The following is a 115,343-nucleotide window of genomic DNA, read 5'->3' as shown; positions in this document are numbered from 1 at the left end:
AAATCATCACCTCCCGTCGTACGAGTCGATCGTTTACAGAAATAAATTCAGCGAAGCGTTAACGCTGCCACTATCCATCAAATCTCACCCCTTGGCCTAAGGAGTCAGCTATGAGTGATACTCAACAACGTACCGACGCTTACCCGCAACCTCCCTTCCCGGAGCAGCCCCAAACGCCGCCGGGTCTGGCCTCTGACATGCAGCCTGCCCCCGACCACGGGGAAACGAGCTATAAAGGCCACGGTCGCCTGGCCGGGAAAAAGGCGCTGATCACCGGCGGCGACTCCGGTATTGGTCGGGCCGTCGCGATTGCCTATGCCCGTGAAGGCGCAGATGTCGCTATTAACTATCTCCCCGAAGAAGAAAAAGATGCCGCTGAGGTGATTGACCTGATCAAGGCGGAAGGACGCAGGGCCGTTGCGCTGCCCGGCGATATACGGGACGAGAATTTTTGCCAGAATCTGGTGGAGGAAGCCGTCACGCAGCTGGGCGGGCTGGATATCCTGGTGAATAACGCGGGCCGCCAGCAGTATCGGGAATCGCTGGAAGACCTCACGACCGAGGATTTCGACGCGACGTTCAAAACGAACGTCTACGCCCCTTTCTGGATCACGAAGGCCGCGCTGCGACACCTGAAAGCGCCAGCCTCTATTATCAATACCTCCTCCGTGCAGGCAGTGAAACCCAGCGCCGTGCTGCTGGACTATGCCCAAACCAAAGCGTGCCTTGCCGTGTTTACCAAAGCCTTGGCCAAGCAGCTTGGGCCAAAAGGGATACGCGTCAACGCCGTCGCGCCCGGCCCTTACTGGACGGTGCTGCAGCCAAGCGGCGGACAGCCGCAGGAAAAAGTGAAGCAGTTCGGGGGAGATACGCCGCTGGGCCGCCCCGGTCAGCCCGTTGAGATCGCCCCGCTGTACGTCACTCTGGCCTCGGATGAATGTTCGTATACGTCGGGCCAGGTATGGTGTTCTGACGGCGGTGACGGGGTAATTTAAGCCCCCAGGCGAAGCAAGAGAGGACAAGGACGTCTTCCGACCCACCCGCTGCGAAAAATGCGTTGTAACTCAAACAGATTAAATGTTAAAAATATTTTGCTATCAAGTTATCAAAATTAAACAACTTAGCTTGTCACCCGCATCGCTCTGTTTTTAACATCGCCTATGGAAAAAAATGGTCTGTTCAGTCAGCGCATACGCTTGCGCCATTTGCATACATTTGTGGCCGTCGCTCAACAGGGAACGCTGGGGCGAGCGGCTGAAACCCTTAACCTAAGCCAGCCAGCGCTGTCAAAAACGCTGAACGAACTGGAACAACTTACCGGAACACGGCTGTTCGATCGTGGCCGTCTTGGCGCGCAGCTCACGCTCGTGGGCGAACAGTTTCTGACGCACGCCGTTAAGGTCCTGGATGCGTTGAACACCGCGGGCCAGGCGCTAAACCGCAAAGACGAGCAAACCACCGAGATTGTGCGCGTGGGCGCGCTTCCTACGGCCGCGCTCGGCATATTGCCCCCCGTCATTGGCCAGTTTCACAAGCACCAGCGGCATACCACTATCCAGGTCGCCACCATGAATAACACCATGCTGCTCGCGGGGCTGAAATCTGGCGAGCTGGATCTGGGGATTGGCAGAATGTCGGACCCTGAGCTGATGGGCGGCCTCAACTACGAACTGCTTTTCCTGGAATCGCTGAAGCTGGTCGTTCGTCCTAAGCACCCCCTGCTGCAGGATACCGTGACCCTGAGCCGCGTCATGGAATGGCCTGTCGTGGTATCCCCCAAAGGCACCGTCCCACGGCAAAATGCCGAAACGTTACTGCAGATGCAGGGCTGCACGATGCCATCCGGCTGTATTGAAACCCTCTCGGCGTCACTTTCTCGTCAGCTGACGGTGGATTTCGACTACGTTTGGTTCGTGCCGTCGGGCGCGGTCAAAGACGATCTGCGCCAGGGCACGCTCACCTCACTACCGATCGTCTCGCCGGGCGCGGGGGAACCCATCGGCATATTAACCCGCGTTGACGCCCCGCTTTCTGCAGGGGCGCAGACCCTGCTGAGCGCCATCCGCAAATCGATGCCCGCCTGATACCCCCTTATTGCCTGAATTTCTAACCCGTCGTGGTGACGGGTTTCTTCTGCTCTCTAATCAAATAATGCGAAATCATTCATTAACAATTGCGTAAAACAATTTAACAGTTTTATCATAGCCACGAATTCACCAAATGGTTCGCACTACGTTTGTTAACCGTGAATTTATGCGCTAGCGAACCTCTCCCTAGCGTTATAACCAGCATAACCCCGTCTTTTGTTATCCATTTGGTACAGATGCCACACAGCACGGACCCTAACAAGACGGGCGTATTTAAGGAGACAGAAATGGCATTTGGCAGCGCGCCGCGCGGGATCCCTCGTATCCTGCAGTGGCTCCTTGCCGGACTGATGGCGCTCATCGGTCTGGCGGTCGGCGGCTTGGGCTTCAAGCTCGCGACGGTGGGAGGAAGTTGGTACTTCCTGATTATGGGCGTGGTGATGGTGATTGCCGCCATCCTGATTTTCACCGGCCGCACCAGCGGCATTGTGCTCTACGCAATCGCGTTTATTGCTTCACTCTTCTGGGCGGTGAGCGACGCAGGCTGGGATTTCTGGCCGCTCTTCTCACGCCTGTTCACGTTCACCGTGCTGGCGTTCCTGAGCGCCATCGTCTGGCCTTATCTGCGTGCTGCCAACGCCAGCGCGCCGGTGAACAAGACTCCGGCCTTTGGCGTCGCGGCAGTGTTGGCCGTGGCCATGCTGGTCAGCTTCGGCTGGATGTTCAAACCGCAAACGCTGGTATCGGCCAACGAACCGGTGCCGGTGAAACCCGTCGCGCCGGGCGAACAGCAAAAAAACTGGGAGCACTGGGGTAACACTACCCACGGCGACCGCTTCGCCGCGCTGGATCAAATCAACAAGCAAAACGTTGGCGACCTGAAGGTGGCCTGGGTGGCGCACACCGGCGATATCCCTCAGAGCAACGGGTCCGGTGCCGAAGATCAAAACACCCCGCTGCAGGTTGGCGACACGCTGTACGTCTGTACGCCATACAGCAAGGTGCTGGCGCTGGACGTCGACTCCGGCAAGGAGAAATGGCGTTACGATTCGAAAGCCACTGCGCCAAACTGGCAGCGCTGCCGTGGTCTGGGCTACTTTGAAGATCATCAAAATGTGACAACGTCACAGGCCGATGCGCAGCCTGCCGCCTGCTCTCGTCGTCTGTTCCTGCCTACCACCGACGCCCGCCTGATTGCCATTAACGCCGACAGCGGCAAGGTCTGTGAAGACTTTGGCGATCGCGGTACCGTTGACCTGAGCGTCGGCATGGGCGAGATCAAGCCGGGCTACTACCAGCAAACGTCAACGCCGCTGGTGGCGGGTAACGTTGTGGTCGTCGGCGGACGCGTGGCGGATAACTTCTCCACCGGCGAACCGCCGGGCGTGGTGCGAGCCTATGACGTTCATACCGGTAAACTGGCATGGGCATGGGACCCGGGTAATCCGAACCTGACCGGCCTGCCGCCTGAAGGCCAGACCTACACGCGCGGCACCCCAAACGTCTGGTCTGCGATGTCTTACGACGCCAAACTCAACCTGATCTATCTGCCGACCGGCAACGCCACCCCGGACTTCTGGGCGGGTGAACGTACCGCGCTGGACGATAAATACAGCTCATCCATCGTGGCCGTGGATGCTACCACCGGCCAGGTGCGCTGGCATTTCCAGACCACCCACCACGACCTGTGGGACTTCGACCTGCCTTCCCAGCCGCTGCTGTACGACCTGCCGGACGGTAAAGGCGGTACGACGCCCGTGCTGGTGCAGACCAGCAAGCAGGGCATGATCTTCATGATCAACCGCGAAACCGGTAAGCCGGTTGCGAAGGTGGAAGAGCGTCCTGTTCCGGCGGGTAACGTCGAGGGCGAGCGCTACTCTCCAACCCAGCCGTATTCCGTCGGCATGCCGATGATTGGCAACCAGACGCTGACTGAATCCGACATGTGGGGCGCCACGCCTGTCGACCTGCTGCTGTGCCGCATTCAGTTCAAAGAGATGCGTCACCAGGGCGTGTTTACCCCTCCGGGTCTGGATCGCTCCCTGCAGTTCCCCGGCTCGCTCGGCGGGATGAACTGGGGCAGCGTATCGGTCGACCCGAACAACGGCCTGATGTTCGTTAACGACATGCGTCTTGGCCTGGCGAACTACATGGTCCCGCGCGCGAATGTTGCCAAAAATGCGAGCGGCATCGAGATGGGCATTGTGCCAATGGACGGAACGCCGTTCGGCGCCATGCGCGAACGCTTCCTGTCGCCGCTGGGCATTCCGTGCCAGAAACCACCGTTTGGAACCATGTCCGCAGTTGACCTGAAATCCGGCAAGCTGGTGTGGCAGGTTCCGGTTGGTACCGTTGAAGACACCGGACCGCTGGGCATTCGTATGCACATGCCAATCCCAATCGGCATGCCGACGCTCGGCGCATCGCTGTCTACACAGTCTGGCCTGCTGTTCTTTGCCGGCACCCAGGACTTCTACCTGCGCGCGTTTGACACCGCCACCGGGAAAGAGATCTGGAAAGACCGTCTGCCGGTGGGCAGCCAGTCCGGGCCGATGACCTACGTTTCGCCGAAGACCGGTAAACAGTACATCATTATTAACGCGGGCGGTGCGCGTCAGTCGCCGGATCGCGGTGATTACGTTATCGCGTATGCGTTACCCGATAAGAAATAAGATGTGAAAAAGGGACCGAAAGGTCCCTTTTTTGTAGGTCGGGTAAGCGAAGCGCCACCCGACACTGCTGACAACTCAGAACGTCTCCCAGTTATCCCCGGAAACCGCCGCCGCTGGCCGTAACGGCGCGCTCGTTGCTATAGGTGCAGACGGCACCGCGCGGCCCGACTTTGCACCGCTCAGCCGAAACGCCCCTACCGCTTCGGTCAGACGCGCGCCCTGTTCTTCCAGGGATGCCGCCGCCGCTGAGGCCTCTTCCACCAGCGAGGCGTTCTGCTGCGTCACTTTGTCCATCTCAGAAATCGCCTGGCTCACCTGCACGATGCCGCGGCTCTGCTCGTCGGACGCTGCGGCAATTTCCAGCATGATGTCGGTAACGCGCTTCACCGCCTCAACGATTTCATTCATGGTATTCCCTGCGGCAACCACTTCACCCGACCCCTGGTCGATCAAATTCACCGATTCGTTGATCAGGCTTTCAATCTCCTTCGCGGCGTTGGCGCTGCGGCTTGCCAGCGTACGCACCTCGCTCGCCACCACCGCAAAACCGCGCCCCTGTTCGCCCGCGCGCGCCGCTTCTACCGCAGCGTTGAGCGCCAGGATGTTGGTCTGGAAGGCGATGCTGTTAATCACCGCGGTGATTTCAGAAATTTTCTTCGAGCTGGTGGAGATGTTGCCCATGGTTTTCACCACGCCGGAGACCATCTGGCCGCCCCGGCTGGCTTTGCCGGAAGCGTCCTCCGCCAGCTTGCTCGCGTGGTGCGCGTTGTCGGCGTTTTGCTTCACGGTTGCGGTCAGCTGCTCCATGCTCGCGGCGGTCTGCTCAATGGCCGCGGCCTGCTGTTCGGTGCGTGAAGAGAGATCGGTATTACCCGCAGAAATTTCGCTGGTGCCGCGGTAAATCTCCTCGGCCCCCTGACGCACGGTGCCCACCGTGGTGACCAGCGAGTGCTGCATGGTCTGGAGGTCGCGCGAGAGTCGGCCAATTTCACTGCGTCCCGTGGCGTCGTCCGGCATCGTTAAATCGCCCCTGGCGATATTCTCAATGCGGGTGGCGGCACGCTGCAGCGGGTTAATGACCGTGCGGCGCAGCACGATAAAGGTGATTGCCGTCAGCACCAGCGCCAGCGCGAAGGCACCTACCATAAACATCAGGCCGAGCTGCGTACGCTTGTGCGCCTGAGAGGTGAGCGCGTTGGCACGATCGGTACGGATCTTAATCGCCTTCAGCAGAACATCGTTATAGGCATCGTCCAGCGGGCGCGCGGATTCGTTTTCATGATTGATGATGGCCTCAAACATGCCGTTTTTCGCGTATTTGAGCATCGGCTGAAGGCCGGCAACGTAGGCCTCGTAGCGTGTTTTGAGATCGCCATCCAGCGCCTCGTCTGCCGGAGTACGCACGCTGCGGTGCATGTAGGCGTTGAACCCTTCCTGCGACTGCTTAATCCGCTTTTCTGCCTCGCTGATGTTTTGCTTCATCGCATCCATTTCAGCGATACGGCTTGCGGCACCCGCATGGATCATATTGATGCGCGCGGTACGTAAATGGTTGGAGCTGTTCGATAACCCCGTGCGCACCTGGATTTCAGCCGTGACATCCTGCTGGTCGTTATCTGCCTGCAGCAGGAAATAGCCCGCCAGCGCTGAGCTCAAGGCAAACAGAAGAATGATGCCACCGAGAATGGAGGAAAACAGCGGAACCAGCCTGATGTGATGCAAGAAGCTCAGCCTGTGCTGCGCCTGCATCGAAGTTGTGTTGTCCATGACCGTCGACTCTCTTATAGGTAAGATGCGTAAAAACACGCCTGTAAAATAGTCATCGGCACGGCGGGAAATTTGATTACGGCTAAAAGCGCCGGACAGGTCACACTTTAGAGAAGATTATTAAAGAAATGCCAGCGGCAAAAACCGCTGGCAGAATAATCAGTTGTCGCCGAAATGTATGACGGTACGGATGGATTTACCTTCATGCATCAGATCGAAGGCGTCGTTGATCTGCTCCAGCGGCAGGCGGTGGGTAATAAACGGGTCGAGCTGGATTTTCCCGGCCATGGCATCTTCAACCATGCCCGGCAGCTGGGTACGGCCCTTCACGCCGCCGAACGCTGACCCGCGCCACACGCGCCCGGTCACCAGCTGGAACGGACGGGTTTTGATCTCCTGACCTGCGCCCGCCACGCCGATGATGATGCTCTCACCCCAGCCTTTGTGACAGCACTCAAGGGCGGAACGCATCACGTTCACGTTGCCGATACATTCAAAGCTAAAGTCCACGCCGCCGTCGGTCAGCTCAACAATTACGTCCTGAACCGGCTTATCATAATCCTTAGGGTTAACGAAATCGGTCGCGCCCATTTCGCCCGCCAGCTTGAATTTCTCCGGGTTGGTATCCACGGCGATAATACGTCCGGCTTTCGCCTGTACCGCGCCCTGGATGACGGCCAGACCGATCCCGCCCAGGCCAAACACCGCGACGGTATCGCCCTCTTTCACTTTCGCCGTATTGTGCACCGCACCGATACCGGTGGTCACGCCGCAGCCCAGCAGGCAGACTTTGTCCAGCGGCGCCTGCGGGTTCACTTTTGCCAGAGAGATTTCTGCGCAAACGGTGTACTCGCTGAAGGTGCTGGTGCCCATGTAGTGGTAGATTGGCTCACCGTTGTAGGAGAAGCGCGTGGTGCCGTCGGGCATCAGGCCTTTACCCTGCGTGGCGCGAACGGCCTGACAGAGGTTCGTTTTGCCGGATTTACAGAACTTACACTCGCCGCATTCGGCGGTATAGAGCGGAATAACGTGGTCGCCAGGCTTGAGGCTGGTCACGCCCTCGCCCACTTCTACCACCACGCCGCCGCCTTCATGGCCGAGTACCGCCGGGAAGACGCCTTCCGGATCGTCGCCGGACAGGGTAAACGCATCGGTATGACACACGCCGGTATGGGTAATTTTGATCAGCACTTCGCCCTTCTTCGGCGGCGCCACGTCGATTTCAACGATTTTCAGCGGCTGGCCGGGGCCAAATGCGACAGCTGCGCGAGATTTCATATTGTCTTCCCTTATGTGAGGTCTACGGGTTTATTTTAGATAAGAGCGTAGCAAATGGCCGACTTCTGCCATTCGCACCGCTCGCTGATCCGGAGTTGTCTCCCCCGTGACCAGCTCGTCTTTAAGGTGAATTTCAACCATTTCGCCCATCAGGCCATTTGCTGCGCCGCGTACGGCGGCAATTTGCTGCAGGATGGCCAGGCACGGTTCGCCTGATTCCAGCGCGCGTTCCAGGGCATCAACCTGCCCGCGGATGCGGCGTACGCGGGTGAGAACGCGCTTTTTATCTTCGGGTGAATGCGGCATATGCGCTCCTGAACATACTGTAGGGGGGTATGGTATTTTATCCTGATGCATCCTGTAAAGCAGCGATCGACGCCGTTCATTTATAAGAGTCACGTATTGATGCTACAATTCTATAAATTTCATAAATATACGTGGATACAATGAGTACAACTAACTTTATCCGGCCTCAGCTTCACCTGCCCAATGGTGCCGATAAGCTGCTCCTGCACTCGTGCTGCGCGCCCTGCTCTGGCGAAGTGATGGAGGCCATCCAGGCCTCGGGAATTGAATACACCATTTTTTTCTACAACCCGAATATCCACCCTCAGAAGGAATATCTCATTCGCAAGGAAGAGAATATTCGCTTTGCCGAGAAACACGGCGTGCCGTTTGTTGATGCCGATTACGATACGGATAACTGGTTTGAACGGGCCAAAGGCATGGAATGGGAGCCTGAGCGCGGGATCCGCTGCACGATGTGCTTCGATATGCGTTTCGAACGGACGGCGCTGTATGCGGCGGAAAATGGCTTTAGCGTCATCAGCAGTTCGCTGGGCATCTCCCGCTGGAAAAACATGCAGCAGATAAATGATTGCGGTCAACGCGCGGCGGCACATTATCCGGGAATGACGTACTGGGACTACAACTGGCGTAAACAGGGCGGTTCTTCCCGCATGATCGAGATCAGCAAGCGAGAGCAGTTCTATCAGCAGGAGTATTGCGGATGCGTGTACTCGCTGCGCGACAGCAACCTGCACCGTAAGACGCAAGGCCGACCGCTAATCAAGATTGGGAAACTCTTTTACGGCAAGGATGAGGGTGACGAGTAAGATCTCACTGCGGTAAAGATATATCCGAAAATCGACACCTTTCGTGCTTTTTTGCTGTTTCTTTCTGTCAGATCGCTCAGTTAACGCTAACCTTTAAGTATCTACAAAAGGAGGTAATGATGTCTGATTTCGACGCTGATAAACACGCAGATTACGCTGGAGATAAAGCGAAAAACAAACTCGACGAGCTGGCTGGATCAGCCCAACAGCAGTTTGGCGATTTCGTCGACTCACCAAAGCATCAGGTGAAGGGCGCGGCCAGAAAATATGCCGCTCAGGCCAGTGACGCGGTTTCCGATGTCACTGAAGCCGTGCGTAACAACCCGCTGTCGGGCTTGATTGCTGCCGGTGCGGTAGGTGTTGTTCTCGGCCTTCTTCTGGGCCGCAAATGATTGCAGGCCCTCCGGGGCCTGATTCTTCATCTCCTCGCCATTTCCCCTCTGCCACACCGTTTACATCCTGCAGCGTTGCTTCACTTTTTTCCGCCTCAGCGTAAAACCCCAGTGAATACAGGTATTTTAAAAAGCAAAAACTTGTACATTTTTCCTGTACAGTTATCGCCTCATGGTATAGATTCAATCACATCGATGTTACTAAAATGTTCTACAACGGTGGAAAACCATGAGAAGCAACCGCGAAGCATCTTCAGCAGAACACGCTATCACGTTGTATTTTAACAAAAACAACGTACCTACCCAGCAGGAGACGCTTGGGTTGATCGTGGGTGAAATCATTAAAGAAAATGTACAACTGAGCAGAATGACAATTTGTACAAAACTTTTGCGGCGTATTGAAGAATCCTCATGCGAGGAGGAAAAGGCCCACTACAACGGCCTTATTGCCCTCTTCTTTGAGCGATAATGCGAAAAAGATTTTTAACTTACTAAGTTGGTTTCGCTGGGATAAAGAATATATTTATCGATACGCGATAACTAACCCAGTGCTGCAGCCTGAAGTGTGCAGCAGAGTGAGATTGAAGCTATGCATAGAACCAGGTTTGAACGACTAAAAGATGACTTAATGGGTGAAGCCGTCTTATCAATTTTGAAAGAAAACGGGCCAATCACCTTTGCATCTCTGGCTAATCGGCTAAAAACGATGGCTAACGTTGAATCAAATGATGAACGCAAAAATGCATTGATCGCAGCTGAGGACGAGGTACGTCAAAGGATAACGGGCGTTTCACGCGAGCGAGGGAGCGTGATGGGCGATTACGACGTTGGCAGAATTCGTTCTCTCTTTAAAAAAGACACTCTTCTTCCCCCGGATAAGAAACACTAATTTGCAACGGACACGGTGACCACCATGAGCAAGGCGATGAGACAGCAGACGTATAATTTTGAAGCATTGCACGATAAAGGACTGGCCGATCATTTTCTGAATGCGGGTAATCACCTCACTGATGAGGCTGAAGTGTTAGGCTCTGCCATCCGCTGTATTATGCTTTGTGGTGATAACCTCTCTAATAAAGAGGTGATATTGCAGCTGATACACGCGCTTGAAATTACGCACGAGCCTGAAGCCTGCGATGTGATTCGTAATACGCTTGAAATTGTTGTCGGGTTTACGCGTGACGATATCTGAGATCGATACAGAACATTTATAAATTAAAAACTAACGCGCTGGTGGGCGAACTTCGCCGTCCACCAGCGCTATTATTATTTTAGCTAAACAACCTCACCATGCGATCCAATTCCTCCTCCTTAACCGCCTTTGAAAGATAATATCCCTGAAAGCTTTTCACGCCTAAGGCAACAAGCTTATCGAATTTCTCTTCGCTATCGACACCTTCCGCAATGCAGTCACTTCCGGTCATATCGCTATAAAACTGGATCGCTTTAATAAGATTATAATCATTGTCATTGGCGACAAAATTGTCGACGATATCACGATCCAGCTTAAGCCCATCAAAATGAACGTGGCGGACGGGAAACAAGGTATGGTGGCTTGAGAAACAATCATCAAGGAACAATCGACAGCCGGTATTACGCAAACGCTGCATTGTTTCGGGGATCGTATGATCCTTTGTGACGTCAATGGTTTCAGCAAATTCAAACACCAGCTTCTCTGACCACTGCGGGTTAAGCAGCATCTCCGTCGCCTTTTTTGCCATTCCCGGGAGCGCATTTCCCGTTGCTAACGGCGGCGGAATATTCACTGAAAAATAATATTTTCCGTTGTATTTGTTAATCCCGGAAACGGCCGCATGGATAACGAGCGCCGTTATTTTCAACCAAATTTCGACGTTGGAAATATCACATAAAAAGGCTGTTGGCTTCAGGATCTTACCGTTTTGATTCCAGCGCAAGAGGATCTCAAAGCCGACTCCCTTTTTATAGCGATCGGTAATAATCTGATACGCAGGGAATATTTCTCTTTTAAGCAACGCGTTAAATACCTCAGCTTCCCGGCTGGTTAGCGCCTCTTTTTCAATTTTTCGACCGCCAGCGCACTCCATTTTAAACGCATTCGGATCGTTCAACCACAGACGGATATGATGAAGTTTTCGTATTCCTTCCTTTCGATGCGTATAGATTGTCTTATCTGACAAGCCCATTATTTTGCATTGTTCTTTCACAGACATTCCGCGGTAGAAATTCAATAATACATCTACTTCGCGTTTCGTCAGGCCTTTCAAACTATCCTTATAAGAATAAGCCAGGTTTCCCTCGCGCAATAAGCGCGCGCAATTCTTTACTGCCTTTGGGTTGTTTTTCACACATTCTATAATATCCGAAAGAGAGGCGATTCGAATCCGGGACAATTTGCTTTTGCTATTCAAAAGGCTGCCAAGCGTTTGTTGTAACCAGCTGTCCGGTATTGTTCCATAGAGCGTAACCCGCTTTATAACGGGCAGCGCATTCAGAACCGAAGCAAGCTTCTTTAAGCTTTCAAGCAGGTTGACAATATCTCTGCCAAGAAAAACTGAAATGATAGCATCATGATTTAACAGCATATTTTTTACATCCTGCTGCCTTACGTCGTCCGCATCAAACTGGATGCGCGAAGCGCCTATTCCCTGCTCCTTAAGAAACAGGCTATATCCTTGAAACGTAAAGCCACAGGTTGAGATAACAAACTCTTGCTCATGACAAGCAGTATTTTCGTGATACATATTTTGGGCCATAAGCTGCTCCTGGGTAAAAGGCACGATTCCGCTGGCAGAAAATAATCACTGCTAAAACGAAAGCGTCTATTTACGAATGTGCGAATGTTAACGTTAACCTTTTGTAAAAATAATCTTACAGTACACCCGCATCTTTATACACATTAATTAACGCTAAGAGGCAGAACATCTTTGCGTTAATCAACCCTCGAATTCATACGCAGCATAAATATAACAATCTTTTCAAATAACGACGGTAAATATCTCATTTGCAGGGTATAATGACGTTGCCGAACAGAAGACTGGATACTTCATTTCATCAGTTCGTTAAAACAAGAGAGAAATGCCATGGATAATCATATCTCATCCAGGGCTTTGCTACATCGAAGAGATGTCATCAAGAATAACCCTCGATTTAGCGAAGCAATATTAGAGCACTACAAAATAAATGACACCATCTACAAAAAACAACCCTTGTTCTACAAGACAATGCTTCAGGAATCCCGATTCAACATTATCCTTTCAATGTGTTGCTTTATATTTGGTAATCAGGCCGAGTCAGTTTCCGAGATAAAGGAGTTATGCTCTCGATATCAGATAGCCAGCCCGAACAGCGTCATTGCAATCATCACGTTACTTCGCACGACCGGACGCATTAAGACCTGGCGATGCACGGAAGACCGGCGCAAAACTATAATTGCACCAACGCAAAAAGGGCTGGATGAACTTAAACGCTATATGTCTGGCGCTTTTATACCTGTCAGTATTTTGTATCCAGCCTTCAACATTAACGTCAACCTTTTAGATAACGATGCTTTAAGAAATAATTTTTTCCGCCGCGCAGCAGAATACCTGTTTCGGGGATTAACATTCAGAAAGGTTTTACCCGAAGTAGGGTTATTTATCGATAAAGACGGAGGGCGTATGATTATGCTGTATATCTATCTGCAGGCCGTTAAAAATAAAACCGCACACGGCGCCATAATTGATTATTCAGCCAGCACGCTTGCAAAGGAATTTTTTGTTTCGCGGATCCACGTAAACCGAATAATGAAATCGGCTCAGGAGTCAGGCTACCTTAAAGATCGGGGCGACGGTCGCATGTCGGTCTATCCCTCATTTATTGAGCTTGTCGAAAATTATGCCGGGCTCTACTTTGCCTACGTGACGCATTACATTAACGTTGTTCCCAAAGAGAGACGCACCACGCTTAGCATGACCTCCACGGTATAACAGCACCGGCGTTCGGATAACCGAACGCCGGTTTTTTTATCTTTCCCGCATTGCCTCTTTTGCTTTGTTCAGCGGCTTCAGCAGATAATCGATAATGGTTTTGCTCCCCGTTTTGATATCTACGGTGGCGATCATGCCCGGAAATACCGGAAAGGTTTTACCCTGCTTATTCGTCAGATGGTTGCTGTCGGTACGGATGTAAACGCGGTAGTAATAAACATCCCTTTTCACCTCATCCTGAAGCGTATCCGGTGAAATCATCGTGACCTCACCTTCAAGACCGCCGTAGATGGAGTAGTCATAGGCGGTGATTTTCACCAGCGCTTTCTGGCCAGGATGAATAAAGGCGACATCGCGCGGCGAAATTTTCGCTTCGATGAGCATCTGATCGTCAAGCGGCACCAGGCTCATCAGTTTTCCATTCGGCGGAATGACGCCGCCGACGGTCGTTACGTCGATATCCTTTACGATCCCGCGCACGGGCGCATTAAACGTCAGGCGCGTCAGCGAGTCTTCCCGCCCTTTCATGACCGACCGCTGCGCTTCCATTTCGGCATTCGCTTTCGCCAGCTCTTCCCGGGCGCGAACGTAGTACTGGTTTTTCATCTCGGTGATTTTGCTCTCAAGCTCATTTTTTTGACGCTCAAGACGCAGGACCTCAACCTTGCTGGCCGCGCCCTGGGTGACCAGGGGACGCGTCAGGGACAGTTCGCGCTGCACAAGCTCTGCGCCCTGGCGTAGCCCCGCCAGCCCTTTTTCGAGACTTTCACGGCGCGACTGATAAAGCGCGGTTTCCTGTTTAACCAGCTCAACGTCATCATCCAGTTCCGTCGGGAATACCAGCGCGGTGTCGTTCACCTCGGCATTCAGGCGCGCGGCCGTTGCCATCGCGGCGTTTAGCCGGGATTCACTCTCCAGCACGCTGGACTCGGTTTTTGTCCGATCGAGCTGGGCAAGCTGCTGACCACGCTCGACGATATCGCCCTCGCGCACCAGCAGACTGTGAATAATCCCCCCTTCCAGGGACTGGATCACCTGCTCATGAGAGGACGGGATCACCTTGCCGCTGCCGGTGGTAACTTCATCCAGATGGAACAGGCTCGCCCAGGTGATAAACACGACCAGCAGGGCAAACAGCGACCAGGCGACAAGCGTAGATCGCGGCAGACGCGGCTCCTTCAGCCGGCTGTTAAAGCGGGAGAAATCATTCATGCCACGCCCTCCGTTTTCAGGGTGACGGTACGCTGCGGTGCTTTCTGCGCCGCCATGCCGTGCTGGCTCAGGATGGCGTCGCGCGGGCCATCCATGACGACCTTGCCGCTTTCCAGCACAATGATGCGGTCGACCAGATCCAGAATCGGCAGACGATGGGTCGCCACCACCAGCGTCCGGCGCTTGCCCAGCCACTGGTGAAGATGCTGGATAAACTGCTTCTCGCTAACCTCGTCCAGCCAGGCGGTAGGTTCATCCAGCAGCAGAATGTTCGGCGACGTAATCAGCGCGCGCGCCAGCAATAGTGCCTGACGCTGCCCGCCGGACAGGCCCGCGCCGCCTTCGTTGATGATGTAGTTCAGCCCCATCTTCTGCTTGCGCACAAACTCCAGCGCGCCACTGTTCACCAGCGCCTGGTGGATCTCATCGTCGGTCGCCAGCGGGTTGCCCATCAGGATGTTGTCGCGCACGGAGCCAAAGAACAGCCGCGCCTGCTGGCTGAGCAGCTGCATATCGCGGCGCACGTCAGCCGGGTCCAGATGATTCAGCGCAATATCGTCCAGCAGGATGCTGCCCTGCTGCGGCTCCTGCATCCCCGCCAGCAGGTGCAACAGCGTGCTTTTACCCGAACCATTCCGCCCGAGCACCGCGACGCGCTCCCCGGCGCGGATCTTCAGCCTGCTGATGTTGAGCACGGTGAGCTTCTCCTCCTCGTCGTACCAGAACCCTACGTCCTCGAGGGCGTAATCGCCGCGCAGGTGGGCCTTGTGCACCTTCTTGCCGTACTGCGGATCGTCAATCGGGCGCTGCATCAGGTCATCAAGCCCCTTGCGCGCGACTTTTGCCGACTGCCAGCGTGAAAGCACGCCGGAAATCTGCGACAGCGGCGCAATGGTTCGCGACGCCAGAATCGAGGTGCCCACCAGCGCACCGGTGGTCATGTCGCCGCTGATGACCAGGTAACAGCCCACCAGCAGCACCACCGCGTAGACGATGGACTGCACTTCCTGCGTCCACGTAAGCAGCAGCCCCGTCAGCCAGCGCTGCTTCATGCCGACGCTGGCGGCCACGTCATTGGTGTTATTCCACTGATTCTGGAAGCGCTGCTCGGCGCGCATCAGCTTGATGTCCTCAAGCCCCTGCACCGCTTCAACCAGCGTAGCGTTGCGAATGGCGGATTCACGCATCCCTTCGCTGGAGAGTTTCCCCAGCGGGCGCTGCACCAGCAGGCCGGGGATCAGCAGCAGCGGCACGGCGAGTAACACCACCAGCACCAGCGGGCCGCCAATCATCCACAGAATGAAGACGAACAGCAGGAAGAACGGCAGATCGGAGATAGCCGCAATGGTCGTAGAGGTGATCAGCTCGCGCACCGACTCCAGCTCGCGGATCTGGGCGATGAATGACCCGGTCGACTTAGAGCGCGCGCCGTTTTTGATCCGCAGCGCGTGGGCAAAAACGCGCTCGGAAATACGCAGGTCGGCGCGTTTCCCCACCACGTCCGAAATATGCACGCGCAGCATGCGCATGATGAACTCAAACACGATGGCAATCATCACGCCGCCAAACAGCACCCACAGCGTGGCCTCCGACTGCGACGGCACCACCCTGTCGTATACCTGCATGGAAAAGACCATGCCGGAGAGCGCCAGCACGTTGGCGACCAGCGCCACCAGCATAATGTCGCTGTAGCGACGCCAGTCCTTCAGGGCGAGCTGCCAGAACCAGTTTTTCTCGTACGGCTTGATGTAGTCATCCACGCGCGCGTCCGGCGTGGACTCCAGCGGACGCAACACCATCAGCCCTTTCAGGCGTGGCCCAAGCTCCTCACGCGTGAGCGTCGTCTCAAGGCCGCCGTCGCCACTAAACTGCAGGCTGACGTTGCCTTCGCTATCCATACGATTGATAACGGCAATCTGGCCCTCGGTGAATTCTGCCAGCAGCGGTAAACGCCACGGGTCAAGGGATACCGCCTCCGCCGCCACCCAACGCATCCCCAGCCCAAGCTGGCGCGCCATCTCCTCCAGCACCAGCTGGCGCGGAGACTGACTTTCATGGTTAATCGTGACCCGAACATGCTCTGCCGAAAAATCCAGCCGATAATGCTTCGCGATAATGAGCATGCCCTGCAGCCAGGGTTCGTACTGTGGGTGTGTCTTCATAATGCTACGTCCTGTTCAGGGCGATTATTCCGCACTGAAATGATACCCTTCCGGGATGATTAGAAATCGAACAACTTCTAAACGAACCGGCAAAATAATCTTATGAAAAATAGGGTTATGACTATTCATGTAAAGAAACGCAAAAAGCCGCGAGGATCGCTCCCCGCGGCGGTGTTTTACGCAATTAACAGCTGATGGTTCGCCAGCAGCGTCGCCAGATCCGTCTGCACGCCGTTCAGCGTGACCAGGGTGGTCGGTGAGAACTGGCCGCCCGTCCCGTCCAGATCCACCTGGATCTCGGTGTTGCTGCCGTTCTGCACCACGCGGATGTAGTCGGCGATGTTGCCCGCGCTGCTGTCCAGCGTGGCCACGCCGTTGACATAGCTCGCCGAGCCGGTGCCGGTATAGCCGCTGTCGGAGAGCAGGTCGCGCAGGTCGATACGGTCCGTGTCCGCGGTGCCTTCCCAGGTGCCAACGGTGAAGCCGTTCACCACGTCGTGACCGTTACCGCCCGTCGCATCCGTGGCGTTGATCAGCTTGTAGAGCAAGGTATCGTGACCGCCGCTGCCGATATTGAAGGTGTCGTTCCCGCCGCGGCCTTCGAACTGGTTATCACCGCTGTTGCCGGTAATGACGTCGTCGAAGTCCGAGCCGTTGATCCCTTCAATGTTCAGCAGTCGTGACGTACCAAACCCGGTGTCCTGCGCGGTAGAAAGGCGCAGGTCAACGGTAACGCCGGAGGTCGCGTTGCGGTAATCCACCACGTCCATGCCGCCGGTATTGCTCCAGGTGTCGTAGTCGGAGTGGGTATTCCAGCCGCCGGAGCCGTTATAGGTATAGGTGCCATCCTCTGCGATAAAGGTGTCGTTATACCCGGTCCCGGTGATAGTTCCGCTGTGTCCACCGGTGGCGGCTTCGGCAGTGAGGACATAGCCCTCTTTACCGTTGCCCGCGTCCAGACCTGTCCAGGTGACGTTATCCGATACCCCGTTAGTAATCTTCACGATCTCCGCCGAGTAGGTCTCGTTCGGATCCAGCCCGTAGAAGCTCACCAGCGCAGAGGTATCGTTCGAGCCGATACCGGACTGGGCGTTGACGATCTGCGACGCCACCAGCACGCCCGCGGCGTTGTACAGATTGATCGTATTACCGTAGTAGGCGTTGATGCCTTCGCTGTCCACGATATGCAGATGCATCGCGGTACCGTCAGCAATCTTCGCGTTGTTTTGCACCAGCACCACCTTGCCGTTCTGCTGGGACACCAGCAGATCCTTCGAACCGTCCCAGTTGTAGTCGACGGCGGCCACGCCGGTGACGTTCGCCAGGCCGGAAGCCAGCTGGCTTGAGGTCCAGGTTGAGCCATAGCCGTTGTTGGTAAACAGCGTTGCGGTTTGCGAGCCCCCGTAGGTGCTGAGCTTGACGATGTCCATCTGCCCGTCGCCGTTCCAGTCTACCGCTACGGACAGATAGCCCGCCGTGGCGTTAGAGGCTTCCACCGCGCTCTTGGTCGTGGAAAGTTTCCCGGTACCGTCGTTGTAGTAGATCACGCCGCCGTTGTTGTTGTAGCTGCTGCCCAGATACAGGTCCATATAGCCATCGCCGTTGAAGTCCGCCCACGTCATGGATGCCGCCGTGGTGGAGTTCGAGGTGTTCGCCACAAACACGTTGGTCAGGTTCTGGCCGATGGAGAGCGTGCCGTTGCCGTTGTTGTTGATCACGGTTAACGAGTACGCGCCGCTGCGGTTGGTGTGCTGCACAATATCCACCGTACCGTCGTTGTTCAGGTCGACGCCGGAGATCTCACGCCCGGAGTCGAACTGGCCGTAGAAACCGCCTTCCCCGCCGGTGCCGTCCGGCGTCAGCACGCCGTTGTTATTCACCAGGTAGGTCAGGGAGTCCATACCGGCATCGCCGTAGGCCAAGTCCAGATAGCCATCGCCGGTTTTGTCGTAGGCAATCACGCCGCCGAACCAGATGGTGGTCCCCATCGCCAGCTGGCTGGCGTTGTAGGTGCTGCCATCGTAGGTCCACATAACCTGCGTAGAGCCTGCGTAGGTGTTTTCGGTCGCGAAGATGTCCTGCGTGCCGTTACGGTCAAAGTCGGCCGCCGTCTGGCTTACCACGTAATAACCACGGGTGTTGGTCAGCGTATTGCCGGCGTAGGTTGAATTATCGCTGCTGGAATAAGACTGTCCGTTAGCAATGATATTCCACAGCCCGCTGCTGTTCGTGCCGAGGGTCATGGTGGCGTTGTTGCCGTTCCCCGCCGTGGTTGCCCAGTCGGTATTCACCGAGGTGGTATCAATGACCAGGCTGCCGCTCGCCGTACCGGTGGTGTTGCCGTTACCCGCGCTGCTCTTCACCTGCGCCGTCACGCTGTAACTCGCCACGCCCAGGGCATCGCCGTCCGGGATCTGCAGATACCAGGTATTGTGATCCGGGTCGACCACTACCGCGCCGCCGGTCTGCGAGGTGTAGGTTTTGCCGTTCACAATCACCACCAGGTATTCCCCGTTCACCAGGTCCGCGGACACCGTGCCGTTGATAATTGGCGTGGTATCCGACGTGGTCTGGGCGGTAATCGCCGCCGTGGTGGTCGGGATGCTGGTATCGACGTTCAGCACAAAGCCGTCTGATTCCGTGTAGTTACCGGCTTTGTCGGTCACGCGCAGAATGTAGGTGTGATTCCCGTCCAGCAGGCCGTTGTCCTGATAGGACCAGCTTGCGCTGCCGTTCATCGTCACCTGACCCAGCAGGACGCCGTCGCGATAGAGCTGCACAATCTCGCCGTCGTCCGGGGCGCGGTTAAGCGTGCCGTTGATCAGCGGAGAGTCGTCATCGGTGGCGACGGCGCTGCCGAAGGTGCCCGTACGCTCGCCTTCCCCGTCGGTGTAGCTCACCACCGTGCCGACCGTGGCTGGCGGCGTGGTATCGACCGTCACCACCTGCGACGAGGTCGAACCGACGTTGCCCGCCTGGTCGATTATCCGCACCTGATAGGTGTAATCCCCGTCCGCCAGATCGCGGGTATCGGTGTAGCTCCAGCGCTGGTTAGTGACGGTAGCGTCAGTCCAGGTATTGCCGCCGTCGAGGCTGATCTGCACGCGCTCGTCGCTTGCCAGCGCGCTGCCCAGCGAGCCGTTAACGGTGAGCGTGGTGTCCATGGTGATGAAATCACTGCTGGACTGCCCGGTGTCCTCGCTGATGCTGTCGATGGTGATGCCGTACTGCGGCGCCTGGGTATCCACCGTCACGTCCTGCGCGGTGGTAGCCCCGACGTTCCCCGCCTGGTCAACGACCCGCACCTGATAGTTATGGCTGCCGTCGCTCAGGGTACGGGTGTCGCTGTAGCGCCACTGCGTACCGCTTACGGTGGCGTACACCCAGGTCGTGCCGCCGTCCATGCTGACCTGCACGTACTCACCTGCACCCAGCTCCGCCCCGAGCGTCCCGTTCAGGGTGTACGAGGTCGAACTGGTCAGGAAGTCGTTATTGTCGAAGCCGGTATCGACGGTGATGTTATCCACGGTCACCGTAATCGCCGCATCCGGGGCGACCGTATCGACGGTCACCTGCTGATGGGCGCTTGAACCCACGTTGCCCGCCGCGTCCACCACGCGAACGTAGTAGTCATAGGTCTGGTTACCCAGCGTGCGGCCGTCCACGTAGTACCAGCTGTTGCCGGTCACGATCACGTTCTGCCAGGTCACCCCGCCGTCGATGCTGATCTGGGCATATTCGCCGTCGGCCAGCGTCGCGCCGAGTGAGCCGTGCAGCGTCAGGGACGTATCGTTGGTGATAAAGTCGCTGCCGCTCAGCCCGGTATCGTCGCTGATGCTGTCGATAGCGATCGTTTTGCTGGCGTCCGGCGCCACGGTATCAATGGTCACCACCTGGCTTGTGGTGGCGCTGATATTCCCCGCGTCGTCAATCACGCGCAGCTGGTAGTTGTAGTCCCCGTCGGCCAGCGTGCGGCCATCCACATACGTCCAGGTCAGGCCGCTGACGCTCACGTCGGTCCAGGTGACGCCGCCGTCGAGGCTGATCTGGGCGTTGTCGCCGCTGCCCAGCGCCGCGCCGAGCGTGCCCTTGAGGCTGATCTGGTTGTCGCTGGTGATGAAATCGCTGCCGGAAAGACCGGTATCCTGGGTTACGGAATCCACGGTAATGGTCGTCGCCGCAGGCTTCGTCAGATCAATCACCACGTCCTGGCTGTCCGTTGCCCCTACGTTCCCGGCGTTATCGATCACGCGCACCTGGTACTGGTACGTGCCGTCGGTCAGGGTACGACCATCGGCGTAGCGCCAGGCGGTGCCGGTCACGGTCAGGTCAATCCAGGTGGCCCCGCCGTCGAGGCTGATCTGCGCCTTCTCGTTATTACCGAGCTGCGCGGTCAGCGATCCGTTCACCACCACCTTACTGTCGTTGGTGATGAAATCACTGGCGCTCAGGCCAGTGTCGTTCTGCAGGGAATCAATCGTAATTCCCATCGACGGCGCGGTCAGATCGACGGTGACGGTGTGATTGTCGCTGGCGCTGTTGCCGATGGTGTTACTCACCTGCGCGTTAATCACGTACGAGCCGCCGTCCGCGAGCGCGGTGACGTCCGCGCTGCCCAGGGTGTAGCTCCAGGTGCCGCCACTCTGCACGGTAGCCGCATAGGTTTTGCCGTTCAGCGTAATGGTCACCGTCTGGCCCGCAGGGGCGTCGGTGGTGCCGCTAATTACCAGCGCCGTACCGTGCTCGGCGGCGTTGACGATATCGTCCTGCGCAAAGGTGTTAATGGTGATGGTTGGGACATCGCCGTTCAGCGTCACGTCGTGCGTTGCGCTGCCCGGGTTGCCCGCCTTATCGTTTACCGAAGCGGTGATGGTGTAATCCCCGTCGCTCAGGCCGAGGAAATCCCGACCCGGCACGAAGACTGACCATGTGCCGTTCGCCGCCACGGTCGCCTGATAGCTGTGGCCGTTGAAGGAGACGGTGACCGTCTGCCCCTGTTCCGCCGTGGTGGTGCCGCTGATGGTCTGCCCCGCCAGCTGCTCGGCGTTGTTAACGATATTGTCATCGGCTACGGTGCCGATGGTGACGGTTGGCGCAACGGTGTCTACCGTCAAGGTGTGCGTCGTCTGGCCGCCGTTACCGGCCCTGTCGTTGACCGAGGCGGTAACCGTCAGCGCGCCCTGGCTCAGGGCGGCCAGATCGGCTGCCGGAACATCCAGCGTCCACGTCCCGTCGTTCGCGACGGTGGCGGTGTAGGTTTTGCCGCCCAGCGTCACGGTCACGGTCTGGCCCGCCTCCGCGCTGGAAGAGCCGTGAACGGTCAGCGGCAGCCGTGCTTCCGCCGCGTTCAGCATATCGTCACCCGACAGCGCCGCAATGCTCACGACCGGCGCGGTGGTATCCACGCTGATGCCGTGCGTCGCCGAGGCGCTGTTGCCCACGCTGTCCTGGGCAGAAACAGTAACCTGATAGCTCGCGCCGTCGGCCAGCGCGCCCACGTCGGCGACCGGCACGGTGGTGGTCCAGGTACCGTCGTTCTGAATGGTGGCCGTATAGGTTTTGCCGTTCAGGGTTACCGTCACCTGCGTGCCGCTGGCAAACTGCGCGCTTGAGCCGCTAATCACCAGCGAGCTGCCCGCCTCCGCCGCGTTGATCACGTCATCGCCGCTGACGGTGTTGACGGTCAGCGCAACCGATGCGGTGTTAACCACGACGTCGTGCGTTTGGGTGCTGCTGTTGCCCGCGCCGTCGGTAATGGTCGCGCTGATGGTCACGGTGCCGTCGTTCAGGGCCGAAATCACGCTGGCCGGAACGCCCACGCTCCATTTGCCGCTGGCGTCGACGGTGGTGGTGTACTGATTCGAACCGATGGTGATGACCAGCTTATCCCCGACGCTCGCGCCGGTTGCCGTACCGCTGACGATCTGCGCCTGCCCGTGCTCGACGCTGTTAATGACGTTATCGCCCGCTACGACGTTAAAGCTGACGGTCGGCGGCGTGGTATCGAGCGTAATTGCTTTGCCCGCGCTGCCCGGGTTACCGGCATCATCGCTCACGCTGACCTGCACGGTGTAGCCGTTATCCGCCAGCGCGGACAGGTCGGTGCCCGGCACGTTCACGCTCCAGACGCCGCCCTGCTGCACCTGCGCGGTATAGCTCTTACCGCCCAGCGTCACGGTCACCGTCTGGCCGACTTCCGCCGTGGTGGCGCCGGAAATGTCCACGCCCGCAGCCGCTTCGCTGCCGTTAATCACGTTGTCGCCCGCAACCGTATCAATGCTCACGGCTGGCGCGGTGGCGTCCACGCTGTACTCGCGGCCCGCCGAGGCGCTGTTGCCGTTCACGTTGGTGACGCTCACCTGCACGCTGGCGTCGCCGTCTTTAAGACCGTTGAGATCGGCAGACGGCACGGTGGCCGTCCAGTTACCGTCGGCGTCCACTTTCGCGGTGTAGGACTTGCCGCCGAAGGTGATGGTGACGGTCTGGTTCTCCTCCACGTTGGACGTGCTGCCGGACAGCACCAGATCCGCGCCTTTTTCCGCCGCGTTAATCACGTCGTCGGTGGCGATGGCATTGATGCTGACGGCCACCGCCGCCAGATCGACGGTGACATCGTGGCTAATGGTGACCGGATTGCCCGCGGTGCTCTGGCCTGCCACGGTGACGGTCACCGTGCCTGCTGCCAGGGCCCCGACGTCTGCCGCCGGGATCGCCGCGCTCCAGGTGCCGTTAGCCAGCACGGAAGCGGCATAGGTTTTACCATTGACGGTGACCGTCAGCGTCGTGCCGGTCGCCAGCCCGTCGCTGGAGCCGGTGATAATCAGGTTTTGAGTATGTTCGATGCTGTTGATCACGTCGTCGCCCGCCACGGTATCCACGCGCAGGCCCGGCAGGCTGGCGTCAATACTGATTTCGCGCTCGCCCGCTCCCGTGTTGCCGTGGCCGTTGGTGACGGTCGCCGACACGGTCAAATCGCCATTGCCCAGCGCCGTAAGGACGGACTCCGGCACGTTGACGGACCAGGTGAGATCGTTCTGCACCGTTGCGGTGTAGCTGTTGCCGCCAAGGGTGACGGTAACGGTATTGCCCGCTTCCGCGTTCGCTACTTTGCCGCTGAGGGTCTGGCCTGCGGCCACTTCCGCCGCGTTGATGACGTTATCACCCGCCACGGTGTTGATGGTCACGGTTGGCAGCGCGGTGTCCACCTGCAGGTTCGCGGTGTTGCTGATGCTGTTGCCTACGCCGTTTGTGGCGGCGGCGCTCAGGGTGTAGTTGGCTTCGCCGAGGCCTGCCAGATCCGCCGCCGGAACGGTGAGGCTCCAGCTTCCGTCTGCCGCGGTTGTCCCCGTGTACTGTTTACCGTTCAGCGTCACGGTCACCACGGTGCCTTCCGCCAGGTTGGCGCTGGTGCCGGTAACGCTCAGATCCTGACCTTTCTCCACCGCGTTCAGGACGTTATCGCCGCTGATGGCGTTGAAGGCCACGGACGGCAGGCCGGTATCGACGGTCACGTTATGGCTGCCGGAACCGGTATTGCCCGCCGCGTCGGTGACCGACGCCGTAACCGTCGCGGTGCCGTCCTGCAGCGCGGAAATCACGCTTGCCGGGACGCCCACGCTCCAGTTACCCGCCGCGTCCAGCACGGTGGTGTAGGTCTGACCGCCGATGGTGACGGTGACCTTATCGCCCGCAGCCGCGCCGGTGGCGGTGCCGCTGACGATCTGCGCCTGAGCGTGCTCGGTGATGTTAATCACGTCATCGCCCGCCACGGTGTTGATGGTGACCGCAGGCACGGTCACGTCCACCGTCAGAGTGCGATCGACCGACGCCGGGTTGCCCGCCTTGTCGCTGACGCTCGCGGTCACGGTGACGCTTCCGTCGGTTAATCCTGCCAGGTCAGCCGCCGGTACGTTCAGCGTCCAGCTGCCGTTCGCGCCTGCGGTTGTGGTGTAGTCTTTGCCGTTCAGCGTCACGGTCACGGTCTGGCCCGCTTCGGCGGTGGTGGTACCGGACACGGTCAGATCGATCTTCGCTTCTGCGGCGTTCAGAATGTCGTCGGCCGCCAGCGTGTTAACGGTCACGGACGGCGCGGTGGTATCCACGCTGTACTCGCGGCCCGCCGAGGCGCTGTTGCCGTTCACGTTGCTGACGCTCACCTGCACGCTGGCGTCGCCGTCCTTGAGGCCCGCCAGATCCGCAGACGGTACGGTGTAGGTCCAGCGACCGTCGTCACCCACGGTGGTGGTGTAGATTTTGCCGTTCAGGCTCAGCGTTACGGTCTGTCCGGCCTCCACGTTGGTGGTCGCACCGGACAGCACCAGATCCGCGCCCTTCTCCGCCGCGTTAATCACGTCGTCGGTGGCGATGGCGTTGATGCTGATGGCAACGGTCGCCAGATCCACCGTCACATCGTGGCTGATGGTAATCGGGTTACCCGCTGTACTGTCGCCGGTAACGCTGATTTTCACGGTGCCTTCCGGCCACGCGCTGACGTCGGTGGACGGGATCGCCGCGCTCCAGGTGCCGTCCGCCAGCACCGTGGCCGCGTAATCTTTACCGTTGACGGTGACGGTCAGCGCCGTGCCCGGCGCCAGCCCGTCGCTGGAGCCGTTAACGATCAGGTTCTGATTGTGCTCGATGCTGTTCACCACGTCGTCGCCCGCCACGGTATCCACGCGCAGGCCCGGCAGGTTGGCATCGATAGCGATCTCGCGCTCGCCGCTGCCGGTATTGCCGTGGCCGTTGGTGACGGTCGCCGTCACGCTCAGGCTGCCGTTGCCCAGCGCGGTCAGCACGTCAGACGGCACGTTCACGGACCAGGTGAGATCGTTCTGCACCGTCGCGGTGTAGGTGTTGCCGCCGATGGTGACGGTAACGGTATTGCCCGCTTCCGCGTTCGCCACGGTACCGCTCAGGGTCTGGCCTGCCGCCACTTCTGCCGCGTTGATGACGTTGTCGCCCGCCACGGTGTTGATGGTGACGGTCGGCAGCGCGGTGTCCACCAGCAGGTTCGCGGAATTGCTTACGCTGTTGCCCACGCCGTTGGTGGCGGTAGCGTTCAGGGTGTAATTGGCCTGACCGAGACCGGCCAGATCCGCCGCCGGAACCGTCAGGCTCCAGGTACCGTCCGCCGCGGTCGTGGCCGTGTAGTTTTTACCGTTCAGGGTCACGGTCACCAGGGTGCCTTCCGCCAGGTTGGCGCTGGTGCCGTTGACGTTCAGGTCCTGTCCTTTCTCCACCGCGTTCAGGACGTTGTCATCGCTGATGGCGTTAAAGTTGACCGACGGCAGGCCGGTATCGACGGTCACGCTGTGGGTGCCGCTGCCGGTGTTGCCCGCCGCGTCGGTGACGGACGCCGTAACGGTCACGGTGCCGTCGCTGAGGCCGGAAATCACGTTCGCCGGTACGCCCACGCTCCAGTTGCCCGCCGCGTCCAGCACGGTGGTGTAAGTCTGGCCGCCAATCGTGACGGTGACCTTGTCGCCCGCCGCCGCGCCGGTGGCGGAGCCGCTGACGATCTGCGCCTGACTGTGTTCAGCCACGTTAATCACGTCATCGCCCGCCACGGTGTTGATGGTCACCGCAGGAACGGTCACATCCACCGCCAGATTGTGGTCAACGGACGCCGGGTTGCCCGCCTTGTCGCTGACGCTCGCTGTCACGGTGACGCTGCCGTCGGTTAATCCTGCCAGGTCAGCCGCCGGTACGTTCAGCGTCCAGCTGCCGTCCGCGCTGACCGTCGCGGTATAGTCTTTGCCGTTCAGCGACACCGTGACCGTCTGGCCCGCCTCGGCGGTGCTGGTGCCGGAAATCGCCAGCTCAGACTGCGCTTCCGTGGCGTTGAGGATGTCGTCTGTTGCAATCGTATTGATGGTCACGGACGGCGCGGTGGCATCCACGCTGTACTCGCGGCCCGCAGAGGCGCTGTTGCCGTTCACGTTGCTGACGCTCACCTGCACGCTGGCGTCGCCGTCCTTCAGGCCCGCCAGATCCGCCGACGGTACCGTGGCGGTCCATTTGCCCTCCGCGTCCACCGTGGCGGTGTAGCTCTTGCCGCCAAAAGTGATGGAGACGGTCTGGTTTTCCTCCACGTTCAAGGTGGTGCCGGAGAGCACCAGATCCGCGCCCTTCTCGGCGGCGTTAATCACGTCATCGGTGGCGATGGCGTCAATGCTGATGGCAACGCTCGCCAGATCCACCGTCACATCGTGGCTGATGGAAACCGGGTTGCCGACGCTGCTCTGGCCCGCAACGCTTACGGTAACGGTGCCTGCGCCCAGCGCGCCCACGTCCGCCGCCGGGATCGCCGCGCTCCAGGTGCCGTCCGCCAGCACGGTGGCCGGATAGGTTTTGCCGTTGACGGTCACGGTCAGCGCCGCGCCCGCCGCCAGCCCGTCGCTGGTACCGGTGATAATCAGGTTCTGTCCGTGTTCGATGCTGTTGATCACGTCATCGCCCGCCACCGTGTCGACGCGCAGCCCCGGCAGGTTAGCGTCTATAACGATTTCGCGCTCGCCCGTTCCGCTATTACCCACGCCGTTGGTCACACTGGCTGACACGGTCAAATCACCGTTGCCCAGCGCCGTCAGGTCGGATTCCGGCACGTTAACGGACCAGGTCAGATCGTCCTGTACCGTGGCGGTATAGGTGTTGCCGCCAATCTTCACGGTCACGGTGTTGCCCGCTTCGGCATTCACCACCTTACCGCTGATGGTCTGGCCGGTAGCCAGCTCGGAGGCGTTGATCGCATCGTCACCCGCGACGGTGTTGATGATCACGCCGGGCAGCACGGATTCGACGTTCACGGTATGCGACGCGCTGGTGCTGTTGCCGACGCTGTCCGTTGCGGAGGCGGTGACGGTGTAAAGCGCTTCGCCCAGCTGGCCCACCTCGCTCGCTGGAACGGTGGTGGTCCACAGGCCGCTGTCATTCACCGTGGCGCTGTAGGCTTTGCCGTTGAGCATCACGGTTACCACCGCGCCCGGCGCCAGCCCGGAAGCCGAGCCTGCGATGGTCAGATCCTGCGTTTTCTCGGTGCTGTTGATCACATCGTCACCGGAAATGGTGTCGATGGTCAGCGCGGGTGCGGTCAGGTTGACTTCAACATCGCGCGTGGCGCTGTTGCTGTTTCCGGCCTTATCGGTCAGCGCCGCGGTGATGGTGTAATCCCCGGCGGTCAGTGCACCGACGTCTGCGGCAGGCACGCCCACGCTCCAGTTGCCAGAGGCGTCCAGGGTCGCGGTGTAATGTTTGCTGTTAATGGTGACGGTTACCACGTCGCCCGCCGCCGCGCCGGTCACGGAACCGGTGACAATCAGCGCCTGCGCGTGCTCTGCGCTGTTAATCACGTTGTCATCGGAAACGGTATTGATGGTCAGTTGCGGCACCGTGGTATCGACCAGCACGTCGCGACCCGCAGTAGCCGGGTTCCCCGCCTTATCGGAGACGGCGGCGCTGAGGGTGTAGCTGCCGTCGGTAATCGCGCCCACGTCCGTAGACGGCACGGTCACGCTCCAGCCGCCGCCAGCCTGTACGGTGGTGGTGTAGTCTTTGCCGTTCAGCGTCACGGTGACGGTCTGGCCCGCTTCGGCGTTTGAGACGCCGTTAACGACCAGATCCTGCTGCGCTTCGGCGGCGTTGATGATGTTGTTATCGCTGACGATCTCGATAGACACCGTCGGCGCGGTGGCGTCCACGCTGTACTCGCGGCCCGCCGAGGCGCTGTTGCCGTTCACGTTGGTCACGCTCACCTGCACGCTGGCATCGCCGTCCTTCAGGCCTGCCAGATCGGCAGACGGCACGGTGGCCGTCCAGTTACCGTCGGCATCGACCTTCGCGGTATAAGACTTGCCGCCTAAGGTGATGTAAACGGTCTGGTTTTCTTCCACGTTGGTCGTCGCGCCCGAAAGCACCAGGTCCGCGCCCTTTTCGACGGCGTTAATGACGTCGTCCGTCGCTATGGCGTCAATGCTGATAGCCACCGTCGCCAGATCGACCTTCACGTCGTGGCTGATGGAAACCGGGTTGCCCGCCGCGCTCTGGCCGTCCACGGTCACGGTGACCGTGCCCGCGCTCAGCGCCCCGACGTCCGCAGCCGGAATGGCCGCCGTCCAGGTGCCGTCCGCCAGCACGGTGGCCGCGTAGGTTTTGCCGTTGACGGTCACCGTTAACGCCGCGCCCGTTGCCAGGCCTTCGCTGGAGCCGGTAATAATCAGGTTCTGAGCGTGCTCAATGCTGTTGATGACATCGTCGCCCGCCACGGTATCGACGCGCAGGCCCGGCAGGCTAGCGTCTATAACGATTTCGCGCTCGCCGGTTCCGGTGTTGCCGTGGCCGTTGGTGACGCTTGCGGACACGGTGAGATCGCCGTTACCGATGGCGGTTAAGACCGTGGACGGCACGTTGACCGACCAGCTCAGATCGTCCTGAACCGTCGCGGTATAGGTATTGCCGCCGATTGAAATGGTGACAGTGTCACCGCTAGCCGCACCGCTCACTTTGCCGCTCAGGGTCTGCCCGGCAGCCACTTCCGCTGCGTTAATCACGTCGTCGGTGGCAACCGCATTAATGGTCACCTGCGGCAACGCGCTGTCGACCAGCACGTCGTGGCTGGCGCTTGCGCTGTTGCCCGCCGCGTCGGTCACGCCTGCCGTAACCGCGTAGCTCGCTTCGCCCAGCGCAGAGACGTTTGCCGCCGGAACGGTAACGCTCCAGTTCCCGCTGGCATCGGCGGTGGCGGTATAGCTGATTCCGTTCAGGGTTACGGTAATGGTGGTGCCGTCCGGCTGGTTGCTGGTGCCGGACACCTGCAGATCCTGGCCTTTCTCGGTCGCGTTGATCACGTCGTCAACCGCGAGGGTATTGATGGCAATTACCGGCGCGGTCAGGGAGACGTCAAACTCATGCGTCGCGCTGGCGCTATTGCCTGCTTTATCGGTGAGGGTTGCGGTAATCGTCTGGTCGCCGTTTGCCAGCGCGCCCACGTCCGTCGCAGGAACGCCCACGCTCCAGCTGCCGGAGGCATCCAGCATCGCGGTGTAGTCTTTGCCGTTAAGGGTGACGGTAATCAGGTCGCCCGCCTGCGCGCCCGTGACCTTGCCGGAGACGATCAGCGCCTGGCCGTGCTCGGCGATATTCACGACGTCGTCGCCCGCCACGATGTTGAACGAAATCTGCGGTACGGTGGTGTCGACCAGCACGGATGCCCCCGCGCTGGCCGGGTTGCCCGCCTTATCGGACACGGTCGCCGTGACCGCTGCGCTGCCGTCGGTAATTCCTGCCAGATCCGCCGCCGGGACGTCCAGCGTCCAGCTGCCGTTCGCCTGCACCTGCGCGGTGTACTGATTACCGTTGAAGGTCACGGTGACCGTCTGGCCCGCTTCGGCAGTAGAGGTGCCGCTCAGGGTCAGATCCTGCGCCGCCTCTGCCGCGTTCAGCATGTTGTCGCCGCTGATGGTGTTGATGGTCACCGACGGCGCGGCGGTATCAACGCTGAATTCCTGCGCCGAAGACGCCGCGTTGCCGTTCACGTTGGTGACGCTGACCTGCACGCTGGCGTCGCCGTCCTTCAGGCCGCTCAAATCGGCAGCCGGAACGGTCCAAGTCCAGTCGCCGTTGGCATCCACCGTGGTGGTATAGGTTTTACCCGCAACGGTGATGGTCACGGTCTGACCCGCTTCAACGTTGGAGGTGGTGCCGGACAGCACCAGGTCCTGGCCCTTTTCCGCCGCGTTGAGCACGTTATCGTCGGTTACGCTGTTGATGGTGATGGCGACAGGCGCCAGATCGACGTCCACCACGGTGCCGATGTTCACCGGGTTGCCCGAGGCATCCTGCGCGCTTGCTTTAATATCCAGCGAGCCGTCGGCCCACTGGGACACATCGGCCGCCGGGACCGCCGCCTGCCAGGTGCCGTCCGCCAGTACCGTTGCGGAATAATCTTTACCGTTGATGGTCAGGGTCACGGTACTGCCGGATGCCAGATCGGTGCTGGAGCCGGAGACAATCAGGTTCTGGCCGTGTTCGATGATATTGATAACGTCATCGCCCGCCACGGTATCAATGCGCAGGCCCGGCAGCTGGGCGTCGATGGTAAAGTCCATCGATGATGCGCCGGTATTGCCGTGCGCGTTGGTGACGCTTGCCGAGACGGTAAGTTCGCCGTTGCCGAGCGCGGTGAGCTGGGTCTCGCTTAACGGCAGGCTCCAGGTCAGATCGTCCTGCACGGTGGCGGTGTAACTCTGTCCGCCAAGGATAATAGTGACAGTGTCACCTGCCGCCGCGTTAGCCACCTTGCCGGTCAGGGTTTGTCCTGCCGCCACCTCCGCTGCGTTAACGATATTATCGCCCGCAAGGGTGTTGAGGGTGACAACCGGGAGCGAACTGTCCACCAGCACATCGTGTGAGGTAGAGGCGCTGTTGCCCACGCTGTCGGTGACGCTCGCCGTCACGGTGTAATGGGCTTCGCCCAGCGCGCTGACGGCAGAGGCCGGAACGGTCACGCTCCAACTGCCGCTGGCGTCGGTGGTAGCGGTGTAGTTGATGCCGTTCAGGTTAACGGTAACGCGTGTTCCTTCAGGCTGGTTGCTGGTGCCGGAGAGGAGCAGATCTTCGCCCTTCTCTGCCGCATTGATTACGTCGTCCGCCGCCAGCGTGTTGATACCGATAACAGGCGTTACGGTGTTCACCACCACGTCCAGCGAACTGCTGCCGGTGTTGCCGGATCGGTCGGTCACGGAGACGTCGATGGTCCAGGTGCCGTCGGTCAGACCCTGCACGACGGACGCGGGCAGGCCGAGGCTCCAGTTGCCCGATGCATCCACCACCGTGGTGTAATCCACGCTGTTAATGGTGATGGTCACCCGGTCGCCCGCCGCCGCGCCGGTGACGGAGCCGCTGAGGATCTGCGCCTGCGAATGGGCGAGCTGGTTAACGGTGTTGGTGTCGGTAACAAATTCGTTGATGGTCACCTGCGGCACGGTGGCATCCACCAGACCAACGCGATCGGCGCTGCTGCTGTTGCCCGCCACGTCGCTGACCGTAGCGGTCACGGTCACCGGGCCATCCGTCAGGGCACCCACGTCGGCGGCCGGTACGTTCAACGCCCAGGTCCCGTCCGTCTGGATGGTGGTCTGATACGTTTTGCCGTTCAGCGTCACGGTGACCGTCTGTCCCGCTTCCGCAGTGCTGGTACCGCTTAAGGCTAAATCCTGCTGCGCTTCTGCCGCGTTGATGATGTTGTCGTCGGTCAGGTTATCAAGCGTAATGGCCGGAGGCTGCGTATCCACCGTGACCACGCGCGCGGCGTCCGCGCTGTTGCCGCTGACGTTGGTCACGCTGACGCTCACCTGCGCACGCCCGTCGATCAGGGTTTCCATGGCGCTGGCCGGCACGTTCAGGCTCCAGGAACCGTCCTGCTGCACCTGCGCGGTAAAGGTCTGGTCGGCGAATTTCACCACCACGGTCTGCCCTGGCTCCACGCCCTGCGTCTGGCCGGAGAGGGTTAAATCTGCGCCTTTTTCCGCCGCGTTCAGCATGTCATCGCTGGAGACGGTATCAATGGTCACCGCCACGGCGTTCAGGTCGAGTTCAATCGGGTGTTCAGCCGCAACGGTATTGCCCCAGGCATCCTCGGCGCTGACGTTGACCGTCACCTCACCCGCCGTCCAGGCCTGCAGGTCCGCCGCCGGGACGCCAATCTGCCAGCTGCCGCTGGCGTTCACCACGGCGTTATACTCAACGTTGTTAATGATGACGACGATCGGCGTACCCGCGGCCAGGTGGGTGCTGGAGCCGGTGACGGTCAGATCGTGCTGCTGCTCGATGGCGTTGATCACGTCATCGCCGGAAATGGTATTCACGCGCAGGCCCGGCAGCGCGGCGTTGATGTTGATATCGCGTTCGCCGGTACCGGTATTGCCGTGCGCATTGGTTACGGAGGCGCTGAAGGTCAAATCGCCGTCGCCAAACGCCTGAAGATCCGCCGATGGGATTTTCACGCTCCAGGTCAGATCGCCGCCAACCGTCGCGGTGTAGCTCTTGCCGCCTACGATGATTGAGACGGTATCACCCGCCGCCGCGCCCGTAACGCGTCCGCTGAGGGTTTGATCAATCGCCACTTCCGCGTTATTGACCAGGTTATCGCCCGCAAAGGTGTTGATGATCACCTGCGGCAGCACGGTATCGACCAGCAGATTTGCCCCGGCGGAGCCGCTGTTACCCACGCTGTCGGTGCCGCTGACGCTGACGGTGTAAAGGGTGTTTGCCAGATTCAGCACGTCGGAAACCGGCACCTGAACGGACCAGACGCCGTTTGCAACGGTGGCCTGATAGCTGACGTTGTTTAGCGTCACGGTGACGGCGCTGCCGTCCGGCAGGTTGCTGGTGCCGCTCAGGCTTAGGGGCTGCATCGCTTCCTGCGCATTCAGGACGTTATCCTGGCTGATGGCGTCAATCGTGAATTCCGGCGGGTTGCCGCTCAGCGTAATGCCGTGCGTCGCGCTGCCGGTGTTGCCCGCCGCGTCGGTCACGGAGACGGAAATCGCGTGGCTGCCCTCACCGAGCGCGCCGATGACGGAGGCAGGCACGCCGACGCTCCAGCTGCCGTCCGCCTGCACCACGCCGGTATAGGTCTGGCCGCCGACGGTTACGGTCACCACATCGCCCGCCGCCGCGCCGCTTGCCTGGCCGGAAATAATCTGCGCCTGGCCCTGCTCGCTGGTATTCAGAATGTCGTCGCCCGCGACGGTGTTGATCGTCACAACGGGCGCTGCGGTATCAACCGTGAAATCGGCGGTGGTGGAAGAGCCGTTGCCCGCTTTGTCGCTGACGTTGACCGTCAGGGAGTGCTCGCCGTTAGCCATTGCCTGAACTTCACTGGCCGGAAGCGTGACGGACCAGGTGCCGTCGCTGCCCACGGTCGCGGTGTGGTTTTTGCCGTTCAGCGTGACCGTCACAATCTGGCCCGCTTCCGCGTCGGTTTTCCCCGTCAGCGTCAACGGCTGATTGTGTTCCGCCGCGTTGATAATGTTGTCCTGCGCGATCGTATCGACGGACAGGGTTGGCGCAGCGGTATCAACGCCGATCGTCTGGCTGCCGCTGACGGTATTGCCCGCCGCGTCTTTTCCGCTCACGTTGACCGTCCAGGTACCGTCGCCCAGCGCCTGCGCGTCTGCGGCAGGCACCTTCACGCTCCACGCGCCGTTTGCCCCCACCTCTGCGGAATAGGTTTTGCCGTTCAGCGTGACGGTCAGCGCCGTACCCTGCGCCAGGTTTTTACTGGTGCCGGAGAGCGTGAAGCCCGCGGACTGTTCGCTGGCGTTGATCGCGTTATCGCCCGCCGTCGTGGCGAGCGTCACGGTGGCGTCTGCGGTCGACACGGTCACGGTGATGCTGCCCGCAGAGGTGGTTTTGCTGCCGTCGATCTGCATGACGGACCAGGTATGTTCCCCGTCGGTCTGGGTCGGGAGTTTTACCGTCCAGGTGCCGTCCTTCGCGACCATGGCGCTGGCGATGGTGCTGCCGCTGCTGTCTTTGATCTGAATGGTTGCGCCGGGCTGGCCCGTACCGCTAAAGGTTGGGGTGTTATCATCCGTGACCTCTTTTGCACTCAGCACCCCCTGCTTGTCACCCGCTTTGTCCGTCAGCAAAAATGTTGGCGTCGCGCTTTCTACTTCTTTTGTATTATCAATAACTTTGGTTTTGGTTTCGCCATCACCCCCGTTAGCCAGCAGCGCGCCGATGGCGCCGCCGCCTAACGCCGCACCGGCGATCCAGCCCCACGGCGCATCGCTTAAGACGCTTCCCTGCTCCAGGAAAGGTTCAATGCTGCTAATCGGTGCGGCCTGCGCGGTTAATTCAGTGACGGCAACGCCTGACGCTTCCCCGGCATCGGCAAAAGAGATATGAGTCAGCTCCTGATTATCATTGAACACCAGCTCTGACTGGTTGTGCGTCTCAGGATCTTCAACAAAATAGTTATTGCAGCGGATCACGCTGCCATCTTTCATATAAATGAGAAGGTCTTTACCCTGGCGGACATAGCGCGCCACGTCCTGAGCAGAGCCCTGGATTTCAATCACGCTCGGGGATGAAATAGAGACCGAGAGATTGCCCTCTCCGGTTAATTTCGTTTTCTCCGCCGTTTTGCGAATAATGACATCAACAACTTTTACGTTACTCATATTCTTCTCCTTGCAGGTGTACGGATTCCTGTGGATATGTCCACCAGATGGATGTAGCTATCCCTGGGAAAATTCACCCATTATTGTCAGACTTATATCGCGCAGAAAGGCGCGTCTTTTATTAACTCAAATCGGGTAATTTCGCAGCAGCGTTTTTCTCGATGCCAATAAGGGGCATGAGATTGTCTACAGCTGATGCGTAATTAATTGCCGAACTCCAGCCATCATATTCGGCGATTATTTTTGCTGAGGTCGCGGCCCAAACGTCCTGTTCGACGCTGAGCAAATCGTTAATGCTGCGCTTGCTCAGGGTATATTCGTTTTTATAGACATCGCGGGCGCGCAGCGCATTTTCCAGCTGTCGTTTTCCCGCCTCCACTCTGCCGCGCGCGCCGGTCCAGTCGGCCTGGGCAACCGAGGCTTTTTGCAGTACATCAAATCGCGCCTGGTCAACCTGAGACGATGCCATCGCCCTTGCGCCCTCGGCCTGGCGCACGCGTGCCGATACGGCGCCCCCTTGGTAAAGCGGTGCGTCAATATTGAGCTGTATCTGGTCGTCCCAGTAGGAACGGTTGTCCGACTCATAGCGCGTGCGGCCGCCCTTCAGGCTTAACGTCGGCCAGTGCTGGGACTTTGCCGTTTCAACGCCATACTGGGCGGAGCGCTCCATGTTCTGCGCGGCCATCACCGCGGGTATCAGCGAATAATCAATGCGGTTCAGCGAATCAGGCTCGACGGCGAGATTCGCGGGCACAGGCGAATAGCGCTCCGCCTGCATTCCGGTCAACACCGCCAGTCGTGCGCGGGCGCTGTTTAAGGAAGCGTTATACTGCTGAACCGTCGCCTGCATGCCCGCGATCCGCGTGCGGGTCTGAAGTTCGTCGGATGTCGAACTCACGCCTGCATCCGCACGCAGCATCGCCAGCTGCTCGACGTTTTTAAGCGCCTGCACATTCTCTTTTGCCGCCTGCAGCAGATCGGTGTAGCGCTTAACCTCCACGTAGCTGAGGGCCGTTTTTTCCGCTACGTCAGACAGCGTGCCCATCAGCTGATAGCGATAGCTATCGCGCTGGGCCGAAGACTGGCTGATGCTGTTGTTGGTTTTGCCAAAATCGTAAACCAGCTGCGTCAGGCTGAGGCCCCAGGCCGCAGAATTACGCAGCGATCCGCTGGAATCTGTCGTTTGGCTATGGCCCGTGCTGCCGTTTAAGGATATTTGTGGCATCCAGCCGCTGCGCGCTTCATCTATTTGCGCCTGGCCAATACCCAGCTGCGCCGCCTGCTGGCTCACGGAAGGATCGCGATCGATGGCGAAAAGGATACTTTCTTTGAGCGTTGTCGCGGTAATTGGCGCAATGCCAACCTGGCTGCTATTGGCGTAAGCCGTATTGACGACCAGGGCAATAAGCGCCACGGCTGTCGGAAATCTGAATAAACTATCGTTACGCCATGCAGTCATTTTATCCCCCTGACTCTGAGTGCTGACCAAATACTTACCCAAAAGTGGTAGTGATAATTAGACAAATACTCTTCACTCCCTCTGCGCCAAATTTAAGGTGAAAGCTGCCCATCCCATTTCCGCTGGAAATGAGAGCCGACCGTATTAAATAAAATTAGGAATTTACTTATTTTTAAAGCTGGATTGCAGCATAACAAAATGCTTTATATGCAACTACACCCACAGTGTTAATAAGGTGTTACAAATAAGAAAAATCGCAAGGTTTCTCGACAATAGTCTTAAAAAGGCCTTTCACATGAAACAAATAAAACCCTTGTTATTTAAGTAAAATTCCTAAAATGCGCCCTGTACATTTTTGCGTTAATTTCAGAGTGCGTCAGACACAAAGATTTTCAAAGAACTGTCAATTTAAGTAACCTTCTAAGCTTAAGAAAGATTTAATTTTATCAACTGCAAATCAACCAGCTTATTATTCCATTAAGAAAGTAAATAAAGGATTAATACGCTAATTACCCGCACTATAGCGGTCACATAGCCCAAATAGTTAAACAAAACATAACGATAACATCGTGATTAACATAAAAAACAGTTTAGAAAGACTTAATTAATTAAATTTTAATAATCACTCAATTGAACCATGGGCTCAGGTTTGACTATTCCCTTTCACGAGAAATGCGGTAATATGCAAACTATTGCGACATTTTGCAGGATTACGCTTACCATGCATAAAACGGCCAGACAAAAATACGTTCTTGAGATGCTCAGCGAACGGGGCCAGGCCAGCATCACCGAGCTGGCAGAAAGGCTAAACGTCTCTGCAGATACCATCCGCCGGGATTTGACCGACCTGGAAAATCAGGGGCTGGCGCAGAAAAACCACGGCGGCGCTATCGCGCTGGATCTTTCCGCCATGAGTCGTCACAGCAGAAATACGCTGCTGCCCGAAGCCAAACAGCGCCTGGGGAAGCGGGTTGCACGGAGCGTTCCGCCGGGTTCAACGCTGTTTCTGGACGCGGGAAGCACGGTTCTGGCGGTCGCCTCTTTCCTTGAAGGCCCGCTGACCGTCATTACTACGTCGCTGGATATCGCTCAGTTGTTCAGCGACCGGACGGATATCGACCTGATCCTGCTCGGCGGGAAATGGGACCAGAAACAGCGCCTGTTTGCCGGCAGCGCGACCCTCTCCCTGCTCTCGCGCTACCGGGCGGATATTGCCATTCTCGGCGCCTGTGCTATCCACGCCGAGCTGGGCCTGAGCGCCAGCCAGGAGGCCGATGCCGAGGTTAAGCGAGCCATGCTGGCAGCCAGCCACCAGCACTGGATCGTAGCCGATCGCCTCAAGCTGAACCGCTGTGAACCCTGGCTTGTCTGTGGGCTCGCCGACATTCATCAACTGTTTTTAGATCGTCCCTGGGCAGAGCCTGGGGATACTGGCGCACTGCAGATTACGGTTTGCGCAAATTAAGGTGGAGTTCGTTATGAATAAAGTGAAGACAATCAACGTTGCGCTCATCGGCTATGGTTTTGTCGGCAAAACGTTCCATGCCCCGCTTATCCAGTCGGTGGAAGGATTAAAACTGGCGGTGGTTTCCTCGCGTGATGAAGAGAAGGTAAAACGCGATCTGCCGGATGTTCAGGTAGTTGCCACCCCCGAAGAGGCCATTCAGCATCCCGATATCGATCTGGTGGTCATTGCCTCACCTAACGCTACCCACGCGCCGCTGGCGACGCTTGCCCTGAACGCAGGCAAACATGTGGTCGTCGATAAGCCGTTTACGCTCGACATGCAGGAGGCCCGCGACCTGATTGCCCTGGCGGATGAAAAAGATCGCCTGCTCTCGGTGTTCCATAACCGCCGCTGGGACAGCGATTTCCTCGGCATCAAGCAGGCTATCGAGCAAGGCCGTATCGGCAAGGTTAAACTTTTTGAGTCGCACATTGACCGCTTCCGCCCGGAAGTGCGCGTGCGCTGGAGAGAGCAAAACGTGCCGGGCAGCGGCCTGTGGTTCGACCTCGGCCCGCACCTGATCGACCAGACGCTGCAGCTTTTCGGGTTGCCCGAGTCGGTTCAGGGCAATATCGCCACCCTGCGCGACGGCGCGGAAATTAACGACTGGGCGCACGTGGTCCTGAACTACCCTGAACATAAGGTGATTCTGCACGCCAGCATGCTGGTGGCTGGCGGTACATCGCGCTTTACCGTTCACGGCGATAAAGCCAGCGTGGTGAAGGCATGCATCGATCGGCAGGAAGCACAGCTGCTGGCGGGTGTTATTCCGGGCAGCGAAAGCTGGGGCGAAGACAGCGACGATATGGTGCTGTTTGATGCCAACGGCGACGCAACGCGTCTGAAAACGCCGAAGGGCGATCAGCGTCAGTATTACATCAACGTGCGGGATGCGCTGATGGGCAAAATCGAGAACCCGGTTCATCCGGTTGACGCGCTGGCGGTAATGGCGGTGCTGGAAGCGGCGGTGAAGTCATCTGAAACAGGGTCAACCCAGACGCTGGAATTAACAGCTGAAGAGCGTGCTCTGCTGCGTTAAAAAACAAGCCGGGTGGCGCTGCGCTTACCCGGCCTACAAACGGTTCTGAATCGTAGGCCGGATAAGCGCAGCGCCAGTTAAAGACTACTGACGCTTTTTCGGCATCATGCGCAGCAGCGTGTTGTCTTTCCAGAAATAGTGGTGCATCAGCGCCGCCAGCGCGTGCAGGCCAATGACGAAATAGCCCAGGTTTGCCAGCGTCACGTGCCACTCTTTAAGCACATCCACCAGGTCAAAATTCCCTTCCGCCGCGTGCGGCATCACCATACCGAAGGCAAACCAGTCATTCCCCCGGTTATACATCATCACAATGCCGATCAGCGGCAGCGCGATAAACAGCACGTACACAATCAGGTGGCCCAGATGCGACAGGCCGGTGATCATCGGTTTGGGCTTCGGCTGAATGGGCGGAGCCGGGTACTTAAGGCGGATCAGCAGGCGCGCCACCATCAGCACCAGGATGGAGATCCCGCAGGAAACGTGGATCATGTTTATCAGCGGACGGTCTGTTCGCGGAAAAAAGCCTCTGAACTCCATGGCGCAGTAGGCCACGATGACTAACAGAAACACCAGCCAGTGAATGCCGATTTGCAGGCCTGTATATTTAGTGCGCATGTGATTTCCTGATGAATAACAAATACAGCGCCAACATAATCCGCTTTGCTTAAAAATTCATTAACTTTTCTGTATTGTTTTTCAAATACTTCCTTACGCATGAAGCATCTTCAATTGCCGCCCGGCCCGTGATGGTCTAAGCCTGGATGAGTTCAAACTGTCGCATCGACATGTTCACCAGGAGAATACGATGAGTAAAATTGGTATTAACGGATTTGGACGTATCGGACGCCTTGTGCTGCGTCGCCTTCTTGAAACCCAGGACAGCAATACCGTCGTCGCCATCAATGACCTAACCTCTCCAAAAGTGCTGGCCTACCTGCTGAGGCATGACTCTAACTACGGCGGATTTCCGTGGAGCGTCGACTTCACCGAAGACGCGCTGATTGTCGATGGTAAAACCATCGCGGTTTACGCCGAAAAAGAGGCCAGACATATCCCCTGGAAATCGGCAGGCGTGGATATCGTCGTGGAATGCACCGGTTTTTATACCTCGGAAGAGAAATCCAGAGCGCATCTGGATGCAGGTGCCAAAAAGGTGCTGATCTCCGCCCCGGCGGGCGAGATGAAAACCATTGTGTTCAACGTTAACGACGACACTATCGATGCCAGCGACACCATCATCTCCGTCGCCTCCTGCACCACGAACTGCCTCGCCCCGCTGGCGAAAGCGCTCCACGACGCATTCGGCATTAAGGTGGGCACCATGACCACCATTCACGCCTATACGGGTACGCAGGCGCTGGTAGATGGGCCGCGCGGGAAAGATCTGCGCGCCTCTCGCGCGGCGGCGGAAAACATCATTCCCCACACGACCGGTGCCGCCAAGGCCATTGGGCTGGTGATCCCGGCGCTGAGCGGCAGGCTGAAAGGTCATGCGCAGCGCGTGCCGGTCAAAACGGGTTCCGTAACGGAGCTGGTGGCCATCCTTGAGAAAAAGGTCACGGTGGAGGAGATCCACGCCGCGCTGAAAAAAGCCACCCAGGGCAACAAATCCTTTGGCTACACCGACGAGGAAATTGTCTCCTCCGACGTGATCGGCTCACACTTCGGATCGATATTTGACGCGACGCAGACGGAAGTAACCGAGGCGGGCGATGTGCAGCTGGTGAAGGCCGTCGCCTGGTATGACAACGAGTATGGGTTCGTCACGCAGCTGGTGCGGACCCTGGATAAATTCGCCTCGCTGTAAGGCAAAACCCCCTCTCCTGCGGGAGGGGGGTATTCATTAAGACTGAAGATAGACCACCTGCGTTTGCAGATATTCATTCAGCCCGTGCTTACCGTCCGCGCCGCCAATCCCGGACCTGCGCCAGCCCGCGTGGAAGCCCTGCATGGCTTCAAAGTTCTCGCGGTTAATGTAGGTTTCGCCAAACTTCAGCCCTTTAATCGCCTTCATGGCGACGTTCAGATCCTGAGTATAGAGTGATGACGTTAAGCCGTAGTCGCTGTCGTTAGCCATTTTCAGCGCCTCCTCCAGCGTATCAAAAACCACCACCGGCAGTACCGGGCCAAACGTCTCTTCATGCATAATCGCCATTTCCTGGCGCACGTCCAGCAGCAGCGTCGGCGGATAATAGTAGCCTTTCCCCTCGACCGCCTTGCCGCCGAGCACCACTTTCGCCCCTTCCTGTACCGCGCGCGCCACTTTTTGCTCTACGCGCTCAAGCGCGGCGGCGTTAATCAACGGCCCCATCGCAATGTCGTTTCGTTCGGCGGGATTGCCAAACTGAACGGCTTTCATCGCTTCCCCAAGACGGTTAACGAAGCGGTCATAAATCCCTTTCTGCACGTAGACGCGCTCGGCGCAGTTACATACCTGCCCGGTGTTGATGACGCGGGAATCGACGATGGCTTTTACCGCCAGCTCCAGGTTGGCATCATCCATTACGATGGCGGGCGCTTTACCGCCCAGCTCAAGCCCTACTTTGGTGATGTTTTTCGCCGCCGCCGCCATGATCTTCTCACCCGCGCCGACGCTGCCGGTCATGCTGACCATCGCCACTTTTGGATTCCCCGCCAGCTCCTGGCCGACGGTTTCGCCCCGGCCCAGCACCAGGTTGAAGACCCCTTTAGGGAGGCCAATTTCGTCGACGATTTTGGCAAAAGCAACGGCGTTATTAGGCGTAAATTCGCTCGGCTTAATGACGATGGTGTTTCCCGTCAGCAGCGCGGGCGCGAGCTTGCGGGCAATCAGGAAGAACGGGAAGTTCCACGGCAGGATGCCGGTGGTGACGCCCAGGGCGCGCTTGAAGACCAGAATGTTCTCGCCGGGACGGTCGCTCTGGATAATTTCCCCTTCGTAGCGACGCGCCCACTCGGCCATATAGTCGATGTAGTCGGCGGTAAAGTTAACTTCTACCTCCGCCAGCTGCTGAATTTTGCCGCCTTCTGCCACGATCAGGGCGCTGATTTCGCTCACGCGCTCGCGGATACCGGCGGAGATCTTACGCAGCCATCCGGCGCGTTCGATGGCGGGCAACGCCTCCCACTGAGGCTGAGCGCGCTCGGCGGCGTCGATGGCCCTGGCCGCATCTTCAGCGCGACCGTCGGGAATACGGGAAATGACCTCTTCGGTGGCCGGGTTGATAACATCAATCCAGGCGTCGCCCTGCCAGGTAACAAACTGTCCGTCGATATACATAGGATGTTGTACGGGTACTGTCATAACCTGCTCCTGTAATTACACTGTTTTTAACAAGTAAACTTATTGTTAAAAACTACAGTTGCAGGCGAAGTTGCCTACTCTATCGCGCTGTTTTTGTGAGATATCTCAAAAAAGAACCGGGTCAACAAAAGGCCATCATTACAAATTCGCAACATCAATTGCCCGTTTGCGGCAAAGGTTACGCAAACGGGCAACGGCTCAGGAAACTGAACGTTGATTCAGCAGCCCGGTCAGGATTGCGTCCTGACGCAACGCCTCCCACGCCGCGCTCACCGCATCGGGAAATTCAACGTGGGTAATGAAATCGCGCCCCGCCGGGCCATAGCCGTTGATGTCATCATACAGGCGCGGAAGCTCCCCCAGCAGCAGTGAGATATAGCGTTCAACCGGCCACAGGCCGTCGCGATCCGGGCTAAACGCCACGCCGCCCTCGCCGTTGTGAAGACGGGGAATAAAGCCCGGATGGCTTAGCCACTGCGGTGAGACAGGCTCATCGCGGCACACCCGGGCGAAGGTTGCCATCGTACGGCGCTGCATGGTGGGGTCTTGCACGACCAGCACCCGCCCGGCGCGCTGCCGATGCCGTTTGAGCAGTTCCCAACTAAAGCGGGCATTTTCCCCGCAGTTGGTTGAGCGATCTTCAATCAGGATTTGGCTGGTGGGGATCTGCCAGAACCGGCTGGCGATATCCCCCAGGATGCTCGCCTCCGCGCGCCCGGCGGTGGGGATCGCGTGATAGCGAGGATGACCGGCAACGGCTGCATATAAAAATGAGGTCGAATGCCCGATCCCGCCGCTGATCAGGAGCGGAATACCGTTTTGCGCGGCGATGCGGCACGCCGCGTCAATCGTGGGGATCACCGCATTTCCGGCCAGGATTACCCTGTCAACGTCCGACACCTGTTGGTCATCCTGCGCCAGCCACGCCCCGACGGTGTTGATTGCCGCCAGCGTAGCGTCCGGCAAGCCGGGAATATTAGCCTGTTCCATTGCGGTCTCCTCCTGATATGGTCTCTTAGGGTAGCGGCATTAGCCTGACGGGCGCAACCGTGGGCACGCTTCACGCAGGTGAGCCCGTCCTCATTTCGTTTTTTTCCTTAACTATCCCTTCAACATGCGGTTAACATGCGATAATCATATTCACTTGAATTATGATTTACGTCAGACGTAGAATCATTAGCCCGCTCACTATTCAACTTTTGCTAAGGTAAACGTCGCTATGCGCCTGCCCCAACGCGATCCTTATGCTCCTCGCGAGTGGCAGCCACATGAGAAGCCCGCCCTGCTGGGTTCACCCTCTACGCCGGAACACCCTACCCCGAAGCGAATTGCCTACGGCATCGTTGGCCTGCTGGTGTGCCTGACGGGCGCGCTCGGTAACGCGGTCGTGACCGCCAACCTGCAAAACCTGCAGGGAACCTTCGGGGCATGGTCGACGGAGATCGCCTGGCTGCCCGCCGTCTACGTCATGACCAATGTCTCCATCAACCTGCTGCTGGTGAAATTCCGCCAGCAGTACGGGCTGCGGGCGTTTACGGAGGGGTTCCTGGTGCTTTATGTGCTGGTGACCTTTTTCCACCTGTTTGTAAACGATCTCAGCTCGGCGCTGATGGTGCGAGCCGCGCACGGCATGGTCGCGGCTGCGCTCAGTTCGCTCGGTATCTATTATCAGATTCAGGCCTGGCCCGCGAAGCACCGTCTGAAAGCCCTGACGATTGGTATTACCGGATCGTCGCTGGCGATCCCCATCGCGCGGCTGTTTTCAACCGAACTGCTCCAGCTCGACGAGTGGCGCGGGCTTTACTTCTTTGAGCTGGGGCTGGCGCTGATATCGCTGGCCTGCGTGATGGTGCTCAAGCTGCCGCCGGGCGACCGCCGAAAGGTTTTCGAGAAGAAAGATTTTGTGACCTTCTTTCTGCTGGCGCCCGGGATGGCGCTGCTGTGCGCGGTGCTCTCTTTAGGCCGTCTTGACTGGTGGTTTGAAGCGCCGTGGATTGGCTGGTCGCTGGCGCTATCGCTGGTGTTGATTGTCTCTGCGATTATGTTTGAACATAACCGCAGCAATCCCTTGCTCAATACCCGCTGGCTCTCAAGCGGCAGTATCGTGCGTCTGGGGTTAATTATGCTGCTGATCCGCATCGTGCTGGCGGAGCAGAACACCGGGGTTATCGGCTGGCTACAGTACGTTGGCCTGCAAAACGAACAGATGACGCACCTGGCGTGGTCTATTTTCGCCGGCATCGCCTGCGGGATCGTCGCCAGCTGTTTAACGATCAAGCCCACCAAGCTCGCGTGGCCCATCATTACCTCGCTGGCGCTGATGATTGTGGCCTCCCTGCTCGACAGCCGGTCGACCAGCCTGACCCGCCCGGACCAGCTGATGCTGAGCCAGTTCCTGCTGGGCTTCGGCAGCGCCTTCTTTCTTGCCCCGGCAATGCTGGCCGCCATCGGTGGCGTCATCGCCGAACCGCGCAACCTGGTTAGCTTCTCGGTGATGTTCGGCATGAGCCAGAATATCGGCGGCCTGCTCGGCTCAGCGATCCTCGGCACCTTCCAGACCTGGCGCGAGAAGTACCACTCCAGCCTGCTGGCCGAACAGCTCACCACGCTCAATCCCCTGGTGAACGAGCGCATTCAGGCCTATACCCAGATGTATCAGAGCCTGATTGGCGACAGTTCCCTGCTGAGTACCCAGGCCATCACGCAGCTGCAGACGGTCACCGCCCTTGAGGCGAACATTCTGGCTTATAACGACACTTATCTTCTGACGGCGAGCATTGCCGCCGCCACGCTGGTGTGGATTTTATGGCGCTTGTTGCGCCTGCGCATAACTGCCCGCATGGCCCTGAAGAAGGCCACGGGCAACAAATAATAGAGAGTTTCTGGAGAGTTTATGAGTCAGCAGGATGCCGCCAAAGAGCAGGCCAACACGCGCAAAAACGTGCGCATTGTTTCGGTATTCACCGCCGCCGCCATCGGTATTGTCGGCGTGCTGGCGATCCTCTACGCCTGGCAGCTGCCGCCGTTTACCCGGCACGCGCAGTTTACGGATAACGCCTACGTGCGAGGCCAGACGACGTTTATCAGCCCGCAGGTGAATGGTTATATCACCGAGGTGAACGTACAGGACTTTGTGCAGGTAAAAAAAGGCGACGTGCTGCTTCAGATAGACGATCGTATCTATCGCCAGCGGGTCCATCAGGCCGAGGCGCAGCTGGCGATGAAAATTGCCGCGCTGAAGAACAACCTGCAGCAGCGTAAAAGCGCCGAAGCGACGATCGCAAAAAACGAGGCGGTGCTGAAAAATGCGCGCGCCCAGAGCCTGAAAACCCAGGCGGACCTCAGGCGCGTGAAGGATTTAACGGCAGACGGGTCGCTCTCCATTCGCGAGCGCGACGCGGCGCTTGCCAGCGCCGCACAGGGTAGCGCCGACATCGACCAGGCCAAAGCGACGCTTGAGATGTCGCGCCAGGACCTGCAGACCGTTATCGTCAATCGCGGTTCGCTTGAGGCGGATGTCGAAAATGCGAAAGCGGCGCTGGAGCTGGCGCAGATCGACCTGCAAAACACCCGCATTATTGCCCCGCGCGACGGCCAGCTCGGCCAGATTGCCGTGCGTCTTGGCGCGTACGTTACCGCCGGAACGCACCTGACCACGCTGGTCCCGCCGCAGCACTGGGTGATCGCCAACATCAAAGAGACGCAGCTCGCGAATTTACGCGTCGGCCAGCCGGTCAAATTTACCGTCGATGCGCTTAACGACAAGGCCTATCAGGGCCGCGTGGAGAGCATTTCTCCGGCGACGGGCGTCGAATTCAGCGCGATTACCCCGGATAACGCCACCGGCAACTTTGTCAAAATCGCGCAGCGTATTCCGGTGCGCATCGAGGTGCTTGGCAAACCTGAAGACTCAGCCCTGCTGCGCCCTGGCATGTCGGTGCAGGTGACGATTGATACGCGGGAGGCGAAGCCATGACGCTGCGCCCGCTAGCCGGCCTGCTGATCGCCGTCATTCTGGCGGGATGCCAGTCGGTGGACGTTGAACCGGCAAAATCGTCCCTGCACATCCCGGCGCAATGGCGCACCGATGCAGGCCCCGCCAGCCAGGTAGAACAGCTCTGGTGGCGAAGCTTTCACGACAGTAATCTCAACCGCTACGTGGATGAGGCGCTCAAAAACAACAGCGACGTGCTGATTGCCCGCGAGCGCGTGAACGAATATCAGGCGCGGGTCTATGCCGCCGACGGCAGCCTGTTCCCGTCGCTTGAGGCGGGCGTGACGGGCACCCGCGCCCGTTCGCAATCCGCCGCCACCGGTCTGCCGGTCTACGGCACGCTGTATAAAGGCAGCCTCACCGCCAGCTACGATGTTGATATCTGGGGCGTGAACCGCAGCACCGCCCGCGCCGCCGAGGCCTCGCTGGAGGCGCAAAAAGCCGCTGCCGCGGCGGCGGATTTAACCGTTGCGTCGTCGGTAGCTACCGGATACGTCACCCTGCTCTCGCTGGATGAACAGCTGCGCGTCACCGAATCCACGCTAAAGTCGCGTGAAGCAGCGTTCAACCTTGCCAAACGGCAGTTTGAAACGGGATACACCTCGCGGCTGGAGCTCATGCAGTCCGACTCTGAACTGCGATCCACACGGGCGCAGGTGCCCGTGCTCCGGCATCAGATTGCTCAGCAGGAAAACGCGCTGGGCCTGCTGCTTGGCGGTAATCCGGGCAATATCGCGCGTGGCGACAGGTTTGACGCGATTACGCCGCTCCACCTGCCGTCGCAGTTGCCGTCGACGCTACTTAATCGCCGTCCGGATATCGTGCAGGCGGAACGCCAGCTTATTGCAGCCGACGCAACGCTGGCGGCGTCGCGTGCCAGCCTGCTCCCGTCGATCAACCTCACCGCAACCGGATCGATACAGGATCGTACCCTGTCCGGCCTGCTGGATAACCCGCTGCAGCTCTGGAGCGCAGGCGGCAGCATTCTGGCGCCGCTGCTGAACCGCCAGGCGCTGAATGCGCAGGTTGATATTTCCCAGTCCCAGCGTAATCAGGCTCTCTATTCCTACGAAAAAGTGGTGCGAAATGCTTTTGCAGAGGTGAATGATAGCCTTGACGCCATAACGCGCTATCAGGAACAGCTGACGGAGCTGCTTGCCCAGCAGGACGTGGCGCAGGAGACGCTGCGGATTGCGCAAAACCGCTACAGCAACGGCTATTCGTCCTATCTGGACGTGCTTGACGCTCAGCGTACGCTGTACTCGGTGCAAACCAGCGTGGTACAGGTAAAAAATAATCTGCTGCTGGCGCAAATTGACTTGTATAAAGCGCTGGGCGGCGGATGGGTAAGTGCCTGAAAACCTGCCCGGTGGCGGCTGCTGGCGCTGTTCGTGCGCATGACGCAGGCAAGACGCATTCTTGAAATCGGTACGCTGGGTGCCTATAGCTCGATCTGGATGGCGCGCACCCTGCCGCCGGACGGCAAGCTGGTTACGCTTGAAGCGGACCCAGCGCATGCCGCCGTTGCGCGGCAGAATATCCAGCTGGCCGGACTTAACGATCGCATTGAACTCATCGAAGGGCCCGCGCTGACGTCACTGGAACAGTTTGGCGACGTTCCCCCGTTCGATCTGATCTTTATTGATGCCGATAAGCCGAACAATCCCGGCTATCTGGAGTGGGCGCTTCACTACTCTCGTCCCGGCACGGTGATTATCGGCGATAACGTGGTGCGCGACGGCGAGGTCATTAACGGCCAAAGCGACGACGCGCGGGTACAGGGCGTGCGGCGTTTTATCGAGATGATTGGGGATAACCCGCGCTTAACCGCCACCGCGCTTCAAACGGTGGGGGTTAAGGGATGGGATGGGTTTACGCTGGCAATGGTGAACGGGTGAAAAAATGTGCGGGCTGATGCCCTCACCCCGACCCTCTCCCCATGGGAGAGGGTGAAAACCGGGCTAGGGTTTTAACCGGAGATCTGCTCCATCGCCTGCAGAATACGCTTATCCGAAATCGGATACGGCGTACCGAGCTGCTGGGCAAAGAAGCTGACTCGCAGCTCCTCGATCATCCAGCGGATCTCCTGAACGTCTTCATCATCGCGCCGCGCGGGCGGCAGCTTGTTAAGCCACTGCTGCCACGCCTGCTGCACGCTCTCCACTTTCAGCATCTGGGCGCGATCGCGATGCGGATCGATGGCCATCTTCTCCAGCCGTTTTTCAATCGCCTGCAGATAGCGCAGGGTATCGCCCAGACGCTTAAAGCCGTTGCCGGTGACAAAGCCGCGATAGACCAGCCCCGCCATCTGCGCCTTCACGTCCGACAGCCCCAGCGCCATGGTCATATCCACGCGCCCCTTGAGGCGCTTGTTGATATTGAATACGGCGGTCAGGATCTGCTCGACCTGTTTGGCAATCTCCACCACGGTGTCGTTCAGCTCCGCGCGCACCTTCTCATGAAGCTGAGCAAAGCCCTCTTCCGTCCAGACCGGACCGCCCGCCTCGTGGATCAGCTTGTCCACGCCGCAGGAGATGCAGTCGTCAATCAGATCCAGCACCTTGCCGTACGGGTTAAAGTACAGCCCCAGCTTCGCTTTGTTCGGCAGCTTCTCGTGCAGATACTTGATCGGCGACGGGATGTTTAGCAGCAGCAGGCGACGCAGCCCGCGCCACATCATCTGCTGCTGTTCCAGCGGGTTATCAAAGAGCTTGATCGCCACGCTGTCGCGCTCGTCCACCAGCGCAGGCCAGGCCTTCACCTTGTAGTTGCCGCGCTTCTGTTCGTAGCTTTCCGGAAGCTGACCAAAGCTCCAGATATGCAGCCCGCTCTGCTCGATACCGTCGTCCGCCACCGCAGACAGCGTTTGCTGAACTTTCCCCTTCAGCGCCTCTTTCAGCTCGCTCAGCGAACGCCCTTCCAGCAGCTTTTTGTTTTTATCATCCACCACGCGGAAGCTGATTTTCAGGTGATCGGGCACCTGATCCCAGTTCCAGTCGTCGCGGTCGATGGTGGTGCCGGTCATGCGGCGGAATTCACGCTCCAGCGCGTCCAGCAGCGGCAGTTCCAGCGGCGTGACGCGGCCCAAAAAGGCTTCCGCATAGTTTGGCGCAGGTACAAAGTTGCGGCGCACCGGTTTCGGCAGGGATTTGATCAGCGCAATCACCAGCTCGCGGCGCAGGCCGGGAATTTGCCACTCAAACCCGCCCTCATCGACCTGGTTTAACAGCGGCAGCGGAATATGAACGGTTACGCCATCCGCGTCGGTACCCGGTTCAAACTGATAGGTCAGGCGCAGCTTGAGGTTGCCCTGATGCCAGAAGTTCGGGTAGTCGAGCTTGCTGACCGACTCCGCCCCTTCCTTAATCAGCATGCTCTTTTCGAAGTTGAGCAGGTCAGGTGTCTCTTTGCTGGCCTTTTTCCACCAGCTGTCGAAGTGGCGGGCAGAAATCACCTCGTGGCTGATGCGCTGGTCGTAAAACTCAAAAAGCGCCTCATCGTCCACCAGAATATCGCGACGGCGGGACTTGTGCTCAAGCTCCTCCACTTCGGCGCGCAGCTTCAGGTTTTCGCGGAAGAACGCGTGGCGCGTCTGCCAGTCACCCTCCACCAGCGCGTGGCGGATAAACAGCTCGCGGCTGAGCGCCGGGTCAATCTGGCTGTAGTTAACCTTACGCGCGGCGACCACAGGCAGGCCGTAAACGGTCACTTTCTCGGTCGCCATCACCGCGCCCTGCGCGCGCTCCCAGTGCGGTTCACTGTACGAGCGTTTCAGCAGGTGCTGCGCCACCGGCTCCACCCATTCCGGATCGATACGCGCGGCAATGCGCCCCCACAGGCGGCTGGTTTCCACCAGCTCGGCGACCATGGTCCATTTCGGCGGCTTCTTGAACAGACCGGAACCGGGGAAGATGGAGAAGCGCGCGTTGCGTGCGCCGGTAAACTCCTGCTTGTCCGCATCTTTCATCCCGATATGGGACAGCAGGCCGGTCAGCAGCGCGATATGAATTTCGCGGTACTCCGCAGGCTCGCTGTTCACCGGGATCCCCAGTTCTTTCACCACCTGACGCAGCTGGGTGTAGATATCCTGCCACTCGCGCACGCGCAGGTAGTTGAGGAACTCCACCCGGCACTGGCGGCGGAACTGGTTCGAGGAGAGCGCTTTCTGCTGCTCGCCGAGGTAGTTCCACAGGTTGACGAAGGCGAGGAAGTCGGACTCTTTGTCGTGGAAGCGACGGTGCTTTTCATCCGACGCCTGCTGCTTGTCCATCGGACGCTCGCGCGGGTCCTGAATGGAGAGCGCCGAGGTAATGATCATCGCCTCGCGCACGCAGCCGTGCTTTTGCGCTTCCAGCACCATACGGGCCAGGCGCGGGTCGACCGGCAGCTGGCTGAGCTGGCGGCCCAGCGGCGTCAGCCTGTAGGCCGTCGCCTGCTCGTCGGTGGTAATCGCGCCCAGCTCTTCCAGCAGGCGCACGCCGTCCTGAATGTTGCGTTTGTCCGGCGCTTCAACGAACGGGAACGCCGCGATGTCGCCCAGCCCCAGCGCGGTCATCTGCAGGATAACGGACGCCAGGTTGGTGCGCAGAATTTCCGGGTCGGTAAATTCCGGACGAGACAGGAAATCATCTTCGGAATAGAGGCGAATACAGATCCCTTCCGACACGCGGCCGCAGCGGCCTTTACGCTGGTTAGCGGAAGCCTGAGAGACCGGCTCAATCGGCAGGCGCTGGACCTTGGTGCGATAGCTGTAGCGGCTGATGCGCGCCGTGCCCGGATCGATAACGTATTTGATGCCCGGCACGGTCAGCGAGGTTTCCGCCACGTTGGTCGCCAGCACGATACGTCGCCCGCCGTGCGGCTGGAACACGCGGTTCTGCTCGCTGTTCGACAGACGCGCGTACAGCGGTAGGATCTCGGTGTGGCGCAGATCGCGCTTGCTGAGCGCATCGGCGGTATCGCGAATTTCGCGCTCGCCGCTCATGAAGATCAGGATGTCGCCCGAACTCTCGTTGCCCAGCTCGTCGACGGCGTCAAAGATAGCCTGTAGCTGATCGCGCTCGGTATCGTCCGCCTCCTCCACAATCGGGCGATAGCGCACCTCGACCGGATAGGTGCGGCCCGAGACTTCAATAATCGGCGCATTGTTGAAATGCTTCGAGAAGCGCTCCGGGTCGATGGTCGCGGAGGTGATGATGATTTTCAGATCCGGGCGACGCGGCAGCAGCTCTTTAAGGTAGCCGAGCAGGAAGTCGATGTTCAGGCTGCGCTCGTGCGCCTCATCGATGATGATGGTGTCGTACTGCATCAGCAGGCGATCCTGCTGGATCTCCGCCAGCAGGATACCGTCGGTCATCAGCTTGACCATCGTGTTATCGCTGACGTGGTCGCTGAATCGCACCTTATACCCGATGCAGCCGCCCGGCTCCGTTTGCAGCTCTTCGGCAATACGGTTCGCGACGGTACGCGCGGCCAGTCGACGCGGCTGGGTGTGGCCAATCAGCCCTTTCACCCCGCGCCCCAGCTCCATACAGATTTTCGGCAGCTGGGTGGTTTTCCCCGAACCGGTTTCCCCCGCGACAATCACCACCTGGTGATCGCGGACCGCCTCAAGGATGTCCTGTTTTTTCTGGCTGACGGGCAGGTTTTCCGGATAGGTAATCGCCGGGCGTGCGGCTTCGCGCAGCACGACCTTCCCTGCCGCCTGTTCAATCTCTTTCGCCATCTCCTGGTAAATGGCCTGTTGTGCATCAGGATTTTTAACCTTCTTGACCCCGTGCAGGCGGCGCGCAAACCGCTGTTTATCCCGCAGCATCAGAGTATCCAGCTGTTTCAGGAGCATCGGGAAGGTTAATTTTAGTTGTTCTGTCATAGCGTTAACGGGCAGTGCACTGCCGGATAAATTCTCTTTTTAATGATTGATATAGATTACCACATCGGCGCTTTTCGCGCCTTATTCAAAAATTTCGAACATAGGCTTCGATATATTGCGCTATCCCTGCGACAGGATTGTGAATAAAGTGTCAACAAGCAACGGGGCAACCCCCTTCAATCAAATGCAAAAACAGGAATCACCCATGAGCAAAGTATTAGTATTAAAATCCAGTATTCTGGCAGGGTACTCTCAGTCTGGTCAGCTGTCCGATTATTTCGTTGAGCAGTGGCGTGAACAGCATCCAGCGGACGAAATCACCGTGCGTGACCTGGCCGCAAACCCGATTCCTGTGCTTGACGGTGAACTGGTTGGCGCGCTGCGTCCAAGCGATGCTCCCCTGACGCCGCGTCAGCAGGAAGCCCTGGCGCTGTCCGACGAGCTGATTGCGGAACTGCAGGCGCACGACGTTATCGTCATCAACGCACCAATGTACAACTTCAACATCCCTACCCAGCTGAAGAACTACTTCGACCTGGTAGCGCGCGCTGGCGTGACCTTCCGTTACACCGAGAAAGGCCCTGAAGGTCTGGTGACGGGCAAGCGTGCTGTGGTTCTGACCAGCCGCGGCGGTATTCACAAAGATACCCCAACCGATCTGGTTGCGCCGTACCTGACCCTGTTCCTGGGCTTCATCGGCATCACCGACGTGAACTTCGTGTTCGCTGAAGGTATCGCCTACGGTCCGGAAGTGGCGACCAAAGCGCAGTCTGACGCGAAAGCAGCGATCGACGGCTTCGTCGCAGCCTAAGATTTCGCCCTCTCACCGCCCGGTGGGAGGGTTTTTCTTTTACCCGCATTTCGTTATCATCCGCGCTCATTCTCCAGCGGTTCCTTTTAATGTCTGCCATTAATGATACGTTTGTTGCCCCGCCGTGTTTCGACGAAATTGAACTCCTCTGGCAGGACGAACATCTGCTGCTGATCAACAAGCCCTCCGGACTTCTCAGCCTTTCAGGCAAAAATCCGCAGAACCTCGATTCCGTTCATTATCGTCTGGTTCAGTCTTTTCCAGGCTGCACGCTGGTGCATCGTCTGGATTTTGGCACGTCCGGGATTATGGCGATCGCGCGAAACAAAGCGATCAACGCCGCGCTGTGCCATCAGTTCACCCAGCGTGCGGTGAGCAAGGTCTATGCCGCGCTGCTCTGCGGACACGTTGAGAATGACGAAGGGATAATCGATGCGCCAATTGCTAAAGATCCGGCGCTGTTTCCGCTGATGTCGATTTGCGCCGTCACGGGCAAACCGGCCCGCTCGCGCTACCGGGTGATCGAACGTTTTTATCAGGCGACGGGGTTGCCGTTGACGCGGGTTGAACTTACGCCGGAAACCGGGCGTACGCACCAGCTGCGCATTCACTGCCAGCAACTGGGCCACCCTATTTTGGGCTGCGATTTATATGGCGGCCTTGAATGGCCCGGCGCCGGAACGACGCCGCGGCTGATGCTGCACGCCAGCGGGCTGGATTTTGTGCATCCGGTGAGCGGAGAGGCAATCAACGCCCGTCACGCTGCACCGTTTTAAACAGGGTTTACCACATCAAATCGTCAGGGATTTTGAAGTCCGCGTACGGATCGTCTTCATCCTGCTCTTCCTGGCTCAGCGCGCTGTTTAGAACGATGCTGTCGGCATCGCGCTGGGCGATTTTATCGGCAACCACCGCCGGGATGATCGCGTATTCGCAGTCGCCGTTGGCGTTAATCACCAGGCGCGCAATCGCCAGACGGCCGTTGATCAGCTGGGTCTGAGTTTGCTTATCGACCTCAATTTTTTTGATCAGATTGCCGTCGGTAAAGTTAAAGGTGATGTTGCCTCTTGAAACGGTAATGCGGTTCATCTCAATCAGCTGCTTCACCTGCGCTTTAAACTCCTTCGCCAGCACGGCCTGCTTCTGCTGCTCGCTAAGCTGTTTATCGCGCTCGATCTGCGCCTTCTTGTTTTCTTCGACGGCTTCTCTCGCCTCGCGAGCCTGCACGCGAGATTTTTTCGCCGTGCGCTGAACCTTAGCCATTTTCTTGCTGGACACGAGGCCCGCTTTCAACATCTGCTCTTGTAAGGTGAGTTTTGTCATGATCGTATCTAAACCGGTTGGAAATTTGAGGGGATTATAGCGGGAATTGGGCAGGATACGCCAGACAAGCAGGCGTGGCGTATCCTGGCCTGAGTCAGTCCCACAATTCCCTCAACATTTAATAACGATAATATCTTTATAGTGATTAAAAAATGCCACGTCATTTTCTTAAAAAAATTGGGCCAAGAAAAAATATGATGTGGGTCGAATATTCCAGCTCACTTCAGGCGTAGGCTCGGCTTTATTGTATAGATAGGATGATAAGAGACTGTGGCTATAAATGGAACAATGATGCTTAATGGTGCTGACTATGCGCCTTTCAACCTGTATGGCGTTGGCGTATTTATGGCGCATTCGGGGCAAGGTGCTTACCGTAACAATGGTTTTTGCGGCGCAATTAAAGGTTCGGGCCCGATTCCACCGGGTAAATACTGGATTGTTGACAGAGGGGCCGGAGGCTTCTTATCGGGTATAAAAGCTAATCTTCAGGATCGGTGGAACAAAATTAGATCCGGCGCAGAATTTGGGCGTGATGAATGGTTCGCCTTATACAAGGACGACTGGGGAATCGACGACGGCACCTGGATTGATAATGTTTATCGAGGTTTGTTTAGGCTGCATCCGGGCACGGTGTCGGAGGGATGTATAACTATCGCCCATAATTCTGATTATGCAATGATCCGTAACGCACTGATGAGTACAGAACTTATTCCGGTTCCCTGTATGCGTACGCTTATGGCACGCGGATGGGTGGAGGTTTTTGAAAATGGTTACACCCATACTTGTGCGTAATTGGCGCTTTAAAATTTTCAAAACAGCATGGTTTTTACTGATTAGCCTTTTGACTGGTCGCACTTTAGGACCAGCCGAAATGTATATCAATCATGACGTGGCCTCCTCTGTCTGTTATTTCATCTATGATGACGTCAACGCTGAAACCATGTACGAAACATATACAAATATCGATATTTTAACCGTGTTAATCATTTCTATGATGATTTATATCTTAACAATTACATTATTAGAAAAAATAAGGAAATAGAGCATGCCAATTCCTCCCTATTTGTGGCTTAAAGATGATGGCGGCGCGTGCATCACAGGATCGGTGGACGTCAAAGGCCGTGAAGGCAGCATTGAGATTATCGGGCTAAGTCACGGTCTTAATCTTCCGGTAGACAGCGCAAACGGCAAGATCACCGGCACACGACAGCACTCTTCCATGCGGTTCGAAAAGGAAGTTGATAGCGCCACGCCCTATCTCTACAAAGCCGCCTCTACCGGCCAGGCTTTTAAAAGCGCTGAAATCAGGTTCTATCATATTAATGATGCCGGGCAGGAGGTGTGTTATTACACCGTGTTAATGGAACACGTTAAGGTGACTGGCGTTAACTGCAGCGTACCAAACGTAAAGATCGCCGCCAACGACAAAATGAACCATGTAGAAAGCGTTAGCCTGCAGTATGAAAAAATCACTTGGCGCATCGTAGACGGGAACATCGTGCACAGTGACGCCTGGAATGAACGTCCTACAGCCTAAATACGAGGGGCCTAAGCCCCTCATGAACTTCCCTCATGTTGCATTGAAATTAAGTCACTTCCCCTGCGCCACTGGCTCAGGCATAAATTATGCATTGATAACTTCCTGGCAACATGAACTTAGGATGCATAACCACAATGAGTAAAGCTTTTACATTTAGCCTTAAGCGCAGTTGCTTCGATGAAAATTACAACCCGTCAGAAAATACGCGTACTACCACCAACTTTGCCAACCTGGCGCGTGGCGAAAAGCGTCAGGAAAATCTGCGCAACACGCTGGTGATGATCAACAACCGCTTCAACGCCCTGGCGCGCTGGGATAACCCTAAAGCCGATCGCTACGCGGTTGAGCTTGAGATTATTTCCGTGGATATGAACGTCGATGGCGAAAATAGCTTCCCGGCCATTGAAATACTGCAAACCTTTATTGTCGATAAAAAAACCAACGAGCGCATCGAGGGTATCGTCGGGAATAACTTCTCGTCCTACGTGCGTGACTATGATTTCAGCGTCTTGCTGCTCGAACACAATAAGGATCGGTCAACCTTCAGTATTCCAGAGAACTTTGGCGAACTGCACGGCAACATTTTCAAGCACTTCACCCACTCTGCCGAATACAAAGAACACTTCAAAAAGCCGCCGGTGATCTGCCTGAGCGTCTCCAGCAAGGACACTTACCACCGCACCGGTAACACCCACCCGGTGCTGGGCATCGAGTATCAGCCCGACGGCACCTCGCTGACCGAGCAGTACTTCGGCAAGATGGGCCTGAAGGTGCGTTACTTCATGCCGGAAAACAGCGCGGCGCCTTTCGCCTTCTATTATTCCGGCGATTTGCTGGCTGACTACTCGAATCTTGAGCTGATTGGCACCATCAGCACGATGGAAACGTTCCAGAAGATTTATCGCCCTGAAATTTATAACGCTAACTCAACCGCGGGCCAGTGCTATCAGCCGGATCTGAATCAGCAGGATCATTCCTTAACCAAAATTGTGTATGACCGGGAAGAGCGCAGCCAGCTGGCGATCCAGCAGGGTAAATTTACGGAAGAGCAGTTTATTAAGCCTTTCCAGCAACGTCTTGAGCAGTGGTCTCATAACTTCACGCTTTAATTAATCGAATAAGGTCTTTTTATTATGAAAACATTGCTCCCAACGTCTACGGCAGGCAGCCTGCCAAAGCCAACCTGGCTTGCTCAACCGGAAACCCTGTGGTCGCCGTGGAAATTACAGGATCAAGAGCTACTGGCGGGTAAGCAGGATGCCCTTCGCCTGTCCCTGGACGAGCAGCTTCGGGCAGGTATCGATATCGTCAGCGACGGCGAGCAGACCCGTCAGCACTTCGTGACCACCTTTATTGAGCACCTCAGCGGCGTGGATTTTGAGAACCGTCAGACCGTACGCATTCGCAACCGCTACGACGCGAGCGTGCCCACCGTTGTCGACGCCGTGACGCGCCAGAAGCCGGTGTTCGTTGACGATGCAAAGTACCTGCGTCAGCTCACCGACAGGCCGATTAAATGGGCGCTGCCGGGCCCGATGACCATGATCGATACGCTTTATGATGCTCACTACAAAAGCCGCGAGAAGCTGGCCTGGGAATTCGCCAAAATTCTTAACCAGGAAGCCCGCGAGCTGGAGGCCGCCGGGGTCGATATTATTCAGTTCGACGAACCGGCCTTTAACGTCTTTTTCGATGAGGTCAACGACTGGGGCATCGCCGCGCTGGAGCGCGCCATTGAAGGACTGAAGTGTGAAACCGCCGTACACATCTGCTACGGGTACGGCATCAAGGCCAATACCGACTGGAAAAAGACGCTGGGTTCGGAATGGCGACAGTACGAAGAGGCCTTCCCTAAGCTGCAGACCTCGAACATCGACATTATTTCCCTGGAGTGCCACAACTCGCGCGTGCCGATGGATCTGCTGGAGCTGATCCGCGGTAAAAAAGTGATGGTAGGCGCGATCGACGTCGCCACGAATACGGTTGAAAGCCCGGAAGACGTTGCCGACACCCTGCGTAAAGCGCTGCAGTTTGTCGATGCGGACAAGCTCTACCCGTCGACCAACTGCGGTATGGCTCCCCTTTCCCGCCAGGTGGCCAACGGCAAGCTGAAGGCGCTCAGTGCCGGAGCCGACATCATTCGCCGCGAGCTTTCCCGCTAACCCTCAGGTTTGCCAGTACAGCGGCGTGCCGAAGCGCTCGATGTAATAATCAATCACCGCCCTGACGTTAAGGGGCGGATGCCGCGCGTTCGGATAAATCGCCGCAATAGTAAGCGGCTCCGTCGTAATAGAACACTCCAGCCCCGGCATGAGCGCCACCAGCTCGCCGCTTCTCAGCCTTTCGCTCACCATCCAGTCGGGGAATAGCACGATCCCCATCCCGCCCAGCGCGGCAATCAGCAGCGTTTCGGCGTTATTTGAGGTCATCAGCGGGGAAATAGGATAGTGAACCCACGCCTCGCCCGGCTGCCGAATCAGCCATCGGTTAGGACCGGACGAGCCGCGATACAGAAGGCAGCGATGATGGTTAAGATCTTCCGGACCTTGAGGCGCGCCGTGTTTACGCACATAGTCCGGCGAGGCCGCCAGATGATAGAACTGCTGCCCGAATACGCGGGCGTGAAACGAGGAATCCGTGAGCGCGCCGATGCGGAAGATCACGTCAGCGGCGTCACGGTGCGGGTCGATAAAATCGTCGGTGAGCGTGAGCTCGATAGTGAGGCGGGGGTAACGTGCCGAAAGCGTGGGCAGACCCGGCGCAATGTGTCGTTGACCGAAGAAAACCGGGCCGTTGATACGCAGCGTGCCCGACGGCTCACTCGCGCGTTCGTCCAGCTCGCGCCTCGCATCCTCAAGATTCCCCGCCATTGCCCGGGCATACTGAACGAAAAGATGCCCGCTTTCCGTCGGAATAATCGCCCGCGTGTTGCGATAGAAAAGCTGTTGCCCGAGGGCGTCCTCAAGCTGGTGGATGACGCGGGAAACCTGCGACGCCGAGATCCCCTCCCGTCTGGCAACCACCGAAAAATTCTGCGTTTCATAAACCGCGATAAAGATCATCAGCGCGCGAATGTTGATGTTTCCGACGTTAATCATTAATGCATATCCTGCACAGGTGTTTCCTGCATTATGGCATTTTTCTCAATGATGATCGGACGTAATCTTCTGGACCAAGAAAAAGGTAGAAGAGGCATTATGCACATCATTTTGATTTTACTGGTTATTGCCGGCGGCATGGGGTTGTCCGTTGAAGCTGGCCTGCTGGGTCCGCTGGGCGCAGAGGTCGGCGACCTGTGGGCCGCGTTCAGCATTTTTAGCGTGGGGACGGGGCTGACGTTTTTACTGATGCTATTCTTCAGCCCGCGCAATAGCCCGTCGTTTTTTGCCCAGCCCTCGTGGCATTTGCTCGGCGGCGTGCTCGGCCCGGTCTACGTCATCATCCTCACCGTTGCCACTCCGGCCATCGGCATCGCTATGACCATGATCGGCATTCTGGCGGGGCAGGTATTTAAAAGCCTGATCATCGACCACTACGGTCTGCTGGGTACGCCGCACCGCAGGATCGATACGAAACGCATTATCGCGCTGGCGTTCATTATTGCCGCGCTTATTCTCGTGGCCCAGGGGTAACGTTATGACCGTAATTATGATTATGCTAGCCGTTATCGGCGGCGCGACGCTGAGCGCTCAGGCCGCCATTAACGGGCAGTTAGGCAACAGCGTGGGCGTATTTAAAAGCGCGTTTCTGACCTTTTCAGTGGGCGCGCTGGTAACCGCCCTGCTCATCTTCTTCTTTGAGCCGAAACAGGCGGTTAGCCTGATGGACGTGCCGAAGTGGCAGCTGCTGGGCGCGCTGTGCGGCGTGCCGTACATCGTCGTGATGGTGCTCGCCGTACAGCGCATCGGCACCGCGGTTGCCACGGTGGCGGTCATTCTGGGTCAGCTCAGCATGAGCATGCTGATTGATAACTTCGGCTGGCTGAACAACGAAGCCATTCCGTTTTCAACGAGCCGCCTGGCCGCCGTTCTCTGCCTGAGCATTGCCCTGTACTTCATCTACTCCAGCAATAAATCCCGCCCCGCCAGCGCCTAAATCACGCTTTACGGGTAAAGAAGAGCGTCACCGTGGCGACGGTGACGCCAAATTTCTTCATTTCGGTTTTATTGAACAGGTGCGTTCCGTCCTGCAGGTACATCCAGTCGTCGAAGTGCAGCAGCCAGGTTTTACCGTCAGCCTTGACGTTCATGCTGTAGCGCCAGTTGAAGGCGTTCCCCGCCGCCTGGCCGGAGGCGACGCCTTCGATATCGCCTGCCGTCCCTTCATAGCGGTCTGCCGCCACGCGGCGGATATGCCAGACGCGCTGCTGTTTTTCGCCGTCGTCGTAGACAAAATGCTCGGTGAGGGTCAGCGTATCGCCAATGACGTCTCCGGCGATCTCAACGTGAAAACGGCGGATCTGCTTTCCGCTGCGATCCTGCACCATTCCCCACGCCTCGGTTTTACCCTGGAAATACGTGAAGATGTCCAGCGTCGGCTGCTGCTGACGGTACTCCGTTACCTCCGTGCTGCAGCCTGCCAGCAGCATCGTCAGGGCAAAGGCCGCGATCATAATACGTTTCATTGTTGACCTCCGATGAGCTGCTGGCGCAGTTCGGGATATCGGGTACGGGGATCGAGCCATATTGCCAGAAAGCGCGTGCTGAACCCCGCTGACTGAAGTGGCCCGAGTGGAGTAAAAACTGCCTGCGCGGGAGCGCGATACCAGAACTGCCCCTGCCTGTTCTTAAGCACAAACGCCAGCTGTGAACCCGTCGTGACGTCCGGCCAGAGCGCTCCCAGCATGCGAAGCCACGCTTCGCTCTGCGGCTCTTGCTGCACAATGCCCTGCGCCCGCCACTGGTCGCGCGTTGCCTCGACCAGCTCCTCGCGATCGATATCGCGCGCGTAGGTGATAACCAGCGCACAATCTCCGTTTGCGCCTCCGTAGCGCCCGTCCGGCGTCAGCAGCTGCGAGGTGTAAACGGTGAACGGCCCCCAGGTGAGCGTGGCGCTTCCCACCTTTCGCCAGCCGAGCCAGTCGGCGGCGTATGTCGTTGAGGTGAAAACGACCATGCAGATCAACAGCAGCACGGCTCTCATTGTTGTCTCCCCATCAGCAGGTGGAAAAACAGCATCAGCACCAGCCAGCCGGGCGCCATCCAGCTGACGACGATGAAGGTGGGCTCCAGAAACGCAATCGCGCCCAGCCGCTCCCCGATGAGGTAGGCCACCGGCCCGCCCGCGGTTGCCAGCAGCGTTAACATCCAGCCGGGCAAGGTCGTGGTGTAGGTCAGGTGCGTCCAGACGACGGCGAACATCAGCCACAGCGCCATCATCCACAGGGGCATCAGCGAGTCGCCCGTAAAGGCAATCAGCCCCGTCACCGCCCAGAGGGCATCGAGCAGGCAGCCCGCGGCGGCAAGTAAAATGGCATACAGCCTGCGCGCAGGCGCGAGCATCAGGCAGGCGACGATCGCCAGTACGATCCAGATAACCAGACCGCGCTCGCGAAACAGCACCACCAGCGTCCAGTAGAGATCGAACGCAATCGCCATCAGGAACACCTGCCCGTAACGTCTCATACGCGTTCCGCAGTCAGCTGAACCACGCTGATGGTGCGGGCGTTGAACCCGGCTTCACAGTAGCCAAAATAGTAAAGCCACATCCGGCGAAAGCGCTCGTCAAACCCCAGCGCTTCGATCTCCTGCCAGGCGTGGACAAAGCGCTGCCGCCAATGGGCCAGCGTGCGGGCGTAGTCCGGCCCCATGTCGAAAAGGTTGCGCACCACAAAATCGGTGTGGCGCGTCATCAGCTCGTTCATGGCGGTGATGCTCGGTAAAAAGCCGCCGGGAAAGATGTAGCGCTGGATAAAATCGACGCTTTTGCTGTAGGCGCGGTAGCGCTGATCCTGAATGGTGATGGCCTGGATCGCCATGCGTCCCCCCGGGCGCAGCCGCGCCTGGCAGGTGCGGAAGAACGTCGGGAGATAGTTTTGCCCCACCGCTTCAATCATCTCAATCGACACGAGCTTGTCGTACTGGCCGGTCAGATCGCGATAGTCGCAGAGCAGCACCTCCACGCGGTCCTGCAGCCCGGCGCGGGCGATCCGCTCCGTTGCCCAAAGGTACTGCTCTTTAGAGAGCGTGGTGGTCGTTACCCTGCAGCCGTAATGACGCGCGGCGTACTCCGCCATCGCCCCCCAGCCGGTGCCGATTTCCAGCAGGTGGTCGTCCGGGGTGAGCGCAAGCTGATCGCACAGGCGCGCCATTTTTGCCCGCTGGGCCGCCGTCAGATCCTGCTCCTCATGGGTAAACAGCGCGCTGGAATAGAGCAGCTCTTTATCGAGGAAATGGGCGTAAAAGGTATTCCCCAGATCGTAATGGGCGGCAATATTGTCCCTCGCCTGCGCGCGCGAGTTGCGGCGCATCCAGTGGCGCAGACGCTCAACCGGCCTGCCGAACAGGCGGAAGCCGTTTTCCAGCCGTCCGAGCACGTCACCGTTGAGGGCCAGGAGCTGCAGAAGCGGCGTAAGCTGGGCAGTTTCCCACTCGCCGTCCATCCAGGCTTCGGACGCGGCAAGGCTGCCGCCCGTTAAGACGCGCCAGTAAACCCCCGGCGTCAGGACCTGAACATCAGCGTGTAGCGCAGCGGAGGGGTCGCCAAACTGAAAGGCCTGCGCCCCTTCGCGCACGGTGAGGGATCCGCCTCGGATGCCGCTCAACAGGCGGAAAAGCAGCCAGCGCGCGACGCGAACGTTGCGCGGAATATCGGGTTCAAGCGCAAAGACGGGATCGGTCATGAGCGTTCACTCCTGCTGACGGGATGGTTATGCAGCGGCACGCGCTTGAGCCACAGCCTCAGCGCCTGCCAGTAAATGGCGAAAACGGTTTTGAGCGTCATCAGCGGGATCCGCACCAGCATCCGCCTCAGCGACGCGCGCGTAAGCGGCTCCCGGCGAAGCGCCAGCGTGGCGTCGAAGACCTTCGTGTCCTGATGGTTCTCAATATGCATGCTGAGGGTGTTATCTGGGCTGTTGAAGCGCCAGTGGTAAACCATCTCCATCGGGTTAAACGGCGAGACGTGGAACGCTTTTTCCGTTGGCTGCGCGTTCTGCCCGTTCACCGCGTAGTAATGCCGCTCGTTCCAGGGCGTATTGCGCACCTCGGCGAGCACCCAGCGCAGGCTTTCTGCCCGGTCATAGCAGTAGTAAAAATTGACCGGATTAAAATGAAAGCCGAAGTAGCGCAGCTGCGACAGGAGCATCACGCGCCCGTCGGGACGCTCACCGGTCAGGCTCTGCAGGCGCGCAAGCACGTTCGCCTTTAGCGGCGCGCCCAGTGGGTAATCCTCATCGTAAAACGAGGCGGCGGCAAACCGGTTGCGGCGCACGCCAGCGGCGGGCAGCGCATCAAGCTCGTCGAGATCCAGCCAGGCCATAAAGACGGTGTAGGTAAAGTCGTGCGCTTTCGGCTGCAGCCGGCGGTGGCGCAGCGCGCCGTGATAAAGGCAGCTATTCATCTCAGTTGCCCTCCTCTGCCGCCAGACCGTGCACCACGTCCAGCGCGCTGCGCACGCCGTCTTCGTGAAAACCGTTGTACCAGTAGGCGCCGCAGAACCAGCTCCGGTTATGGCCGTTGATCTCGCCGCGACGCGCCTGCGCGCGCCAGCTTTTCGGGTTAAACAGCGGGTGTTCATAGACAAAACGCTTCAGGACAAAGCGTTCATCCACCGGCGTTTCAGGGTTCAGGGTGACGCAGAACAGCGGGCTTCCGGCGGGCAGCCCCTGCAGAATATTCATGTTGTAGGTGACGCAGGCGCTGGCCCGATCCCGCTCGCTCAGGCGGTAGTTCCAGCTCGCCCAGGCGCGCTCGCGCACCGGCAGCCAGCGTTTGTCGCTGTGTAGCACCACCTCGTTGCGCTGCCAGCCAATATCCCCCAGCACCTCACGTTCTGCGGGCGTAGGATCGTCCAGCATCGCCAGCGCCTGCCCGGAATGGCAGGCAAAGATCGCCCGATCGAAGGTTTGGCTGTCGTTGTCCAGCCGGATCGTGACGCCCCGCTCGTCGCGGCTCACCCGCTGCACGGGCGCGTTCAGGCGTAACGTTACGCGGTTTCCGAGCTTGTCGAGCATCGCGCGGATGTACTCCCGCGATCCGCCGGGCACCACGTACCACTGCGGACGGTGGGTGACGTCGAGCAGGCCGTGATTTTCGAAGAAACGCAGGAAAAGCGGCAGCGGGAAGCGCTTCATCTCCTGCAGCGACGACGACCAGATGGCCGCCCCCATCGGCAGAATGTAGTGACGAGCGAAAAATGGCGTAAAGCGATGCCGATCGAGAAAGGTCTGCAGCGTGGCGTGGGGATCAACGTTCGCCGCCAGCGCCTGTTTCGCCAGCCGGTTAAAGCGCACGATCTCTTTCAGCAGCGACCAGAACGCGGGGTTCACCAGATTACGACGCTGGGCAAACAGCGACGTCAGGGTGTGTCCGTTGTACTCCAGCCCCGTCTTCGGGTTGTGAACCGAAAAGCTCATCTGCGTTTTCTGCCCACTGATGCCCAGCTCGCTGAGCAACCCCATAAAGCGCGGATAGGTGCGATCGTTGTAGACGATAAAACCGGTGTCTATGGCGTAGTTCCCCTGCGGCGTGGAGACGTCTACCGTCGCGGTGTGTCCGCCCGGCGTGGCTCCGGCCTCAAACACGGTGACCTGATGGTGGCCAGCCAGCCGCCAGGCGCAGGTTAATCCGGCAATGCCGCTGCCGATAATAGCGATGTTCATGACCGCACCATCCTGCGCAGGAGCGCATTCTGCATAAACGCGGGTAGCCCTGACAGCAGCCGTAAAATCAGGCCAAACCCGGTGGGGAATGCAATGTGTTTTTTATTTTTCGCCAGCCCGGCACGAATCGCCTTCACCGCGTATTCAACGCTCACCTTTCCCGGCATGGCGAAATCATTTTTTTGGGTCAGCGGCGTATCGACAAATCCGGGTGAAACGACGGTCACGCCGATCCCTTTCGGTTCCCAGTCGAGGCGCAGCGTTTCGGCGAACCAGGTTAAGGCGGCTTTCGACGCGCCGTAGGCTTCGGCTCGCGGGAAGTGCAGCCAGTGCGCCATCGAGCTGACGAGGACCACGCGGTTGCCCGCCGCCAGCTGTGGCTGAAGCGCGGCCAGGCAGTTAACCGGGCCGAGGACATTGGTGGTCATCACCCGCTCCACCAGCGCGGCATCTACCACGCCGCGGTCGAAGTATTCGCAGGTTCCGGCGCAGAGGATGACCGTATCGGCATACAGCCCCGTCAGGGCCTGGCGACAGGCGTCCCTGTCCGTCATATCGAACAGGCGCACGGTGATGTTGGGGCTGTGCTGATGCAGGGCTTCAAGACGCGACGGATCGCGTCCGCAGGCAATGACGTGATAGCCGTCATCCGCATAGGACCTCGCCAGCCCGGCGCCAATGCCGGAGCTCGCGCCGGTGATAAGTACCGTATTCATGATTTCACCCTGCGCTTCACGCCGCGCACCGCCCAGCCGAGTACGGGAAGATGTTCATAGATCATCTCTCCGGCATCGTAGTAATCCCGCTGACGGACGATCAGATCGTTTTCCACGTCCACCACCGAACAGCCCGGTAGCTCAAGCTGCTCTCCCCCGGCAATGCGCGGATGCGACCAGTGCATCGTCCAGGTAACGACAAAACGGCGTTCGTTACTCAGCGGGGGATCGATGGAAAAACGGCAGTTTTCCACGTTAGCCAGCAGATGGGTAAAGTAACGCTGGATCGCAAATAGCCCATTATGCTCACCGAACGGGTCGATAAGCGTGGCTTCGGGGTCATAAAGCCCCGCCAGCGCCGACGGTGGCTGGCTATCCAGCGCGGTGTAGTAATCAACAAATCGACTGATGACGGTGGGCAACGTGCTCATGGGTCACATCCTGGCTGTAAACAACGTGGCGTAATCGCATAATTAAAACTTACACAACCATTGTTATTTGTCCAAGTTTGTGTATAAATTTATTTTTTTACACATATATTTCAATAGCTTAAAAAGCTAGCTATACGTGCATTTTTTCCACCGAAATAAAAACCCTGCCGCTCGGCAGTGCTTTTAGGGAAAACCTTAAGGCGAACTTGTCATTTATCTTCCAGGCTTATCCTTTTTATTCATAAGGATGCTTCACGATGAGACGTTTCTTTCTCTCTCTCTTTTCAAGCCCGGAATCGTTGCTTCAGGTGATGACGCAGCAGGAGATTATTGAAGCCGTTGAGGACGGTGACCGCATCATTATCGATCAGGACGGGAACGCCTCGGTGAACTACAAAAGCAACGAGGTGCGTCAGGATTTCCTGCGCCACGTCACCGCGCTGAAGAGGGCCTGATATGGGAACGGCGATCTTTATGGTGCTGATGGTGTGCGGGTACTGGTACACCAGCCGCGATCTCTCAACCCGCTTTAAAATCAAACGCTCCTTCGGCTGGGACGTCTATTTCCTCGTCGCGCTGTATGGCTGTATTTTCGTTTTACAGGGCGTCATTGCCACCGGCCTGCTCTGGCTGCTGCTGTTCGCACTTTCGGCAGCGGACAATAACTTCCACTTTACCTCGCAGAAGTATGCCGACTGGCAGATTGATTTTATGAACTGGAGCTTCCTGGGAATTCAGGCACCGGTGGTGGTAATGCTGGCGTTCGCGATCCTGTTTTGTCTTTATCGCTCCAACTGGGCAGGCAGCGCGAGGCTGGACGGTGAAGGCAGGAGAAAATTGTATAAGCGCCTGGCGCAGTCGAGCGGTATTGAGCAGCTGCTTTACCAGTGCATGGAGCAAGGCGAGCTGGCGCAGGTGGCGCTGAGGTCGCGGCGGATTTATGTCGGCATGATCCATACCGCCACGCTGGAGTATGAAAAGACGGCCAACATCGTGCTGATCCCGATGCTTAGCGGCTATCGCGACGAAAAAACGATGAACCTGCGCATCGAAAATAACTACAGCAAATGGTACGACGAACATGACATTACGCTTGATTCGGAACCCCGCAGCGCCATGGATTTCCGCAAGGTCATTTTGCTCAATCAGATTGAGAGTATCTCACTCTTTGACCCCGCCAGCGCGAGCGCGCTGGAGATGGCCCCGGAGGAGGAACACGACGATCGGTAGCGAGAAACGGCTATAAAGACAGTCTCATAATTTTCAGCATGCTCCGCTGAGACGCGGTTTCAAACGCGACCTCGTTGACGCAGAGCATCCCCTGTTTTTGATAGAACCGATAGGCCCCTTCGTTCTGCTCGAGCACTTCCAGCCATAGCATCGCTTTGCCCTTATTTCTGGCGAGCTGAACCATTTGTTCAAACATTACCTGACCATAATTTTTGCCCGTCTCAGCGGGAGCCAGATAAATTTTGTTAAGCAGTACACCAACCTCGCCGGTGCCCGGCATCGCGGCTTCCCATGAGACCTTTGTAAAACCTATCGGGCGATCGGTTTGTGCCACATACCAGGTGACACCCTCCTCCCTCAGGCTTTTTTCGAGCACCGGGAGAGCATACTCCCCGGAGAGAAAATCGTTCATTTCTGCTTCTGATACCCACAGAGGTGCAAAGTGAGCAGGATAGATCTCATAGCCTAAATCGCTCAGCAACTGTGAATCGGCTGAGGTGGCCTGGCGTAAACGTAGGGTCATGTTGTTTTCCTTGCTTAGAATTCCGCTCAGTATTGCGTAAGCACGGCCATTAATAAACCGACTCGTGTTGTTGAGCCGATTACACCTCACCCTCAGCGGCGCAGCCGATAATTTTCTCCAGCCCGCTCTTAAGCCGATCGATAATGTCCTCGATATCCATGCCCATTTGCGCATGAATTATGGCACCGTCGATCAGAATCATGATTTCATCAAGCCGTGGGGCGTCGGAAATACGGGTTAGCGCCGCAATCTTTTCTTTTGCTTCCATTTTATGCCTGCGGCAAATGTCTTTTATTTCGCTCTCAATATCCTCGGATTTCGCTTCTGCGCTGGCGTTAATAAAAGCGCAACCGTGGAACAGAGGCGAAATGAACCATTCATAAAGCGTTGCCGATATGGCCTCTGACGATGCTTTCCCCTTCTCGACATTCAGGCGCAGCGCGGTCTCGAACCAGTCAATCCATACTTCATGCCGGTAGTTTAAATAGGCCAGAATGAGCAGGCTTTTACTCGGAAAATGGCGATAAAACGTCACCTTCGTCACGTGCGCCTGCTTGATGATGGTATCCACGCCCGTTGCCTTAAACCCGGTGGTATAAAACAGCTCGTGCGCGGTAAGCACTATTTTATCCCGGACGCTCAATTTCCCGTCGTTATTCTTGCTGGATGTGTTTTCCAAATTCCGGCCTCCATTGACATGTTGACAGCGTTATTTTTCAGGCATAGATTAACGCAAGTAGACAGATCTGTCTACTTAATAGCAACCTGAGGAATGAATCATGAACATCCGTCCACCGCTACCTCCCTTTACGCGCGAAACTGCAATTGAAAAAGTCCGACTGGCTGAGGATGGCTGGAATAGCCGCGACCCTGCCAAAGTTGCCCTTGCCTACTCTCTGGATACCCAATGGCGTAACCGCGCGGAATTTGCGACTAACCGCGAGGAGGCCCAGGCATTTCTGGACCGCAAATGGAAGAAAGAGCTGGACTATCGCCTGATAAAAGAGCTTTGGGCATTTACCGAAAACCGCATAGCCGTGCGCTATGCCTATGAATGGCATGATGATTCAGGCAACTGGTATCGTTCTTACGGCAATGAAAACTGGGAGTTTAACCAGGACGGGCTAATGACCCGCCGTTTCGCCTGCGTCAATGACATGCCGATCGGCGAATCGCAGCGGCTGTTCCACTGGCCTCTCGGCAGACGCCCTGACGATCATCCCTCTTTGAGCGATCTGGGGCTGTAGGGAGCTGAACCCTATCGAAAATTTGGGGAACGTCGCAGATTTTCATTCCTGACTCTGCTGTCTGCCGCTCGCTTCCCACAGTGAAACAGCATAAGCATGTACGTTCTCAATCTCATCAGTTTAATCACTCTTAATGGTCGGGATATTGGATCGTTTGGTAAAAGGTTATCCTTTAGAAACGGAAAATTACCTGACCAAATGAGGGGTGAAATTCAATGTTGACGTTCACATATTGTAAACGGTAAAGTGCGGTGCTATCATGTTCACATAATGTGAACGGATGGAACGACCGCAAGATGCACGTAATTTCAAAAGACCCTTTTGAGGAAGCGGCAAAGCGATATCCCAACGATTCGTTAGCCATTCGGGCTCTGTACCGCTTAGTGCGCGAGACGGACTTCTCTTCTCCAGCCGATCTGCGAACTCTGATACCAAGCCTGGATAATTTTAAGTACCGGAATAAGTGGTGGGTTTTGGATGTAGGGGGCAACAACTTGAGGGTTATCGCCTATATCAATTTCGTGAATAAACGCTTCTATGTGAAGCATATCGCAACCCACGCTGATTACGACAAGTTGACCCGCTATTACAGGGAGAACAAAGAATGATTACCAACACTGCGAAAGCCATTGAAGCAACCAAACAACTCGTAGCTGCTGTCCCGTTCCTGGGGGGCAGTTCGTCCGAGAGCGATTACCGCGAAGCGATGGAACTGGTGGATTACCTGATCGAGAACGATGATGAGAACCCGCTAATAGACTTCCTGGCGAGCAAAATTGCCGACTATGAAGATAACAGCCCTCGTTTCGCTGAATTCAACAAAGCTATCGCTGAAATGCCGGTCGGCGTTGCACTGCTGCGCACCCTGATTGACCAGCACAAGCTCTCCTACTCTGATCTGAAAGAGGAGATCGGATCTAAATCACTGGTTAGCCAGATTCTGTCCGGCCAGCGCTCTCTGACCATCGCTCACATTAAAGCGCTATCCTCGCGCTTTGGTGTTAAACCTGAGTGGTTTCTTTAACCGAAAGATATAACTAAATCACCATCTGGTGATTTAGTTATTGTTAGATTTCATTTGTAAGGAAGCTTCCATGTCAGACGAAGTAGTAAAGCCAGGGAATGAAGAGGCTCTTAGTCCAAACCAGTCTCTGTCAGAGGCAATAAAAGATAAAATTTTCAATAAAATATATTTTTATATTTTAGTTTCTTTCCTGTTGGTGAACTGGCAGGAGATATTAATTCTATTCAAATCAAGTGAAGATATTTTTTATACATTGTCTATTATCTTCACAAGCCAAATGTGGTTCGGAATCATGCTCCCGCCTTGGTTTGCACATTTCGGCTTGCCAATCCTATTTGGCACCCTTGCATCAGCTTTAACCCCTTATGTAACACATTGGATTTCAAAGGTTACGGCAAAAGAGTTTGCTAAAATCAGGCGTGCAGATAGAAAAGCCGATCTTGAAGTTGAAGATGAATTTCAAGACTTGCGAATCAAGCTTGTTACAAAAACAAATAAGGCGGATAGTCTTGTAAATCGAATCAAGCTATTAGAAATGCAAAACGCTACCTTATCAGAGAAAAACACCCAACTACAGGAGCATAGGAGACAATTGTTTTTTGGCATTAAAGCATTTGTTGATTATTATGAAACAAAGGGGACGTTGAAAACTCCAGAAGATTTTGCGGAACTTTTCAAATTGGTTGAGAAAACTGACTTTTATAAAGATGATGCAATAGTAGGTAGGGTAAATAAACTTATTGATGATATTAAAAGTATTTACTTTGAAGAGCCAGAAGATGAAATAACTGCGACTGCAAATGAATAAGAATATGTGGCGTATCATGCGCCATCTTTTTTAACATATTCCATAAACATCTTTTCCGCTGTTGAGTGTGGAGCAACCGATCCTGGCCTTTGCTGTCCTTAATGGCGAAACGGTGTCATACCACCGTTTCGCCATCGACGGATTGCGAAGGTTTATTTCGTCCGGCAGCGCCACGTACGGTAAATGATCCGAGCGGACTTCGCTCTCATACCCTGCCGCTGCATCCACCTGACCGCTTTCCAGACACGCAAGCAGACCTCCTTCCTGATGGGTCTGCTGGGGGTTCTGCAGCGAGCCTAAAATCTTATCGGCCATACCCGGCATGTTGTAATACTTTTCAGCCAGCATCAGGCTGAAGACAATATTCTGGCCTTTTGGATCGACTAAGGGTCGGTGCGGCCAAACGAGACATCTTTCAGCGCCAGCAGAGTCAGCCACGCGCCGTTTTTCGTCCTGCTGGCCTGATAAAACTGCGCCATGAATGACATTTGCAGCAGCGCAACCGCCGACAGCCCGAGCTGCATTCGTTTCTTAATCATAACCATACTCTCGTTATATATTATTTTATATATTGAATTTTCCCGAAAAATTCCCGTCATAACAACCTTCGCGAGCGGGCCGTTGATACAAGGTTGATTAAGGTCACGGTTGTAGCCCATCACGCTGTATAGTTGAATATATAGCTATCAGTATAATTTGAAATAGGTTGATGATTGCCTGTTGCTTGAAAAGGTAGGCGAGATGTTTATACATCTGACACCCTGCGAAACAGGGTGTCGCGATCTCCCGGAGTGGCAGGGATACTTACCGATAGGAGTATGAAACTCTACGCTTCAGGGTAAATGAGCCCTGTTGAGTATTCCTCATGACACCCCTGGAGTCCGGGGGCGTGTTAGCCGTATTCCGATCTGCTGGCAGCAACGCTTCATCGTTAATACAATCGGTGCTCAACAACGTCTCTATTCTTTACGCTCAGGATCTCTTTTGATGATTACGGTAGATGAATTAAAGGTGAAATACCCCGACGCCAGCGCCTGGCAAATGGGCGATAGCCCGGAACTCGCAAACGCGCTTGCTGCGCTTATCAAAACAGGAAAAAAAACGGCCTCCTGCGGATCTTATACCTCTTACCTTAAGGAAGGAGCTGCCCCTTTGATCGGGAGCTATAACATCATTCTTGACGGCCAGGATGTTCCGGTATGCGTCATCAGGTTGGTATCAATGCGGCTGGTGCGTTTTTGTGACGTTACCGCCGAGTTTGCCCGCAAAGAAGGTGAAGGCGATTTGAGCCTGGAGTATTGGCAGAGGGAACATCAGCGCTTTTTTGAGCGTGAAGGCCACTTTTCGCAGGATATGGAGCTTGTTGCAGAAGAGTTTGAGGTCGTAGACGTTCTTTAAACTGAGAGTGATGTGTCAGACACGATCCCAGAAGCCGTGAGTCATGTTCTGCTTACGGCTACGGGATCGGTGATGACGTGCTCAGTCGGTCAGGCAGCCTTAACGGCTCTGATTTTTTTACCGCCCGCCGCCTCTGGCTCCGCATCCTCAGCTGGCGCTGCGGCGCTGAGATCGGGGAGTTTGCTGGTTCGCAGTATGTGCTGAACGGTTTCTTTTTGTTCAGCGAGGTAGAGCCCAAGATCCTCGGCCTGCTTCTCTTCCATCTCCATTCCGCTTTGCAACAGCCAGTCGGTGAACGCTTCTGCCATATCGAGCAGTTTGTCATAAGCGTCAGCCTCTTTCTTACTGGCAAAAGTCATTTTCTCTTCACCTTTTCTTACGACAACAAATTTTGTTTCAACAGCCATTATGCGCCCCTCACACTGTAATTATATACAGTATAGCAGTTCCAGATTTATCCTGCAGCCAAAATGTTAGTACGTCTCGTACGGCCCCTTCAATTAACCACGCATGTCAAAGCCGGCTCGTTGAAAATCACGGTAGACGTCAGGGTGCGTAAAGGGCGGGAAGGTGGCTTTCCGGGCCGCAGCTTTTAGCGCTTCGCAGTATTCTTTATTGCCGCTGCTGGTTGATATCTCTGTCGCGGTGCCATCCTTGGCAAAGGCAAGATGCAGCCTGCATTGCTTCCCTTTCCAGCGCTTAGGGTCAGCGATTTGTGCATTCACTGCATCCCTGATACCACGCGCCTGCGCGCCCCATTCATCCCGGTCGTCCCAGCGCCCGGAACTGCAGCTGCCCGTTGCCGTGGTTTTATGGCATCCCGAAGGCTGTAGCGGCGCACATCCTGCGAGAAGAGCTGCCACACATGCCAACATAAAAACGTGCTTTTTCATATAAGCGATCTCACTCCTTGATCGTGTATCAATACTATCCACCCGATAGTAGCATCTTACCCCGCGGACTTCGGCCTCAAATTCTCATCAAACGTCAGGCGTTTGCGCCCTTCTTCAACTTCGCGCAGCGGCTCCACCTGATGCATCGTCTGCTTACAGCGATCCACCAGCACCTGATATTCACGCGTGCCCTGCTTCTTCCATTCGATTTCCTGCGCGCTCAGTTCCCGAATCGCTTTGGCCGGGCTGCCGATAATGAGATGGTTTGCGGGCATGTCAGCTTTAGCCTTCACGAATGCCGCCGCGCCGACGATGCTGTTCTCACCGATCGCCGCGCCGTCCATCACCACCGCGTTCATCCCGACGAGGGCGTTACGGCGGATAATACACCCGTGCAGGATGGCGCTATGGCCGATATGCCCGTCCTCTTCCACCACGGTATCCTGCTCCGGGAAGCCGTGCATCACGCAGTTGTCCTGAATGTTGGCACCGTCTTTAATGACGATACGGCCAAAATCACCGCGCAGGCTGGCGTTAGGGCCAACGTAAACGCCTTTGCCCAGAATCACGTCACCAATCAGCACCGCGGTTGGGTGAACGTAGCTTTCCTCAGGAACCACCGGCGTTAAACCGTCAATCTGATAAACAGGCATTGCCACTCCTTACGTATTAAGGCCGCCAAAGCGTTGATAGTAGAGCGTACCGGGCACGGGCAGTTCGCCCACGGAGGTCTCCCCCTTTTCGCTGACAAACGCCAGCGCTCCCGGCGCGACGCGCTGGTAGATGTTGATACAGAGCTGCCGCGCGCTTTGACCCGCCCAGTGCGCGGGGAGGAGTTCCTCCGGCAGGAGCGGATCTTTTAGCACCACGCGGCGATAAAAATGAATCAGCAGCAGCTGGATCTGGAAGCAGCGTTCCGGGGTAAGATCCTCCGGCTCGGCCTCCTTCAGCAGCGGCAGCAGCGGGCGGAACGAGTCGATAAACGTCTCGTACATGGCGTTTTGTTCGGTGAGCTGCCAGCACTCTTCCACGCGCGAGCGCAGCGCCGCGCGGGAAAGCGCCAGCGGCGAGTGCGCTTCAAAGAAGATAACGTTTTCCGCCACCCCGGCATCGTGAAGCAGCGACTGCACGTCAGCCAGATGCTGCGACGGCGAGGCCATCAGGCTCGGCGCCAGCGTGCCAAACCCCTGCCAGATCAGCTGTTTTTTCACATCCGCGAGCGTGTTTTTATCCAGCCCCTCGGACAAAAGCAGCAGCCATTTACCCTCCCAGGCGGGCAGCTCCGCGCGATAGATTTTGCTCTCCGCGCGGCGGGTCAGGCGCAGCCCCTTGTCGCTCAGCCGATAAAAGCTGCGACGCCCGATGCGGGAAACGTCCAGCCAGCCCTCTTTATTGAGGCGAAACAGCGCGGTACGTACGAAGCGCTCGCCAAAACCCATTCCCTCCAGCAAAGAAGCCAGGCTGCCGAGCCAGATTTCCCCCCCGCGATGGGACAGCGCGTCGCCGTAAAGCGAGGAGATGAGCGATGTCCCGCTGATAGGAACAGAGCTGACGGCGTGCTGGATAAAGACGTCGAGTTTATTCATGTGATTCATTCTGTTGTATTTTTTAGGCTGGATGAATCATAGCACAGGAATTTGGGGTTTCCCCTCACCCCAGCCCTCTCCCAAAGGGAGAGGGTGTAAAAAGTTCCCTCTCCCTTTGGGAGAGGGTTAGGGTGAGGGAAATTCAACCGTTGGCCGCAACTTTCCGCAAATCAAACACCCGGCAGGCTTTGCCCTCCGAGCGCGGAATGCTGCCGCAGTTGACGATCGTCACGTCCGTGGAGATCCCCACCATCGATTTGATGCGGTGGCGCAGCTGGTGACACACCTGGCAGCGCTGTTCGTGTGAGAGCGTCAAGCTACTCTGTTTCAGCTCGACCTTCACCGAAAGTGAATCAAGATGCCCGCGGCGGTTTACCTCCAGCTGGTAGTGCGGCGAGAGGTGTTCGAACTTAACGATCTCCTCTTCCAGCTGCGACGGGAAGACGTTCACGCCGCGAATAATAAGCATATCGTCGCTGCGGCCGCTGATGCGGTCCATTCGGCGCATGGTACGCGCGGTGCCCGGCAGCAGGCGCGTCAGGTCGCGGGTGCGGTAGCGGATCACCGGCAGCGCCTCTTTGGTCAGGGTGGTGAACAGCAGTTCGCCCTGCTCTCCATCTCCCAGCGGCGTGCCGTCGTTCGGGTTAACGATTTCCGGGTAGAAGTGGTCTTCCCAGATGGTCGGCCCGTCGGCGGTTTCAAGACACTCCATCGCCACGCCCGGCCCCATCACTTCGGACAGGCCATAAATATCGAGCGCGGTAATGCCTAAGCGCTTCTCGATCTCCCGGCGCATGGCCTGCGTCCACGGCTCCGCGCCAAACACGCCGACGCGCAGGGAGCAGGCGCTGGCATCACCGCCCATCTGGCGCTCCAGCTCTTCGATCAGGTTCAGGCAGTAGGACGGCGTCACCATGATCATATCCGGCTGGAAGTCTCGGATCAGCTGCGCCTGTTTTTCCGTCTGGCCGCCGGACATTGGGATCACCGTCGCGCCTAAGCGCTCGGCACCGTAGTGCGCGCCCAGTCCGCCGGTAAACAGCCCGTAGCCGTAGGCCACGTGAATTTTGTCCTTCGCGCTGCCGCCTGCCGCGCGGAGGGAACGGGCCACGATATTGGCCCAGTTGTCGATATCATTTTGGGTGTATCCCACCACCGTCGGCTTGCCGGTGGTGCCGGAGGAGGCGTGAATACGCACCACCTGCTCCATCGGCACCGCAAAGGTATCAAACGGATAGTTATCGCGCAGATCCTGTTTGGTGGTGCAGGGGAATTTTTGCAGGTCGGCCAGCTCGTTAAAGTCGTCAGGGTGCACGCCCGCCGCGTCAAACTTGCGTTTATACATCGGAACGTTGCTATAGGCGTGGTGTAGCGTCCACTTCAGGCGCTCGGTTTGCAGCGCCTGTAACTCGTCAAGGGAGGCCGTTTCAATCGGATCAAGCTTTGTTGTATTTGTCATTGTAGGGTGCTCACAGAGTAATTTGATCAAACACGCTCAAGGATCATGGCAATGCCCTGACCCACACCGATGCACATCGTACACAGCGCATAGCGCCCGCCACGTCGGTGCAGTTCGTTGCTTGCCGCCAGCGCCAGCCTGGCCCCGCTCATGCCCAGCGGGTGGCCCAGCGCAATCGCGCCACCGTTCGGGTTGACGTGCCCGGCGTCGTCCGGCAGGCCCAGCTGACGCAGCACGCCCAGCGCCTGCGACGCAAAGGCTTCGTTCAGCTCAATGACGTCCATATCGTTAATGCTTAATCCAGCGCGCTCCAGCACCTTGCGGGTAGCAGGCACCGGGCCTAGCCCCATCAAACGCGGCTCCACGCCCGCCGTCGCCATCGCCACGATGCGGGTTCGCGGGACTAAGCCCTGCGCCATCGCCGTCTGCTCGCTGGCGATAATCAGCGCCGCGGCGCCGTCGTTCACGCCGGAGGCGTTCCCCGCCGTCACCACGCCGTTTTTACGGAACGGGGTTTTGAGCGCCGCAAGCTGTTCCAGGGTGGTGTCCGCGCGGGGATGTTCATCCACGCTGACTTCCGTCACCGACCCTTTTTTACCCGGTACCCGCACCGGAACAATTTCCTGTGCCAGAATGCCGTTCTGCTGCGCCTGAGCGGTACGCTGCTGGCTGCGCAGCGCAAACGCGTCCTGATCGTCACGGCTAATTTTTAACAATTCAGCTACATTCTCTGCCGTTTCCGGCATGCTGTCAGTTCCGAATTGCTGATGCATGAGCGGATTCACAAATCGCCAGCCGATGGTGGTATCGAAGATCTCCGTCTGGCGCTGGAATGCTGCGGTCGCTTTGCCCATCACGAACGGCGCGCGGGACATAGACTCTACGCCGCCGGCAATCAGCAGGTCGCCATCACCGGCCTTAATTGCGCGCGCCGCAAAGCCGATGGCATCCAGCCCGGAGCCGCACAGGCGGTTGATCGTGGTGCCGGAAACCGTCTGCGGTAATCCCGCCAGCAGCGCCGACATGCGGGCCACGTTGCGGTTATCCTCCCCGGCCTGGTTCGCACAGCCGAATATCACGTCGTCAATGCGTTCCAGATCGAGCTGCGGATAGCGCGCCAGCAGTTCACGCAGCGGCACCGCGCCCAGGTCGTCCGCGCGAACGCTGGATAATGCCCCGCCGTAGCGACCGACCGGGGTACGAACACCGTCACAAATAAATGCGTCACGCATCAGGCTTCTCCTGTCACACTGCCGCCAATGCGGTGAGATTTACCGCGAAAGAGAGCGACCGTTTTCTGTTGTTGGTTTTGGATTTCAATGTCGTACACGCCGGTCAGCTTGCCCTGATGCTTCACCCGCGCGGTGGCGGTGAGCTTATCCCCGGCAAAGCCCGGACGCAGAAAGTCGATGGAGCAGCCGGACGCCACCGCCGCCAGGCCCTGGCTGTTGCAGGCGTAGGCAAAGGCGGTGTCCGCCAGCGAAAACAGCTGGCCGCCGTGGCAGGTTTTATGGCCGTTGAGCATCTGCGGCGTGATGGTCATGGTCACCACCGCATAGCCTTCATCCATGTCGACGATGTCCATTCCCATCGCCTGCGCGCAGGCGTCCCGTTCGTACATCGCGCGGGCGTTATGCCAGGCGTTATGACTCATGGCTACTCTCCAGAAGCGCACGCTGGCGCAGCAGTGAACAGGGGCGATAGCGTTCCTCGCCGTAATGACGCTGCAGGTTCTCCAGCAGCGTGAGCAGGCGCTGCCAGCCCAGACGCTCGCCCCAGGCGATCGGCCCGCTGGGGTAGTTCACGCCCAGACGCATGGCGGTATCGATGTCTTTCTCGCTGGCGACCCCTTTTTGCAAGGCGTCCAGCGCTTCGTTGGCAATCATCGCCACCGTGCGCCAGATAAGCAGGCCGGGATAATCAGCGATGTGCAGCACCCGATACCCCTGCTGCTGCAGGTGCCGGACCGCTTTTTGCGTGGCGGCGTGTGGATTGCCAGACGCCGCCGCAATCACGGCCACGTCGCGTTCGAGACGATCGATCACCACCACCGGGCAGCTGTGCTTAACGGCCAGCGACTGCGCCGTTTCGCCCTGCGTTTCAATCAGCAGCACCTCGTCAATTTGCGTGACGCCGTCACCTCTTCTATGCACGCCGATCGGGCTGAAGCTGTCGTTTACGGCATCAACCCACCGCGCTGTCGTTTTCTCACCCAGCCAGTCGTAGACGCCCTTCCCGCTTTTTTTGCCCAGCCTTCCCGCCAGCACCAGCTCCTGCTGCACCAGCGACGGCAGAAAGCGGCGCTCCTGCCAGAAGGCGTTAAACACCGAGCAGGTCACGGCAAAGTTAACGTCCTGACCAATCATGTCGGTCAGCTCCAGCGGCCCCATCGGGAAGCCGCCGCCCTCGCGCAGCGCGGCATCGATAATCTCGGGCGCGGCCACCTGCTCTTCCAGCGCGCGCCAGGCCTCGGAGTAGAACGGACGCGCCACGCGGTTGACGATGAACCCCGGCGTTGACTGACAGCGCACCGGCTGTTTTCCCCAGTTCATCGCCAGTTCACATAAGACATTCGCCACTTCCGACGAGGTTGCCAGCCCGCTCACCACTTCCACCAGCTTCATGACCGGTGCCGGATTGAAGAAGTGCAGCCCCGCCACGCGTTCAGGGTGGCGAATATCGGCGGCGATCGCCGTAACGGAGATGGAGGAGGTGTTGCTGGTCAGCAGCGTCTGCGGCGGGCAGATCTCCGCCAGCCTGGCAAACAGCGCTTTTTTTACCTCCAGGCGCTCGGACGCCGCCTCAATAACCAGATCCGCCGCCGCGAGGGCGTCGATGTCGGTCACCGGAACCAGCCGGGCGAGGATTTGCGCGCTGGCCTCTGCGGAGAGCTTGCCGCGCGATACCCGTGAAGCCAGGCGCTGGCGGATGCCGTCAATCGCGCGGGAAACGGCGTCAGCAGAAATATCGTGGATCAGCACCTGATGGCCGTGGCTTGCCGCCACTTCCGCGATACCGGCCCCCATGGTGCCGCTGCCTATCACGGCGACAGTATTAATGTTCACCATCCTATTTCCCCGTAAAGTTCGGCGTACGTTTCGCCAGGAAGGCGCTAACGCCCTCGCGGTAGTCGTCGCTGCGCCCGGCCAGGCGCTGATAGTCGCGCTCCAGATCGAGCTGGGCGTCCAGGGTGTTGGTTTCCGCGGCGTTGATGGCCTGCTTGATCAGCCCCAGCCCGAAGGTCGGCTGCGACGCAAAGTGCAGCGCCATCTGCTGCGCCGTGGCGGAGAGCTGTTCGTCATCCACCACCTGCCAGATCATCCCCCAGCCCAGCGCCTGCTCGGCGCTCAGCTTGTCCCCCAGCAGCGCCAGCCCCATCGCGCGGGCGCGCCCGGCGACGCGCGGCAGCAACCAGGTGCCGCCGCAGTCCGGCACCAGGCCGAGCTTGCTGAAGGCCATCACAAAGTTGGCGGAGCGGGCGGCAATGACCATGTCGCACCCCAGCGCCAGCGTGGCGCCTGCGCCTGCAGCCACGCCGTTCACCGCGCAAATCACCGGTTTCGGCAGCTTTGCCAGGCGGCGAACCAGCGGGTTGTAAAAGGTTTCAACGGACATCCCCAGATCCGGCGCCGGGCCGTTCGGGTCCACGTTGCGGTCGTTCAAGTCCTGACCGGCACAGAAGCCGCGCCCCGCGCCGGTGATCAGCAGGCAGCGTATGGTGTCATCACGCTCGGCCTGCTTCAGGCATTCGGATAGCTGCTGGTGCATCACGTCGTTAAAGCTGTTCAGACGCTCCGGACGGTTCAGCGTAAGGGTCATTACGCCTTGCTCAACATGACTGAGAATAAATTCCACTATTAGCGTCCTTTAAAGTCGGGGGTGCGTTTCTGTAAGAAGGCGTCGATGCCCTCCCGGCGGTCTTCGGTGGCGGAAAGCAGCGTAAAAAGCTGGCGCTCCTGCGCGAGCCCGGCCTGGAGCGGCACCTCCTGAGACTGGCGCAGCGCCTGCTTCGCCGCCTGCAGCGCCAGCGGAGAGTGGCGCGCAATCAGCGCCGCCTGCTTCAGGGCATACTCCAGCGTCAGCGCTGCCGGGAACACATCGCTCACCAGCCCGGCGCTCAGCGCCTGCTGCGCGGTAATGCTCTCCCCGGTCAACACCATTTTGCTGGCGAGCGATTTGCCCACGCTGCGAATCAGGCGCTGGGTGCCGCCCGCGCCCGGCATAATGCCCAGCGTGATTTCCGGCAGGCCGAAGCGGGCGTTATCGCCAGCAATCACCACGTCGCACAGCAGCGCCAGCTCGCAGCCGGCTCCCAGCGCAAAGCCGTTCACGGCGGCGATCAGCGGTTTGTTAAACGCGTTAATCCGCGCCCACAGCTGCGGGCGGATATCGTTCAGGGTGGCGGGCAGATCTTTCTCCGCCATTTCGTTGAGGTCCGCCCCTGCGGCGAAGCAGCGCTCGCTGCCGTAAATCACGCAGACGGCGATGTCGGCATCCACGGCGGCGGCCTCAAGCTGCTCCGCGATTTGCAGGAGCAGCGCATTGTTGAGCGCGTTGCGCGCCGCCGGACGGTTAAGCGTCAGCTGCAACACGCGGCCGTGACGGGTGACAATCAGTTCACTCATGCCATCCCCTTCGCGTCAAAATCAACGACCACGTCGGCGGTTAACGGCAGCGCCTGGCAGCTCAACACATACCCCGCCGCCAGTTCGTCCGGCTCCAGGCTGTAGTTGGTTGCCATATCCACCTTCCCGCGCAGCACCTTGCATTTGCAGGTGGCGCACACACCGCCCTTGCAGGCATACGGCAGATCCGCGCCCTGGCGCAGGGCAGCATCAAGAATGCTTTCGTCGTCCGCCGTCAGGGTGATTTCACGGTCGCGCCCGTCCTGGCGCACGGTGACTTTCTGCCCTTCGGCCTGCACGCTGACGGTGCGTTTTACCGCTGAACCCGGCGTGTTAAAGCGCTCAAGGTGAATGGCTTTTTCAGGCATTCCCAGCGCTTTCAGCGCCGCTTCTGCGTCATCCATCATGGCCGACGGGCCGCAGATAAAGGCTTCGTCATACTGGCGGAAGTCGATCAGCGTTTTTGCCAGCGCCTGCAGCTTTTCGCCGTCGATGCGGCCGTGCAGCAGATCGCTGTCCAGCGTCTCCTGGCTGAAGATAGACACCAGCTGCAGCCGCTGCGGGTATTTGTCCTTCAGGTCCGCCAGCGCCTGGCGGAACATCATGCTCTGGCTGCTGCGGTTGCCGTAGATAAGCGTGAAATGGCTATTTGGCTCAGTCGCCAGCGTGGCGGACAAAATCGCCAGCATCGGGGTGATCCCGGAGCCTGCTGCAATGGCCAGGTAGTGACCTTCCCGTTCGGCCTGCGGCTGGTAGCCAAATTGCCCCTGGGGAACCATGACCTCCAGCGCCATGCCCTGCCTGATTTCGTCCCGGGCGTAGCGGGAGAAACGCCCGCCTTCGATGGCTTTCACCGCCACGCTGATTTCGCCCGGTACGGTACTTCGGCAGATGGAGTAGCAGCGGCGTAGTTCATCCCCGCCAAGGGTTGCCTTCAGGGTCAGGTGTTGCCCTGGACGAAAACGGTAAGCGTCCTGCAAACCCTGCGGCACCGCGAAGGTGATGGTCACCGCGTCGCGTGTTTCAGGCTCTACTCTCGCCACTGTTAATGAATGAAACGTTGTCATGGCAGCCTCAAATACATTTGAAATAGTCGAATGGCTCGCGGCAGGTATTGCAGCGGTAGAGCGCTTTGCAGGCCGTCGAACCAAATTCGCTGATAAGCGAGGTATCGCTGCTCGCGCAGCGCGGACAGGTCACCTCTGCCGGGGCATGGGCGTTACAGCTGTGGCCGACGGGCGGGCTGATGCCGTATTCCCGCAGGCGCTCGCGCGCACTGGCCGTCATCCAGTCGGTTGTCCAGGCGGGTTCCAGCTGCAGCACGATATGCACCGGGGTGAAGCCGTGCGCGGTCATCGCCTCGCGGATCGCGCCCAGCAGGTGCTCCGTTGCAGGACAGCCCGAATAGGTCGGCGTGAAGCCGATAACCCAGCCTTCTCCCTGCGCCTTCACGCTGCGCACCATGCCCAGATCGGTGATGGTCAGGACCGGCACTTCCGGGTCCGGGATCTGGCCTAGCAGCGACCAGATCTGCGGTATCTGCGCGGGGGCGATATCAACGAGGCGTTGCATAGCGTTCTCCTTTACCACTGCTGGCCGGGATACGCGCGCTGGAGATACTGCATCTCTGCCAGCATCGGCCCCAGATGTTCGGTGTGCAGACCTTTCTTGCCGCCGGTGCGGTATGCCGCTTCATCGGGCACGCTCAGGGTGGCTTCGTGAAGACCGGCAAACACCTCGCTTTCCCACGGCTCGCGCAGGGTGCGCGGGTCAACCGCCACGCCGGAGTCCACCAGCGCCAGCTCGACGTCGTCCGCCTCAAACAGCTCTGCCGTAAAGCGCCACAGGCCGTTGACCGCCTGCTGCATTTTTTGTGAGGAGGCCTCGGTGCCGTCCCCCAGGCGCACCAGCCAGCCGCGGCTGAAGCGCAGGTGGTAGCGCGCCTCCTTAATCGCTTTTGCGGCGATGGCGGCAATCTGGCCGTCGCTGCTGTGGATCAGGCGCTCGTACAGCGCGACGTTCCACGCGTCCATCAGGTACTGGCGGACAAGGGTGTCGGCGAAGCTGCCGTTCGGCTGTTCCACCAGAAGAACATTGCGAAACTGGCGCTCGTCGCGGCCATAGGCCAGCGTGTCTTCATCACCCTCGCCTTCACGCTCTGCGGCGTAGGTCAGGAAGTTGCGCGCCTGCCCCAGCAGATCGAGGCCGATGTTGGCGAGCGCGAGGTCGATCTCCAGCTCCGGCGCGTGGCCGCACCAGGCGCCCAGACGCTGGGAAAGGACCAGACCGTTGTCGCCCAGACGCAGGGCGTATGCTGATACTGTTTTCATCCCGGACCTCACATGTGCTCGATGCCATCAGGGATGGTGTAAAACGTCGGATGTCGATAGACCTTGCTCTCTGCCGGGTCGAAGAACTCGCCGCTCTCTTCCGGCTGGGAGGCGACGATTTCGCTCGCCTTCACCACCCAGATGGAGCAGCCTTCGCTGCGGCGGGTATAGGCGTCGCGGGCGTTTTCCAGCGCCATGCGGTCGTCTGCGGCGTGAAGACTGCCCACGTGACGGTGGGACAGCCCCTGCTTAGAGCGGACAAAAACTTCATATAACGGCCAGTAGACATTGCTCATGGTGTATTCCTCTTATGCGGCCTGACGGGCGCGTTGCTTTTCGGCGTGCGCCAGAGCGGCTTCGCGCACCCACGCCCCGTCGTCCCAGGCTCTGTTTTTAGCCGCCAGACGTTCGTGATTGCAGACGCCCCGGCCGTTTATCACCTCGTCAAATTCGTGCCAGTCGATCTCGCCGAAGCGATAGCTGCCGCTCTCCTCGTCGAAGCGCAGATCCGCATCCGGCACGGTCATGCCGAGCATTTCCACCTGCGGTACGGTGTTATCCACGAACCGCTGGCGCAGCTCGTCGTTGCCAAAGCGTTTGATTTTCCAGGCGAGACTGCGGGCGCTGTTTGGCGAGTTGTCATCGTTGGGGCCAAACATCATCAGCGCGGGCCACCAGAAGCGGTTGATGGCGTCCTGCAGCATCTGGCGCTGGGATTCACTCCCCTGCGCCAGCGCCATGCAGGCCTCAAAGCCCTGACGCTGGTGGAAGCTCTCTTCTTTACAGATTTTCACCATCGCCCGGGCATAGGGCCCGTAGGAGGTACGGCACAGCGCCACCTGATTGACGATGGCGGCCCCGTCAACCAGCCAGCCGATAACGCCGATGTCGGCCCAGCTCAGGGTTGGGTAGTTAAAGATGGAGGAGTATTTCATCTTGCCGTCGAGCATCTTCTGGTAGATGTCTTCCCGCGCGCAGCCCAGCGTTTCCGCCGCGCTGTAGAGATACAAACCGTGCCCGGCCTCGTCCTGCACTTTTGCCAGCAGGATAGCCTTGCGGCGAAGCGTCGGGGCGCGGGCGATCCAGTTACCTTCCGGCAGCATGCCGACAATCTCGGAGTGGGCGTGCTGACCAATCTGACGGATCAGCGTCTTGCGGTAGGCTTCCGGCATCCAGTCCTGAGGCTCTATCGCCGTCTCCTGCGCTATGCGCTGCTCAAAGCGTTCTTCTTGCGTCACAACATCACCTTTATGATTCGTTAATTTATTTAACTAAGCGAAATGGTGAATCACTTCGTTTCTTAAAAGTTACACAAAGGTTAAATATAACCCCAAGGAGTGTTTATCTATTTTGTGATGCCGCTCGCAAGGCTTTTGCTGCAGGGCTGATGATATGGGGCTTGCGATGCCGTGATACATCAGGCCAGATCACAATGTTAACAATTCATTAAAACTCAGCTTGCTTTTTATGATTCGCAATTTAACTATTTATAGTGAACTCATGAAACATCTGGAGATAAGAAATGCAGCAGTTAGCCAGCTTCTTGTCCGGCGCCTGGCAGTCTGGCCGGGGCCGCGAGCGCAACATTCATCACGCCATCAGCGGCGAAGCACTGTGGGAAGTCTCCAGCGAGGGGCTGGATATGGCGGCAGCGCGTCGTTACGCCATCGAGCGCGGCGGCGAAGCCCTTCGCGCCATGACCTTTATCGAGCGGGCGGCCATGCTCAAGGCGGTGGCGAAGCATCTGCTTGAGCATAAAGCGCAGTTTTACGCGCTCTCCGCGCAGACCGGCGCGACCAAAGCCGATAGCTGGGTGGATATCGAGGGCGGGATCGGCACCCTGTTCACCTATGCCAGCCTCGGCAGCCGCGAGCTGCCGGACGATACGCTGTGGCCAGAGGATGAGCTGATCCCACTCTCAAAAGAGGGCGGCTTTGCGGCGCGCCACGTTTTAACCTCAAAATCCGGCGTGGCGGTACATATCAACGCCTTTAACTTCCCGTGCTGGGGCATGCTGGAAAAACTGGCGCCAACCTGGCTGGCCGGGATGCCCGCCATCATCAAACCCGCCACGGCGACCGCGCAGGTGACGCAGGCGATGGTGAAATCGATCGTCGACAGCGGCCTGGTGCCGGACGGTGCCATTAGCCTGATCTGCGGCGGCGCGGGCGATCTGCTGAGCCAGCTCGACGGCCAGGACGTGGTGACCTTTACCGGTTCCGCCAGCACCGGGCAGACGCTACGGGTGCATCCGAACATCGTGGCGAACGCCATTCCGTTCACCATGGAGGCCGACTCCCTGAACTGCTGCGTGCTCGGGGAAGACGTTACGCCGGAGCAGCCGGAGTTCGCCCTCTTCGTCCGGGAAGTGGTCCGCGAGATGACCGCTAAAGCCGGGCAAAAATGTACCGCCATTCGCCGCATCATCGTGCCGCAAAACCAGGCTGATGCCGTGAGCCAGGCGCTGATTGCCCGGCTGGAAAAGGTGGTTATCGGCGATCCGGCGCAGGAAGGCGTGAAGATGGGCGCGCTGGTGAACGCCGAGCAGCGCGCGGACGTGCAGGAAAAAGTGGACCAGCTTGTAGCCGCAGGGTGCCAGGTTCGCCTGGGAGGAAAAGCGGATCTGCAGGCCGCGGGCGCGTTCTTCCCGCCGACCCTGCTGTTCTGCCCGCAGCCGGACGAAACCCCTGCCGTGCATTCCATCGAGGCCTTTGGCCCGGTCGCCACGCTGATGCCGTATCGCAATTCAGATCACGCCCTGGAGCTGGCCCGCGCGGGCGGCGGCAGCCTGGCGGGTACGCTGGTGACGGCGGATTTAGCCACCGCTCGCCGGTTTATTGCCGGCGCGGCTCGCGCCCACGGGCGTATTCAGATCCTCAACGAGGAATCCTCTAAAGAATCTACCGGCCACGGCTCGCCGCTGCCGCAGCTGGTCCACGGCGGCCCGGGCCGCGCGGGCGGTGGTGAAGAGCTGGGCGGCCTGCGCGCCGTTAAGCACTATCTTCAGCGCACCGCCGTCCAGGGCAGCCCGTCTATGCTGGCCGCCATCGGTAAGCAGTGGGTGCGCGGCGCGGAGGTACAGGAAGATCGCGTTCATCCGTTCCGCAAATACTTCGAGGAGCTGCAGCCGGGCGATAGCCTGCTGACGCCGCGCCGTACCCTGACGGAAGCGGACATCGTCAACTTTGCCTGCCTGAGCGGGGATCATTTCTACGCCCACATGGACAAAATCGGCGCGGCAGAGTCGATCTTTGGCGAGCGCGTGGTGCACGGCTACTTCCTGATTTCCGCCGCGGCGGGGTTGTTCGTCGATGCGGGCGTAGGGCCGGTGATTGCCAACTACGGCATGGAGAACCTGCGCTTTATCGAGCCGGTCAAGCCGGGGGATACCATTCAGGTGCGCCTGACCTGCAAGCGTAAAACGCTGAAAAAACAGCGAGCTGCCGATGAAAAACCAACGGGCGTGGTGGAATGGTCCGTTGAGATTTTCAACCAGCACCAGCAGGCCGTGGCGCTTTACTCCATCCTGACGCTGGTGGCGCGCCGCCAGGGCGATTTCTGACACCTTCCCTCACCGCCTTTCCTGCCGGGTGGCGCGATGCTTACCCGGCCTACGATGACCAGCCGGGGTGTGACACCGCCCCGCTCTTTTTTTAACCTGGCAAGACTGACAAATAACCTGGCAGATGCAGGCAAACGCTTTTCGCGCGCGCCTGTCAGGATAAGGCTGTCACAACACAATAAACACAACAAGATGAGGTCTACGATGGGAAGCAATTCTTCTTTTTCTGCCCGTAGAACGGCACTGGCCATGGCCGTTGCGCTGTGTTGCGCCTGGCAATCTCCTGCTTTCGCCCACGGCGGCGAGGCGCATATGGTCCCGATGGACAAAACGCTGCAGGAGTTTGGCGCGGACGTGCAGTGGGATGATTACGCTCAGATGTTCACCATCACCAAAGACGGGGCCTTTGTGAAGGTCAAGCCGGGCGCGAAAACCGCGATCGTCAACGGTAAGCCCCTGACGCTGCAGGTGCCGGTGGTGATGAAAGATAAAAAAGCCTTTATCTCTGACACCTTCATTAACGATGTCTTTCAGTCAGGCCTCGATCAGACCTTCCAGGTGGAAAAACGCCCTCACCCTCTGAACGCCTTAACCGCAGACGAAATTAAGCAGGCCGTAGAGATCGTAAAAGCCTCTGCGGACTTTAAGCCCAACACCCGCTTTACCCAGATTGCCCTTGCCGAGCCGGAAAAAGCCAGGGTCTGGGACTTCGTGCTAAACGGCACCGCGGTGGATGCCCCCCGCCAGGCCAACATCACGATGCTCGACGGGAAGCACATCATCGAAAGCCGGGTAGACCTGAAGGATAAAACGATCCTCAGCTGGGAGCCGATTAAAGACGCGCACGGCATGGTGCTACTGGATGACTTTACCGCCGTTCAGCAAATCATCAACGAAAGCACCGAGTTTGCCGAGGTGCTGAAAAAGCGCGGCATCACCGATACGAAGAAGGTGATCACCACCCCGCTGACCGTCGGCTACTTCGACGGCAAGGACGGCCTGAAGCAGGAGGACCGCCTGCTCAAAGTGGTGAGCTATCTGGACGTGGGCGACGGCAACTACTGGGCGCACCCGATTGAAAACCTGGTGGCGGTCGTCGACCTTGAGCAAAAGAAAATACAGAAGATAGAAGAAGGCCCGGTGGTTCCGGTTCCAATGACTCCGCGTCCGTATGACGGCCGCGACCGTATTGAAACGGTGAAAAAACCGCTGGAGATCGTCGAGCCGGAAGGCAAGAACTACACCATCACCGGCGACACGGTGCACTGGCAGAACTGGGATTTCCACCTGAGCCTGGACTCGCGCGTTGGGCCAACGATATCTACCGTGACCTACAGCGATAACGGCAGGAAGCGCCAGGTCATGTATCAGGGATCGCTGGGCGGGATGATCGTGCCCTATGGCGACCCGGACGTGGGCTGGTACTTCAAAGCCTATCTGGATTCCGGCGACTACGGTATGGGCACCCTGACCTCTCCGCTGGTGCGCGGCAAAGACGTGCCGTCTAACGCCGTGTTGCTGAACGAAACCATTCCGGACTACACCGGCGCGCCGATGGAGATCCCCCGCGCGATCGCCATTTTTGAGCGCTACGCCGGGCCGGAGTATAAGCACCAGGAGATGGGCCAGCCGAACGTCAGCACCGAGCGCCGCGAGCTGGTGGTGCGCTGGGTGAGTACCGTGGGCAACTACGACTATATCTTTGACTGGGTATTCCACGAGAACGGGACCATCGGCATTGATGCAGGGGCAACCGGCATCGAAGCGGTGAAAGGCGTGCAGGCGAAAACCATGCATGACGCGACTGCCAAAGATGACACCAAATACGGCACGCTGATCGACCATAACATCGTCGGCACCACCCACCAGCACATCTATAACTTCCGCCTGGATATGGACGTCGACGGCACCAACAACAAGCTGGTGGCGATGGACCCGGAAGTGAAGCCGAATACCGCCGGCGGGCCGCGAACCAGCACCATGCAGGTCAATCAGTACGACATTGATACCGAGCAGCAGGCCGCGCAGAAGTTCGATCCGGGCACCATTCGCCTGCTGAGCAACACCCGCAAAGAGAACCGCATGGGCAACCCGGTGTCGTACCAGATTATCCCTTATGCAGGCGGGACGCATCCGGTGGCAACGGGTGCGAAGTTCGCCCCTGACGAGTGGATTTACCACCGCCTGAGCTTTATGGATAAACAGCTGTGGGTGACGCGCTACCATCCGAACGAGATGTATCCGGAAGGTAAATTCCCGAACCGTTCCACGCACGATACCGGTCTGGGTCAGTACAGTAAGGATAACGAATCCCTGAACGATCAGGATGACGTCGTGTGGATGACCACCGGCACCACGCACGTCGCCCGCGCCGAGGAGTGGCCAATCATGCCGACGGAATGGGTGCACACCCTGCTCAAGCCGTGGAACTTCTTCGACGAAACGCCCACGCTTGGCAAAAAGAGAGATGAGCAGAAGTAAATAACGTACCGGGCGCAATGCCCGGTTTTTCATCTATTTACTTGCTGAATACTGCTCCCCGATTATAGTTAATTCTACCTCGCGTTATCCCATTGCATCTCTTGAACCACTTTCAGCCAGGACACGTAGTTCCACGAACGACGTTTTACACATCACTGAGAGGTTTAGGATGAAATTCAATTTGATCGTCAGAAGTCTTGCACTGGCAGGGCTTTTGGTTTCCGTCAGTTCAGCTTATGCGGCAGAAGCCCCGAAGGAGGCCACTGCCGCAACGCAGCAGGCCAATAACGCGCTGTTTAATCAGCTTCCTTTCTCCGATAACACCGATTTCACCGACGCCCACAAGGGGTTTATTGCCCCTATCCCTCAGGAGGCGATCAGAGGTGAACAAGGCAACGTGGTCTGGAACCCTCAGCAATACGCGTTCATTAAAGAGGGTGACAAAGCGCCGGATTCGGTTAACCCGAGCTTATGGCGTCAATCTCAGCTGATTAACATCAGCGGCCTGTTTGAAGTCACCGAAGGCGTCTATCAGATCCGCAACCTCGATTTGTCGAATATGACCATCATCGAGGGTAAAGAAGGTATTACCGTTGTTGATCCGCTGGTCTCGGCAGAAACGGCCAAAGTCGGGATGGATCTCTACTTCAAAAACCGCGGGAAAAAGCCGGTGGTGGCGGTTATTTATACCCACAGCCACGTTGACCACTACGGCGGCGTGCGCGGCGTGGTTGACGAAGGCGACGTGAAGTCGGGCAACGTGAAAATTTACGCCCCGTCCGGGTTTATGGAAGCCGCCGTCGCGGAAAATATCATGGCGGGCAACGTCATGAGCCGTCGCGCCAGCTACATGTACGGCAACCTGCTGAAACCCGACGCCAAAGGCCAGGTGGGTGCAGGCCTGGGCACAACCACCTCCGCGGGTACCGTCACCCTGATCGCGCCAACCAACATCATCGAGAAAGACGGTCAGAAAGAGGTCATCGACGGCCTCACCTATGATTTTATGCTGGCGCCAGGCTCAGAAGCGCCTTCCGAAATGCTCTGGTATATCGAAGAGAAAAAGCTGATTGAATCCGCAGAGGACGTGACCCACACCCTGCACAACACCTACTCCCTGCGCGGGGCGAAAATCCGCGAACCGCTGCCGTGGTCGAAATACATCAACCAGGCGATTGTGCGCTGGGGCGATAAAGCCGAAATCATCATGGCACAGCACCACTGGCCTACCTGGGGCAACGAGAATGTTGTCAAACTGTTGAAAAGCCAGCGTGACCTGTATCGATATATTAACGACCAGACGCTGCGCATGGCGAACGAAGGCCTCACGCGCGACGAGATCGCCGCCAGCTTCAAGCTGCCGGATTCGCTGGCGCACACCTGGGCTAACCGCGGGTACTACGGCTCGGTGAGCCACGACGTGAAGGCGACCTACGTGCTCTATCTGGGCTGGTTCGACGGCAACCCGGCGACGCTGGATGAACTGCCGCCAGAAGAAGGCGCGAAGAAGTTCGTTGAATATATGGGCGGCGCGGATGCGATTCTGCAAAAAGCGAAAACCGATTTCGACCAGGGCAACTACCGCTGGGTGGCGCAGGTGGTAAGCAAAGTGGTGTTTGCCGATCCGAACAACCAGGCGGCGCGTAACCTGGAAGCGGATGCGCTCGAGCAGCTCGGCTATCAGGCGGAATCCGGTCCGTGGCGCAACTTCTACCTGACCGGCGCGCAGGAGCTGCGTAACGGCGTGGTAAAAGGCCCAACGCCGAATACCGCCAGCCCGGATACCGTGCGGGCCATGACGCCGGAAATGTTCTTTGACTACCTGGCGGTGCATATCAACGGTCAGAAAGCCGGAGAGGCCAAATCGGTGCTTAACGTCGATCTGGGCAACGATGGCGGTAAATACAAGCTTGAGCTGGAAAATGGGGTACTGAACCACACGGCCAATGCCGAGGCGCAGAACGCAGATGCCACCCTGATGCTCAACCGCGATACGCTGAACAAAATTATCCTGAAAGAAGTGACGCTGAAGCAGGCCGAGGACAGCGGCGACATCAAGGTCACCGGCAACGGTGCAAAACTCGATGAGATGCTCGGCTACATGGACAAGTTTGAGTTCTGGTTTAATATCGTGACACCGTAACGCATCACGGGCGGCGCGTCCGCCCGTATTTTTATACACCTATTGATACGGAAATCGGCTGTGATAGAAAAAAGACACAATACGACGCCTGAACGGGCAACCTGGCCCACGCGAAAATCGATGGTGCGCCACGGCCTTGCCATGAACCTGCCGTGGCTGGCCTTCGTGAACGCGAGCTTCGCGCTCATGATCCTGTTCCGCAACGTATTTTTCGGCAATATCGACAGCCTCATTGGCGCCGCAAAACAGCTTACAATGGTGGTGGATACCTCCATGTTAGGGGTTATCATCCTCTCGGCAGCGCTGGTGGTTATGGCCTGGCGGCATATCGCCGGGATCGGCATCGTTCTGTTCATTTGCAGCCTGATGTGGGCAATGTGTAGCTTTCTGCTCATCGCCGTGGTCCAGATCCCCCACGCGTGGCCAATATTTACCGTTCTGCTGCTGGCGGGGATGGCGGCCCTCTATTTCCACCTTTCGGGGCTATTGTCATTTATTCTACCCCTCTGGCTCGCCCTGCCTGCCGCGAGCATCGTCCTTAATCACGAAGTTAGCCTCCGCTTTGCGGTTCCGTGGGGAGTTTTCACCCTCATTCTGGTCTGCGGACGTTTCATCCTTTTAAGCTGGTTTGAGGAAGCCTGGCGGCGTAACCAGCAGAATCAGCGCCTCATTCTGCGGCTCGAGGCGCTGGCGCATCTGGATGCCTTAACCCAGACGGCTAACCGTCGGGCAATGGAAACCGTGCTGGAAAACGCCGTCGAGCAGAAAAAGGCCTTTTCGCTGATTATGCTGGACGTCGACTACTTCAAACTTTACAACGACACCTACGGTCATCAGGCCGGGGACGCGTGCCTGACGCGCGTGGCGCAGGTGCTGAAAAAATCGGTGCGCACGCCCCATGACGTTGTTTCCCGCTACGGCGGCGAAGAGTTTGTGGTGATCCTGTTTGACTGCCCGGAAGCGATGGCGGAACAGGTGGCGATTCGCATTCAGGAGGGGTTACGGGCTGAAGCGATTGCCCACCGCGCCTCAAAAGTCAGCGATGCTGTCACGGCAAGTATGGGCATTGCGGGGATGGTGGACGGTCTGGCCGGTCCCGAGATCATCGCCCGCGCCGATGCGGCGCTCTACCGTGCGAAAGAGGCCGGGCGGGACCGGTGGTCGCATTAAAAAATGCCGGGTGGCGCTGCGCTAACCCGGCCTACGAAATTAGCCCGGTGTGGCCTGATGCCCTCACCCTGACCCTCTCCCACGGGAGAGGGAACACACACTAAAAAGGCAACCTCCCGGTTGCCTTTTGCTTTTACTAGTAGCGCACGCAAACCGACTTGGTCTCGCACCAGCCGTCCAGCCAGTCCGGGCCAAAGTCACGGCCGGTACCGGACTGCTTCATGCCGCCGAACGGCAGGTTGGCGTCAATCAGCGTGTGGCTGTTTACCCACACGGTGCCCGCCTGCAGCCTGTCGGTATACTCCAGCGCCCTGCTGATGTTCTGCGTCCAGACGCTGGCCGTCAGCCCGTATTCGGTATCGTTCGCCAGCCGTAGCGCCTCTTCGCCGTCGGCTACGCGTATGAGGTTCACCACCGGGCCGAACACCTCTTCACGGGTCAGGCGCAGCGCCGCATCCGGGTTGACCACCAGCGTAGGCGAAACGTAATAGCCTTTGCCGGACGGGCCGACGTTGCCGACAATCAGCTCCGCGCTTTTTGATTTTGCTTCATCGAGGAAGGTCTGCACTTTATCGCAGTGGGCACGCGAGACGAGGGGGTTAATAAACGCCTGCGGCGACATGCCCGGCCCGACGCTCAGGGATTTCACCGCCTGCTCAAAACCGCTCACCAGCGTATCGAACAGCGGCGCTTCAATGTAGATGCGCGAGCTGGCGGCGCAGACCTGCCCCTGGTTCAGGAAGCTCCCCATCATCAGCCCTTCAATCACCCAGGCCGGGTCGGCATCCTTCAGCACGATGGCCGGGTTTTTGCCGCCCAGCTCCAGGGTCACGCCCGTGAGCGTATCTGCCGCCGCGCGCGCGATCTGTTTTCCCGTTGCCGTAGAGCCGGTGAAGCTCACTTTGGCGATATGCGGATGCGACGTCAGCGCAGCACCGCACACCGCGCCGCTGCCCGTTACCACATTGAACACGCCTTCAGGTATGCCCGCGTCACTCGCCAGCTCCGCAACGCGCAGCATCGTCAGCGGCGTCGTTTCAGAAGGCTTGATAACGATGGAACACCCCGCCGCCAGCGCGGGCATCACCTTCCACATGCCAATCATCAGCGGGAAGTTCCAGGGGACAATGCCGGCAACCACGCCTACAGGCTCTTTTCGCGTCCAGGCCTGGTAGCGCGCTCCCTGCGGTAGGGGGATTGAGAGGTCGAGGGTTTTCCCCGCAATTTTCGTGGTCAGCCCGGCGGTGTAGCGCATCCAGTTCAGGGTGCAGCCGACTTCAAACGCACGAGAGATATTGATCGATTTGCCCTGCTCCAGCGTCTCAAGCTGTGCCAGCTCTTCGCTATGTTGTTCAACCAGATCGGCAAAACGCAGCAGGATACGCTCACGCTCGGCGGGCAGTTTGCCTGCCCAGGAACGGGCAACAAAGGCGCGCCAGCCGGACATCACCGCCCGATCGACATCATCAACGCTGGCATCGGCAGTAGAGGCAATAATATCTCCCGTTGCCGGGTTATAGACGTTTAACCGCTTTTCGCTGTCGGATGCGGTCTGTCGTCCTTCAATCCACAGCCCGTGATGGCGGTCTAAAAACTGCTGCACGCCCGGCAGGATTGCGACCTGTGATTCTGACATAGGGTACTCCTTCGTTATTATTCGCAGGGTGTTAATGCAGTCTACGAGGGCTTTCGCATTCTCGCTTTTGTCTCTCTGACATTCGCTTTGCCACCTGTGACAGGCTCCGCAAATCGTGATAATTCCGGCTTATACCGCTGTTCCCGGTGAGTGTTCTTTCCTATAGTCAGCCTCAAGGCTCTGACAAAATGCAACACAAATGCAACAATGCAAAAACATTGACGGTGCAGCGGGATAAACGATGGCGTGTGCAAGCGAGCAGGAAAAATATCAGCAGTGGCTGGCGCAAATTAACCAGGTCTGCGGGCGTTTTGACGCTCGCCCACTTGAGGGCGAATTTATTGGCGAACTGGAAACCAGCTATGCCCGCAGCCTGAAGCTCAGCACCGTGACCGCCGCGGGCGTAAACCTCTTCCGCACGCGTCAGGAGATAAAAACCAGCAACGACGCGTGGTTCTACACCGTGTTTCAGCTCGACGGCGGCGCGGAGATTGAACAGGACGGCCGTCGCTCCATCCTCAAATCTGGGGACATTACGCTCATTGACGCCTCGCGCCCCTGCTCCATCTACTGGCAGGAAAAGTCCCGCCAGATTTCATTGCTTGTGCCGCGCCAGATTATTGAACAGCAGTGTCGTTTTCAGGAGGTAAGCTGCGCGCTCACGCTCTCACGCACCCTGCCTACCGTTCAGCTGAGCCACCGCCTGCTGCAGGAGAGCATGGGCAATGCCGACCTGAGCGATCGGGAAAGCGAAGCGGCGCTGGAGGCGATGGTCTGCCTGCTGCGTCCGGCGTTTCAGCAGCGGGAAGCGGCCCCGCCGCGTAAGGAACGCCAGTTCCAGAACGTGCTGTCGCTGATTGACGATCATATTCAGGCGGAAACCCTGCGCCCGGAGTGGATTGCCGCAGAGAGCGGGATGTCGGTGCGCAGCCTGTACCGCATGTTTGCCGATAAGGGCCTGGTGGTGGCGCAGTATATTAAAAACCGCCGACTCGACCTCTGCGCGCAGGTGCTGCGTTCAGCCGGAGATGATGAAAAGCTGGCGGGGATTGGCTACAGCTGGGGATTTGCCGACCATAGCCATTTTTCTACGGCGTTTAAGCAGCGGTTTGGCGTTTCGCCCGGAGAGTACCGCAAGCGTTGCCGCTAGCTACTTTTTCAGCCATTTTCCGTTAATTCCCTTCACGTATTCACCCGGCTGCGCGCGCGCGACCAGCTTTTGCCCTGCCATCTTCGCCACTTCATCCACCGGCAGGTTATTGCTGTCGGCAAGCTTCTGATAGCTTTCCGTCCGCGCGGCGTTAATGCGGTTCACCAGCGCCAGCGTTTCGGCATCCTGTTTGACAGGCGCGATATAGCCGCTCAGGGTTTCCCCCACGCGCCCCTGCGCCCGGGCGTCATTTAAGGTGAGCGTTGCCGCCTGCACGTTCATGCCCAGCGCCAGTAAAATAAGAGCTAATCGTTTCATGGCGTCCTCAGAACAGATCGCTGCGCGATTTCAGCAGGGATTCAACGTCTTTATCGACCTTGATGTGGATCTCGTGCTCAATTTTTACGTTCATGTTGATGGTGATCGGCTCCTTTGGCGCGGCCACCTCAATGCGTGGCGTACAGCCGCTCAGCAGCGCGACAGCGGCGACGGTGAGTACACCTGCCCTCATTTTCATCGTTGATCCTCACTTTCCTTGCCGGTAGCACTGCGGGCACTGGGTATTGCCGCATGTTGCTCAAACCATGTTTGCAGGTTGTCTCCAAAGCGCAGGCTGCGCCAGAGGGTAAAAATGTTCTCTTCGTGGGTGTAGTTGAGGTTCACCGAACCGCTTTTGCCGTCAACCCGGCTGGTTCCCTTGATGGTGGCCTGCATGGTGAGTTCACCCAGGTTATCTACATTGAGTTTTGTCCACGAACGGGAAATTTCCATATAGCGAAGCCAGTTAATCGCTGCCCCCGCCACCATATTATCGCTCACGATGGCATCCGCCGTGTCTTTGTCGATACGAAGCGTCATCGGCCCCGGATTGGTCAGCCAGCCATCTTTGATGATCCATTTTTCGTTATCCAGCCAAAACGGCAGCGCCCCGCTTACGGGCCCTGACATTGTAAACTGCTTGGGATTGACGGCGCCGATCAGCTCGCTGGAAGAGATATTGTCTACCCGCAGCAGCGCCGGATCGTGCTGCGGCATCCTGAGCTGCTGCATGGTAATTTTCCCGCCGAGGGTTTCAACCTTCACGTTGGTGAGCAGCAGCGGGTTCTCTTCCGTCCACGGATAGTCGCCCTGCAGATCGGCGGTGATGTTGCGCGCGGTCACCAGGTTTTCAACCTCACCAATGCGCAGCGTTACCGGCCCACGCGTGCCGAGCGACCAGGTTCCTTCGCTAAAGCGGAACGGCAGGACAAAATCGACGCCGTTAATTTTATTGTCGGGCATCCACGCGCTGCCGGACGTCAGCACGCCGTGGCCGCCTGCCTCAAAGCCCTGATCGGCTGCCGCCGAGAACGCCACCTGCGCGTAAAGCTCACCTTCACGCAGGGTCAATTTCCAGTCTGGCGGGATGAGCGGCTGGAATACGGTAAGAGACTGCTTCGGCCACCAGGCTTGCCCCCGCAGGCGTTCGCCATCCCAGCGCCCGTTTACCCGTACCGGGCCAATCTTGTCGGCGTGCAGGTCGCCTTTGAACTGGAAGAGGGTCGGTTCGGTGCCGTCCACGCTAAAGGTGAGCACCGACGGCGGCAGTACGCTCCCCCCCGAAAACGACGTTTGTCCGGCATTCAGCGAGAGCGCACCGCTGAATTTTGGGTTGGCCGGATCGCGATACCAACGTACCGGGCTATCCAGCACCAGGCGCGGTTTGCTCACCTCCATGGTGCCGTACTGGAGCCTGTCGAAGCCGGTGGAAAGATCGGTGAGTTCGATAAGCCTGTCGCGCCACTCGCCTTTACCCGCCACATCCCAACGGGCATGCATGGGCGTAAAGCCGCCTTTTCCCCAGTAGCGCCACTGCCACAGGCCGTTATCGGGCAGAAAGTCATTGGCCTGTCCGTCAAGGTGCAGTTCAAAATCGCCCATCTCATTTTCATGCGCACGCAGAATAGCCTGCAGGCGACCGTCTACACCTTTCTGGGTGAGCTTAACCCCTGCCAGCGGCCAGCGGATTTCATCGATATCGAGAGCGTTAATAATGCGCCCACGAGAACGCAAAAGCGCACCCGGTTCGAACGTAAGCTGCGGATCGTTGACGCTGCCGGTCAGCTTTGCCGGAAGTTTAGCGTAAAGAATAAGATCGTTTTGCTTGGCCTCGCCGCTCAGGTGAAGCGGCATGTTGTTGTTTTCCATGCTGAGCTTGCCGGGCCCTATATTGAGCACGGCATTGCCTTTACCGGCATCGCCCTGCGTCAGCACGTTTAGACGCCCGGTAAAAATGGCGTTCTCAAGCCCCTGCTGCCAGCTGTCCACCCTCAGGCCAACGCGTCCGCTCAGCGGCATGCCGGACAGAACCCAGTGCCAGCGGCCATCGCTGATGTTCAGCTGTTCCGCCGTGATTTGCCACGGCAGGTCGAGCAGTGGTTCAGGATTATCGCGCGCCATGACCACCAGCTGCCCCTGATTTTCCTCCCAGTCGAGATCGGCATCGACCAGAGACGTTAACTGTGGCACGTTAAACGTCGCGACAGCGTGGCCTTTAACGGGCACGCCGTCCGGAACCAGCGGCAGGGTGAATTCCCCCACCAGCTTCACAGGCTCCGGCTGGTCGGGAAGCAGTACGTCAAACTGGCTGACGGTGAGGGTCTGACCACGCAGCCGACCGTTGATGCTCACCTGCTCGCCGTTATAGGTGAGTTCCTGAGTCTCCGGCGTGAGTGACGCATGGAGTTCCCCCTGCCACTGTTGCCAGGGTGAGAGCCTAAGGGAGTGAACGGCAATCCAGGTTTTAGGTAAAACCGCCTGCCACTGCGCCAGCGTTTTGGGCGCGACCGTCGAAGGCGCAGACTGAGGGATTTTGCTGAAGCACACGGCGTTCAGCTCCAGCGCGTCGATTTCCAGCTTCCAGCGGCTGGGATGGGACAGCGTGGCGTTTTTTACGCTGGCAATCTCGCAATCCTCAACCAGATAGCGCAGATCGGGAATAACGATAGCGTGGCGGGTCAGTCGGGGGCTTTTTTCGAAGGCGATGCGGGTTCCGACGGGTAGCCAGATCCCTGCTAAGGTTGGCACCCATTGGGCGAGCGTCATCAGCAGCGTAAGCGGCAAAACAATTAACAGCAGTAATAGCGCAATTACGGCTTTGTATTTACCCTTCATGGGCAGTTAATATCCTGATTTAGCGAAAGAATTAAGCCGACAGTGCCGATCATTGTCGCATGTTTAGCCAGTCAGTTGAAGCGTATGCCATTTTTAAGGATAGATGCTCTATCATTATTCATAGAACTTATTGAATTCAATAATATTTTATAAATTGTAAGATTATTTTAATCATGCTAACGTGAATGCAAAATCACTGGAGAAAGTCTTATGAAACTCGCCGTTTATAGCACAAAGCAGTACGACAAAAAGTATCTGCAACATGTTAACGAGACTTATGGATTCGAACTTGAATTTTTCGACTTTCTGCTGACCGAGAAAACCGCCAAAACCGCGCACGGGTGCGAAGCCGTCTGTATCTTCGTCAACGATGACGGCAGTCGCCCGGTGCTCGAAGAGTTAAAAAAGCAGGGCGTGAAGTACATTGCCCTTCGCTGCGCGGGCTTTAACAACGTGGATCTTGATGCGGCAAAAGAGCTGGATCTGAAGGTGGTTCGCGTTCCGGCCTACTCCCCGGAAGCGGTAGCGGAACACGCCATCGGCATGATGATGTCCCTGAACCGTCGTATTCACCGCGCCTATCAGCGCACCCGCGACGCCAACTTCTCTCTGGAAGGCCTGACCGGCTTTACCATGTACGGTAAAACCGCAGGCGTGATCGGCACCGGTAAAATCGGCGTGGCTGCCCTGCGCATCCTCAAGGGCTTTGGCATGCGCCTGCTGGCGTTTGACCCTTACCCAAGCGCTGCCGCGCTGGAGCTGGGCGTAGAGTATGTCGATCTGTCCACGCTGTTCTCGCAGTCAGACGTGATCTCCCTGCACTGCCCGCTGACGCCGGAAAACTATCACCTGCTCAACCAGTCGGCATTTGACCAGATGAAGGACGGCGTGATGATCGTCAACACCAGCCGCGGCGGGTTGATTGATTCCCAGGCGGCGATCGAAGCGTTGAAAACGCAGAAGATTGGCGCGCTGGGGATGGACGTGTATGAGAACGAGCGCGATTTGTTCTTTGAAGACAAGTCCAACGACGTGATTCAGGATGACGTCTTCCGCCGCCTGTCCGCCTGCCACAACGTGCTGTTCACCGGCCATCAGGCGTTCCTCACCGCCGAAGCGCTAATCAGCATTTCGGAAACCACGCTGGGGAATTTGCAGCAGCTGGAAAAGGGTGAAGAATGTCCTAACGCGATCGCGTAAGCATAAGGTGCCGGGCATTACGCCCGGCCTTTTTCACTTTCCTGCGACAAACGCCAGAAGTCGTGTCCTGCCGGATACTGGTATAAACGAAGCGAAAATTTCTCCACAACCGCCGTGATATATTCGAAAATGGCCGACTGCGTATTTTCATAATCCATCCACATTGTGGACGTGGTAAAGCAGTATATTTCCAGCGGGATCCCCGATGCCGACGGCTTTAACGTTCTCACCACGATGTACATATCCTTGATAATATCGGGTCGTTCAGCAAGGTAAGCCATCATATAATGGCGAAACAGCGTTAAGTTAGTCAGCCCATTATCCACAAACCAATTGTCGGCAACGCCCAGCGGATCGCGGCCATCGAGCAGCTTCGCCAGCGGTTCACTCACCCCGCGTATTCCCAGCATAGGTGCCAGTATCTCCTGATTGAGAAACACCACCGAATGCTGATCGATGGTGGTGCTGCGCATTATCCTGCGCGCCCCCGAGGAAAACATTGCCTGCCAGTTAGTGTAGGTTTCTGTTAAGAAATTCTTTGTCGGAATACGTGAAATCGTATTATCCCAGTTGCGTATGGTGATGGTGTGCAGCGCAATATCCGTCACTTCTCCGCTGAGGTTTTTATCCGGCATTTCAATCCAGTCGCCGAGCTGAAGCACGTCGTTTGACGAAAGCTGAACGTTGGCGACAAGGGAAAGCAGCGTATGCTGAAAGACCAGCATAAGCACCGCAGCAACCGCACCGAGGCTTGAAATAATAATGGCCGGTGATTTATTCGACATCACCGCGATAATCATGATGGCTGCAATGATATGGACTAAAATTTTCCCTATCTGGATGTAGCCTTTTATGGAGTGGTTTTTCCGCTTGGTTTTTCGCAGATAGGAGCTGTTAACAATATCCAGCATTTCGTTGAAAAATACCGAGAGGAAAACAAAAAATAGAATCCCGCAAATGGTGTTTATCGCCGTAACCAGCGATGCCGGCATATTCGGCATAAACTGTAATACGTAATAAACGATGATAACCGGAACAAAATTAGAGAGCTTTTCAGCGATTCGACGATCCTTTTCTAATGGAACGTCCTGCTTATGGCTGGAAAAGAACACTCTTCTGACAACTTTAATTAACAGGAATTTGCACATAAGATGTGCAAAAAAACCGGAGATAATTAACAGTATGATGTTAAAACCTATTGCAAGTGCAGGATTGCTCTCAATAAACGTTAATAAATAGTCCAGGTACGCCATCATCCCTCACCTGCTTTGCTCGCTACGTTATCTCTGTTTTAACCTAAGGCCGTGACCTTATTTCCCTCAAAGCCGGGCATGACGCCCGACTCAGGTAGCAGACCACATTCCCCTTACGCACTCAACCCGCGATTCACCAGCATGGGTTCAATACGGGGATCGTGTCCGCGCCAGTCGCGGTACAGCGCTTCCAGATCGCTGCTGTTCCCGCGCGACAATATCGCCTCGCGGAATTTTTGCCCGTTCTCCCGCGTTAAGCCGCCCTGCTCGACGAACCACTGATAGCCATCGTCGGCCAGCATTTGCGTCCACAGATACGCGTAGTAGCCCGCCGCGTAGCCGCCGCCAAAAATATGGGCGAAATAGCTGCTGCGATAGCGCGGCGGAACCGCCGGCAGATCCAGCCCCTCTTTGTTGAGCGCTTCAGCTTCAAATGCCTCTACGCCGTCGACGGCACCGTCAATGCTGTGCCAGTTCATGTCCAGCAGCGCTGCGCTCAGCAGCTCCGTCATGTCGTAACCTTTGTTGAACTGGGTCGCGTTAAGCATTTTATCGCGCAGCCCCTCCGGCATCGGTTCACCCGTTTCGTAGTGGCGGGCATAGTGCGCAAAGACCTGGGGATGGCTGGCCCAGTGCTCGTTGATTTGTGACGGGAATTCCACGAAGTCGCGCGGCGTATTGGTGCCTGAAAGCGTGGCGTAGCGCTGGCTGGCGAACAGGCCGTGCAGGGTATGGCCGAACTCGTGGAACAGGGTGATGACATCATCCCAGGAGATCAGCGCGGTCTGCCCGCTCGCCGGTTTTGGATAGTTACACACGTTGTAGATCACCGGCCGCGCGGCAAATTCGAAGGATTGCTCAACGAAGTTCCCCATCCACGCCCCGCCGCCCTTCGAATCGCGGGCGAAGAAATCACCGTAGAACAGCGCCATGCCTTCGCCCGTGTGGTCAAAATCTCCCATACGCGAACGTCAGGGTGATAAACCGGAATATCAAACCGCTCCACGAAGCCGATGCCAAACAGCTGGCTGGCGGCCCAGAACACGCCGTCGAGCAAGACGGTATTAAGCGCAAAATAGGGCTTAACCTGCGATTCATCGAGCGCGTATTTCGCCAGGCGCACGCGCTCGGCGTAAAATGCCCAGTCCCACGCCTGCGCGGTAAAACCGCCCTGTTCGTCATCAATCACCTTCTGGATATCCGCCAGCTCCACCGCTGCCCGGGCGCGCGCCGCTGGGACGATCCCGCGCATAAAGGCCAGCGCGGCGGCGGGCGTTTTGGCCATCTGGTCGGCCGTACTCCAGCTCGCATAATCCGCAAAACCCAGCAGTTTTGCCTGACGTGCTCGCAGCGCGGTGAGGCGAAGGATCAGCTGTCGGGTGTCGTGTTCATCGCCCTTCTGGGTGCGTTCCCATCCGGCTTTGAACAGGTTTTCGCGGGTCTGACGGTTGGCCAGCGCCGAGAGCGCAGGCTGCTGGGTCGTATTCAGCAACGGGATCAGCCAGCGATCCTTCAGCCCCTTCTCGGCGGCAGCCTGCGCGGCAGTGGCAATCTCATCAGCGCTCAATCCCTCAAGCTGATGCACGTACTCAGCGACCAGCCCGCCCGCTTTATCCGCCGCAAGCAGGCGCTGGTTGAACTGACTGGTCAGGGAGGCTGACTCAGTATTCAGCGATTTCAGCTCCGCTTTCTCTGCGGAACTCAGACGCGCGCCGGCCAGCACAAAGTGCTGGTACGTCTCCTCCACCAGCCGACGGGATTCGGCATCCAGCGTGGCGCGATCCTGCCAGACGCTCTCCACGCGCGAGAAAAGCGTATCGTTGAGCCAGATATCGTTCGCCAGCTCCGCCAGCTCGGTCGAAAACTGCTCGTCCAGCTCCTGAAGATAATCGTTGGTGTGCGCAGAGGTCATGGCGAAGAAAACGCTGCTGACGCGCGATAGCATGGCACCGCTTTTTTCCAGCGCCAGAACGGTATTGTTGAAGTCCGGAGCGGCAGCTTGCGCGATGATGGCCTCGATTTCGGCTCGCTTCTGGCGCATCGCTTCATCAAATGCCGGGCGATAGTGGCTATCGTTAATCGCGTCAAAACGCGGCGCCTGATAGGGCAACTGGCTGATTTCAAAAAAAGGATTATTGACCGACATCGTTGACTCCTTAATACGGTATATCCCCCCAGAGTAGGCCAGCGGGCCAGAGCCTGCAATGCCGTTATACAAATGTTGCCTTAACGGCGTGGCGGAGAGCGTGCTATGGTAGTACTACATAAAAAGCGTTGAGGAACAGTGAGATGATTATTTTAGTTACCGGGGCGACAGCGGGTTTTGGTGAAAGCATCACGCGTCGCTTCGTCGCCAACGGCCATAAGGTGATTGCAACGGGTCGTCGTCAGGAGCGTCTGCAGGAGCTGAAGGACGATTTAGGCGACAGCATCCTGACCGCGCAGCTGGACGTACGCAATCGCGCCGCCATCGAAGAGATGCTGGCGAACCTGCCCGCCGAATGGCGTGAGATCGACGTGCTGGTTAACAACGCCGGCCTGGCGCTGGGCATGGAGCCTGCGCACAAAGCCAGCGTCGAAGACTGGGAAAACATGATCGACACTAACAATAAAGGGCTGGTGTATATGACCCGCGCGGTGCTGCCAGGCATGGTCGAGCGCAATCGCGGTCACGTCATTAACATCGGCTCTACCGCGGGCAGCTGGCCCTACGCGGGCGGTAACGTCTATGGCGCGACCAAAGCCTTTGTGCGCCAGTTCAGCCTGAACCTGCGCACCGACCTGCACGGTACCGCCGTTCGCGTCACCGATATCGAGCCGGGCCTGGTGGGCGGCACCGAGTTTTCCAACGTGCGGTTCAAGGGCGATGACGCGAAGGCGGATAAAACCTATGAAAACGCCAATGCGCTGACGCCGGAAGATATCACCGAAGCGGTCTGGTGGGTGGCGACGCTGCCAAAACACGTCAACATTAATACCGTTGAAATGATGCCGGTCAGCCAAAGCTTTGCCGGGCTGAACGTGCATCGCGGCTAATCTGCCCTTCCCGGCCTGCGGGCCGGGTATGTGATGCGGGGCAAAAGAATGGTAGTATGTTCAGGTTAACTCTCTGAGAAATCACAACCCATGGCCGCTGAATCGCAACTCAATCCTACCCAGCCCGTTAATCAGCAAATCTACCGTATTTTACGACGCGACATTGTCCACTGCCTGATCCCGCCGGGAACGCCGCTCTCTGAAAAAGAGGTCTCCGTACGTTTTGACGTTTCTCGTCAGCCCGTACGCGAAGCGTTTATTAAGCTCGCGGAAAACGGCCTGATTCAGATCCGCCCGCAGCGCGGCAGCTATGTGAATAAAATTTCGCTCTCGCAGGTGCGGAACGGCTGTTTCGTGCGCCAGGCCATTGAGTGTGCCGTGGTGCGCCGGGCCGCATCGCTGATAAACGAAAACCAGATCTACCTGCTGGAACAAAATCTGCACCAGCAGCGCATTGCGATTGACCGTAAACAGCTGAACGACTTTTTCCAGCTGGACGATGAGTTCCACCAGAAGCTGGCGCAAATTGCCGACTGCCAGCTGGCGTGGGATACCATCGAGAATATTAAGGCCACCATTGACCGCGTGCGCTATATGAGCCTGGATCACGTTTCGCCGCCCGAAATGCTGCTTCGACAGCACCAGGACATTTTCAATGCGCTGGATAAGCGTGATGCGGAGGGTGTTGAAAAAGCGATGACCCTGCACCTGCAGGAAATTAGCGAATCGGTGCAGCTTATTCGTCAGGAAAACAGCGAGTGGTTTAGCGAGGAATAAATTTGCCGCCGCCTTTCGGCAGCGGCAATGTTTATTAGCGAACGACCAGTACCGGGATGGTGGCATAGCGTAAAATAGATTCGGCATTCGAGCCGAGCAGGTGGGTTGTCATGCTCGGGTTTTTCGAACCGATAACAATTACGTCATAATCCCCCTCTTTGCTTAGCCTGATTATTTCGTCACGCACGTTGCCAAAACAGACTTTGCAGTGAATATCGTTCGGTGAAATATCGAAGAGCCGCTTCAACGCCGTCATTTTCTTCTCGGACTCGACGGTCATATACTCTTCGAACTTCTTGATATCGGCGTTGAACCCGCGCAATAGCGAGCGGCTGCTGTTGGGCAGAATGTTCACCAGGGTAATCGACGCGCCTTCTGCCTTCGCCAGGTTGGCCGCGTGGCGCACCGCCTTATCGCTCAAGTCCATTTCAAACACATCAACAGGCATCAAAATCTTCTTGTACATAAGCCTGACTCCTTATTCCGATGAGAGGATTATTTCCTGCCTTAAGAGTGCCATTGGCAATATAAACAAACGCTCAACGCTTGCAGGGGTAAATTATCCATTAAGGAAAATAACTGTCCACTTTGTAAATTACCGTCCTGAACCGTCAGCGGCATTCAGAACGGAGAAAAAAGTGTGATCTTGATCGGAAGCAAATAATTTATGCGAAGAGAGGCGTATTAATAATGCCCGTCAACGGCGAGACGTGAAATAGCGCCGTAGCGGATAGTGAGAGAGGAGAAAATACCATGATGACATACGACCGTAACCGCAACGCCATTACCACCGGCAGCCGGGTCATGATCAGCGGCACGGGCCGCACCGGCCTGATTAAAGCGATTCACAGCGAGGGCCTCGACGCCGCGCAGGTGCGCCGTAGCAAAACGGTGGAAGTGGAAGGATGCGAAGGGAAGTTCGAACCGGTTGAGCTGATTCGTCTGGGAATGCACTAACAGTGCAATGTCATGCCGCCGCGAACGGCGGCATGTCAGGGATTAAACCTGCGCCACGTACTGCGCAACCGTGGCTTTCGCCCCCTTCTGCAGCAGCGTCTGATACGCCTTCATGACGGCATCCACAAAGACAGCCTCCTGCGGCAGCTCGTTGCCGAAGATAGCCTCTATGCCCAACAGCGCCTTCACGCGGCTTTCGCCTTCAGCGCTACCCTCTACCGCCGCCTGAATGATTGCCAGCTGCGGGTCGCTTACCTCAATTGCATTGCCCTGCTCGTCCACGCCGCCGACGTAACGCATCCAGCCCGCGACGCCCAGCGCCAGCAGCGGGAAGCTTTTCTGATGCACCAGATGCCAGCGCACGGAATCAAGCATACGCTGCGGAAGTTTCTGGCTTCCGTCCATCGCGATCTGCCAGGTGCGGTGACGCAATGCCGGATTGCTGTAGCGGGCTATCAGCATATCGGCATAACGGCCCAAATCAACGCCTTTCACCTTCAGCGTTGGCGCCTGCTCTTTCAGCATCAGCGCATGTGCTGCCGCGCGGTAGTTCGCGTCTTCCATGCAGTCGTTGATGTGCTGGTATCCTGCCAGATAGCCAAGGTACGCCAGGAACGAGTGGCTGCCGTTAAGCATACGGAGCTTCATCTCTTCAAACGGAATGACGTCTGAAACCAGCTCGGCACCCGCTTTTTCCCACTGAGGACGCCCCGCAACAAAGTTGTCTTCGACCACCCACTGGCGGAACGGCTCGCAGGCCACGCCCGCCGGATCGCGAACGCCGGTCAGCTGTTCGATTTTATCCAGCGTTTCCGCCGTCACCGCAGGCACGATGCGATCGACCATGGTCGACGGGAAGGTCACGTTCGCCTCAATCCAGTCTGCCAGGTCGCTGTCGATCGCACGCGCGTAGGCGCAGGTCACATTACGCATCACGTGACCGTTTTCCGGCATGTTGTCACAGGACATGACGCTAAAAGCAGGCAGTCCCGCCGCCCTGCGACGCGCCAGCGCTTCTACAACCACGCCCGGCGCGGATTTCGGCTGGTGCGGGTTCTGCAGGTCTGCGACGATAAACGGATGATCGAGCATCAGTTGACCCGTCGCCGGGGAATGACAGTACCCTTTCTCGGTGATGGTCAGCGAAACGATAGCAATCTGAGGCTCGCACATCGCGGCCAGGACGGTTTCCAGTCCGTCAACCTGAGCGTGCAGCGCCTTTTTGACCACGCCGACCACGCGCGACGTCCACGCATCGGCAGACATCTCCGCCACGGTGTACAGATTACCCTGCGCCTTGAGGTCGGCAATCTGCTGTTCCCCACCAATCAGGTTAACTTCGCAGTACCCCCAGTCGCTGCCGTGTTCAGCCGCCAGAATGTCGGTGTACACCGCCTGGTGCGCACGGTGAAATGCGCCAAAACCTAAATGAACAATGCGTGCCTTGAGGCTATCGCGATCGTATTGAGGAAGCGTCGCTTTCGCCTGTAATAACCGGTTTTCCATGATTGAGACTCGTTAATTTAACTACGCTGCGATCCGCAGCCGCTCTCTTGTCAGAGCGGCTGCGCCTGCTGACTACACCAACTAGAATGGCAGTTGAGGTAAAAAATATCTGCCATTAACCATACTGATACTGCAGTTTCAGATATTGATTTATATTAACTTTTGTCCATGTGGTGTGACATGAATGAAAAGTTGTGTGACAGGTCACTCAAGATATAAACCGCTAGCGCCGCGATGAAAGTGCCCCGTAAGCGACAGACGCTTTCTCAGGAGATTCAGCCGCGTCTTCCGCTATGCTCAGATCGCGGTCGCGCACTTCTGGCATTAATACGGCAGAAATCAGGCCAATCGCTGAATAGGCGATAAGCATCGCGACAATCGGCCACCAGGAACCGGTCATATTGCAGAAAATCCCCGCCAGCACAGGGCCAAAGCCCACCGCCACCAGGCCACCGGCCTCTTTAGAAATCGCCATGCGGGTAAAGCGGTTACGCGAGCCAAACATCTCTGCCATGGTGATGTTTTCCAGGGCAAACAGCCCCAGCACCGCGAAGTTGTGGATAACGATAATCGACAGCATGATCACGCCCGGCGCGTAGCTCTTGTCAACGATGATCGACAGCATCGGGTACGCCAGGATGATGGCTGAAATATTAAGAATGATGTACGGCAGACGACGCCCCACCTTGTCCGACAGCCAGCCCAGCAGCGGGATAGAGATAAACCCGAGGATGGAGCTTATCATCAGCGCATCGGTCGGAATGCCTTTATCGAACAGCAGCGTCTGCACCAGATATCCCGCCAGGAAGGTCTGAATTAAACCTGAGTTGCCCGCCTGACCAAAACGCAGGCCGGTTGCCAGCCAGAAGGACTTGCTCTTAAACATCGCGCCCAGCGAGGTTTCCTGTGTCGCTACCGGTGCTGCCGCGTCAGCGTCGTTTACCTTCTCAAATACCGGACTCTCTTTGAGGTTCATTCGCAGCCAGATTGCGAAGATCATCACCACGACGCTTGCCAGGAACGGCACGCGCCAGCCCCAGGCGATTAACTCTTCACGATCCAGGGCAAAGAACATCACCGCCCAGATTGCGGTGGCGCTCAGCGTGCCGCAGTTGGTGCCCATCGCCACCAGCGAGGAGATGATGCCGCGCTTCCCTTTCGGCGCGTACTCCGCCAGCATGGTGCCTGCGCCGGAGATTTCAGCCCCAGCGCCCAGGCCCTGAATAATACGCAGCGTCACCAGCAGCACCGGCGCGAAAATGCCGATCTGCGCGTAGGTTGGCAGGACGCCAATGAGGGTGGTACAGATCCCCATCATGGTAATGGTAATAAACAGCACCTTTTTGCGGCCAATGCTGTCGCCCATTCTGCCGAAAATAAAGGCCCCGACGATACGCGCAATGTAGCCCGCGCCGTAAGTCCCCATCGCCAGTATCAGCGCCATCGCGGCGGACTGTTCCGGGAAGAAGATTTCGTGGAAAACCAGGGCTGCGCCCAGCGAGTAGAGCTGGAAATCCATAAACTCCAGCGCCGTGCCCAGCCAGCCGGAAACGGCGGCTTTCACCAGGTCTGATGTCGTTCTTTGAGGTTGTGCTTGCGTCATAATGGCTATCTCTGAAAGGTAAGATGCGTACCACATAGAGCCTGTCTGCGCAGGCTCTTAACCGCGTGAATTGTTATTGGCCGAACGTGAGTAGGACCTTACAGCACTGCCGCTGGTCTTTTTCAAACAGTTCGATTGCGTCTGAAACGTGGTGATAGTCAAAAGTATGGGTAATCAGTTTTTCAGGGTCGATTAGCCCCTTCTTCAGCCAGTCAATCACGACCGGGAATTTGTTGGCATTCAGCCGCGAGGAGAAAATCGACAGCTCTTTGCCGGTGATCCCCTGCTGTACGATCTGGCTCGGGTCGCTGGAGAAGCCCATCAGCACAATGCGCGCAGCCGGAGAGGCCATGGTAATCGCCTCCTGCAGTATCGACGGGTGGCAGGCAGCGTCAACGATTAACGTTGGCCTGATCCCCTTCTCTTCCAGCGCGGCCTGCAGCGATTGTTCAGCGTTGTTAAAGACCCAGTCCGCGCCGCTGCGCTGCGCCATCGCCAGGCGCTCGTCGATGCGATCGACAACGATGACCTGCTTGACCTTGTAGACGCCCTTCAGCGCCTGTACGGTGACCAGCCCCATCGGGCCCGCGCCGTAAATCAGCGCCACGTCCTGTTCGGTCGGCTTTGCATGGCCCGTCACGTTGGCCGCAATGGTGAAGGGTTCAACCATAACGGCGTGTTTATCGGGGATCTCATCCGGAATGGGCCAGGCATTTTTTGCAGGCACCACCGCGTACTCGCTGAAGCCGCCGTCACGGTGGACGCCCAGCACGACCAGCGAGGTGCAGACGTTTGGTTTGCCGACGGAGCACGGATAGCAGTGTCCGCAGCTGATTACCGGGTCAACCGAGACGCGCTGACCAAGACGAGCACCGTCTACGCCCTCGCCTGTGGCATCGATCTCGCCAAAAAATTCGTGACCGATCACGCGCGGGTATTTAGCGAACGGGTTATGCCCACGGTAGATATGGCTATCTGAACCACAAATCCCGGCGAGCTTGATTTTGACGCGCACGTCGCCTGCAGCAGGTGCCGGGAGTGGACGATCTTCAATCACCAGTTCGTTCGGCTGTTGAATGACTACGCTTTTCATCGTTTGCTCCTCGGTTACCAGTTCCACAGCGTGCCGTCTTCAAGACGGGCCACCGGCAGATAGGCCGGATCGTAGGGGTATTTCGCCGCCAGCTTCTCGTCAAACTCAATGCCCAGCCCCGGCTTGTCGCCCGGATGCATATAGCCGTTGTCGAAGCGCCAGCTGTGCGGGAAGACGTCCAGCATCTGTTCGGAGTAGCCCATGTATTCCTGCACGCCGAAGTTTGGCACCCACAGGTCGAAATGCAGCGCCGCGGCGTGACAAATCGGTGACAGATCCGACGGGCCGTGTGAACCGGTACGCACCTGGTACAGCGAGGCAAAGTCAGCAATGCGCCGCATCCCCGTAATCCCACCCGCATGGGTAATGGTGGTGCGGATATAGTCGATAAGCTGCTCTTCGATCAGCTGTTTGCAATCCCAGATGCTGTTGAACACTTCACCTACGGCGATTGGCGTGACGGTGTGCTGGCGAATCAGACGGAAGCACGCCTGGTTCTCCGCTGGTGTCGGATCTTCCATCCAGAACATGCGGAACTCTTCAATGCTTTTACCAAAGCGCGCCGCTTCAATCGGCGTCAGGCGGTGGTGCATGTCGTGCAGCAGGTGCTCATTAAAGCCAAACTTGCTGCGCACCGCATCAAACAGCTTTGGCGTGAAGTCGAGGTATTTCTCGGTGGACCAGAGCTGCTCCTCCGGCCAGTCGCCTTTTGTGGCAGGCTCGTACGCCAGCCCTTTTCCTTTAGACATGCCGTAGGTGGTTTTCATTCCCGGCACGCCGCACTGCACGCGGATTGCCTTGAAACCCATCTCTTTATGACGGGCGTAATCTTCCAGCACGTCATCAATGGTGTGGCCGGTGGTGTGACAATAAACCATTACGCCCTCGCGGGACGCGCCGCCCAACAGCTGGTAGAGCGGCATATTGGCGGCCTTAGCTTTGATATCCCAGAGCGCCATATCGACGGCAGAAATTGCCGACATAGTGACCGGGCCACGACGCCAGTAGGCACCTTTATAGAAGAATTGCCAGATATCTTCGATGCGATGCGCATCGCGACCAATCAGCTGTGGGCAAAGGTGATCCTTCAGGTAAGAGGCCACGGACAGTTCGCGCCCGTTCAGCGTGGCGTCACCCAGGCCCACAATCCCCTCGTCGGTGGTAATTTTGAGAGTGACAAAGTTGCGCCCCGGGCAGGTCACAAATACTTCGGCCCCGACAATCTTCATAATCCAGTTCCTTACATCGCTCGTTGTGATGGAGGAAATTTACGCAACTACACTACTACCATACAAGTATGATGATCGTAAAATCAGCCCGCGATCACAAAATGAGGGCGCTTACGCGCGCCCCCAGCCTGCTACGATAATCAACATGCCGCACAGCGCAACGAGCGCGCCCGCCCAGTCGTAGACGCTGAGCTTGACGCCATCCACCACGCGCAGCCACAGCAATGCAGTACAAACATATACCCCGCCGTATGCCGCATAAACTCGCCCACTGGCGGCGGGATGCAGCGTTAATAGCCAGACAAAAAGCGCAAGAGCAATTCCGGCCGGGACCAGCAGCAGCACCGATGCCCCTTTCTTCAGCCAGAGCCAGGGCAGGAAGCAGCCGATGATTTCACACAGCGCGGTGGCAAAAAAAAGCAGCGTCGTTTTGATCATTGTTACGTTTCGTGAGGATTGATTTAAACATCTTACCCGATAATGGCTTTTACTTTTCCATACCTGCTGCGCGGGTATGCCGCAATTTCGCTTTGGTGTAGAATCCAGCTGAGATAACCTGATTATCTGCACCATTTAAAAGGAAACGCTATGACTACATTAAGCAAACGCCTTTGCCTGACTGCCGCACTGGCACTCTCTGCGTTCGCCTGGAGCGCGACGGCCACTGCCGAAACCAGCAAACTCATCATTGAGTCTGGGGACAGCGCGCAAAGCCGTCAAAACGCAGCAATGGACAAAGAACAATGGAATGACACCCGCAACCTGCGCCAGAAGGTCAACAAACGCGCGGAAAAAGAGTGGGACAAAGAAGATGTCGCCTTTGATGCGCGCGACAAATGCCAGCAGAGCGCGAATACCAACGCATACTGGGAGCCAAACACCTTGCGCTGCCTGGATCGTCGTACCGGCCGTACGGTTGCGCCGTGAGGTCAGCGATGCACGACATCACGCTTCGCCCGCTTGAGCGAGAAGATTTGCGCTTCGTCCACCAGCTCGACAACAACGCCAGCGTGATGCGCTACTGGTTTGAAGAGCCTTACGAGGCGTTTGTCGAGCTGTCGGATCTGTATGACAAGCACATTCACGATCAGAGCGAACGCCGCTTTGTAGTGGAGTGCGAAGGCGAAAAAGCCGGTCTGGTTGAGCTGGTGGAGATTAACCACGTTCATCGTCGGGCTGAATTCCAGATCATCATTTCGCCTGAGCATCAGGGAAAAGGCCTCGCCTCACGCGCGGCCAGGCTGGCGATGGACTACGGGTTCAACGTCCTGAATCTGTACAAGCTGTATTTGATCGTGGATAAAGAGAATGAAAAAGCGATCCATATCTACCGTAAGCTCGGCTTTATGGTGGAAGGTGAACTGATCCATGAGTTCTTTATCAACGGTGAATACCGCAATACCATCCGCATGTGCATTTTCCAGCATCAGCATCTGGCCGGGCATAAATCGAGCAGCGCCAGCCTGTTGAAACCAACCGCGCAGTAGCCTGCGCGGTTTTATTCTCAATAATATTCAATGCTGTTTTTAATGGTGTACTTACGCTCTACGGCGGGGGTGACGCTGTCATCGGTGATATTCAGATCGCAGCTCACTGGATTATTGTGGCGATCGTACTCACAGCTCTGCTGCACTTTGCCCAGCGGCTTGTCGTTGACCAGGCTCACGGCAGAATAATCCAGCCTTTTGCGCAAATCTTTTGACGGCGTTGACTGCACCGACAGGCGCTGTTCCCCGGAGACGGTGGATTTCCCCAGCGGGTAGCCATCGGCGTCATAGCGATATTTCACCTCCATCTCTTTGCCGTGCGCCGCCACCACAAAACCGTTGTCGTCGGTATCCCAGGTTACGCCGGCGGACGGCAATTCCGCCAGCTGGCATTTACCCTGTAGTTTAACCTTCTGCTGCTGAGTTTCGGCATCGATGTAATAATTGGCGTCCAGCACCAGCGCAACGCCCGTATTAGCTTCCAGATCGTGGAGTTCCAGGGTATCAAAGCACCCTTCTGCCGACATCGTGCCCGTCACACGTTTTGAGACTTCGCCCTTGTCGTTAAAGAGCGTCTGGGTAAAGTCTTTGACCGGCCCGCGTAAGGGGTCAAAATCAAACTCATTAGAGAAGCTCGCCATCTCCGGCGTAAATGAAAGCGGTGCGGAATTGTCATCGCACCCCATCAATGCTGTCGCCAGTAGCGTTATCGCTGCGTATTTCTTCACGTCATTTACCGATGCAGAAAGTTTATTGCCAGTCATATTAGCAAATACAGTGGCTTAACGCGTAGTGGTTAAGCAATGTGCTCAAGCGCACCCTGCTGCCCATGGCAGGCATATCCAGATTCTATAATGGAAAACACGAATTTGGTGATAAACGAATCCCCGATCTCGCCGCAACGCCCGTTGAGCTGCGCCGGATATCCATTTTCATAAGATTATTCAGAATGTACTAGTCAAAAAACAAATACTTACATGATCCCTGCTAAAATTACCCTACACACAGAGAAAAGGAGCTACAGATGAAACGGTTACCCTGGATTACCGCCCTGCTGTTAATGAGCGCCTCAACGGCCGCTCTGGCTGCCCCCGATTCCTGCGAGCGCGTAAAAAGCGACATCCAGCAGAAGATCGTCAATAACGGCGTACCGGAGTCCGGCTTCACCCTGAACATCGTTCCTAACGATCAGGCAGACCAGCCGGATGCGCAGGTCGTTGGGCATTGTGCCAACGATACCTTTAAAATTTTGTACACACGCACGGGCAGCGGTGCAGCATCCGGCAATCAGGACAGTGCCCCCGCTGAGCCGCAATAATTTTTCACCTCCAATCCCCCTTGATTTGATGAGGATTAATATTTAATACCCACAAATAAGTAACACTCACCCCATCATTAGCCCGGTTGTAATCACGGGTGAAAATAATACGCAATTACAATGATGGGGTGAGTTATGTCTGATGTTGAACATCACGGCGGTATTAGCCGTCGAACTCTGGTGAAATCTACCGCGATTGGATCTCTGGCACTTGCCGCGGGTGGGATCTCGTTACCTTTTGGCGTGAAAAGTGCTGCTGCCGCGGTGCAAAGCGCCGTGCAACCTGCCCAGGATAAAGTGGTGTGGGGAGCCTGTTCGGTCAACTGCGGCAGCCGCTGCGCGCTGCGCCTGCACGTCCGTGATGACGAAGTTTATTGGGTCGAAACGGACAATACTGGCGAAGATGTTTATGGAAATCACCAGGTGCGGGCCTGCCTGCGCGGACGCTCAATTCGTCGTCGCATCAACCACCCCGATCGCCTGAACTATCCAATGAAGCGCGTGGGTAAGCGCGGTGAAGGCAAATTTGAGCGTATCAGCTGGGATGAAGCCCTGGATACCCTCACCGCAAGCCTGAAAAATGTGGTGGAAAAATACGGTAACGAAGCGGTCTACATTAACTATTCCTCTGGGATCGTTGGCGGTAACATCACCCGCTCCTCCCCTTATGCCTCACTGGTGGCACGCCTGATGAACTGCTACGGCGGTTTCCTTAGCCACTACGGTACCTACAGCACCGCGCAGATTGCCTGCGCAATGCCTTATACCTACGGCAGCAACGACGGTAACAGCACCTCGGATATCGAAAATACCAGGCTGGTAGTGATGTTCGGCAATAACCCGGCCGAAACCCGCATGAGCGGCGGCGGGATCACCTACTACCTTGAACAGGCCCGCGAACGTTCGAATGCGCGGATGATCGTTATCGACCCGCGCTATACCGATACCGCCGCCGGCCGTGAAGACGAGTGGATACCCATCCGCCCAGGCACCGATGCCGCGCTGGTTGCCGGTATCGCGTGGGTGCTGATTGATGAAAACCTCGTTGACCAACCGTTCCTCGATAAATACTGCATAGGCTACGATGAAAAAACGCTGCCGGAAGGCGCACCTGCCAACGGACACTACAAAGCCTATATTCTCGGCCAGGGCGACGATGCCACGGCAAAAACGCCGGAATGGGCCTCGCGCATCACCGGTATTCCAGCCGATCGCATCATCAAGCTGGCGCGTGAAATTGGATCGGCAAAACCGGCCTATATCTGCCAAGGCTGGGGGCCACAGCGTCAGGCAAACGGCGAGCTAACGTCCCGCGCTATTGCCATGCTGCCCATTTTGACGGGCAACGTGGGCATCAACGGCGGTAACAGCGGCGCGCGTGAGTCTACCTACACCATTACCATCGAGCGAATGCCGCTGCCGGACAACCCGGTGAAGACGCAGATCTCCTGCTTTAGCTGGACCGACGCCATCGCCCGCGGCCCGGAAATGACCGCCCTGCGCGACGGCGTGCGCGGTAAAGATAAGCTGGATGTGCCGATTAAGTTCATCTGGAACTACGCCGGTAACACCATCATCAACCAGCACTCAGACATCAACAAAACGCACGACATTTTGCAGGATGAAAGCCAGTGCGAAACCATCGTGGTGATCGACAACTTTATGACGTCGTCGGCGAAATATGCCGATATCGTGCTGCCAGACCTCATGACCGTCGAGCAGGAAGACATCATTCCTAACGACTACGCGGGCAACATGGGCTATCTGATTTTCCTCCAGCCCGTAACCGCACCTAAGTTTGAGCGCAAACCCATCTACTGGATCATGAGCGAGGTGGCAAAACGCCTCGGGCCGGA

At 57.6% G+C, this 115,343-nt stretch carries 95 protein-coding genes and 4 pseudogenes (2 of these 99 only partly in view); 46 read left to right on the top strand and 53 right to left on the bottom strand.

The annotated features are described in order from the left end of the window. The 4 genes from VPX56_RS11300 to VPX56_RS11285 all read left to right on the top strand — a co-directional run. Nucleotides 1–45, top strand: the end of a protein-coding gene (locus VPX56_RS11300) for a YdeI family stress tolerance OB fold protein (protein WP_131632702.1). Its footprint begins 345 nt before the window's first position; 45 of the gene's 390 nt are visible here — the last part of the coding sequence; the start codon falls outside the window, past its left edge; its stop codon occupies nucleotides 43–45. 65 nt (nucleotides 46–110) lie between these two features. Continuing rightward, on the top strand, nucleotides 111–995 hold the full coding sequence (locus VPX56_RS11295) for an SDR family oxidoreductase (RefSeq protein WP_326471829.1): 885 nt from the start codon (nucleotides 111–113) through the stop codon (nucleotides 993–995). Between the two features lie 165 nt (nucleotides 996–1,160). Then, nucleotides 1,161–2,084 carry a LysR substrate-binding domain-containing protein gene (locus tag VPX56_RS11290; RefSeq protein ID WP_263609729.1) on the top strand — a complete coding sequence of 308 codons (924 nt, stop codon included), beginning with the start codon at nucleotides 1,161–1,163 and terminating at the stop codon, nucleotides 2,082–2,084. Nucleotides 2,085–2,374: 290 nt separating this feature from the next. Further along, nucleotides 2,375–4,759 (top strand): glucose/quinate/shikimate family membrane-bound PQQ-dependent dehydrogenase, encoded by a 2,385-nt coding sequence (locus VPX56_RS11285; protein ID WP_326471825.1) that lies wholly within the window; start codon nucleotides 2,375–2,377, stop codon nucleotides 4,757–4,759. A gap of 75 nt (nucleotides 4,760–4,834) precedes the next feature. On the opposite strand, the gene VPX56_RS11280 is transcribed toward VPX56_RS11285, so the two are convergent. The 3 genes from VPX56_RS11280 to VPX56_RS11270 all read right to left on the bottom strand — a co-directional run bounded on the left by VPX56_RS11280 (nucleotide 4,835) and on the right by VPX56_RS11270 (nucleotide 8,110). Next, the gene (locus tag VPX56_RS11280; protein ID WP_326471823.1) at nucleotides 4,835–6,526 is read right to left on the bottom strand and encodes a methyl-accepting chemotaxis protein; all 1,692 of its coding nucleotides are present in this window, start codon (nucleotides 6,524–6,526) and stop codon (nucleotides 4,835–4,837) included. A gap of 159 nt (nucleotides 6,527–6,685) precedes the next feature. Further along, nucleotides 6,686–7,804: an S-(hydroxymethyl)glutathione dehydrogenase/class III alcohol dehydrogenase gene (locus VPX56_RS11275; protein ID WP_326471821.1), complete on the bottom strand. Its 1,119-nt coding sequence runs from the start codon at nucleotides 7,802–7,804 to the stop codon at nucleotides 6,686–6,688. 30 nt (nucleotides 7,805–7,834) lie between these two features. Beyond that, nucleotides 7,835–8,110: a metal/formaldehyde-sensitive transcriptional repressor gene (locus VPX56_RS11270; protein ID WP_131632708.1), complete on the bottom strand. Its 276-nt coding sequence runs from the start codon at nucleotides 8,108–8,110 to the stop codon at nucleotides 7,835–7,837. Nucleotides 8,111–8,250: 140 nt separating this feature from the next. Here VPX56_RS11270 and VPX56_RS11265 point away from each other — a divergent pair, with 140 nt between their 5' ends. The 5 genes from VPX56_RS11265 (at nucleotide 8,251) to VPX56_RS11245 (ending at nucleotide 10,503) form a co-directional block, all read left to right on the top strand. After that, entirely contained in the window at nucleotides 8,251–8,919 is a 669-nt protein-coding gene (locus tag VPX56_RS11265) for an epoxyqueuosine reductase QueH (RefSeq protein ID WP_326471818.1), read from the top strand. Nucleotides 8,920–9,038: 119 nt separating this feature from the next. Further along, nucleotides 9,039–9,311 carry a CsbD family protein gene (locus VPX56_RS11260; protein ID WP_131632710.1) on the top strand — a complete coding sequence of 91 codons (273 nt, stop codon included), beginning with the start codon at nucleotides 9,039–9,041 and terminating at the stop codon, nucleotides 9,309–9,311. 229 nt (nucleotides 9,312–9,540) lie between these two features. Then, entirely contained in the window at nucleotides 9,541–9,780 is a 240-nt protein-coding gene (gene ycgZ / locus VPX56_RS11255) for a regulatory protein YcgZ (RefSeq protein WP_131632711.1), read from the top strand. Nucleotides 9,781–9,939: 159 nt separating this feature from the next. Beyond that, nucleotides 9,940–10,200: a hypothetical protein gene (locus tag VPX56_RS11250; RefSeq protein ID WP_263609732.1), complete on the top strand. Its 261-nt coding sequence runs from the start codon at nucleotides 9,940–9,942 to the stop codon at nucleotides 10,198–10,200. Between the two features lie 24 nt (nucleotides 10,201–10,224). After that, nucleotides 10,225–10,503 carry a biofilm development regulator YmgB/AriR family protein gene (locus tag VPX56_RS11245; RefSeq protein ID WP_407655142.1) on the top strand — a complete coding sequence of 93 codons (279 nt, stop codon included), beginning with the start codon at nucleotides 10,225–10,227 and terminating at the stop codon, nucleotides 10,501–10,503. 79 nt (nucleotides 10,504–10,582) lie between these two features. On the opposite strand, the gene VPX56_RS11240 is transcribed toward VPX56_RS11245, so the two are convergent. Further along, complete coding sequence (locus tag VPX56_RS11240) at nucleotides 10,583–12,046, bottom strand: EAL domain-containing protein (protein WP_326471814.1); 1,464 nt, start codon at nucleotides 12,044–12,046, stop codon at nucleotides 10,583–10,585. Between the two features lie 327 nt (nucleotides 12,047–12,373). Between VPX56_RS11240 and VPX56_RS11235 the strand changes: the two genes are divergently transcribed. After that, nucleotides 12,374–13,258, top strand: coding sequence for a MarR family transcriptional regulator (locus VPX56_RS11235; RefSeq protein WP_263609734.1), 885 nt, complete (start codon nucleotides 12,374–12,376; stop codon nucleotides 13,256–13,258). A gap of 36 nt (nucleotides 13,259–13,294) precedes the next feature. Here the strand turns inward: VPX56_RS11235 and VPX56_RS11230 are convergent, their stop codons facing one another. The 4 genes from VPX56_RS11230 to VPX56_RS11215 all read right to left on the bottom strand — a co-directional run bounded on the left by VPX56_RS11230 (nucleotide 13,295) and on the right by VPX56_RS11215 (nucleotide 36,273). Continuing rightward, the gene (locus VPX56_RS11230) at nucleotides 13,295–14,470 is read right to left on the bottom strand and encodes an HlyD family type I secretion periplasmic adaptor subunit (protein ID WP_326471811.1); all 1,176 of its coding nucleotides are present in this window, start codon (nucleotides 14,468–14,470) and stop codon (nucleotides 13,295–13,297) included. Then, nucleotides 14,467–16,632: a type I secretion system permease/ATPase gene (locus tag VPX56_RS11225; protein WP_326471809.1), complete on the bottom strand. Its 2,166-nt coding sequence runs from the start codon at nucleotides 16,630–16,632 to the stop codon at nucleotides 14,467–14,469. The genes VPX56_RS11230 and VPX56_RS11225 overlap by 4 nt, the downstream gene beginning before the upstream one ends. A 176-nt stretch (nucleotides 16,633–16,808) precedes the next feature. Beyond that, nucleotides 16,809–34,814 (bottom strand): Ig-like domain-containing protein, encoded by an 18,006-nt coding sequence (locus tag VPX56_RS11220; RefSeq protein WP_326471807.1) that lies wholly within the window; start codon nucleotides 34,812–34,814, stop codon nucleotides 16,809–16,811. Nucleotides 34,815–34,935: 121 nt separating this feature from the next. Beyond that, nucleotides 34,936–36,273 (bottom strand): TolC family outer membrane protein, encoded by a 1,338-nt coding sequence (locus VPX56_RS11215; RefSeq protein ID WP_326471805.1) that lies wholly within the window; start codon nucleotides 36,271–36,273, stop codon nucleotides 34,936–34,938. Between the two features lie 721 nt (nucleotides 36,274–36,994). Between VPX56_RS11215 and VPX56_RS11210 the strand changes: the two genes are divergently transcribed. Both VPX56_RS11210 and VPX56_RS11205 read left to right on the top strand, forming a co-directional pair. Next, entirely contained in the window at nucleotides 36,995–37,738 is a 744-nt protein-coding gene (locus VPX56_RS11210) for a DeoR/GlpR family DNA-binding transcription regulator (protein ID WP_326471803.1), read from the top strand. Between the two features lie 13 nt (nucleotides 37,739–37,751). Next, nucleotides 37,752–38,819 carry an oxidoreductase gene (locus VPX56_RS11205; protein ID WP_326471801.1) on the top strand — a complete coding sequence of 356 codons (1,068 nt, stop codon included), beginning with the start codon at nucleotides 37,752–37,754 and terminating at the stop codon, nucleotides 38,817–38,819. Nucleotides 38,820–38,903: 84 nt separating this feature from the next. On the opposite strand, the gene cybB is transcribed toward VPX56_RS11205, so the two are convergent. Next, nucleotides 38,904–39,434, bottom strand: coding sequence for a cytochrome b561 (gene cybB, locus VPX56_RS11200; protein ID WP_131632722.1), 531 nt, complete (start codon nucleotides 39,432–39,434; stop codon nucleotides 38,904–38,906). A gap of 190 nt (nucleotides 39,435–39,624) precedes the next feature. Here cybB and gap point away from each other — a divergent pair, with 190 nt between their 5' ends. Next, a complete protein-coding gene (gene gap / locus VPX56_RS11195) occupies nucleotides 39,625–40,626 on the top strand; it encodes a type I glyceraldehyde-3-phosphate dehydrogenase (protein WP_326471798.1) in 1,002 nt (333 codons plus the stop codon). A 36-nt stretch (nucleotides 40,627–40,662) separates the two neighbouring features. Here gap and aldA read toward each other — a convergent pair whose 3' ends face one another. Beyond that, on the bottom strand, nucleotides 40,663–42,102 hold the full coding sequence (aldA, locus tag VPX56_RS11190; protein ID WP_326471796.1) for an aldehyde dehydrogenase: 1,440 nt from the start codon (nucleotides 42,100–42,102) through the stop codon (nucleotides 40,663–40,665). A gap of 198 nt (nucleotides 42,103–42,300) precedes the next feature. Next, complete coding sequence (locus VPX56_RS11185) at nucleotides 42,301–43,092, bottom strand: YdcF family protein (protein WP_326471794.1); 792 nt, start codon at nucleotides 43,090–43,092, stop codon at nucleotides 42,301–42,303. Nucleotides 43,093–43,321: 229 nt separating this feature from the next. Between VPX56_RS11185 and VPX56_RS11180 the strand changes: the two genes are divergently transcribed. From VPX56_RS11180 to VPX56_RS11165, 4 genes and pseudogenes are all read left to right on the top strand, one after another. After that, nucleotides 43,322–44,974: an MFS transporter gene (locus VPX56_RS11180; protein WP_370972136.1), complete on the top strand. Its 1,653-nt coding sequence runs from the start codon at nucleotides 43,322–43,324 to the stop codon at nucleotides 44,972–44,974. Between the two features lie 21 nt (nucleotides 44,975–44,995). Continuing rightward, on the top strand, nucleotides 44,996–46,078 hold the full coding sequence (locus VPX56_RS11175; RefSeq protein WP_326471792.1) for an HlyD family secretion protein: 1,083 nt from the start codon (nucleotides 44,996–44,998) through the stop codon (nucleotides 46,076–46,078). Next, complete coding sequence (locus VPX56_RS11170) at nucleotides 46,075–47,454, top strand: efflux transporter outer membrane subunit (RefSeq protein WP_326471790.1); 1,380 nt, start codon at nucleotides 46,075–46,077, stop codon at nucleotides 47,452–47,454. The genes VPX56_RS11175 and VPX56_RS11170 overlap by 4 nt, the downstream gene beginning before the upstream one ends. 15 nt (nucleotides 47,455–47,469) lie before the next feature. Beyond that, nucleotides 47,470–47,994: pseudogene (locus VPX56_RS11165) on the top strand (O-methyltransferase); the annotation flags it as partial. 71 nt (nucleotides 47,995–48,065) lie between these two features. Here VPX56_RS11165 and hrpA read toward each other — a convergent pair. Then, nucleotides 48,066–51,968: an ATP-dependent RNA helicase HrpA gene (gene hrpA, locus VPX56_RS11160; protein ID WP_326471788.1), complete on the bottom strand. Its 3,903-nt coding sequence runs from the start codon at nucleotides 51,966–51,968 to the stop codon at nucleotides 48,066–48,068. Between the two features lie 205 nt (nucleotides 51,969–52,173). Here hrpA and azoR point away from each other — a divergent pair, with 205 nt between their 5' ends. After that, nucleotides 52,174–52,779, top strand: coding sequence for an FMN-dependent NADH-azoreductase (azoR, locus tag VPX56_RS11155; protein ID WP_131632730.1), 606 nt, complete (start codon nucleotides 52,174–52,176; stop codon nucleotides 52,777–52,779). Between the two features lie 89 nt (nucleotides 52,780–52,868). After that, a complete protein-coding gene (locus VPX56_RS11150) occupies nucleotides 52,869–53,555 on the top strand; it encodes an RluA family pseudouridine synthase (RefSeq protein WP_326471785.1) in 687 nt (228 codons plus the stop codon). Between the two features lie 7 nt (nucleotides 53,556–53,562). Here VPX56_RS11150 and VPX56_RS11145 read toward each other — a convergent pair whose 3' ends face one another. Next, nucleotides 53,563–54,102 carry a DUF2058 domain-containing protein gene (locus VPX56_RS11145; protein ID WP_326471783.1) on the bottom strand — a complete coding sequence of 180 codons (540 nt, stop codon included), beginning with the start codon at nucleotides 54,100–54,102 and terminating at the stop codon, nucleotides 53,563–53,565. Between the two features lie 270 nt (nucleotides 54,103–54,372). On the opposite strand from VPX56_RS11145, the gene VPX56_RS11140 reads away from it, so the two are divergent. The 4 genes from VPX56_RS11140 (at nucleotide 54,373) to VPX56_RS11125 (ending at nucleotide 57,804) form a co-directional block, all read left to right on the top strand. Then, on the top strand, nucleotides 54,373–54,894 hold the full coding sequence (locus VPX56_RS11140; protein WP_131632733.1) for a DUF2778 domain-containing protein: 522 nt from the start codon (nucleotides 54,373–54,375) through the stop codon (nucleotides 54,892–54,894). 253 nt (nucleotides 54,895–55,147) lie between these two features. Continuing rightward, on the top strand, nucleotides 55,148–55,639 hold the full coding sequence (locus VPX56_RS11135; protein WP_326471780.1) for an Hcp family type VI secretion system effector: 492 nt from the start codon (nucleotides 55,148–55,150) through the stop codon (nucleotides 55,637–55,639). A gap of 137 nt (nucleotides 55,640–55,776) precedes the next feature. Next, entirely contained in the window at nucleotides 55,777–56,751 is a 975-nt protein-coding gene (locus VPX56_RS11130; protein WP_263611601.1) for a DUF1852 domain-containing protein, read from the top strand. Between the two features lie 24 nt (nucleotides 56,752–56,775). Then, nucleotides 56,776–57,804, top strand: coding sequence for a methionine synthase (locus VPX56_RS11125; RefSeq protein ID WP_131632737.1), 1,029 nt, complete (start codon nucleotides 56,776–56,778; stop codon nucleotides 57,802–57,804). Between the two features lie 3 nt (nucleotides 57,805–57,807). Here the strand turns inward: VPX56_RS11125 and VPX56_RS11120 are convergent, their stop codons facing one another. Next, nucleotides 57,808–58,740: a LysR family transcriptional regulator gene (locus VPX56_RS11120; protein WP_326471776.1), complete on the bottom strand. Its 933-nt coding sequence runs from the start codon at nucleotides 58,738–58,740 to the stop codon at nucleotides 57,808–57,810. Nucleotides 58,741–58,839: 99 nt separating this feature from the next. On the opposite strand from VPX56_RS11120, the gene VPX56_RS11115 reads away from it, so the two are divergent. Beyond that, the gene (locus VPX56_RS11115; RefSeq protein ID WP_326471774.1) at nucleotides 58,840–59,274 is read left to right on the top strand and encodes a DMT family transporter; all 435 of its coding nucleotides are present in this window, start codon (nucleotides 58,840–58,842) and stop codon (nucleotides 59,272–59,274) included. 4 nt (nucleotides 59,275–59,278) lie between these two features. After that, on the top strand, nucleotides 59,279–59,737 hold the full coding sequence (locus tag VPX56_RS11110) for a DMT family transporter (RefSeq protein ID WP_326471772.1): 459 nt from the start codon (nucleotides 59,279–59,281) through the stop codon (nucleotides 59,735–59,737). Nucleotide 59,738: 1 nt separating this feature from the next. Here VPX56_RS11110 and VPX56_RS11105 read toward each other — a convergent pair whose 3' ends face one another. From VPX56_RS11105 to VPX56_RS11070, 8 genes are read right to left on the bottom strand one after another with little or no spacing between them, the layout of a single operon-like run. After that, nucleotides 59,739–60,266: a DUF3833 domain-containing protein gene (locus VPX56_RS11105; RefSeq protein WP_131632740.1), complete on the bottom strand. Its 528-nt coding sequence runs from the start codon at nucleotides 60,264–60,266 to the stop codon at nucleotides 59,739–59,741. Further along, nucleotides 60,263–60,784 carry a hypothetical protein gene (locus VPX56_RS11100; protein WP_326471769.1) on the bottom strand — a complete coding sequence of 174 codons (522 nt, stop codon included), beginning with the start codon at nucleotides 60,782–60,784 and terminating at the stop codon, nucleotides 60,263–60,265. The genes VPX56_RS11105 and VPX56_RS11100 overlap by 4 nt, the downstream gene beginning before the upstream one ends. Further along, complete coding sequence (locus VPX56_RS11095; protein WP_326471767.1) at nucleotides 60,781–61,266, bottom strand: DUF2878 domain-containing protein; 486 nt, start codon at nucleotides 61,264–61,266, stop codon at nucleotides 60,781–60,783. The genes VPX56_RS11100 and VPX56_RS11095 overlap by 4 nt, the downstream gene beginning before the upstream one ends. Continuing rightward, a complete protein-coding gene (locus VPX56_RS11090) occupies nucleotides 61,263–62,483 on the bottom strand; it encodes a cyclopropane-fatty-acyl-phospholipid synthase family protein (protein ID WP_326471765.1) in 1,221 nt (406 codons plus the stop codon). The genes VPX56_RS11095 and VPX56_RS11090 overlap by 4 nt, the downstream gene beginning before the upstream one ends. Further along, nucleotides 62,480–63,202, bottom strand: coding sequence for a DUF1365 domain-containing protein (locus VPX56_RS11085; protein WP_326471763.1), 723 nt, complete (start codon nucleotides 63,200–63,202; stop codon nucleotides 62,480–62,482). The genes VPX56_RS11090 and VPX56_RS11085 overlap by 4 nt, the downstream gene beginning before the upstream one ends. Nucleotide 63,203: 1 nt before the next feature. After that, nucleotides 63,204–64,463 carry an NAD(P)/FAD-dependent oxidoreductase gene (locus VPX56_RS11080; RefSeq protein WP_326471761.1) on the bottom strand — a complete coding sequence of 420 codons (1,260 nt, stop codon included), beginning with the start codon at nucleotides 64,461–64,463 and terminating at the stop codon, nucleotides 63,204–63,206. Next, on the bottom strand, nucleotides 64,460–65,179 hold the full coding sequence (locus VPX56_RS11075; RefSeq protein ID WP_326471759.1) for an SDR family NAD(P)-dependent oxidoreductase: 720 nt from the start codon (nucleotides 65,177–65,179) through the stop codon (nucleotides 64,460–64,462). The genes VPX56_RS11080 and VPX56_RS11075 overlap by 4 nt, the downstream gene beginning before the upstream one ends. After that, on the bottom strand, nucleotides 65,176–65,610 hold the full coding sequence (locus VPX56_RS11070) for a nuclear transport factor 2 family protein (protein WP_326471757.1): 435 nt from the start codon (nucleotides 65,608–65,610) through the stop codon (nucleotides 65,176–65,178). The genes VPX56_RS11075 and VPX56_RS11070 overlap by 4 nt, the downstream gene beginning before the upstream one ends. A gap of 257 nt (nucleotides 65,611–65,867) precedes the next feature. Here VPX56_RS11070 and VPX56_RS11065 point away from each other — a divergent pair, with 257 nt between their 5' ends. Both VPX56_RS11065 and VPX56_RS11060 read left to right on the top strand, forming a co-directional pair. Beyond that, entirely contained in the window at nucleotides 65,868–66,065 is a 198-nt protein-coding gene (locus VPX56_RS11065) for a hypothetical protein (RefSeq protein ID WP_032669954.1), read from the top strand. 1 nt (nucleotide 66,066) lies between these two features. Beyond that, a complete protein-coding gene (locus VPX56_RS11060; RefSeq protein ID WP_326471754.1) occupies nucleotides 66,067–66,840 on the top strand; it encodes a hypothetical protein in 774 nt (257 codons plus the stop codon). 10 nt (nucleotides 66,841–66,850) lie between these two features. Here the strand turns inward: VPX56_RS11060 and VPX56_RS11055 are convergent, their stop codons facing one another. Next, complete coding sequence (locus tag VPX56_RS11055) at nucleotides 66,851–67,363, bottom strand: GNAT family N-acetyltransferase (protein WP_326471752.1); 513 nt, start codon at nucleotides 67,361–67,363, stop codon at nucleotides 66,851–66,853. Between the two features lie 79 nt (nucleotides 67,364–67,442). Beyond that, nucleotides 67,443–68,042: a TetR/AcrR family transcriptional regulator gene (locus tag VPX56_RS11050; RefSeq protein ID WP_326471750.1), complete on the bottom strand. Its 600-nt coding sequence runs from the start codon at nucleotides 68,040–68,042 to the stop codon at nucleotides 67,443–67,445. A 100-nt stretch (nucleotides 68,043–68,142) separates the two neighbouring features. Between VPX56_RS11050 and VPX56_RS11045 the strand changes: the two genes are divergently transcribed. The 4 genes from VPX56_RS11045 (at nucleotide 68,143) to VPX56_RS11030 (ending at nucleotide 70,442) form a co-directional block, all read left to right on the top strand. Continuing rightward, the gene (locus VPX56_RS11045) at nucleotides 68,143–68,610 is read left to right on the top strand and encodes a nuclear transport factor 2 family protein (protein WP_131632752.1); all 468 of its coding nucleotides are present in this window, start codon (nucleotides 68,143–68,145) and stop codon (nucleotides 68,608–68,610) included. A 296-nt stretch (nucleotides 68,611–68,906) separates the two neighbouring features. Continuing rightward, nucleotides 68,907–69,218 (top strand): type II toxin-antitoxin system HigB family toxin, encoded by a 312-nt coding sequence (locus VPX56_RS11040; protein ID WP_326471747.1) that lies wholly within the window; start codon nucleotides 68,907–68,909, stop codon nucleotides 69,216–69,218. Next, the gene (locus tag VPX56_RS11035) at nucleotides 69,215–69,634 is read left to right on the top strand and encodes a helix-turn-helix domain-containing protein (RefSeq protein WP_326471745.1); all 420 of its coding nucleotides are present in this window, start codon (nucleotides 69,215–69,217) and stop codon (nucleotides 69,632–69,634) included. Before VPX56_RS11040 ends, VPX56_RS11035 begins: the two co-directional genes overlap by 4 nt. A gap of 70 nt (nucleotides 69,635–69,704) precedes the next feature. Then, nucleotides 69,705–70,442 (top strand): hypothetical protein, encoded by a 738-nt coding sequence (locus tag VPX56_RS11030; protein ID WP_326471743.1) that lies wholly within the window; start codon nucleotides 69,705–69,707, stop codon nucleotides 70,440–70,442. A 61-nt stretch (nucleotides 70,443–70,503) separates the two neighbouring features. Here VPX56_RS11030 and VPX56_RS11025 read toward each other — a convergent pair. After that, nucleotides 70,504–70,918, bottom strand: a pseudogene (locus VPX56_RS11025) (substrate-binding domain-containing protein); the annotation flags it as partial. Nucleotides 70,919–71,147: 229 nt separating this feature from the next. On the opposite strand from VPX56_RS11025, the pseudogene VPX56_RS11020 reads away from it, so the two are divergent. Next, nucleotides 71,148–71,264 (top strand): annotated as a pseudogene (locus VPX56_RS11020) (DUF1543 domain-containing protein); the annotation flags it as partial. A gap of 165 nt (nucleotides 71,265–71,429) precedes the next feature. Beyond that, a complete protein-coding gene (locus VPX56_RS11015; protein ID WP_263611617.1) occupies nucleotides 71,430–71,840 on the top strand; it encodes an ASCH domain-containing protein in 411 nt (136 codons plus the stop codon). A gap of 89 nt (nucleotides 71,841–71,929) precedes the next feature. On the opposite strand, the gene VPX56_RS11010 is transcribed toward VPX56_RS11015, so the two are convergent. The 15 genes from VPX56_RS11010 to paaA form a co-directional block, all read right to left on the bottom strand. Next, nucleotides 71,930–72,247, bottom strand: a complete 318-nt coding sequence (locus VPX56_RS11010) for a YebG family protein (protein ID WP_326471741.1) — start codon at nucleotides 72,245–72,247, stop codon at nucleotides 71,930–71,932. 93 nt (nucleotides 72,248–72,340) lie between these two features. Continuing rightward, complete coding sequence (locus VPX56_RS11005) at nucleotides 72,341–72,733, bottom strand: cell envelope integrity TolA C-terminal domain-containing protein (protein WP_326471739.1); 393 nt, start codon at nucleotides 72,731–72,733, stop codon at nucleotides 72,341–72,343. 56 nt (nucleotides 72,734–72,789) lie between these two features. Further along, nucleotides 72,790–73,386: a phenylacetic acid degradation protein PaaY gene (gene paaY / locus VPX56_RS11000; protein WP_131632755.1), complete on the bottom strand. Its 597-nt coding sequence runs from the start codon at nucleotides 73,384–73,386 to the stop codon at nucleotides 72,790–72,792. Nucleotides 73,387–73,395: 9 nt separating this feature from the next. Beyond that, complete coding sequence (gene paaX / locus VPX56_RS10995; RefSeq protein WP_326471736.1) at nucleotides 73,396–74,328, bottom strand: phenylacetic acid degradation operon negative regulatory protein PaaX; 933 nt, start codon at nucleotides 74,326–74,328, stop codon at nucleotides 73,396–73,398. Between the two features lie 133 nt (nucleotides 74,329–74,461). Continuing rightward, nucleotides 74,462–75,778 carry a phenylacetate--CoA ligase PaaK gene (gene paaK, locus VPX56_RS10990; protein WP_326471734.1) on the bottom strand — a complete coding sequence of 439 codons (1,317 nt, stop codon included), beginning with the start codon at nucleotides 75,776–75,778 and terminating at the stop codon, nucleotides 74,462–74,464. 26 nt (nucleotides 75,779–75,804) lie between these two features. Beyond that, nucleotides 75,805–77,010: a 3-oxoadipyl-CoA thiolase gene (pcaF, locus tag VPX56_RS10985; RefSeq protein WP_326471732.1), complete on the bottom strand. Its 1,206-nt coding sequence runs from the start codon at nucleotides 77,008–77,010 to the stop codon at nucleotides 75,805–75,807. Beyond that, nucleotides 77,010–77,432 (bottom strand): hydroxyphenylacetyl-CoA thioesterase PaaI, encoded by a 423-nt coding sequence (gene paaI, locus VPX56_RS10980; protein WP_131632759.1) that lies wholly within the window; start codon nucleotides 77,430–77,432, stop codon nucleotides 77,010–77,012. The genes pcaF and paaI overlap by 1 nt, the downstream gene beginning before the upstream one ends. Continuing rightward, nucleotides 77,422–78,846 (bottom strand): 3-hydroxyacyl-CoA dehydrogenase PaaH, encoded by a 1,425-nt coding sequence (gene paaH / locus VPX56_RS10975; protein ID WP_131632760.1) that lies wholly within the window; start codon nucleotides 78,844–78,846, stop codon nucleotides 77,422–77,424. Before paaH ends, paaI begins: the two co-directional genes overlap by 11 nt. A 1-nt stretch (nucleotide 78,847) precedes the next feature. After that, complete coding sequence (gene paaG, locus VPX56_RS10970; RefSeq protein ID WP_131632761.1) at nucleotides 78,848–79,636, bottom strand: 2-(1,2-epoxy-1,2-dihydrophenyl)acetyl-CoA isomerase PaaG; 789 nt, start codon at nucleotides 79,634–79,636, stop codon at nucleotides 78,848–78,850. Continuing rightward, the gene (gene paaF / locus VPX56_RS10965) at nucleotides 79,636–80,403 is read right to left on the bottom strand and encodes a 2,3-dehydroadipyl-CoA hydratase PaaF (RefSeq protein WP_131632762.1); all 768 of its coding nucleotides are present in this window, start codon (nucleotides 80,401–80,403) and stop codon (nucleotides 79,636–79,638) included. Before paaF ends, paaG begins: the two co-directional genes overlap by 1 nt. Beyond that, nucleotides 80,400–81,470, bottom strand: coding sequence for a 1,2-phenylacetyl-CoA epoxidase subunit PaaE (gene paaE / locus VPX56_RS10960; RefSeq protein WP_131632763.1), 1,071 nt, complete (start codon nucleotides 81,468–81,470; stop codon nucleotides 80,400–80,402). Before paaE ends, paaF begins: the two co-directional genes overlap by 4 nt. A gap of 7 nt (nucleotides 81,471–81,477) precedes the next feature. Further along, nucleotides 81,478–81,975, bottom strand: a complete 498-nt coding sequence (gene paaD / locus VPX56_RS10955) for a 1,2-phenylacetyl-CoA epoxidase subunit PaaD (RefSeq protein WP_131632764.1) — start codon at nucleotides 81,973–81,975, stop codon at nucleotides 81,478–81,480. Nucleotides 81,976–81,986: 11 nt separating this feature from the next. Continuing rightward, a complete protein-coding gene (paaC, locus tag VPX56_RS10950) occupies nucleotides 81,987–82,733 on the bottom strand; it encodes a 1,2-phenylacetyl-CoA epoxidase subunit PaaC (protein ID WP_131632765.1) in 747 nt (248 codons plus the stop codon). Nucleotides 82,734–82,741: 8 nt separating this feature from the next. Continuing rightward, nucleotides 82,742–83,029, bottom strand: a complete 288-nt coding sequence (paaB, locus tag VPX56_RS10945; RefSeq protein WP_003857353.1) for a 1,2-phenylacetyl-CoA epoxidase subunit PaaB — start codon at nucleotides 83,027–83,029, stop codon at nucleotides 82,742–82,744. A gap of 12 nt (nucleotides 83,030–83,041) precedes the next feature. Further along, nucleotides 83,042–83,971, bottom strand: coding sequence for a 1,2-phenylacetyl-CoA epoxidase subunit PaaA (gene paaA / locus VPX56_RS10940; RefSeq protein ID WP_131632766.1), 930 nt, complete (start codon nucleotides 83,969–83,971; stop codon nucleotides 83,042–83,044). Nucleotides 83,972–84,255: 284 nt separating this feature from the next. On the opposite strand from paaA, the gene paaZ reads away from it, so the two are divergent. The 4 genes from paaZ (at nucleotide 84,256) to VPX56_RS10920 (ending at nucleotide 92,089) form a co-directional block, all read left to right on the top strand. Then, complete coding sequence (paaZ, locus tag VPX56_RS10935) at nucleotides 84,256–86,295, top strand: phenylacetic acid degradation bifunctional protein PaaZ (RefSeq protein WP_326471722.1); 2,040 nt, start codon at nucleotides 84,256–84,258, stop codon at nucleotides 86,293–86,295. 204 nt (nucleotides 86,296–86,499) lie between these two features. Then, on the top strand, nucleotides 86,500–88,776 hold the full coding sequence (tynA, locus tag VPX56_RS10930; protein WP_326471720.1) for a primary-amine oxidase: 2,277 nt from the start codon (nucleotides 86,500–86,502) through the stop codon (nucleotides 88,774–88,776). A 169-nt stretch (nucleotides 88,777–88,945) separates the two neighbouring features. Continuing rightward, entirely contained in the window at nucleotides 88,946–90,919 is a 1,974-nt protein-coding gene (locus VPX56_RS10925; protein ID WP_326471718.1) for an alkyl/aryl-sulfatase, read from the top strand. A gap of 63 nt (nucleotides 90,920–90,982) precedes the next feature. Beyond that, the gene (locus VPX56_RS10920) at nucleotides 90,983–92,089 is read left to right on the top strand and encodes a GGDEF domain-containing protein (protein ID WP_326472031.1); all 1,107 of its coding nucleotides are present in this window, start codon (nucleotides 90,983–90,985) and stop codon (nucleotides 92,087–92,089) included. A 136-nt stretch (nucleotides 92,090–92,225) separates the two neighbouring features. Here VPX56_RS10920 and VPX56_RS10915 read toward each other — a convergent pair whose 3' ends face one another. Next, the gene (locus VPX56_RS10915) at nucleotides 92,226–93,725 is read right to left on the bottom strand and encodes an aldehyde dehydrogenase family protein (RefSeq protein WP_326471716.1); all 1,500 of its coding nucleotides are present in this window, start codon (nucleotides 93,723–93,725) and stop codon (nucleotides 92,226–92,228) included. 241 nt (nucleotides 93,726–93,966) lie between these two features. On the opposite strand from VPX56_RS10915, the gene feaR reads away from it, so the two are divergent. Continuing rightward, nucleotides 93,967–94,875, top strand: a complete 909-nt coding sequence (feaR, locus tag VPX56_RS10910) for a transcriptional regulator FeaR (RefSeq protein ID WP_131632771.1) — start codon at nucleotides 93,967–93,969, stop codon at nucleotides 94,873–94,875. Here feaR and VPX56_RS10905 read toward each other — a convergent pair whose 3' ends face one another. Genes VPX56_RS10905 through VPX56_RS10895 form a run of 3 tightly spaced genes read right to left on the bottom strand, consistent with a single transcriptional unit; the run spans nucleotide 94,876 to nucleotide 98,028 of the window. Next, nucleotides 94,876–95,193, bottom strand: a complete 318-nt coding sequence (locus VPX56_RS10905) for a YdbL family probable chaperone protein (protein ID WP_131632772.1) — start codon at nucleotides 95,191–95,193, stop codon at nucleotides 94,876–94,878. It lies immediately after the preceding gene. Nucleotides 95,194–95,200: 7 nt separating this feature from the next. Next, nucleotides 95,201–95,392, bottom strand: coding sequence for a YnbE family lipoprotein (locus VPX56_RS10900; RefSeq protein ID WP_131632773.1), 192 nt, complete (start codon nucleotides 95,390–95,392; stop codon nucleotides 95,201–95,203). After that, entirely contained in the window at nucleotides 95,389–98,028 is a 2,640-nt protein-coding gene (locus VPX56_RS10895; protein WP_326471708.1) for a YdbH family protein, read from the bottom strand. Before VPX56_RS10895 ends, VPX56_RS10900 begins: the two co-directional genes overlap by 4 nt. Before the next feature lie 210 nt (nucleotides 98,029–98,238). On the opposite strand from VPX56_RS10895, the gene VPX56_RS10890 reads away from it, so the two are divergent. Then, nucleotides 98,239–99,228 carry a 2-hydroxyacid dehydrogenase gene (locus tag VPX56_RS10890; protein WP_326471706.1) on the top strand — a complete coding sequence of 330 codons (990 nt, stop codon included), beginning with the start codon at nucleotides 98,239–98,241 and terminating at the stop codon, nucleotides 99,226–99,228. Between the two features lie 17 nt (nucleotides 99,229–99,245). Here the strand turns inward: VPX56_RS10890 and VPX56_RS23070 are convergent, their stop codons facing one another. After that, nucleotides 99,246–100,481: a mechanosensitive ion channel family protein gene (locus tag VPX56_RS23070; protein WP_131632817.1), complete on the bottom strand. Its 1,236-nt coding sequence runs from the start codon at nucleotides 100,479–100,481 to the stop codon at nucleotides 99,246–99,248. Between the two features lie 113 nt (nucleotides 100,482–100,594). Then, nucleotides 100,595–102,627: pseudogene (gene dcp, locus VPX56_RS10875) on the bottom strand (peptidyl-dipeptidase Dcp). 143 nt (nucleotides 102,628–102,770) lie between these two features. Between dcp and ydfG the strand changes: the two are divergent. Together ydfG and VPX56_RS10865 are read left to right on the top strand one after the other, a co-directional pair. Further along, nucleotides 102,771–103,517 carry a bifunctional NADP-dependent 3-hydroxy acid dehydrogenase/3-hydroxypropionate dehydrogenase YdfG gene (gene ydfG, locus VPX56_RS10870; protein ID WP_131632777.1) on the top strand — a complete coding sequence of 249 codons (747 nt, stop codon included), beginning with the start codon at nucleotides 102,771–102,773 and terminating at the stop codon, nucleotides 103,515–103,517. A gap of 90 nt (nucleotides 103,518–103,607) precedes the next feature. Further along, nucleotides 103,608–104,294 carry a GntR family transcriptional regulator gene (locus VPX56_RS10865; RefSeq protein ID WP_326471704.1) on the top strand — a complete coding sequence of 229 codons (687 nt, stop codon included), beginning with the start codon at nucleotides 103,608–103,610 and terminating at the stop codon, nucleotides 104,292–104,294. Nucleotides 104,295–104,328: 34 nt separating this feature from the next. On the opposite strand, the gene VPX56_RS10860 is transcribed toward VPX56_RS10865, so the two are convergent. After that, nucleotides 104,329–104,760: a universal stress protein gene (locus tag VPX56_RS10860; RefSeq protein WP_131632779.1), complete on the bottom strand. Its 432-nt coding sequence runs from the start codon at nucleotides 104,758–104,760 to the stop codon at nucleotides 104,329–104,331. 287 nt (nucleotides 104,761–105,047) lie between these two features. Here VPX56_RS10860 and ydfZ point away from each other — a divergent pair, with 287 nt between their 5' ends. Further along, entirely contained in the window at nucleotides 105,048–105,251 is a 204-nt protein-coding gene (gene ydfZ, locus VPX56_RS10855) for a putative selenium delivery protein YdfZ (protein WP_131632780.1), read from the top strand. Nucleotides 105,252–105,293: 42 nt separating this feature from the next. On the opposite strand, the gene VPX56_RS10850 is transcribed toward ydfZ, so the two are convergent. From VPX56_RS10850 to VPX56_RS10830, 5 genes are all read right to left on the bottom strand, one after another. Next, nucleotides 105,294–106,757 (bottom strand): mannitol dehydrogenase family protein, encoded by a 1,464-nt coding sequence (locus VPX56_RS10850; protein ID WP_326471698.1) that lies wholly within the window; start codon nucleotides 106,755–106,757, stop codon nucleotides 105,294–105,296. A gap of 223 nt (nucleotides 106,758–106,980) precedes the next feature. Continuing rightward, entirely contained in the window at nucleotides 106,981–108,360 is a 1,380-nt protein-coding gene (locus tag VPX56_RS10845; RefSeq protein WP_131632782.1) for an MFS transporter, read from the bottom strand. A gap of 73 nt (nucleotides 108,361–108,433) precedes the next feature. Then, a complete protein-coding gene (locus VPX56_RS10840) occupies nucleotides 108,434–109,453 on the bottom strand; it encodes a Zn-dependent oxidoreductase (protein WP_326471696.1) in 1,020 nt (339 codons plus the stop codon). Between the two features lie 14 nt (nucleotides 109,454–109,467). Continuing rightward, on the bottom strand, nucleotides 109,468–110,682 hold the full coding sequence (gene manD / locus VPX56_RS10835) for a D-mannonate dehydratase ManD (RefSeq protein ID WP_131632784.1): 1,215 nt from the start codon (nucleotides 110,680–110,682) through the stop codon (nucleotides 109,468–109,470). Nucleotides 110,683–110,793: 111 nt separating this feature from the next. Next, nucleotides 110,794–111,120 (bottom strand): YnfA family protein, encoded by a 327-nt coding sequence (locus VPX56_RS10830; RefSeq protein ID WP_131632785.1) that lies wholly within the window; start codon nucleotides 111,118–111,120, stop codon nucleotides 110,794–110,796. A 150-nt stretch (nucleotides 111,121–111,270) separates the two neighbouring features. On the opposite strand from VPX56_RS10830, the gene VPX56_RS10825 reads away from it, so the two are divergent. Both VPX56_RS10825 and speG read left to right on the top strand, forming a co-directional pair. Continuing rightward, complete coding sequence (locus tag VPX56_RS10825) at nucleotides 111,271–111,609, top strand: DUF1283 family protein (RefSeq protein WP_131632786.1); 339 nt, start codon at nucleotides 111,271–111,273, stop codon at nucleotides 111,607–111,609. Between the two features lie 8 nt (nucleotides 111,610–111,617). Beyond that, nucleotides 111,618–112,169 (top strand): spermidine N1-acetyltransferase, encoded by a 552-nt coding sequence (gene speG / locus VPX56_RS10820; protein ID WP_131632787.1) that lies wholly within the window; start codon nucleotides 111,618–111,620, stop codon nucleotides 112,167–112,169. A 17-nt stretch (nucleotides 112,170–112,186) separates the two neighbouring features. Here the strand turns inward: speG and VPX56_RS10815 are convergent, their stop codons facing one another. Continuing rightward, nucleotides 112,187–112,897 carry a YnfC family lipoprotein gene (locus VPX56_RS10815; RefSeq protein WP_326472027.1) on the bottom strand — a complete coding sequence of 237 codons (711 nt, stop codon included), beginning with the start codon at nucleotides 112,895–112,897 and terminating at the stop codon, nucleotides 112,187–112,189. A 296-nt stretch (nucleotides 112,898–113,193) separates the two neighbouring features. Here VPX56_RS10815 and VPX56_RS10810 point away from each other — a divergent pair, with 296 nt between their 5' ends. Both VPX56_RS10810 and ynfE read left to right on the top strand, forming a co-directional pair. Beyond that, nucleotides 113,194–113,487 carry a DUF1161 domain-containing protein gene (locus tag VPX56_RS10810; protein ID WP_263609475.1) on the top strand — a complete coding sequence of 98 codons (294 nt, stop codon included), beginning with the start codon at nucleotides 113,194–113,196 and terminating at the stop codon, nucleotides 113,485–113,487. A gap of 135 nt (nucleotides 113,488–113,622) precedes the next feature. Next, on the top strand, nucleotides 113,623–115,343 hold the 5' portion of the coding sequence (gene ynfE, locus VPX56_RS10805) for a selenate/tellurate reductase subunit YnfE (RefSeq protein ID WP_326471687.1). The gene runs 718 nt beyond the window's last position; the window shows 1,721 of its 2,439 coding nt (coding positions 1–1,721); it begins with the start codon at nucleotides 113,623–113,625; the stop codon falls past the right edge of the window.

The sequence above is a fragment of the Enterobacter wuhouensis genome (genome assembly GCF_035835995.1).
Classification (GTDB): domain Bacteria; phylum Pseudomonadota; class Gammaproteobacteria; order Enterobacterales; family Enterobacteriaceae; genus Enterobacter; species Enterobacter wuhouensis.
Note: the sequence above shows the minus strand (reverse complement) of the source record. Positions and strands in the feature narration are given on the sequence as shown.

What these genes read in the sequence shown, in the direction of transcription:
- VPX56_RS11100 (WP_326471769.1), bottom strand. Translation starts at nt 60,784, where the DNA reads ATGAGAGCCGTGCTGCTGTTGATCTGCATGGTCGTTTTCACCTCAACG.
- VPX56_RS11120 (WP_326471776.1), bottom strand. Translation starts at nt 58,740, where the DNA reads ATGATTAACGTCGGAAACATCAACATTCGCGCGCTGATGATCTTTATC.
- cybB (WP_131632722.1), bottom strand. Translation starts at nt 39,434, where the DNA reads ATGCGCACTAAATATACAGGCCTGCAAATCGGCATTCACTGGCTGGTG.
- VPX56_RS11090 (WP_326471765.1), bottom strand. Translation starts at nt 62,483, where the DNA reads ATGACCGATCCCGTCTTTGCGCTTGAACCCGATATTCCGCGCAACGTT.
- VPX56_RS11135 (WP_326471780.1), top strand. Translation starts at nt 55,148, where the DNA reads ATGCCAATTCCTCCCTATTTGTGGCTTAAAGATGATGGCGGCGCGTGC.
- VPX56_RS11125 (WP_131632737.1), top strand. Translation starts at nt 56,776, where the DNA reads ATGAAAACATTGCTCCCAACGTCTACGGCAGGCAGCCTGCCAAAGCCA.
- VPX56_RS11095 (WP_326471767.1), bottom strand. Translation starts at nt 61,266, where the DNA reads ATGAGACGTTACGGGCAGGTGTTCCTGATGGCGATTGCGTTCGATCTC.
- VPX56_RS11145 (WP_326471783.1), bottom strand. Translation starts at nt 54,102, where the DNA reads ATGACAAAACTCACCTTACAAGAGCAGATGTTGAAAGCGGGCCTCGTG.
- gap (WP_326471798.1), top strand. Translation starts at nt 39,625, where the DNA reads ATGAGTAAAATTGGTATTAACGGATTTGGACGTATCGGACGCCTTGTG.
- VPX56_RS11055 (WP_326471752.1), bottom strand. Translation starts at nt 67,363, where the DNA reads ATGACCCTACGTTTACGCCAGGCCACCTCAGCCGATTCACAGTTGCTG.
- aldA (WP_326471796.1), bottom strand. Translation starts at nt 42,102, where the DNA reads ATGACAGTACCCGTACAACATCCTATGTATATCGACGGACAGTTTGTT.
- VPX56_RS23070 (WP_131632817.1), bottom strand. Translation starts at nt 100,481, where the DNA reads ATGGCGTACCTGGACTATTTATTAACGTTTATTGAGAGCAATCCTGCA.
- VPX56_RS11060 (WP_326471754.1), top strand. Translation starts at nt 66,067, where the DNA reads ATGGGAACGGCGATCTTTATGGTGCTGATGGTGTGCGGGTACTGGTAC.
- VPX56_RS11250 (WP_263609732.1), top strand. Translation starts at nt 9,940, where the DNA reads ATGGGTGAAGCCGTCTTATCAATTTTGAAAGAAAACGGGCCAATCACC.
- VPX56_RS11030 (WP_326471743.1), top strand. Translation starts at nt 69,705, where the DNA reads ATGTCAGACGAAGTAGTAAAGCCAGGGAATGAAGAGGCTCTTAGTCCA.
- speG (WP_131632787.1), top strand. Translation starts at nt 111,618, where the DNA reads ATGCACGACATCACGCTTCGCCCGCTTGAGCGAGAAGATTTGCGCTTC.
- VPX56_RS11235 (WP_263609734.1), top strand. Translation starts at nt 12,374, where the DNA reads ATGGATAATCATATCTCATCCAGGGCTTTGCTACATCGAAGAGATGTC.
- manD (WP_131632784.1), bottom strand. Translation starts at nt 110,682, where the DNA reads ATGAAGATTGTCGGGGCCGAAGTATTTGTGACCTGCCCGGGGCGCAAC.
- hrpA (WP_326471788.1), bottom strand. Translation starts at nt 51,968, where the DNA reads ATGACAGAACAACTAAAATTAACCTTCCCGATGCTCCTGAAACAGCTG.
- VPX56_RS11085 (WP_326471763.1), bottom strand. Translation starts at nt 63,202, where the DNA reads ATGAATAGCTGCCTTTATCACGGCGCGCTGCGCCACCGCCGGCTGCAG.
- VPX56_RS10915 (WP_326471716.1), bottom strand. Translation starts at nt 93,725, where the DNA reads ATGTCAGAATCACAGGTCGCAATCCTGCCGGGCGTGCAGCAGTTTTTA.
- VPX56_RS11270 (WP_131632708.1), bottom strand. Translation starts at nt 8,110, where the DNA reads ATGCCGCATTCACCCGAAGATAAAAAGCGCGTTCTCACCCGCGTACGC.
- pcaF (WP_326471732.1), bottom strand. Translation starts at nt 77,010, where the DNA reads ATGCGTGACGCATTTATTTGTGACGGTGTTCGTACCCCGGTCGGTCGC.
- VPX56_RS11280 (WP_326471823.1), bottom strand. Translation starts at nt 6,526, where the DNA reads ATGGACAACACAACTTCGATGCAGGCGCAGCACAGGCTGAGCTTCTTG.
- VPX56_RS10865 (WP_326471704.1), top strand. Translation starts at nt 103,608, where the DNA reads ATGGCCGCTGAATCGCAACTCAATCCTACCCAGCCCGTTAATCAGCAA.
- ydfZ (WP_131632780.1), top strand. Translation starts at nt 105,048, where the DNA reads ATGATGACATACGACCGTAACCGCAACGCCATTACCACCGGCAGCCGG.
- VPX56_RS11265 (WP_326471818.1), top strand. Translation starts at nt 8,251, where the DNA reads ATGAGTACAACTAACTTTATCCGGCCTCAGCTTCACCTGCCCAATGGT.
- paaZ (WP_326471722.1), top strand. Translation starts at nt 84,256, where the DNA reads ATGCAGCAGTTAGCCAGCTTCTTGTCCGGCGCCTGGCAGTCTGGCCGG.
- VPX56_RS11015 (WP_263611617.1), top strand. Translation starts at nt 71,430, where the DNA reads ATGATTACGGTAGATGAATTAAAGGTGAAATACCCCGACGCCAGCGCC.
- VPX56_RS11295 (WP_326471829.1), top strand. Translation starts at nt 111, where the DNA reads ATGAGTGATACTCAACAACGTACCGACGCTTACCCGCAACCTCCCTTC.
- VPX56_RS11035 (WP_326471745.1), top strand. Translation starts at nt 69,215, where the DNA reads ATGATTACCAACACTGCGAAAGCCATTGAAGCAACCAAACAACTCGTA.
- ydfG (WP_131632777.1), top strand. Translation starts at nt 102,771, where the DNA reads ATGATTATTTTAGTTACCGGGGCGACAGCGGGTTTTGGTGAAAGCATC.
- VPX56_RS11080 (WP_326471761.1), bottom strand. Translation starts at nt 64,463, where the DNA reads ATGAACATCGCTATTATCGGCAGCGGCATTGCCGGATTAACCTGCGCC.
- tynA (WP_326471720.1), top strand. Translation starts at nt 86,500, where the DNA reads ATGGGAAGCAATTCTTCTTTTTCTGCCCGTAGAACGGCACTGGCCATG.
- VPX56_RS11240 (WP_326471814.1), bottom strand. Translation starts at nt 12,046, where the DNA reads ATGGCCCAAAATATGTATCACGAAAATACTGCTTGTCATGAGCAAGAG.
- VPX56_RS11260 (WP_131632710.1), top strand. Translation starts at nt 9,039, where the DNA reads ATGTCTGATTTCGACGCTGATAAACACGCAGATTACGCTGGAGATAAA.
- VPX56_RS11285 (WP_326471825.1), top strand. Translation starts at nt 2,375, where the DNA reads ATGGCATTTGGCAGCGCGCCGCGCGGGATCCCTCGTATCCTGCAGTGG.
- VPX56_RS11130 (WP_263611601.1), top strand. Translation starts at nt 55,777, where the DNA reads ATGAGTAAAGCTTTTACATTTAGCCTTAAGCGCAGTTGCTTCGATGAA.
- VPX56_RS11290 (WP_263609729.1), top strand. Translation starts at nt 1,161, where the DNA reads ATGGAAAAAAATGGTCTGTTCAGTCAGCGCATACGCTTGCGCCATTTG.
- VPX56_RS11115 (WP_326471774.1), top strand. Translation starts at nt 58,840, where the DNA reads ATGCACATCATTTTGATTTTACTGGTTATTGCCGGCGGCATGGGGTTG.
- VPX56_RS11105 (WP_131632740.1), bottom strand. Translation starts at nt 60,266, where the DNA reads ATGAAACGTATTATGATCGCGGCCTTTGCCCTGACGATGCTGCTGGCA.
- VPX56_RS10830 (WP_131632785.1), bottom strand. Translation starts at nt 111,120, where the DNA reads ATGATCAAAACGACGCTGCTTTTTTTTGCCACCGCGCTGTGTGAAATC.
- VPX56_RS11215 (WP_326471805.1), bottom strand. Translation starts at nt 36,273, where the DNA reads ATGACTGCATGGCGTAACGATAGTTTATTCAGATTTCCGACAGCCGTG.
- paaE (WP_131632763.1), bottom strand. Translation starts at nt 81,470, where the DNA reads ATGACAACGTTTCATTCATTAACAGTGGCGAGAGTAGAGCCTGAAACA.
- VPX56_RS11075 (WP_326471759.1), bottom strand. Translation starts at nt 65,179, where the DNA reads ATGAATACGGTACTTATCACCGGCGCGAGCTCCGGCATTGGCGCCGGG.
- VPX56_RS11065 (WP_032669954.1), top strand. Translation starts at nt 65,868, where the DNA reads ATGAGACGTTTCTTTCTCTCTCTCTTTTCAAGCCCGGAATCGTTGCTT.
- VPX56_RS11040 (WP_326471747.1), top strand. Translation starts at nt 68,907, where the DNA reads ATGCACGTAATTTCAAAAGACCCTTTTGAGGAAGCGGCAAAGCGATAT.
- ycgZ (WP_131632711.1), top strand. Translation starts at nt 9,541, where the DNA reads ATGAGAAGCAACCGCGAAGCATCTTCAGCAGAACACGCTATCACGTTG.
- VPX56_RS11150 (WP_326471785.1), top strand. Translation starts at nt 52,869, where the DNA reads ATGTCTGCCATTAATGATACGTTTGTTGCCCCGCCGTGTTTCGACGAA.
- VPX56_RS11070 (WP_326471757.1), bottom strand. Translation starts at nt 65,610, where the DNA reads ATGAGCACGTTGCCCACCGTCATCAGTCGATTTGTTGATTACTACACC.
- VPX56_RS10850 (WP_326471698.1), bottom strand. Translation starts at nt 106,757, where the DNA reads ATGGAAAACCGGTTATTACAGGCGAAAGCGACGCTTCCTCAATACGAT.
- paaH (WP_131632760.1), bottom strand. Translation starts at nt 78,846, where the DNA reads ATGGTGAACATTAATACTGTCGCCGTGATAGGCAGCGGCACCATGGGG.
- feaR (WP_131632771.1), top strand. Translation starts at nt 93,967, where the DNA reads ATGGCGTGTGCAAGCGAGCAGGAAAAATATCAGCAGTGGCTGGCGCAA.
- VPX56_RS10900 (WP_131632773.1), bottom strand. Translation starts at nt 95,392, where the DNA reads ATGAAAATGAGGGCAGGTGTACTCACCGTCGCCGCTGTCGCGCTGCTG.
- VPX56_RS11010 (WP_326471741.1), bottom strand. Translation starts at nt 72,247, where the DNA reads ATGGCTGTTGAAACAAAATTTGTTGTCGTAAGAAAAGGTGAAGAGAAA.
- VPX56_RS11275 (WP_326471821.1), bottom strand. Translation starts at nt 7,804, where the DNA reads ATGAAATCTCGCGCAGCTGTCGCATTTGGCCCCGGCCAGCCGCTGAAA.
- VPX56_RS11225 (WP_326471809.1), bottom strand. Translation starts at nt 16,632, where the DNA reads ATGAAGACACACCCACAGTACGAACCCTGGCTGCAGGGCATGCTCATT.
- VPX56_RS10925 (WP_326471718.1), top strand. Translation starts at nt 88,946, where the DNA reads ATGAAATTCAATTTGATCGTCAGAAGTCTTGCACTGGCAGGGCTTTTG.
- VPX56_RS10825 (WP_131632786.1), top strand. Translation starts at nt 111,271, where the DNA reads ATGACTACATTAAGCAAACGCCTTTGCCTGACTGCCGCACTGGCACTC.
- VPX56_RS11185 (WP_326471794.1), bottom strand. Translation starts at nt 43,092, where the DNA reads ATGGAACAGGCTAATATTCCCGGCTTGCCGGACGCTACGCTGGCGGCA.
- paaB (WP_003857353.1), bottom strand. Translation starts at nt 83,029, where the DNA reads ATGAGCAATGTCTACTGGCCGTTATATGAAGTTTTTGTCCGCTCTAAG.
- paaI (WP_131632759.1), bottom strand. Translation starts at nt 77,432, where the DNA reads ATGAGTCATAACGCCTGGCATAACGCCCGCGCGATGTACGAACGGGAC.
- VPX56_RS10840 (WP_326471696.1), bottom strand. Translation starts at nt 109,453, where the DNA reads ATGAAAAGCGTAGTCATTCAACAGCCGAACGAACTGGTGATTGAAGAT.
- paaD (WP_131632764.1), bottom strand. Translation starts at nt 81,975, where the DNA reads ATGCAACGCCTCGTTGATATCGCCCCCGCGCAGATACCGCAGATCTGG.
- VPX56_RS11045 (WP_131632752.1), top strand. Translation starts at nt 68,143, where the DNA reads ATGAACATCCGTCCACCGCTACCTCCCTTTACGCGCGAAACTGCAATT.
- VPX56_RS10895 (WP_326471708.1), bottom strand. Translation starts at nt 98,028, where the DNA reads ATGAAGGGTAAATACAAAGCCGTAATTGCGCTATTACTGCTGTTAATT.
- VPX56_RS11210 (WP_326471803.1), top strand. Translation starts at nt 36,995, where the DNA reads ATGCATAAAACGGCCAGACAAAAATACGTTCTTGAGATGCTCAGCGAA.
- paaX (WP_326471736.1), bottom strand. Translation starts at nt 74,328, where the DNA reads ATGAATCACATGAATAAACTCGACGTCTTTATCCAGCACGCCGTCAGC.
- VPX56_RS11005 (WP_326471739.1), bottom strand. Translation starts at nt 72,733, where the DNA reads ATGAAAAAGCACGTTTTTATGTTGGCATGTGTGGCAGCTCTTCTCGCA.
- VPX56_RS11170 (WP_326471790.1), top strand. Translation starts at nt 46,075, where the DNA reads ATGACGCTGCGCCCGCTAGCCGGCCTGCTGATCGCCGTCATTCTGGCG.
- azoR (WP_131632730.1), top strand. Translation starts at nt 52,174, where the DNA reads ATGAGCAAAGTATTAGTATTAAAATCCAGTATTCTGGCAGGGTACTCT.
- VPX56_RS10890 (WP_326471706.1), top strand. Translation starts at nt 98,239, where the DNA reads ATGAAACTCGCCGTTTATAGCACAAAGCAGTACGACAAAAAGTATCTG.
- VPX56_RS10860 (WP_131632779.1), bottom strand. Translation starts at nt 104,760, where the DNA reads ATGTACAAGAAGATTTTGATGCCTGTTGATGTGTTTGAAATGGACTTG.
- VPX56_RS11230 (WP_326471811.1), bottom strand. Translation starts at nt 14,470, where the DNA reads ATGAATGATTTCTCCCGCTTTAACAGCCGGCTGAAGGAGCCGCGTCTG.
- VPX56_RS10845 (WP_131632782.1), bottom strand. Translation starts at nt 108,360, where the DNA reads ATGACGCAAGCACAACCTCAAAGAACGACATCAGACCTGGTGAAAGCC.
- VPX56_RS10905 (WP_131632772.1), bottom strand. Translation starts at nt 95,193, where the DNA reads ATGAAACGATTAGCTCTTATTTTACTGGCGCTGGGCATGAACGTGCAG.
- VPX56_RS11245 (WP_407655142.1), top strand. Translation starts at nt 10,225, where the DNA reads ATGAGCAAGGCGATGAGACAGCAGACGTATAATTTTGAAGCATTGCAC.
- paaC (WP_131632765.1), bottom strand. Translation starts at nt 82,733, where the DNA reads ATGAAAACAGTATCAGCATACGCCCTGCGTCTGGGCGACAACGGTCTG.
- paaF (WP_131632762.1), bottom strand. Translation starts at nt 80,403, where the DNA reads ATGAGTGAACTGATTGTCACCCGTCACGGCCGCGTGTTGCAGCTGACG.
- VPX56_RS11175 (WP_326471792.1), top strand. Translation starts at nt 44,996, where the DNA reads ATGAGTCAGCAGGATGCCGCCAAAGAGCAGGCCAACACGCGCAAAAAC.
- VPX56_RS10810 (WP_263609475.1), top strand. Translation starts at nt 113,194, where the DNA reads ATGAAACGGTTACCCTGGATTACCGCCCTGCTGTTAATGAGCGCCTCA.
- VPX56_RS11220 (WP_326471807.1), bottom strand. Translation starts at nt 34,814, where the DNA reads ATGAGTAACGTAAAAGTTGTTGATGTCATTATTCGCAAAACGGCGGAG.
- VPX56_RS11180 (WP_370972136.1), top strand. Translation starts at nt 43,322, where the DNA reads ATGCGCCTGCCCCAACGCGATCCTTATGCTCCTCGCGAGTGGCAGCCA.
- VPX56_RS11205 (WP_326471801.1), top strand. Translation starts at nt 37,752, where the DNA reads ATGAATAAAGTGAAGACAATCAACGTTGCGCTCATCGGCTATGGTTTT.
- paaK (WP_326471734.1), bottom strand. Translation starts at nt 75,778, where the DNA reads ATGACAAATACAACAAAGCTTGATCCGATTGAAACGGCCTCCCTTGAC.
- VPX56_RS11110 (WP_326471772.1), top strand. Translation starts at nt 59,279, where the DNA reads ATGACCGTAATTATGATTATGCTAGCCGTTATCGGCGGCGCGACGCTG.
- paaY (WP_131632755.1), bottom strand. Translation starts at nt 73,386, where the DNA reads ATGCCTGTTTATCAGATTGACGGTTTAACGCCGGTGGTTCCTGAGGAA.